116 protein-coding genes are annotated in these 110441 nt (G+C 60.5%); 52 read left to right on the top strand and 64 right to left on the bottom strand.

The genetic code is table 11. From position 1 onward, the window contains the following. Positions 1-102: 102 nt before the first annotated feature. The 7 genes from pta to ACR0KW_RS16760 all read left to right on the top strand — a co-directional run bounded on the left by pta (position 103) and on the right by ACR0KW_RS16760 (position 8156). Entirely contained in the window at positions 103-1125 is a 1023-nt protein-coding gene (gene pta, locus ACR0KW_RS16730) for a phosphate acetyltransferase (protein ID WP_480806023.1), read from the top strand. Positions 1126-1196: 71 nt separating this feature from the next. After that, on the top strand, positions 1197-2228 hold the full coding sequence (locus tag ACR0KW_RS16735; protein ID WP_480806139.1) for a YeiH family protein: 1032 nt from the start codon (positions 1197-1199) through the stop codon (positions 2226-2228). 27 nt (positions 2229-2255) lie between these two features. After that, entirely contained in the window at positions 2256-5075 is a 2820-nt protein-coding gene (locus ACR0KW_RS16740; protein ID WP_480806024.1) for a molybdopterin oxidoreductase family protein, read from the top strand. After that, the gene (locus ACR0KW_RS16745) at positions 5072-5821 is read left to right on the top strand and encodes a 4Fe-4S dicluster domain-containing protein (protein WP_480806025.1); all 750 of its coding nucleotides are present in this window, start codon (positions 5072-5074) and stop codon (positions 5819-5821) included. Before ACR0KW_RS16740 ends, ACR0KW_RS16745 begins: the two co-directional genes overlap by 4 nt. Further along, positions 5821-6708, top strand: coding sequence for a dimethyl sulfoxide reductase anchor subunit family protein (locus ACR0KW_RS16750; protein WP_480806026.1), 888 nt, complete (start codon positions 5821-5823; stop codon positions 6706-6708). The genes ACR0KW_RS16745 and ACR0KW_RS16750 overlap by 1 nt, the downstream gene beginning before the upstream one ends. A 99-nt stretch (positions 6709-6807) precedes the next feature. Continuing rightward, a complete protein-coding gene (locus ACR0KW_RS16755; RefSeq protein WP_480806027.1) occupies positions 6808-7275 on the top strand; it encodes a carboxymuconolactone decarboxylase family protein in 468 nt (155 codons plus the stop codon). Then, on the top strand, positions 7272-8156 hold the full coding sequence (locus ACR0KW_RS16760; protein WP_480806028.1) for a sigma-70 family RNA polymerase sigma factor: 885 nt from the start codon (positions 7272-7274) through the stop codon (positions 8154-8156). Before ACR0KW_RS16755 ends, ACR0KW_RS16760 begins: the two co-directional genes overlap by 4 nt. 36 nt (positions 8157-8192) lie before the next feature. Here ACR0KW_RS16760 and dapA read toward each other — a convergent pair whose 3' ends face one another. Then, positions 8193-9065 carry a 4-hydroxy-tetrahydrodipicolinate synthase gene (gene dapA, locus ACR0KW_RS16765; protein WP_480806029.1) on the bottom strand — a complete coding sequence of 291 codons (873 nt, stop codon included), beginning with the start codon at positions 9063-9065 and terminating at the stop codon, positions 8193-8195. 133 nt (positions 9066-9198) lie between these two features. On the opposite strand from dapA, the gene ACR0KW_RS16770 reads away from it, so the two are divergent. After that, a complete protein-coding gene (locus tag ACR0KW_RS16770; RefSeq protein ID WP_480806030.1) occupies positions 9199-11163 on the top strand; it encodes a lytic transglycosylase domain-containing protein in 1965 nt (654 codons plus the stop codon). Here the strand turns inward: ACR0KW_RS16770 and ACR0KW_RS16775 are convergent. Together ACR0KW_RS16775 and mnmC2 are read right to left on the bottom strand one after the other, a co-directional pair. Beyond that, the gene (locus ACR0KW_RS16775; RefSeq protein ID WP_480806031.1) at positions 11137-12006 is read right to left on the bottom strand and encodes a DMT family transporter; all 870 of its coding nucleotides are present in this window, start codon (positions 12004-12006) and stop codon (positions 11137-11139) included. The genes ACR0KW_RS16770 and ACR0KW_RS16775 overlap by 27 nt on opposite strands. Next, on the bottom strand, positions 12003-12668 hold the full coding sequence (gene mnmC2, locus ACR0KW_RS16780) for a tRNA (5-methylaminomethyl-2-thiouridine)(34)-methyltransferase MnmC2 (protein WP_480806032.1): 666 nt from the start codon (positions 12666-12668) through the stop codon (positions 12003-12005). The genes ACR0KW_RS16775 and mnmC2 overlap by 4 nt, the downstream gene beginning before the upstream one ends. Positions 12669-12717: 49 nt before the next feature. On the opposite strand from mnmC2, the gene ACR0KW_RS16785 reads away from it, so the two are divergent. Together ACR0KW_RS16785 and ACR0KW_RS16790 are read left to right on the top strand one after the other, a co-directional pair. Next, positions 12718-13758 (top strand): NAD(P)/FAD-dependent oxidoreductase, encoded by a 1041-nt coding sequence (locus ACR0KW_RS16785; RefSeq protein ID WP_480806033.1) that lies wholly within the window; start codon positions 12718-12720, stop codon positions 13756-13758. A 26-nt stretch (positions 13759-13784) separates the two neighbouring features. After that, complete coding sequence (locus ACR0KW_RS16790; protein WP_170328157.1) at positions 13785-14231, top strand: GNAT family N-acetyltransferase; 447 nt, start codon at positions 13785-13787, stop codon at positions 14229-14231. Between the two features lie 34 nt (positions 14232-14265). Here ACR0KW_RS16790 and ACR0KW_RS16795 read toward each other — a convergent pair whose 3' ends face one another. From ACR0KW_RS16795 to ACR0KW_RS16805, 3 genes are all read right to left on the bottom strand, one after another. Continuing rightward, complete coding sequence (locus ACR0KW_RS16795) at positions 14266-14808, bottom strand: NADPH-dependent FMN reductase (RefSeq protein ID WP_480806034.1); 543 nt, start codon at positions 14806-14808, stop codon at positions 14266-14268. A gap of 115 nt (positions 14809-14923) precedes the next feature. Next, positions 14924-15595 carry a YiaD family glycine zipper/OmpA-like lipoprotein gene (locus ACR0KW_RS16800; RefSeq protein WP_480806035.1) on the bottom strand — a complete coding sequence of 224 codons (672 nt, stop codon included), beginning with the start codon at positions 15593-15595 and terminating at the stop codon, positions 14924-14926. A 118-nt stretch (positions 15596-15713) separates the two neighbouring features. Continuing rightward, a complete protein-coding gene (locus tag ACR0KW_RS16805) occupies positions 15714-16406 on the bottom strand; it encodes a helix-turn-helix transcriptional regulator (protein WP_480806036.1) in 693 nt (230 codons plus the stop codon). 102 nt (positions 16407-16508) lie between these two features. On the opposite strand from ACR0KW_RS16805, the gene ACR0KW_RS16810 reads away from it, so the two are divergent. Then, positions 16509-16694 (top strand): hypothetical protein, encoded by a 186-nt coding sequence (locus tag ACR0KW_RS16810; RefSeq protein WP_480806037.1) that lies wholly within the window; start codon positions 16509-16511, stop codon positions 16692-16694. A 3-nt stretch (positions 16695-16697) separates the two neighbouring features. Here ACR0KW_RS16810 and ACR0KW_RS16815 read toward each other — a convergent pair whose 3' ends face one another. Then, positions 16698-17345, bottom strand: coding sequence for an RluA family pseudouridine synthase (locus ACR0KW_RS16815; RefSeq protein WP_480806038.1), 648 nt, complete (start codon positions 17343-17345; stop codon positions 16698-16700). Positions 17346-17442: 97 nt separating this feature from the next. Here ACR0KW_RS16815 and ACR0KW_RS16820 point away from each other — a divergent pair, with 97 nt between their 5' ends. Both ACR0KW_RS16820 and ACR0KW_RS16825 read left to right on the top strand, forming a co-directional pair. Further along, positions 17443-17853 (top strand): nuclear transport factor 2 family protein, encoded by a 411-nt coding sequence (locus tag ACR0KW_RS16820; protein ID WP_480806039.1) that lies wholly within the window; start codon positions 17443-17445, stop codon positions 17851-17853. Positions 17854-17855: 2 nt separating this feature from the next. Continuing rightward, positions 17856-18560 (top strand): SGNH/GDSL hydrolase family protein, encoded by a 705-nt coding sequence (locus ACR0KW_RS16825; protein ID WP_480806040.1) that lies wholly within the window; start codon positions 17856-17858, stop codon positions 18558-18560. Here the strand turns inward: ACR0KW_RS16825 and rarD are convergent. The 9 genes from rarD to ACR0KW_RS16870 all read right to left on the bottom strand — a co-directional run bounded on the left by rarD (position 18551) and on the right by ACR0KW_RS16870 (position 29092). Continuing rightward, complete coding sequence (gene rarD, locus ACR0KW_RS16830) at positions 18551-19456, bottom strand: EamA family transporter RarD (RefSeq protein ID WP_480806041.1); 906 nt, start codon at positions 19454-19456, stop codon at positions 18551-18553. The genes ACR0KW_RS16825 and rarD overlap by 10 nt on opposite strands. Positions 19457-19616: 160 nt before the next feature. Next, positions 19617-22070 (bottom strand): GcvT family protein, encoded by a 2454-nt coding sequence (locus ACR0KW_RS16835; RefSeq protein WP_480806042.1) that lies wholly within the window; start codon positions 22068-22070, stop codon positions 19617-19619. Positions 22071-22159: 89 nt separating this feature from the next. Further along, entirely contained in the window at positions 22160-23125 is a 966-nt protein-coding gene (locus tag ACR0KW_RS16840) for a GlxA family transcriptional regulator (RefSeq protein WP_480806043.1), read from the bottom strand. Positions 23126-23135: 10 nt separating this feature from the next. Continuing rightward, positions 23136-24029, bottom strand: a complete 894-nt coding sequence (locus ACR0KW_RS16845; protein WP_480806044.1) for a homocysteine S-methyltransferase family protein — start codon at positions 24027-24029, stop codon at positions 23136-23138. A gap of 13 nt (positions 24030-24042) precedes the next feature. Continuing rightward, on the bottom strand, positions 24043-25095 hold the full coding sequence (locus ACR0KW_RS16850; RefSeq protein ID WP_480806045.1) for an alcohol dehydrogenase family protein: 1053 nt from the start codon (positions 25093-25095) through the stop codon (positions 24043-24045). Between the two features lie 11 nt (positions 25096-25106). Further along, positions 25107-25583: a cupin domain-containing protein gene (locus ACR0KW_RS16855; RefSeq protein WP_480806046.1), complete on the bottom strand. Its 477-nt coding sequence runs from the start codon at positions 25581-25583 to the stop codon at positions 25107-25109. Between the two features lie 17 nt (positions 25584-25600). Then, positions 25601-28048, bottom strand: a complete 2448-nt coding sequence (locus tag ACR0KW_RS16860; protein WP_480806047.1) for a GcvT family protein — start codon at positions 28046-28048, stop codon at positions 25601-25603. A 16-nt stretch (positions 28049-28064) separates the two neighbouring features. Then, positions 28065-28445 (bottom strand): GFA family protein, encoded by a 381-nt coding sequence (locus ACR0KW_RS16865; protein WP_480806048.1) that lies wholly within the window; start codon positions 28443-28445, stop codon positions 28065-28067. 77 nt (positions 28446-28522) lie between these two features. After that, entirely contained in the window at positions 28523-29092 is a 570-nt protein-coding gene (locus ACR0KW_RS16870) for a helix-turn-helix domain-containing protein (protein WP_480806049.1), read from the bottom strand. Between the two features lie 56 nt (positions 29093-29148). Between ACR0KW_RS16870 and ACR0KW_RS16875 the strand changes: the two genes are divergently transcribed. Further along, positions 29149-29490: a DUF1294 domain-containing protein gene (locus tag ACR0KW_RS16875; protein WP_480806050.1), complete on the top strand. Its 342-nt coding sequence runs from the start codon at positions 29149-29151 to the stop codon at positions 29488-29490. A 53-nt stretch (positions 29491-29543) separates the two neighbouring features. Then, on the top strand, positions 29544-29945 hold the full coding sequence (locus tag ACR0KW_RS16880) for a hypothetical protein (RefSeq protein ID WP_480806051.1): 402 nt from the start codon (positions 29544-29546) through the stop codon (positions 29943-29945). Between the two features lie 78 nt (positions 29946-30023). Here the strand turns inward: ACR0KW_RS16880 and ACR0KW_RS16885 are convergent, their stop codons facing one another. Then, positions 30024-30479 (bottom strand): GAF domain-containing protein, encoded by a 456-nt coding sequence (locus ACR0KW_RS16885; RefSeq protein WP_480806052.1) that lies wholly within the window; start codon positions 30477-30479, stop codon positions 30024-30026. 71 nt (positions 30480-30550) lie between these two features. Beyond that, entirely contained in the window at positions 30551-31723 is a 1173-nt protein-coding gene (locus ACR0KW_RS16890; RefSeq protein WP_480806053.1) for a thiolase family protein, read from the bottom strand. Between the two features lie 102 nt (positions 31724-31825). Here ACR0KW_RS16890 and ACR0KW_RS16895 point away from each other — a divergent pair, with 102 nt between their 5' ends. From ACR0KW_RS16895 to ACR0KW_RS16905, 3 genes are all read left to right on the top strand, one after another. Then, on the top strand, positions 31826-32164 hold the full coding sequence (locus tag ACR0KW_RS16895) for an STAS domain-containing protein (RefSeq protein WP_480806054.1): 339 nt from the start codon (positions 31826-31828) through the stop codon (positions 32162-32164). Positions 32165-32196: 32 nt separating this feature from the next. Continuing rightward, positions 32197-32637 carry an ATP-binding protein gene (locus ACR0KW_RS16900; protein ID WP_480806055.1) on the top strand — a complete coding sequence of 147 codons (441 nt, stop codon included), beginning with the start codon at positions 32197-32199 and terminating at the stop codon, positions 32635-32637. A gap of 218 nt (positions 32638-32855) precedes the next feature. Then, on the top strand, positions 32856-34433 hold the full coding sequence (locus ACR0KW_RS16905; RefSeq protein ID WP_480806056.1) for a gamma-glutamyltransferase family protein: 1578 nt from the start codon (positions 32856-32858) through the stop codon (positions 34431-34433). Positions 34434-34458: 25 nt separating this feature from the next. Here the strand turns inward: ACR0KW_RS16905 and hspQ are convergent, their stop codons facing one another. Continuing rightward, the gene (gene hspQ, locus ACR0KW_RS16910) at positions 34459-34785 is read right to left on the bottom strand and encodes a heat shock protein HspQ (RefSeq protein WP_170328114.1); all 327 of its coding nucleotides are present in this window, start codon (positions 34783-34785) and stop codon (positions 34459-34461) included. Positions 34786-34865: 80 nt separating this feature from the next. Between hspQ and ACR0KW_RS16915 the strand changes: the two genes are divergently transcribed. Beyond that, positions 34866-35747: an AEC family transporter gene (locus ACR0KW_RS16915; protein ID WP_480806057.1), complete on the top strand. Its 882-nt coding sequence runs from the start codon at positions 34866-34868 to the stop codon at positions 35745-35747. Positions 35748-35807: 60 nt separating this feature from the next. Next, the gene (locus ACR0KW_RS16920; protein ID WP_480806058.1) at positions 35808-36389 is read left to right on the top strand and encodes a transglycosylase SLT domain-containing protein; all 582 of its coding nucleotides are present in this window, start codon (positions 35808-35810) and stop codon (positions 36387-36389) included. A 12-nt stretch (positions 36390-36401) separates the two neighbouring features. On the opposite strand, the gene ACR0KW_RS16925 is transcribed toward ACR0KW_RS16920, so the two are convergent. From ACR0KW_RS16925 to ACR0KW_RS16940, 4 genes are all read right to left on the bottom strand, one after another. Beyond that, positions 36402-36998, bottom strand: a complete 597-nt coding sequence (locus ACR0KW_RS16925) for a LolA family protein (RefSeq protein WP_480806059.1) — start codon at positions 36996-36998, stop codon at positions 36402-36404. Positions 36999-37037: 39 nt separating this feature from the next. Beyond that, positions 37038-39932, bottom strand: coding sequence for a DNA translocase FtsK 4TM domain-containing protein (locus ACR0KW_RS16930; protein WP_480806060.1), 2895 nt, complete (start codon positions 39930-39932; stop codon positions 37038-37040). A gap of 14 nt (positions 39933-39946) precedes the next feature. After that, entirely contained in the window at positions 39947-41128 is a 1182-nt protein-coding gene (locus tag ACR0KW_RS16935) for an aminotransferase class I/II-fold pyridoxal phosphate-dependent enzyme (RefSeq protein WP_480806140.1), read from the bottom strand. 109 nt (positions 41129-41237) lie between these two features. Further along, positions 41238-42566, bottom strand: a complete 1329-nt coding sequence (locus ACR0KW_RS16940) for an amidase (protein WP_480806061.1) — start codon at positions 42564-42566, stop codon at positions 41238-41240. 52 nt (positions 42567-42618) lie between these two features. Between ACR0KW_RS16940 and ACR0KW_RS16945 the strand changes: the two genes are divergently transcribed. Continuing rightward, the gene (locus ACR0KW_RS16945; RefSeq protein WP_480806062.1) at positions 42619-43881 is read left to right on the top strand and encodes an FAD-dependent monooxygenase; all 1263 of its coding nucleotides are present in this window, start codon (positions 42619-42621) and stop codon (positions 43879-43881) included. Here the strand turns inward: ACR0KW_RS16945 and ACR0KW_RS16950 are convergent. The 5 genes from ACR0KW_RS16950 to ACR0KW_RS16970 form a co-directional block, all read right to left on the bottom strand. Next, entirely contained in the window at positions 43878-44063 is a 186-nt protein-coding gene (locus tag ACR0KW_RS16950) for a Trm112 family protein (protein ID WP_170328107.1), read from the bottom strand. The two genes, ACR0KW_RS16945 and ACR0KW_RS16950, sit on opposite strands and share 4 nt — an antisense overlap. Then, positions 44060-44701 carry an LON peptidase substrate-binding domain-containing protein gene (locus ACR0KW_RS16955; RefSeq protein WP_480806063.1) on the bottom strand — a complete coding sequence of 214 codons (642 nt, stop codon included), beginning with the start codon at positions 44699-44701 and terminating at the stop codon, positions 44060-44062. Before ACR0KW_RS16955 ends, ACR0KW_RS16950 begins: the two co-directional genes overlap by 4 nt. 27 nt (positions 44702-44728) lie before the next feature. Beyond that, positions 44729-45646, bottom strand: a complete 918-nt coding sequence (gene trxA, locus ACR0KW_RS16960) for a thioredoxin (protein ID WP_480806064.1) — start codon at positions 45644-45646, stop codon at positions 44729-44731. A 76-nt stretch (positions 45647-45722) separates the two neighbouring features. Further along, the gene (locus ACR0KW_RS16965; RefSeq protein ID WP_480806065.1) at positions 45723-46511 is read right to left on the bottom strand and encodes an exodeoxyribonuclease III; all 789 of its coding nucleotides are present in this window, start codon (positions 46509-46511) and stop codon (positions 45723-45725) included. Between the two features lie 811 nt (positions 46512-47322). Beyond that, positions 47323-48009, bottom strand: coding sequence for a response regulator transcription factor (locus ACR0KW_RS16970; protein ID WP_170328103.1), 687 nt, complete (start codon positions 48007-48009; stop codon positions 47323-47325). 162 nt (positions 48010-48171) lie between these two features. Here ACR0KW_RS16970 and ribA point away from each other — a divergent pair, with 162 nt between their 5' ends. Then, a complete protein-coding gene (gene ribA, locus ACR0KW_RS16975) occupies positions 48172-49266 on the top strand; it encodes a GTP cyclohydrolase II (RefSeq protein ID WP_480806066.1) in 1095 nt (364 codons plus the stop codon). Then, the gene (locus tag ACR0KW_RS16980) at positions 49263-49763 is read left to right on the top strand and encodes a L,D-transpeptidase family protein (RefSeq protein ID WP_480806067.1); all 501 of its coding nucleotides are present in this window, start codon (positions 49263-49265) and stop codon (positions 49761-49763) included. The genes ribA and ACR0KW_RS16980 overlap by 4 nt, the downstream gene beginning before the upstream one ends. Here ACR0KW_RS16980 and ACR0KW_RS16985 read toward each other — a convergent pair. Continuing rightward, complete coding sequence (locus tag ACR0KW_RS16985; RefSeq protein WP_480806068.1) at positions 49747-50406, bottom strand: YggS family pyridoxal phosphate-dependent enzyme; 660 nt, start codon at positions 50404-50406, stop codon at positions 49747-49749. The two genes, ACR0KW_RS16980 and ACR0KW_RS16985, sit on opposite strands and share 17 nt — an antisense overlap. A gap of 103 nt (positions 50407-50509) precedes the next feature. After that, positions 50510-51598, bottom strand: a complete 1089-nt coding sequence (locus ACR0KW_RS16990; RefSeq protein ID WP_480806069.1) for a porin — start codon at positions 51596-51598, stop codon at positions 50510-50512. Positions 51599-51882: 284 nt separating this feature from the next. On the opposite strand from ACR0KW_RS16990, the gene ACR0KW_RS16995 reads away from it, so the two are divergent. The 4 genes from ACR0KW_RS16995 to holA all read left to right on the top strand — a co-directional run bounded on the left by ACR0KW_RS16995 (position 51883) and on the right by holA (position 56481). Continuing rightward, the gene (locus ACR0KW_RS16995; RefSeq protein ID WP_480806070.1) at positions 51883-52368 is read left to right on the top strand and encodes a DUF3576 domain-containing protein; all 486 of its coding nucleotides are present in this window, start codon (positions 51883-51885) and stop codon (positions 52366-52368) included. A 72-nt stretch (positions 52369-52440) separates the two neighbouring features. Then, on the top strand, positions 52441-54978 hold the full coding sequence (leuS, locus tag ACR0KW_RS17000) for a leucine--tRNA ligase (RefSeq protein WP_480806071.1): 2538 nt from the start codon (positions 52441-52443) through the stop codon (positions 54976-54978). Then, positions 54965-55456, top strand: a complete 492-nt coding sequence (gene lptE, locus ACR0KW_RS17005) for an LPS assembly lipoprotein LptE (protein WP_480806072.1) — start codon at positions 54965-54967, stop codon at positions 55454-55456. The genes leuS and lptE overlap by 14 nt, the downstream gene beginning before the upstream one ends. After that, positions 55453-56481: a DNA polymerase III subunit delta gene (gene holA, locus ACR0KW_RS17010; RefSeq protein WP_480806073.1), complete on the top strand. Its 1029-nt coding sequence runs from the start codon at positions 55453-55455 to the stop codon at positions 56479-56481. Before lptE ends, holA begins: the two co-directional genes overlap by 4 nt. On the opposite strand, the gene ACR0KW_RS17015 is transcribed toward holA, so the two are convergent. Beyond that, complete coding sequence (locus tag ACR0KW_RS17015) at positions 56473-57657, bottom strand: TIGR03862 family flavoprotein (RefSeq protein ID WP_480806074.1); 1185 nt, start codon at positions 57655-57657, stop codon at positions 56473-56475. The genes holA and ACR0KW_RS17015 overlap by 9 nt on opposite strands. 48 nt (positions 57658-57705) lie before the next feature. Here ACR0KW_RS17015 and ACR0KW_RS17020 point away from each other — a divergent pair, with 48 nt between their 5' ends. Further along, entirely contained in the window at positions 57706-58002 is a 297-nt protein-coding gene (locus ACR0KW_RS17020) for an HNH endonuclease (protein WP_170328093.1), read from the top strand. On the opposite strand, the gene ACR0KW_RS17025 is transcribed toward ACR0KW_RS17020, so the two are convergent. Genes ACR0KW_RS17025 through ACR0KW_RS17035 form a run of 3 tightly spaced genes read right to left on the bottom strand, consistent with a single transcriptional unit; the run spans position 58003 to position 60085 of the window. Beyond that, complete coding sequence (locus ACR0KW_RS17025) at positions 58003-58740, bottom strand: VOC family protein (protein ID WP_480806075.1); 738 nt, start codon at positions 58738-58740, stop codon at positions 58003-58005. Beyond that, positions 58737-59345 (bottom strand): enoyl-CoA hydratase/isomerase family protein, encoded by a 609-nt coding sequence (locus tag ACR0KW_RS17030; RefSeq protein ID WP_480806076.1) that lies wholly within the window; start codon positions 59343-59345, stop codon positions 58737-58739. Before ACR0KW_RS17030 ends, ACR0KW_RS17025 begins: the two co-directional genes overlap by 4 nt. Continuing rightward, positions 59342-60085, bottom strand: a complete 744-nt coding sequence (locus tag ACR0KW_RS17035) for an SDR family oxidoreductase (RefSeq protein ID WP_480806141.1) — start codon at positions 60083-60085, stop codon at positions 59342-59344. Before ACR0KW_RS17035 ends, ACR0KW_RS17030 begins: the two co-directional genes overlap by 4 nt. Before the next feature lie 139 nt (positions 60086-60224). Here ACR0KW_RS17035 and ACR0KW_RS17040 point away from each other — a divergent pair, with 139 nt between their 5' ends. The 5 genes from ACR0KW_RS17040 to lpxK all read left to right on the top strand — a co-directional run bounded on the left by ACR0KW_RS17040 (position 60225) and on the right by lpxK (position 66254). Further along, a complete protein-coding gene (locus ACR0KW_RS17040) occupies positions 60225-61748 on the top strand; it encodes a DUF2125 domain-containing protein (RefSeq protein WP_480806077.1) in 1524 nt (507 codons plus the stop codon). A 155-nt stretch (positions 61749-61903) separates the two neighbouring features. Beyond that, positions 61904-63250 carry a TldD/PmbA family protein gene (locus ACR0KW_RS17045; RefSeq protein WP_480806078.1) on the top strand — a complete coding sequence of 449 codons (1347 nt, stop codon included), beginning with the start codon at positions 61904-61906 and terminating at the stop codon, positions 63248-63250. After that, positions 63237-64037, top strand: coding sequence for an inositol monophosphatase family protein (locus tag ACR0KW_RS17050; protein ID WP_480806079.1), 801 nt, complete (start codon positions 63237-63239; stop codon positions 64035-64037). The genes ACR0KW_RS17045 and ACR0KW_RS17050 overlap by 14 nt, the downstream gene beginning before the upstream one ends. Then, positions 64034-65269, top strand: coding sequence for a 3-deoxy-D-manno-octulosonic acid transferase (locus ACR0KW_RS17055; protein WP_480806080.1), 1236 nt, complete (start codon positions 64034-64036; stop codon positions 65267-65269). Before ACR0KW_RS17050 ends, ACR0KW_RS17055 begins: the two co-directional genes overlap by 4 nt. Then, complete coding sequence (lpxK, locus tag ACR0KW_RS17060) at positions 65256-66254, top strand: tetraacyldisaccharide 4'-kinase (protein WP_480806142.1); 999 nt, start codon at positions 65256-65258, stop codon at positions 66252-66254. The genes ACR0KW_RS17055 and lpxK overlap by 14 nt, the downstream gene beginning before the upstream one ends. Positions 66255-66293: 39 nt before the next feature. Here lpxK and ACR0KW_RS17065 read toward each other — a convergent pair whose 3' ends face one another. Then, on the bottom strand, positions 66294-66956 hold the full coding sequence (locus tag ACR0KW_RS17065) for a DsbA family protein (RefSeq protein ID WP_480806081.1): 663 nt from the start codon (positions 66954-66956) through the stop codon (positions 66294-66296). Positions 66957-66970: 14 nt separating this feature from the next. Next, a complete protein-coding gene (locus tag ACR0KW_RS17070) occupies positions 66971-67477 on the bottom strand; it encodes a DUF721 domain-containing protein (protein WP_170401036.1) in 507 nt (168 codons plus the stop codon). Positions 67478-67558: 81 nt separating this feature from the next. Here ACR0KW_RS17070 and mutY point away from each other — a divergent pair, with 81 nt between their 5' ends. Together mutY and ACR0KW_RS17080 are read left to right on the top strand one after the other, a co-directional pair. Next, complete coding sequence (gene mutY / locus ACR0KW_RS17075; protein WP_480806082.1) at positions 67559-68614, top strand: A/G-specific adenine glycosylase; 1056 nt, start codon at positions 67559-67561, stop codon at positions 68612-68614. A gap of 59 nt (positions 68615-68673) precedes the next feature. Continuing rightward, complete coding sequence (locus ACR0KW_RS17080; protein ID WP_480806083.1) at positions 68674-69810, top strand: alkane 1-monooxygenase; 1137 nt, start codon at positions 68674-68676, stop codon at positions 69808-69810. A gap of 78 nt (positions 69811-69888) precedes the next feature. Here ACR0KW_RS17080 and ACR0KW_RS17085 read toward each other — a convergent pair whose 3' ends face one another. The 4 genes from ACR0KW_RS17085 to ACR0KW_RS17100 all read right to left on the bottom strand — a co-directional run bounded on the left by ACR0KW_RS17085 (position 69889) and on the right by ACR0KW_RS17100 (position 73845). Continuing rightward, positions 69889-71277: an adenylate/guanylate cyclase domain-containing protein gene (locus tag ACR0KW_RS17085; protein ID WP_480806084.1), complete on the bottom strand. Its 1389-nt coding sequence runs from the start codon at positions 71275-71277 to the stop codon at positions 69889-69891. A gap of 144 nt (positions 71278-71421) precedes the next feature. Next, positions 71422-72522: a site-specific DNA-methyltransferase gene (locus ACR0KW_RS17090; RefSeq protein ID WP_170401039.1), complete on the bottom strand. Its 1101-nt coding sequence runs from the start codon at positions 72520-72522 to the stop codon at positions 71422-71424. A gap of 107 nt (positions 72523-72629) precedes the next feature. Further along, positions 72630-73247, bottom strand: a complete 618-nt coding sequence (locus ACR0KW_RS17095; protein ID WP_480806085.1) for a ribonuclease HII — start codon at positions 73245-73247, stop codon at positions 72630-72632. Between the two features lie 109 nt (positions 73248-73356). Beyond that, on the bottom strand, positions 73357-73845 hold the full coding sequence (locus tag ACR0KW_RS17100; RefSeq protein ID WP_480806086.1) for a hypothetical protein: 489 nt from the start codon (positions 73843-73845) through the stop codon (positions 73357-73359). Between the two features lie 176 nt (positions 73846-74021). Between ACR0KW_RS17100 and ACR0KW_RS17105 the strand changes: the two genes are divergently transcribed. From ACR0KW_RS17105 to ACR0KW_RS17115, 3 genes are all read left to right on the top strand, one after another. After that, positions 74022-74309: a hypothetical protein gene (locus tag ACR0KW_RS17105; protein WP_170328079.1), complete on the top strand. Its 288-nt coding sequence runs from the start codon at positions 74022-74024 to the stop codon at positions 74307-74309. Next, complete coding sequence (locus ACR0KW_RS17110; RefSeq protein WP_170328078.1) at positions 74281-74982, top strand: winged helix-turn-helix domain-containing protein; 702 nt, start codon at positions 74281-74283, stop codon at positions 74980-74982. Before ACR0KW_RS17105 ends, ACR0KW_RS17110 begins: the two co-directional genes overlap by 29 nt. 106 nt (positions 74983-75088) lie before the next feature. Beyond that, positions 75089-76660 carry a DUF427 domain-containing protein gene (locus ACR0KW_RS17115; protein ID WP_480806087.1) on the top strand — a complete coding sequence of 524 codons (1572 nt, stop codon included), beginning with the start codon at positions 75089-75091 and terminating at the stop codon, positions 76658-76660. A 69-nt stretch (positions 76661-76729) separates the two neighbouring features. On the opposite strand, the gene ACR0KW_RS17120 is transcribed toward ACR0KW_RS17115, so the two are convergent. The 6 genes from ACR0KW_RS17120 to ACR0KW_RS17145 all read right to left on the bottom strand — a co-directional run bounded on the left by ACR0KW_RS17120 (position 76730) and on the right by ACR0KW_RS17145 (position 80416). Further along, the gene (locus ACR0KW_RS17120) at positions 76730-77581 is read right to left on the bottom strand and encodes a DUF1217 domain-containing protein (protein ID WP_480806088.1); all 852 of its coding nucleotides are present in this window, start codon (positions 77579-77581) and stop codon (positions 76730-76732) included. Beyond that, positions 77518-77919 (bottom strand): flagellar biosynthesis repressor FlbT, encoded by a 402-nt coding sequence (gene flbT, locus ACR0KW_RS17125; protein ID WP_170401045.1) that lies wholly within the window; start codon positions 77917-77919, stop codon positions 77518-77520. Before flbT ends, ACR0KW_RS17120 begins: the two co-directional genes overlap by 64 nt. Next, on the bottom strand, positions 77919-78293 hold the full coding sequence (flaF, locus tag ACR0KW_RS17130; RefSeq protein ID WP_480806089.1) for a flagellar biosynthesis regulator FlaF: 375 nt from the start codon (positions 78291-78293) through the stop codon (positions 77919-77921). Before flaF ends, flbT begins: the two co-directional genes overlap by 1 nt. A gap of 77 nt (positions 78294-78370) precedes the next feature. After that, positions 78371-79582 (bottom strand): flagellin N-terminal helical domain-containing protein, encoded by a 1212-nt coding sequence (locus tag ACR0KW_RS17135; RefSeq protein ID WP_480806090.1) that lies wholly within the window; start codon positions 79580-79582, stop codon positions 78371-78373. A gap of 209 nt (positions 79583-79791) precedes the next feature. Then, a complete protein-coding gene (locus tag ACR0KW_RS17140) occupies positions 79792-80151 on the bottom strand; it encodes a flagellar biosynthesis protein FlgN (RefSeq protein ID WP_480806091.1) in 360 nt (119 codons plus the stop codon). Then, positions 80135-80416 carry a rod-binding protein gene (locus tag ACR0KW_RS17145; RefSeq protein ID WP_480806092.1) on the bottom strand — a complete coding sequence of 94 codons (282 nt, stop codon included), beginning with the start codon at positions 80414-80416 and terminating at the stop codon, positions 80135-80137. The genes ACR0KW_RS17140 and ACR0KW_RS17145 overlap by 17 nt, the downstream gene beginning before the upstream one ends. 111 nt (positions 80417-80527) lie before the next feature. Between ACR0KW_RS17145 and ACR0KW_RS17150 the strand changes: the two genes are divergently transcribed. Genes ACR0KW_RS17150 through ACR0KW_RS17160 form a run of 3 tightly spaced genes read left to right on the top strand, consistent with a single transcriptional unit; the run spans position 80528 to position 83347 of the window. Beyond that, on the top strand, positions 80528-81757 hold the full coding sequence (locus tag ACR0KW_RS17150) for a flagellar hook-length control protein FliK (RefSeq protein ID WP_480806093.1): 1230 nt from the start codon (positions 80528-80530) through the stop codon (positions 81755-81757). A gap of 2 nt (positions 81758-81759) precedes the next feature. Next, positions 81760-82425, top strand: coding sequence for a flagellar hook capping FlgD N-terminal domain-containing protein (locus tag ACR0KW_RS17155; protein WP_480806094.1), 666 nt, complete (start codon positions 81760-81762; stop codon positions 82423-82425). A gap of 55 nt (positions 82426-82480) precedes the next feature. After that, the gene (locus ACR0KW_RS17160; RefSeq protein WP_480806095.1) at positions 82481-83347 is read left to right on the top strand and encodes a phosphotransferase; all 867 of its coding nucleotides are present in this window, start codon (positions 82481-82483) and stop codon (positions 83345-83347) included. A 3-nt stretch (positions 83348-83350) separates the two neighbouring features. Here ACR0KW_RS17160 and ACR0KW_RS17165 read toward each other — a convergent pair whose 3' ends face one another. The 5 genes from ACR0KW_RS17165 to ACR0KW_RS17185 form a co-directional block, all read right to left on the bottom strand. Then, positions 83351-84652 (bottom strand): NAD(P)/FAD-dependent oxidoreductase, encoded by a 1302-nt coding sequence (locus ACR0KW_RS17165; protein ID WP_480806096.1) that lies wholly within the window; start codon positions 84650-84652, stop codon positions 83351-83353. Further along, positions 84649-85467 (bottom strand): ABC transporter permease, encoded by an 819-nt coding sequence (locus ACR0KW_RS17170; RefSeq protein ID WP_480806097.1) that lies wholly within the window; start codon positions 85465-85467, stop codon positions 84649-84651. The genes ACR0KW_RS17165 and ACR0KW_RS17170 overlap by 4 nt, the downstream gene beginning before the upstream one ends. Further along, positions 85464-86354, bottom strand: coding sequence for an ABC transporter permease subunit (locus tag ACR0KW_RS17175; protein ID WP_480806098.1), 891 nt, complete (start codon positions 86352-86354; stop codon positions 85464-85466). Before ACR0KW_RS17175 ends, ACR0KW_RS17170 begins: the two co-directional genes overlap by 4 nt. Further along, positions 86354-87481: an ABC transporter ATP-binding protein gene (locus ACR0KW_RS17180; protein ID WP_480806099.1), complete on the bottom strand. Its 1128-nt coding sequence runs from the start codon at positions 87479-87481 to the stop codon at positions 86354-86356. The genes ACR0KW_RS17175 and ACR0KW_RS17180 overlap by 1 nt, the downstream gene beginning before the upstream one ends. A 69-nt stretch (positions 87482-87550) precedes the next feature. After that, positions 87551-88636 carry a polyamine ABC transporter substrate-binding protein gene (locus ACR0KW_RS17185; RefSeq protein ID WP_480806100.1) on the bottom strand — a complete coding sequence of 362 codons (1086 nt, stop codon included), beginning with the start codon at positions 88634-88636 and terminating at the stop codon, positions 87551-87553. A 140-nt stretch (positions 88637-88776) separates the two neighbouring features. Here ACR0KW_RS17185 and ACR0KW_RS17190 point away from each other — a divergent pair, with 140 nt between their 5' ends. From ACR0KW_RS17190 to ACR0KW_RS17200, 3 genes are all read left to right on the top strand, one after another. Then, entirely contained in the window at positions 88777-89460 is a 684-nt protein-coding gene (locus ACR0KW_RS17190; RefSeq protein WP_480806101.1) for a GntR family transcriptional regulator, read from the top strand. Positions 89461-89535: 75 nt separating this feature from the next. Next, the gene (locus ACR0KW_RS17195; RefSeq protein ID WP_170328063.1) at positions 89536-90933 is read left to right on the top strand and encodes an aspartate aminotransferase family protein; all 1398 of its coding nucleotides are present in this window, start codon (positions 89536-89538) and stop codon (positions 90931-90933) included. A gap of 119 nt (positions 90934-91052) precedes the next feature. After that, positions 91053-91499: a DUF1622 domain-containing protein gene (locus ACR0KW_RS17200; RefSeq protein ID WP_480806102.1), complete on the top strand. Its 447-nt coding sequence runs from the start codon at positions 91053-91055 to the stop codon at positions 91497-91499. Between the two features lie 79 nt (positions 91500-91578). Here the strand turns inward: ACR0KW_RS17200 and ACR0KW_RS17205 are convergent, their stop codons facing one another. Next, positions 91579-92877 (bottom strand): lytic murein transglycosylase, encoded by a 1299-nt coding sequence (locus tag ACR0KW_RS17205; RefSeq protein ID WP_480806103.1) that lies wholly within the window; start codon positions 92875-92877, stop codon positions 91579-91581. A 111-nt stretch (positions 92878-92988) separates the two neighbouring features. Here ACR0KW_RS17205 and ACR0KW_RS17210 point away from each other — a divergent pair, with 111 nt between their 5' ends. Next, positions 92989-93375 (top strand): DUF1801 domain-containing protein, encoded by a 387-nt coding sequence (locus ACR0KW_RS17210; RefSeq protein WP_480806104.1) that lies wholly within the window; start codon positions 92989-92991, stop codon positions 93373-93375. Here the strand turns inward: ACR0KW_RS17210 and rnr are convergent. The 3 genes from rnr to dapE are packed head-to-tail and all read right to left on the bottom strand — an operon-like array spanning position 93366 to position 97390. Continuing rightward, positions 93366-95624, bottom strand: coding sequence for a ribonuclease R (rnr, locus tag ACR0KW_RS17215; RefSeq protein WP_480806105.1), 2259 nt, complete (start codon positions 95622-95624; stop codon positions 93366-93368). The genes ACR0KW_RS17210 and rnr overlap by 10 nt on opposite strands. 47 nt (positions 95625-95671) lie before the next feature. Then, entirely contained in the window at positions 95672-96247 is a 576-nt protein-coding gene (locus tag ACR0KW_RS17220; RefSeq protein WP_480806106.1) for a TIGR04282 family arsenosugar biosynthesis glycosyltransferase, read from the bottom strand. Between the two features lie 3 nt (positions 96248-96250). Further along, complete coding sequence (dapE, locus tag ACR0KW_RS17225) at positions 96251-97390, bottom strand: succinyl-diaminopimelate desuccinylase (RefSeq protein WP_480806107.1); 1140 nt, start codon at positions 97388-97390, stop codon at positions 96251-96253. 199 nt (positions 97391-97589) lie between these two features. On the opposite strand from dapE, the gene ACR0KW_RS17230 reads away from it, so the two are divergent. Continuing rightward, positions 97590-98648: a transporter substrate-binding domain-containing protein gene (locus ACR0KW_RS17230; protein WP_480806108.1), complete on the top strand. Its 1059-nt coding sequence runs from the start codon at positions 97590-97592 to the stop codon at positions 98646-98648. On the opposite strand, the gene ACR0KW_RS17235 is transcribed toward ACR0KW_RS17230, so the two are convergent. After that, complete coding sequence (locus tag ACR0KW_RS17235; protein ID WP_170328148.1) at positions 98645-98989, bottom strand: hypothetical protein; 345 nt, start codon at positions 98987-98989, stop codon at positions 98645-98647. The genes ACR0KW_RS17230 and ACR0KW_RS17235 overlap by 4 nt on opposite strands. A 106-nt stretch (positions 98990-99095) precedes the next feature. On the opposite strand from ACR0KW_RS17235, the gene ACR0KW_RS17240 reads away from it, so the two are divergent. Continuing rightward, positions 99096-99431 (top strand): cupin domain-containing protein, encoded by a 336-nt coding sequence (locus ACR0KW_RS17240; protein WP_480806109.1) that lies wholly within the window; start codon positions 99096-99098, stop codon positions 99429-99431. A gap of 54 nt (positions 99432-99485) precedes the next feature. Here ACR0KW_RS17240 and dapD read toward each other — a convergent pair whose 3' ends face one another. Then, entirely contained in the window at positions 99486-100313 is an 828-nt protein-coding gene (gene dapD, locus ACR0KW_RS17245) for a 2,3,4,5-tetrahydropyridine-2,6-dicarboxylate N-succinyltransferase (protein ID WP_480642537.1), read from the bottom strand. 108 nt (positions 100314-100421) lie between these two features. Then, complete coding sequence (locus tag ACR0KW_RS17250) at positions 100422-101339, bottom strand: threonine/serine dehydratase (protein ID WP_480806110.1); 918 nt, start codon at positions 101337-101339, stop codon at positions 100422-100424. Positions 101340-101418: 79 nt separating this feature from the next. Here ACR0KW_RS17250 and ACR0KW_RS17255 point away from each other — a divergent pair, with 79 nt between their 5' ends. Further along, positions 101419-102261, top strand: a complete 843-nt coding sequence (locus ACR0KW_RS17255) for an LOG family protein (RefSeq protein ID WP_480806111.1) — start codon at positions 101419-101421, stop codon at positions 102259-102261. 3 nt (positions 102262-102264) lie between these two features. After that, entirely contained in the window at positions 102265-103362 is a 1098-nt protein-coding gene (locus tag ACR0KW_RS17260; protein WP_480806112.1) for a cystathionine gamma-lyase, read from the top strand. Here the strand turns inward: ACR0KW_RS17260 and ACR0KW_RS17265 are convergent, their stop codons facing one another. Next, complete coding sequence (locus ACR0KW_RS17265; RefSeq protein ID WP_480806113.1) at positions 103363-103746, bottom strand: hypothetical protein; 384 nt, start codon at positions 103744-103746, stop codon at positions 103363-103365. 148 nt (positions 103747-103894) lie between these two features. On the opposite strand from ACR0KW_RS17265, the gene ACR0KW_RS17270 reads away from it, so the two are divergent. From ACR0KW_RS17270 to ACR0KW_RS17280, 3 genes are all read left to right on the top strand, one after another. Beyond that, positions 103895-104812 carry a DnaJ C-terminal domain-containing protein gene (locus tag ACR0KW_RS17270; RefSeq protein ID WP_480806114.1) on the top strand — a complete coding sequence of 306 codons (918 nt, stop codon included), beginning with the start codon at positions 103895-103897 and terminating at the stop codon, positions 104810-104812. Next, a complete protein-coding gene (locus ACR0KW_RS17275; RefSeq protein WP_170328048.1) occupies positions 104809-105147 on the top strand; it encodes a chaperone modulator CbpM in 339 nt (112 codons plus the stop codon). Before ACR0KW_RS17270 ends, ACR0KW_RS17275 begins: the two co-directional genes overlap by 4 nt. 63 nt (positions 105148-105210) lie before the next feature. Beyond that, positions 105211-106869, top strand: coding sequence for a U32 family peptidase (locus ACR0KW_RS17280; RefSeq protein WP_480806115.1), 1659 nt, complete (start codon positions 105211-105213; stop codon positions 106867-106869). Positions 106870-106871: 2 nt separating this feature from the next. On the opposite strand, the gene ACR0KW_RS17285 is transcribed toward ACR0KW_RS17280, so the two are convergent. From ACR0KW_RS17285 to ACR0KW_RS17305, 5 genes are all read right to left on the bottom strand, one after another. Next, complete coding sequence (locus ACR0KW_RS17285; protein WP_480806116.1) at positions 106872-107498, bottom strand: cytochrome P460 family protein; 627 nt, start codon at positions 107496-107498, stop codon at positions 106872-106874. 234 nt (positions 107499-107732) lie between these two features. Continuing rightward, the gene (gene rlmN, locus ACR0KW_RS17290) at positions 107733-108920 is read right to left on the bottom strand and encodes a dual-specificity RNA methyltransferase RlmN (protein ID WP_480806117.1); all 1188 of its coding nucleotides are present in this window, start codon (positions 108918-108920) and stop codon (positions 107733-107735) included. Between the two features lie 79 nt (positions 108921-108999). Next, positions 109000-109377 carry a lysozyme inhibitor LprI family protein gene (locus ACR0KW_RS17295; protein WP_480806118.1) on the bottom strand — a complete coding sequence of 126 codons (378 nt, stop codon included), beginning with the start codon at positions 109375-109377 and terminating at the stop codon, positions 109000-109002. Between the two features lie 131 nt (positions 109378-109508). Beyond that, entirely contained in the window at positions 109509-109676 is a 168-nt protein-coding gene (locus tag ACR0KW_RS17300; protein WP_170447168.1) for a hypothetical protein, read from the bottom strand. A gap of 162 nt (positions 109677-109838) precedes the next feature. After that, on the bottom strand, positions 109839-110372 hold the full coding sequence (locus ACR0KW_RS17305; protein ID WP_170328042.1) for an invasion associated locus B family protein: 534 nt from the start codon (positions 110370-110372) through the stop codon (positions 109839-109841). Positions 110373-110441 lie beyond the last annotated feature (69 nt).

Genomic DNA, 110441 nt, shown 5'->3' on the forward strand with positions numbered 1-110441 from the left:
GGAACTGGGTGAGCCCTTCCGCCGCGACGCGATGAAGAAGCCGGTCGAAGTGGCAGGCATCAGCGCCGACGACATGAACCAACAGGCCGGGGTTTAATCCGCGTGAAGCCTCTGCGCGCCATTCTCGGGACGGCCAGTGCCTCCGACAAAATCATCGCCCTGGCCGAGGGCGATGATCCCCGTGTGGTCGAAGGCGCGGTCATGGCCGTGAAAGAAAACGTCGCGCGGATCATCCTGATTGGCAACAAGGCCGAGGTTTCGGCCTTGTTGCAAACCCATGAGGGCTACGATCCCGAGCGGATCGAAATCCACGATCCTGTTGATTCTGCACTGACACCGGAACTGACGCAGGCGCTGTACGAACGGCGCAAGCACCGGGGAATGACCCTTGATGAGGCGCAGCAGCAGATCAAGGACCGTCTGACCTATGCCGCCTTGCTGGTACAGCAGGGCATCGCAGACGGCACTGTCGGCGGCGCGGTCGAAACCACGTCCGACACCGTGCGCGCCGCGCTGCAGATCATCGGTACGGCCCCGGATGCGGCGATGGTCTCAAGCTTTTTCCTGATGCTGTTCTGCAAGGACCATCACGAGGTCAAAGGCGCACACATCTTTGCCGATTGCGGTCTGGTCGTTGACCCGGACGCACAGGAAATGGCCGAGATCGCCCGCGCCTCGGCCGCGTCCTATGAAACCCTGACTGGCGAAACCGCGCGAGTGGCGATGCTGTCCTTTTCCACATCCGGCAGCGCCGAACATGCCAAAGTTTCCAAGGTCGTCGAGGCCACGCGTATTGCGCGCGAAAAGGACCCAACCTTGCTGATCGACGGAGAGCTGCAGTTCGATGCAGCCTTCGTGCCTGAGGTTGCGGCCAAGAAGGCCACGGACTCGCCGCTGAAGGGTGAGGCGAATGTCTTTGTCTTTCCCAGCCTGAATGCGGGCAATCTGGGCTACAAGATCGCCCAGCGCATCGGCGGGGTCGAGGCGATCGGCCCGGTGCTGCAGGGATTGGCCAAACCGGCCAACGACCTGTCGCGCGGCTGTTCGTCCGAAGACATTCTGCACATGATCGCCGTGACGGCGGTGCAGGCTCAACACATCAAGTCCAAGCCGGGGACGTGTTGACCCCGGCCACCGAAGAACCCTGGCGACAAACCCGCCGGTATCGCAATTTTTCCAGAAGGCATGTCGGGCAGATGCTGGCAAAGACCGAACCTACGTCTCTTTTTGGCGCAAATGCCGCGCACACGATCCGCACTCTGTTTCCCGGCGTGCTGGTCGCGACTACCGTTGCCGTGACTGCAAAGTTCCTGTCCGAGCATTATGCGACACCGGCGATGTTGATGGCGCTGTTGCTGGGCATCGCGCTCAGCTTTTTGGGGGAAGAGGGCAAAACCGTCCCCGGTATCGGCTTTGCCGCGAAATCGCTGCTGCGACTGGGTGTGGCGCTTTTGGGCGTGCGTGTTTCGATGACACTGATGATGGGGTTGGGCTGGGACCTGATCGCGCTGGTTGTTGGCGGCGTGCTGGCCACGATTGCCTTTGGCCTGCTGATCGCGCGTTTCTTCGGCCACAAATGGCGCTTTGCCTTTCTGACCGCTGGCTCGGTCGCGATCTGTGGTGCGTCGGCGGCGATGGCGATCAGCGCCATCCTGCCCAAGGATGATCGATCCGAGGAACGGCTGATCTTTACCGTTCTGGGCGTCACCGTCCTGTCGACCATCGCGATGATTGCCTATCCCATTCTGGTGCGCATGCTGGGCATGAGCGACGTCGCAGGCGGCGTGTTCCTTGGTGGCACGATCCACGACGTGGCGCAGGTGGTGGGTGCTGGATTCTCGATTTCGGAACAGACCGGTGACACCGCGACATTGGTGAAACTGTTCCGCGTTGCGATGCTGGCGCCGGTGGTTCTGGTCGCCTCGCTGATCATCCGTGGCGTCACTGATATGGACGAGGCGGGCAAGCGCCCCCCGATCCTGCCCAGCTTTGTCGTAGGCTTTCTGGTTCTGGCCGCAGCCAGCTCATTCGGCCTGATCCCGCCCTTCATCTCGGACCTGCTCAGCCAGATTTCTCGCTGGTTGCTTCTGATCGCCATCGCAGCAGTCGGCATGAAGACAAATCTGAAACAGATCCTGTCGGTCGGCGGCGCTGCAATCGCCCTGATCGTCGTAGAAACTCTTTTCATTGCAGGAGTTATCCTCGCCGGAATAACATTCCTGACCTGATCCGTCGCCCCGATAGAAGGACGCCAGATGACCATCCAGCAACCGAAGATCGACACCAGCCCTAAAGTCTCGGACGAGGTCCGGCGCACCACCTGCTACATGTGCGCCTGTCGCTGTGGCATCAACGTTCACATGAAGGACGGCAAGGTCGCCTATATCGAAGGCAACCGCGACCACCCGGTGAACAAGGGTGTTCTGTGCGCCAAGGGCAGCGCCGGGATCATGCAAGTCAACGCACCATCCCGCCTGCGCAAACCCCTGCGCCGGGTCGGACCGCGTGGCTCGGGTGAATTCCGCGAGATCGAATGGGACGAGGCGATCAGCACGGCCGTCGGCTGGCTGAACGAACTGCACGAAACCGCGCCGCAGAAACTGGCCTTCTTCACTGGCCGCGATCAAAGCCAGAGTTTCACCTCTTTCTGGGCACAGAATTTCGGCACCCCGAACTACGCGGCCCATGGCGGGTTCTGCTCGGTCAACATGGCGGCGGGCGGCATCTACACGATGGGCGGCGCCTTCTGGGAATTTGGCCAGCCCGATTGGGACCATACCAAGCTGTTCATGCTGTTCGGCGTGGCCGAAGACCATGACAGCAACCCGATCAAGATGGGCATCGGCAAGATCAAGGCGCGCGGCGCACGGGTGATCGGGGTGAACCCGATCCGGTCGGGCTATAACGCCGTGGCTGACGATTGGGTCGGGATCACGCCGGGCACCGACGGTTTGTTCATCCTGTCGCTGATTCATGTACTGATGAAGGCGGGCAAGATCGACCTGGATTACCTCAGCCGCTACACAAATGCCCCAGTTCTGGTAAATGCCGCAGAAGGGCCTGAGAAGGGCCTGTTCCTGCGCGACGCCGACGGCAAGCCGCTGGTGATCGACCGCGCCACGGGCAAGCCCACCGCCTTCGACAAACCCGGCGTCAGACCAGACCTGTCGGCCACTTATGAAAAAGACGGCGTCACGCACCGCCCGGTCTTCCACCTGATGGCCGAGAAGTACCTGTCCGACGACCACGCCCCTGAGGCTGTCGCCGACCGCTGCGGCATCCCCGCCAAACGCATCCGCGCCATCGCCGCCGAGATCGCCCGCGTCGCCTTTGACGAAGCCATCGAGTTGGACCACGAATGGACCGACTTCCGGGGAGAGACGCATTCCAAAATGATCGGTCGCCCGGTCAGCTTCCACGCTATGCGCGGGATTTCGGCCCATGCCAACGGGTTCCAGACCTGCCGAGCCCTGCACGTCCTGCAAATCCTTCTGGGCACGGTCGAGGTCCCCGGTGGTTTCCGCTTCAAACCGCCCTACCCCAAGCCGGTCGAGGCCCATCCCAGCCCTCACGGTGACCGTCGGCCCGGTCGTCCGCTGGAAGGTCCGCACCTGGGATTTGTGCGCGGCCCCGAAGACCTGCTGATCGACGACTGCGGCACGCCGCAGCGCATCGACAAGGCATTCACGTGGGAAAACCCGATGTCGGCCCACGGGCTGATGCATATGGTGATCTCGAATGCTGCTGCGGGCGATCCCTACAAGATCGACACGCTGTTCATGTATATGGCGAACATGTCGTGGAACTCGTCCATGAACACCAAGGGCGTGATGGAGATGCTGACCGCCCGCAACGAGGACGGCAAATACGTCATCCCCAAGATCATCTATTCCGATGCGTATTCCTCGGAAATGGTGGCCTATGCCGACCTGATCCTGCCCGACACCACCTATCTGGAACGGCACGACTGCATCTCTCTGCTGGACCGCCCGATTTGCGAGGCTGACGCGGCCGCAGACGCCATCCGCTGGCCGGTGGTTGAACCTGACCGAGATGTGCGCGGGTTCCAGTCGGTGCTGATCGAACTGGCCAACCGCATGAGCCTTCCGGGCTTCACCAACGAAGACGGAACGCCGAAGTGGAAGGACTACGCTGACTACATCGTCAACCACGAACGCAAACCGGGCATCGGCCCTCTGGCCGGGTTCCGGGGCGAAAATGGCGACAAGGAAGGGAGAGGAGAGGTCAATCCAGACCAGTTGAACCGCTACATCGAAAACGGTGGCTTCTACGTCGCGCATATCCCCGAAGGCGCGGATTACTACAAACCGTGGAACAGGGCCTATCAGGACTGGGCCGTAGGGATGGGGATTTATGACAGCCCGCAACCCTATCTGTTCCAACTTTATTCCGAACCGATGCGCCGATTCCAGCTTGCCGCCGAAGGTCACGGAGATCGCCAGCCGCCCGAACATCTGCGCCAGCGCATCAAGGACACGATGGACCCGCTGCCGATCTGGTACGAAACCGACCAGCAGGGCAACGAAGGATTCACCGTCAACGCCCTGACCCAACGCCCGATGGCGATGTATCATAGCTGGGGCACGCAGAACGCGTGGCTGCGCCAGTTGCACGGGCGCAACTCGCTTTATGTCCCGACCAAACTGATGCGCGAGCACGGTCTACAGGACGGCGATTGGGCCAAAGTCAGCTCTCCGCACGGGGAAATCACCGTGCCGGTGATGGAGATGGCTGCCCTGAACGAAAACACCGTCTGGACTTGGAACGCTATCGGCAAGCGCAAAGGCGCCTGGGCGCTGCAAGAGGACGCGCCAGAGGCGACCAAGGGCTTCCTGCTGAACCACTTGATCCACGAACTGCTGCCGCCAAAAGGGGACGGGCAACGCTGGGCCAATTCGGACCCGATCACCGGGCAGGCCGCATGGTTCGACCTGAAAGTGAAAATCGAGAAGGCTGCAGCCCCAAGTGATGCAGAAAGCCAGCCCGAATTTGACCCGATCAAGTCACCCGTTGGGACCGGCCCGAAAGATCTTGCGTGGAAGGTAGGCAAATGACTCAACTCCCCCTATCCACCGAGCGCAAAATGGGTCTGGTCATCGACCTCGATACCTGTGTCGGCTGCCATGCCTGCGTGATTTCATGCAAAGGCTGGAATACCGAAAACTACGGCGCGCCCCTGTCCGATCAGGACGCCTATGGCGCCAACCCGTCGGGCACTTTCCTGAACCGGGTACACTCCTACGAGGTCACACCGGCCGAAGGTCACGCCCAACTGATCCACTTCCCCAAGTCCTGCCTGCATTGCGAAGACGCCCCCTGCGTCACCGTCTGCCCCACCGGAGCCAGCTACAAGCGGGTCGAGGATGGTATCGTGCTGGTCAATGAAAGCGACTGCATCGGCTGCGGCCTCTGCGCCTGGTCCTGCCCCTATGGCGCGCGGGAACTGGATGTGGCGGAAGGCGTGATGAAGAAATGCACACTCTGCGTTGACCGTATCTATAACGAGAACCTGCCCGAGGTAGACCGCGTGCCCTCCTGCGTGCGCACCTGCCCGGCCGGAGCACGCCATTTTGGTGATCTTGGGGACCCGAACAGCGATGTCAGCAAATTGGTGGCCGAGCGCGAGGGGATGGACCTGATGCCTGAGATGGGCACCAAACCCGTAAATAAATACCTGCCGCCACGACCCAAGGACCAGATCGAGGACCAGATCGACATTCTTGCGCCCCTGCTGGCCCCGGTCGCCGAAGAGCCCAAAGGCTTCCTCGGCTGGCTCGACAAAACTCTGGAGAAGCTCTGATGCACCCAGCCCCTTCTGTCATCATCTTCACCACCTGTTCCGGGCTGGGTTTTGGATTGCTGTTTTTTCTTGGCCTCGGCCAACCCGAGGTGACCGGTTTCGTCGCCTTTGTGTTTTACCTCATCGCCTACGCTCTGGCGGTGGGCGGTCTGCTGGCCTCAACCTTCCACCTGGGGCATCCCGAGCGTGCCTGGAAAGCGTTCAGTCAATGGAGGTCCAGCTGGCTCAGCCGTGAGGGCGTCTGCGCGGTTGCTGCCCTTCTTGTCATGGGGCTTTATGCCCTTGGGGCTGTGTTTGCGGGCAGTCACTGGACGGTCATAGGTTGGATCGGAGCGCTGCTCAGCCTCGCCACCGTGTTTACCACCTCGATGATCTACACGCAGCTCAAGACCGTCCCACGCTGGAACATGAACCTGACACCGGCAATGTTCCTGTCTTTCGGCCTCGCAGGGGGTGCGCTGTTGGCGGGTGCCGAGGCACTGGCTCCATGGCTGCTGGCCATCGCAGGGGCTGTGCAGTTGGCCTATTGGGCCAAGGGCGACGGTGCGTTTGCCCGGTCTGGCACCACACTCGGCACTGCCACAGGGCTGGGAGGCCGTGGTGCCGTCCGCGCCTTTGAGCCTCCACACACGGGTACAAACTATCTGCTGCGTGAGTTCGTCCACGTGGTAGGCCGCAAACATGCGCAGAAACTGCGGGTAATTTCCTTTGGGCTGGCCTTTGTGCTGCCCTTGCTGCTGATCCTGATCCCGGTTTCAGGAGTTGCGATCAAACATATCTTTGCGCTGCTGGCCGTGCTGTCGCATCTGACAGGCGTCGTGGTGTCACGCTGGCTGTTCTTTGCGCAGGCGGAACATGTGGTAGGGCTGTATTACGGCAAACGCTGAACGAAAGAGCCTTGATCCTGAGGCTCTTTTTTTTTGCGGTTCATGTCACAAACCCGGTGGCGCGACCGTCCTGTTCTTGTTCAATACCAAAACAGGAGAATGCGATGTCCCCCCCGGATCAATCATTTTGCCGCCGCCCCCGAGCTATTGCAGCCCATGCTCGACATGGAGGAAAGACTGCATGCGTCGGAACTGGAACACAGCTTGATCGAGCTTGTGAAGCTCAGGGTTTCCCAGATCAATGGCTGCGCATATTGCATCCACATGCACACACAAAACGCGCGCACGAATGGCGAAACCGAGGATCGGCTGCATCTGTTGAACGCCTGGCATGAATCTTCGCTGTATTCAGTACGTGAACGGGCGGCGCTGGCTTGGGCGGAGACCCTGACCCGGATCGAAACCAGCCGTGCGCCAGACAACACCTATGAGGAAATGGCGGCCCAGTTTTCAGAACGGGATCAGGTGGCACTGACCCTTGTGATTACCACGATCAATGCTTGGAACCGATTGGCAGTGGGGTTTGCAATGCCTCACCCAGTTGACAACAAGGCCACAGCCGCATGACCGGGTCAGAGTCCGCCCCCGACGATCGGGCTTTTGTCGATATGCAACCGCGTCTATTCGCGGTTGCCTACCGAATGCTCGGGTCGGTCGGTGATGCCGAAGACATCGTGCAGGACGCCTATCTGCGCTGGCGGCGCGTTGATGTTGAACAGGTCCACGATAAGACAGGCTATCTCATCCGTGTCGTCACAAGGTTGTGCCTCGACCACTTGCGGGCAGCGCGCACTGTGCGTGAGACTTATCCCGGAGAGTGGCTGCCGGAACCACTGGTCACCGATGATGCAACCGAACGACTGGACCGCGATGTCTCGGTGGCTCTGCTGATGGCGCTTGAGAGGTTGTCACCGCTGGAACGCGCCGCCTTCCTGCTTCATGACGTGTTCGAACATTCCTACGACGAGTTATCCGAGACACTGAAGCGTAATCAAAACAGCTGCCGCCAGCTTGTCAGCCGCGCCAGAAAACACGTTGAACAGGTGAGGCTGCGCGCGCCTGTTGCTCGTGAGCAGGGTGAAGAACTGGCCAAGGCGTTTTTTAAGGCTGCCAAAAGCGGCGACACCAAACATCTGACGGATTTGCTTGCGCGGGACGTTCAATTGCACTCGGATGGCGGGGGTAAAATCATCGCGACCCTGAACCCGATTTATGGAAGGGACAAAGTCATTCGGTTTTTTGCAGGGCTGGCGCGGAAACCTTCGGCCCCGCGCGCCTATTCCTGGACATTTTGCTGGCTAAATAGCCAACCGGCAATCCTCAACCGAGAACCCGGCGGATCGCTGCAGGCCACATCTCTCAAAATCGAGAACGGCAGGATTGCGGCCATCTACATGGTGCGTAATCCCGACAAGACCCAGCATCTGGGCGAACTGCTCAGCGAATAGGGCCTGCTTTAGTGGGCAGGCCCATACTCTTTAGGCTCAGATCAGACCAGCATGGGCCATCGCAGCGTCGATGGCGGCCTTGGTGCTGTCGTCCAGCGGTGTCAGCGGCGAGCGTACCTCTTCACTGCACAGGCCCAGCTTACTGAGCGCGTATTTTGCGCCTACCAGACCCGGCTCGATAAAGATCGCTTCGTGCAGAGGCATCAGACGATCCTGATACTCCAGCGCCTTGGCATAATCGCCCGCCAGCGTCGCCTGCTGGAACTCGGCGCACAGTTTCGGTGCCACGTTTGCGGTGACCGAGATACAGCCGACGCCACCATGCGCGTTGAAGCCCAGCGCAGTCGCGTCTTCACCTGACAGCTGGCAGAAGTCAGGCCCGCAGGACGCACGCTGCTGGCTGACGCGGGCCAGATCACCGGTGGCGTCCTTTACGCCAACGATCCGCGGCAGCTCGACCAACTCTCCCATCGTTGCGGGGGTCATGTCGATGACCGACCGGCCGGGGATGTTGTAGATGATGATCGGAATATCGGCGCAGTCATGCAGCGCGCGGAAATGCGCGATCAGGCCCTTTTGCGTGGGCTTGTTGTAATAAGGTGTCACAACCAGCGCCGCATCCGCGCCAATCCGTTCTGCGAATCGCACAAACCGGATCGCTTCGACCGTGTTGTTCGATCCTGCACCCGCGATTACCGGCACGCGACCGGCAGAGGCTTTGACAACCTCTTCCACCACGGTTTCATGCTCTTCATGGCTAAGCGTCGGGCTTTCGCCGGTGGTGCCGACGGGGACCAGCCCGGTCGAGCCTTCCTGAATCTGCCATTCCACCAAGTGTTTGAGTGTCTTCAGGTCCAACTCGCCGTTTGTGAACGGGGTGACGAGGGCTGGCATTGAGCCTTTGAACATGACACGCTCCTTGGTGTGCGGTTAGCAATTTTTGCGCTTGGGGCCATCACAATCGTCGCGATGTGAGTTGATCCCGGCGGCGCAAGGTTTATCCTGAGTGGCTGTATCCTTGGTTGGTTGGGAAATGCAAGGCATGACACGCGTTCTGGCACTATTGATAGCGGTGATTCTGGGGTCAATCGGGCAGGCGCGGGCCGACGCCGTGGGCGATCTGCGCGCCGGGATGTCCGAGATGCACAAGGGCGACTGGAATGAAGCCCTGCGTGTAGCGGGCAACCGAGGGTCGGTGAGCCGCGATATCATCGTCTGGCACTGGTTGCGCCAGGGCTTTGGCAGCTCGGGCGATGTGCTGGTGTTTCTGGACCGTCGGTCCGACTGGCCCGGGCTGGCTTGGTTGCGACGCAAAAGCGAACCCGCCTTCACGGGCGCCGATCCCGACCGGGTGTTGAAATTCTATGCCGGCAACCCGCCGCAAACGGCAGAAGGTGCGCTGAACTATGCCGTCGCGTTGAAGGCAAAGGGACGTCCGGGGGATGCCGAGGCCGATATCGTGGCCGCGTGGCGCACCATGCCGATGGGGTCCGGACTGCAAAAGGACTACCTTGAGAACTTCGGCAAGCTGCTGAAACCCCATCACACCGCCCGGCTGGACCGGATGCTGTGGGATGGGCACCTTGTCAGCGCCGGACAGATGCTGCCCTTGGTCAGCACCGATCAGCGCAAGCTGGCCGAGGCGCGAATTGCCTTGCAAAAGCGCCAACCCGGTGTGGACAACAAAGTTGCTGCGGTTCCGAAGTCGCTGGCCGCATCTCCGGGGCTGGCCTTTGACCGGTTTGTCTGGCGCGACAAGAAAGAACTGGACGACAGCGCGATCGACCTGATGCTGGCGCGCTCGACCGGGCCGGATGCGCTGGGTGAGCCGGACAAGTGGGGCGAAGGTCGCCGCCGTCTGGCGCGGCTTGAAATGCGCAATGGCGATGCCAGCCGTGCCTATCAGATCGCCGCGAACCACCACATGACGCCCGAGATGGGCTATGCCTACGCAGATCTGGAGTGGCTGGCCGGGTTTCTTGCGCTGCGCAAGCTGAACGATCCCGCCACAGCGGTTCGGCATTTCCAGAACTTCTCGGGCGCGGTGGAATCGCCGATCTCGAAAGGGCGTGGCGGCTATTGGCTGGGCCGGGCCTATGCGGCGCAGGGGGATGCCGACAAAGCCTATGACGCCTACGCGATGGGCGCGGACTATCAGACCTCATTCTATGGCCTATTGGCAGCTGAGCGGATCGGAAGGCCCTTCGACAGTGAACTGGCCAACCCGCGCCGGGCGCCTCATTGGAAACAGGCCGAGTTCGCCGATTCCAGCGTTTTGGAGGCCGGGCTGTTGCTGCTGCGCGCCGGGGAAAACAATCTGTCCGAACGTTTCCTGACCCATCTGGTCGAAGAGCTGGACCCGGTGCAGGCAACGCAACTGGGCGATCTGGTGATCGAACTGAAGGAACCGCATCTGGCGGTGATGATTGCCAAACGCGCCGCGAAAACCGGTGTCGTGCTGCCCGCCGCCTATTACCCTGTGCATCCGGTGGCCGATATGGGCCTGCCCATGGCCAAAGAGATGACGTTGGCGATTGCCCGCCGTGAAAGCGAGTTTGACCCGGTCGTAGTCAGCGGTGCAGGTGCACGTGGATTGATGCAGGTGATGCCCGCCACGGCCAAGCTGGTGGCCAAGGAGCTGGGCATCCTCAGTGGCCACAAGACTTTGAAGCTGACCTCGGATTGGCAGTACAACGCTAAGCTGGGGGCAAATTACCTGTCCGGGCTGGCCGCGGATTTCAACGGCAACGTGGTGATGATGGCCGCAGGCTACAACGCCGGGCCGCGGCGTCCGATTTCGTGGATGGAGCGCTATGGCGATCCCCGCGCCGGTGAGATCGACGTGGTCGACTGGATCGAGACGATCCCCTTCAGCGAAACCCGCAACTACGTGATGCGGGTGGCGGAAAGCCTGCCGGTCTATCGTGCCCGCTTGGGTCAGCCCCCGCTGCCGGTTCCGTTCTCGCAGGAGCTGGTCGGCTCAACTCTGGCTTCGTTCGCGCCATAGGGTGAACAGGCCCGCAGCCACAACCAATGCGGCCCCGAGGATAACCGCGGGCCGCAACGCCTCACCAAAGACGGAAATGCCTATGATGGCCGTCCAGACCAGATGGAAATAGGCAAAGGGCTGCACCGCGCTGGCTTCGGCCATTTCATAGCATTTGATCAGCAGCCAGTGTCCCAGAACGCCACTGACGCAAAGCACCGCCATCCACGCCCAATCCGCGCGTGCCATCGGCTCCCAGAACCACATCCCCACTAGCGTCATCGCCACGGCCCCGGCCACACCGGTCCAGAAGAAACTGGTGGCCGCAGTATCCTTGCGTGCGGCATAGCGGGTCAGCAGACCATAGAGCGCGAACAATAACGCCGAAATCAGCGGGATAATGGCCCATGGGTTAAACACACCCGCGCCGGGTTGCAGAATGATCAGAACGCCGATGCAGCCCACGCCAATCGCCACCCAGCGCCGCCAACCGACCTGCTCGCCCAGAACCGGCCCGCTGAGCGCGGCGACCAGCAACGGGTAACAGATGAACACCGCCATGCTGTCGATCAGACCCAACACGGTAAAGGCATAAACGGCGACGCAAATCTCGGCCGCCAGAAGAACTCCTCGGAACACCTGCAAACCCAACTGGCTTGTCTGGGTCGCTGCGCCTAGTCCTCCGGGGGCACGCGCGGCCAGTGCGATGACGAAGGCGGCAAAGAACCAATAGCGGATCATCACGACCATGTAGGTGTTGTAAGTCCCCGCCAGATGACGCGAGATCCCGTCCTGCAGCGCGAACACAACCGTCGCCGCGATCATCAGCGCGATACCCGCGCGGGTGTTGTTCTGCTGCGTCATTCCCGGATTGCCCGGGTCATATGGCGCTTACGACCGTATCCGGGAGTGCGGGTGACGGCGAAGCCTGCTTCCTCCAACCCGCGCCGCACGAAGCCGGCGGCGGTATACGTCGCCGCCGTGCCGCCTTTGGCCGTGTGATCGGCCACCTGCTGCATCAGGTCCGCCCCCCAAAGCTCGGGGTTCTTGGCCGGGGAAAACCCGTCCAGAAACCAGGCATCGGCCTCACCCGCCCATGCGGGCAATGTCTGACGCGCATCGCCCTCGATCACCTCAAGTTGCAGGGTGCCCAGATCGCAAGTGCCACCCTGCCAACGGGCCAGAAAACGGTCGGCCCAAGGCGCAAGTTCCGGGAAGGCCACCAGCGCACGTGCCATATCCTCGGGCACCATCGGAAAGGCTTCGAAACTGGTGAAGGTCAGGGGCGTGGTCTGACCCGCTTTTTCCCACTCGGACCACACGGTCAGCATGTTCAGACCGGTGCCGAACCCCAGCTCGGCAATGCGAAACCCCGGCGCGAACCGTGCAGGCAGGTCGTTGCCCGCCAGAAACACATGCCGCGTCTCTTCCAGCCCGTTTTGCAACGAGAAATACGGATCGTCGAAACGGTCCGAGACCGGAATTTGACCCTCGGTCCATGTCAGTTCAGCGCGCTGGTCTGCCATCGGGGAATCCTGTAGCTAAGCGGCGCGACACTGAACAAGGAAAAGGGGAATGGCAATGGTCGATGTAACGGTGCGCGGTGCGGGCATCTTTGGCCTGTCCATCGCGTGGACCTGCGCCCGGCGCGGCGCCAAGGTACAGGTCGTCGATCCGTTTGGTGCCGGTTCAGGCTCCAGCAGCGGGTTGGTCGGTGCGTTGGCCCCGCATGTGCCCGAGAACTGGAACGCCAAGAAGGCCTTTCAGTTCGACAGCCTGATCATGGCCGAGCCGTTCTGGAAACAGGTCGAGGCGACCGGCGGCGTTTCCCCTGGGTATGCGCGGCTGGGCCGGTTGCAGCCCATTGCTGACACCCGCACGCTGGAGCTTGCTCATGCCCGCGCGATCACCGCTGCCGAGCTTTGGCAGGGCCGCGCCGAATGGCGGGTGGTCGAAGCCGAGACGCTCGGCGCGTGGTGCCCGCCCAGCCCGACCGGTTTCGTGATCCACGACACGCTGAGCGCCCGGATGCACCCCCGGCGCGCCTGTGCCGCGCTGGTTTCGGCACTGGCCGTCATGAGCGTGGATGTGGTGACGGACGCGCCGGACCAAGGTCAGGTCATCCATGCCACCGGTCTGGCTGGGTTGCAGGAGCTGAGCCAAGCCTTCGGCAAAACCGTCGGCAATGGCGTTAAGGGGCAAGCCGCACTGTTGCGCTTTGATGCGGGTGAAGTGCCGCAGCTGTTTGTCGATGCCATCCATATCGTGCCCCATGCAGATGGCACGCTAGCGATCGGCTCGACCTCGGAACGGGACTATGACGACCCATCCAGCACCGATGCCGCGCTGGACGACGTGCTGGACCGCGCCACACGGGCAGTGCCGGTATTGCACGGTGCCGAGGTGATCGAACGGTGGGCCGGGGTCCGTCCCCGCAGCAAAAGCCGCGCTCCGATGCTGGGTGCGCATCCGTTGCATAAGGGTCAGTTCATCGCCAATGGCGGCTTCAAGATCGGCTTCGGCATGGCCCCCAAAGTGGCCGAAGTCATGGCCGATATGATGCTGGACGGGCGCGATACGATACCCGCCGATTTTCGGCCCGAGGCGTCTTTGTGATCGTCGATAAAACACCTACACGCCTGATGTCAGACAGCACACGCCTGACAGAGGTCTTGCATCTGATCCGCGAGACTTTTGCCTATATGGAGGGCCGCATTGACCCGCCCTCTTCAATGCATCGCCTGACCGTGGAAGAGCTTCAACGTCAGGCGCGTGACGGTGAGATTTGGGGGATAGGAGACCGGCCCAATGCAGTCGTCTTTCTGACGCCCAAGCCAGACTGCCTGTATCTGAGCAAACTTGCCGTTGCCCAAAACAAACGCGGTCAGGGTCTGGCCCGACGTCTGGTGGAAGTGGCTGAACACCGGGCCCGGGCCAAAGGGTTTCGGGCGTTGGAATTGCAAACCCGGGTCGAACTTGTCGAAAATCATGCAGCCTTTGCACGCCTGGGATTCGCGATAACCGGCGAGACAACCCACGCCGGTTATGATCGAACAACCTCGCTTACGATGCGAAAGCGACTGGACTGACGCCCCGCCCCAAGGAATCGGTTGCGGGGGTAGGTCAAAATCCCGCTTCGGCCCGCAGTTTCTCCATCAGCATCCGCAAACTGCTTTCATAGCGGTCGCTGGACAGTTTCCCCTGCTCGTCGAACTCGTTCGAGCTGTTGGCCAGATGGATTTCCGGCCCCTGCAGGATGCGTGGTTGGAACGGGACCATATAGCTGCGCAATACCATTTGCGCGCGTTCCCCACCCGCACGCCCGGCGGCGGCCGACATCACTGCGACCGGTTTGTCGGCCCAGGGGCGGCCCTCGGTCCGGCTGACCCAGTCCAGCGCGTTTTTCAGCACGCCTGACGGTCCCTTGTTGTATTCCGGTGTGGAAATGATCACCGCATGGGCCTGCGCGATCTGATCGGCCAGCGCCTGGACCGCCTGCGGAATGCCCTCGCCATCTTCCAGATCACCGTCATAGAGCGGCAGGTTCAGATCGGCCTCGATATGGGTGCCAGGATTGAACAGCCGCGCCGCCTCGCGCAGAAGTTTGCGGTTGGTGGCGTTTTGGCGCAACGAGCCGGAAAGGCTCAGCAGGATCGGTTCGGACATCGGGGAACTCCGTCATGATGTTTCCCCATAGTTAGCCCGAGACCCGCGCCAGCCATAGCCCGGGTGACGCGCAGTCAATGTGCGAAAAAGGGCACCCGCCGGCGCCCCTCTCGTCTTATGTGCGACTGTTGGGGATGATCTCGATATCGACCCGACGGTTAAGAGCCTTGCCCTCGGGCGTCAGGTTCGAGGCGGCGGGACGGTTCTCACCCATACCAATCGTGCTGATCCGGGCACCGCTCACACCATTGGCCTGCAGGATATCGGTTACCGACCGGGCGCGGCGTTCGGACAGGGCTTGGTTATAGGACGCTTCGCCATCACTGTCGGTATGACCGATGACCTGAACGTTCGAGTTGGGGTATCTCGTCAGGTTCTGTCCCACTCTCTCCAGATCAGCCCGCAGCGCCGGACGCACGGTCGCGCTGTCGGTGTCAAAAGAGATATCATTTGGCACGGTGACAATCAGACGGTCGCCGGCATTGGTGACGGTGATACCCTGATTGGCCAGTTGCTGACGCAGCTCGGCAGCCTGACGATCCAGCTGGTTGCCGAATAGACCGCCACCGGCGGCACCCACCGCGGCACCAGCCAATGCGCCAAGACCCGGGTTTGAGTTATTGGCGATCGCGCCAACACCCGCCCCGACCAGTCCACCCAGAAGCGCACCCTGTTTGGCGTTCTGATTGGGATCGCCCGGCAGGTTCAGCGTCGCGGGATCCGTGCAGGCACCCAGAAACAAGGCCGAGCACAGCCCGGCGGACAATGCAAATTTGGAAATCGTCATGATGTCACCTTCTGCTCCGGCGCCCGTTTGCCGGGCGCGTTTTATATGGTGCAGTTTATCACGCTGCCTGCGGGTGTGCTCAAGCAACAATCCAGTGAAATCGGCGAATACCCGCCACTCAGGACGCCCTTGCCGAGGTGTCCCAGCGGTTCTGCTCCTGCCACAGCGCCCGCAGAGGTTCGCCTTGCCCGCAAAAGTGATCCTCGGTCAGTTCACAAGCCCAGATACGATCGGTGCGGAAATGGCGGAACCCGTTGCGCAGCTCGCACCACGCGGCCAGGAGAGTGCATTCGATGTGGTAGATCAGAGCGACGGGCCGGACGATCCGTTCGGTTCGCTCACCTTCGCCGTTCACATAGGTGATACGGATCTTGCGTTCGTCCCGGATTGCCTCGCGGTAGTTCACCACTGGCACACATCCCTTTTCGGGGTCATCCATGGGTGCGCCCCACGGGGCCACCTGCAACCAGTCGGCGGGCGCGCGCAGCGCTTCGATCTTGCAGCACACCCGATCGGCAGCCTGCTGCAACGTGCTGTCGCCGGTGCGCGCCAGCATCGAAAGGCCGACCCACAGCGCCTCGACCTCTTCGGCATCAAAATTCAGCGGCGGCAGGTCATAGCCGCGCCGCATCAGGTATCCGACACCGGCCTCGCCCTCGATTGGGGTGCGTTGCGCCTGCAGGGCCGCAATATCGCGATAGACCGTGCGTTCTGAGACTTCGAGCTTTTCTGCCAGCATTTCAGCCGTCACCGGCGCCTCGGCGGCGCGCAGAATCTGGATGATTTCAAACAGGCGAGTGGAACGGCGCATGGGTTTCTCCGGTTCATCTGCTGACACTCTAGCACACCCCCCTGACAGGGTGGTGTCAGGAGTGATGGGTGAAACTTGGCATCAGATGATAGGAGATCACCGATGCCGTACCACGACAATCACGTGATGATGACCCTGAAACTGGGCACCTGGGCGCAGGATCACACCCTGCGCAGCTTTGAGATCGAACGCGAAATCATGGCCGCCCGCCAACCCTGTGCCCCGCGCAAACGCCGCAGACGGTTTTCGCTGGGCAATCTCAAGATGCTGTGGACCAGTACCGCCTGAAGTTCAGAAATCCGCCTTGGCGCGGAACTTCATGGACACCCCGCCTTCGGGGTTCTTCAGGCGCAATTCCTCGGAATGCAGCATCAGGCGTGGGAAGTCCCGCGCCGCACCTTCGGCGTAAAACGGGTCACCCAATATCGGGTGGCCCAACGCCAGCATATGAACCCGCAACTGATGCGACCGGCCCGTTTTGGGAAACAGGCGAACCCGTGTCGTTTCACCCTCATATTTTATAACACGCCAATCGGTGACAGCAGGCTTGCCGGTCTCACGACACACCATTTGCCGCGGACGATTGGGCCAGTCCACGATCAGCGGCAGGTCCACAGTGCCGGTCTTGTCCGCAACCCACCCCCAGACGCGCGCCACATAGGTCTTGCGGGTCTGACGGTTCTCGAACTGCATACTCAGATGGCGCTGCGCATGAGGGGTCTGGGCAAAGACCATTACGCCCGAGGTATCCCGGTCCAGCCGATGCACCAGCAACGCCTGCGGAAAGGCCGCCTGCACCCGGGTCAGCAGGCAATCGGCCAGATGCTCTCCCCGCCCCGGCACCGACAACAGCCCCGAGGGTTTGTTCACCACAATCAGCTGCGCGTCCTCATACAGAACGTCCAGAGGGGTCTTCGGGGGATCATAGGTCTCGCTCATGCGCGCCTGCCTATCGCAGCGCGCGACCTCCCGCAACGTCGCGCTTGCCTGAACGAAACGGTTCAGCAACTCTGCCCCCAAAGCGGAAGGAGAACCCATGCACCCCACGATCGAACGTATGCAAGAGGTGGTCGCCAAGGGCGATGAGAGCCTGATCCACGAATTGCTGGCTGAGAATGTGCGCTTTTCCCCGCCCACCTACTACAGCACCTGGACCGGACGCGAACCGGTGGCGGCTGTGCTGGGTCATGTGGGGCAAGTGTTTTCGGATTTCCGCTATCGCCGCGTGATGGGTGCGGGCAAGGACTGGGCGCTGGAGTTTCAGTGCAAGGTCGGCGACCTGGACGCTGTGGGTGTCGATCTGATCACACTGAACGATGACGGGCTGATTCAGGAATTCGAGGTCGTCATGCGCCCATACAAAACCATCGGCGCCCTGCGCGAGGCGATGATGACCCGCGTCATGACCGACCCGCGATTCCTTGAATACAAAAACGCGCTCAGCTGACCATGCTTGTCGCTGCCGATCAGCTGTTGCGTGTGCCATTGCTGCCAGTTCTGGCGGCCCAAGGTCTCTCGGTACGCCGCAACGCCCAAATGCTGCCGGAACCCATCGGCCCACGCGAAGGGCGCGTGGGGCGAGGGCCTCGGCGGCGTCTTCTGATTGCTGGCGACAGCTCTGCTGCGGGGGTCGGCGCCGGGACACAGGCGCAAGCGCTGTCTGGTTATCTCGTGGCCCGGTTGGCCAAGCACTATACGGTCGAATGGCGACTTGAGGCTACGACCGGGCACACAACACAAGACACGATTGACCGGCTAAGCGGCCTGAGTGGCCAATTCGATATGGCCGTCACCGCGCTCGGCGTGAATGACGTGACACGCGGCGTGACACGCCAACGGTTCATCGACCGCCAGACCCAATTGCTGGAGCTTTTGACCGGACCTCTGGGTGTGCGGCGACTGGTGGTCACGGCTGTGCCGCAGATGCACCTGTTCCCGGCCCTGCCGCAGCCGCTGGCCTGGGTTCTGGGGAAGCAGGCGGCGCGGCTGGATCGCGGATTGCAGCAAGCTGCGGCCCGCTTTCCACAGACAAAGCATCTTCAATTGGATCTGCCCGAAGACCCGGCCCTGGCTGCGCCGGACGGCTATCATCCCAGCCCGAAAGCCTATGCCATCTGGGCCGAGGAGGCCGCCCGTCTGTTACGTCAGGTCTGAGACCGCATCTGCCGGATCATCGGAATCGAATAGACCACCAGCGCCGTCCAAATCAGCGGAAACGCGATCATGCGGCCTCGGTCGATCTGTTCGCCGAACACGGTGATGGCAGTGATAAAAATCATGGTCGGCGCGATATATTGCAGGATACCCATGGTCGACAGCCGCACCAGTTTCGCCCCATTGGCATAAACCAGCAGCGGCACCGCCGTCACAACACCCGCACAAGCCAACAGCATAGTGTCCGAAGCGCCTACACCGAAATGCCCGGTGCCGTGAACACCCAGCCATGTGACATACATCAGCGCCGGGATCAGTAGGATCAGAACCTCAAGCAAGAACCCCTGATTTGGACCAATCGGCAGCGACCGCTTAAAAAACGCATAGAATCCCCAGCTCACCATAAGACCCAGAGCCGCCCATGGCAGGCTGCCCGCCTCGATCACCAGAACCAGCACGCCCAGCGCGGCGATTGCAACTGCCGCCAGTTGGATTTTCGTCAACGGTTCCCGCAGCAGAACCGCGCCCAGAGCGATACTGAACAGCGGGTTGATATAGTACCCCAGCGCCGCGTCCAACGCCCGGTCATTGGCAATCGCCCAAACATAAATCGCCCAGTTCACCGAAATCAGCGCCGCCGTCAGGCAAGCCATCCCCAGCATCTTCGGGTTCACCAGCGCCGCCTTCAAATCCCGCGTGCGCCCCAAGGCCACCAGCAGCAGGCCCGCGACCGGAACCGACCAGATAACACGATGCGACACGAGTTCGATCGGCCCCACATGAGACATCGCCTTCATATACAGCGGAAGAAAGCCCCACAGAACATAGGCCGTCACGGCCAGTGCCAGCCCTTTGGGTGTATCTTCTCTGTTCGGTGGTACAGGGGTATCTGCCACGACGGGTCTCCGATTGATATCGAGTCTCTCTACGGCAAATCAGACCAAGTTGGGAACTGCGAAAACTGTGAAGCAGGTCATCAGGAATTCTGATACGTCGCGTCCACCACCTGCAGCCCCAATAAAAGAGCCGGGGCGCCGCAGCGCCCCGACAATTTGATTATACTTTGACGCGTTCCGATTTCGGGTCGTACATCGGCTTCTGCGACGCCTCGGCCTTGACCTTCACACCGCAAACGTCGATCTCATAAGTCGAATCCAGCACATCCGCCGCTTTTTCACCTTCACACGGCACGTAACCCAGACCAATGGCAGCGCCCAGCGTGTGGCCATAGTTGCCCGAGCTCAGATAGCCCACATATTCGCCGTCCCGGATGATCGGCTCGTTGTGGAACAGCAGCGGCTCGGCATCGGTCAGTTTGAACTGAACCAGGCGGTTCTTGGGCCCGCTTTCCTTGCGTGCAATCACAGCCTCGCGGCCGATGAAATCGCTGCCCTTATCGACCTTGACGGCAAAGCCAAGCCCGGCATCCACCACATGGTCTTCGCAGGTGATGTCGTGACCAAAGTGGCGGAAGCCCTTCTCGATCCGGCAGCTGTCCATCATGTGCATCCCGCACAGCTTCAGACCCATGTCCTGCCCCGCCTCGTGCAGCGTTTCGAACGCGTGGCCCGCCATATCGGACGAGACATAAATCTCCCATCCAAGCTCACCCACGTAAGTCACGCGGTGAGCACGGGCGAGACCCATGCCAAGCTCGATCTCTTGCGCGGTGCCGAACGGGTTGGCGGCGTTCGAGAAATCGTTTGGCGAAACTTTCTCAAGCAGAGCACGTGCATTCGGGCCCATGACGGCAAGAACCCCTTCACCTGCGGTTACATCAGTGATGACCACGTTGAAGTTGCTCGCGTGGCGCATCATCCATGTCTGGTCAGCCAGACGGGTCGCCGCCGGTGTGACCACCAGATAGGCGGTCTCGGTCAGGCGGGTGACGGTCACGTCCGCCTCGATCCCCCCAGTGCGGTTCAGGAACTGGGTGTAGACGATCTTGCCATTGGGCACCGAATAGTCGCCACCGCCAATATAGTTCATGAATTTCTCGGCGTCGGGCCCTTCAACGCGAATTTTGCCGAAGGACGACATATCATACATGCCGACGTTTTCGCGGACCGCACGGTGTTCAGCCGCCGAGTTCTCAAACCAGTTCTGCCGCTTCCAGCTGTACTGGTATTCGCGCTCCTGCCCTTCATTGGCAAACCAGTTCGCGCGTTCCCACCCTGCCAGTTCGCCAAAGACCGCACCTTGTTCCTTGAGATGGTGATGGAATGGGGTCCGGCGTACGCCGCGGGCGGTCGCCTTCTGGCGGTAAGGATAGTGGTCGGCGTAGAGCAGACCCAGCGTTTCCTTGGACCGTTCGAACAGGTAGGTCTTGTTGCCCTGAAACGGCTGCATCCGGCCGATATCCACGTCACCCAGATCAAACGGCTTTTCGCCGCTGTCCATCCACTCTGCCAGCGCCATGCCTGCGCCGCCCGCGGATTGGATACCGATCGAGTTGAAGCCGGCGGCGACCCAGACATTGTCCATCTCGGGCGCCAAACCCAGGTGATAGGCGTCATCGGGGGTAAAAGATTCAGGGCCGTTGAAGAAGGTGTGAATCCCGGCCTCGGCCAGCATCGGCATCCGGTTACAGGCCGCTTCGAGGATCGGCTCGAAGTGATCGAAATCCTCGGGCAACTGATCGAACTCAAAGCTGTCCGAAATTCCGTCCATGCCCCACGGCTTCGCATTGGGCTCAAACGCACCCAACAGGATTTTACCCGCGTCTTCCTTGTAATAGGCGCATTCATCCGGAACGCGCAGCACTGGCAGTTGCGTCAGGCCGTCGATACCTTCGGTCACAATGTAGAAGTGTTCACACGCGTGCAGCGGTACATTCACGCCTGCCATGCGGCCGACCTCATGCCCCCACATTCCGGCGCAGTTCACCACCATGTCACATTCGATGTGACCAGAAGCGCTGCCATCGTCCGCAACCCAGTCCACACCGGTAACCTTGCGTCCTTGCTTGACGATATCGGTGACCTTCACACGTTCTTTGACGATACCGCCACGCTGGCGCGCACCCTTGGCCAACGCCAGAGCGATGTTTGCCGGATCGCCCTGCCCGTCCAGCGGCAGGTATACGGCACCTTTGACGTCTTCGATGTTCAGATGCGGATACAGTTCGGCCACGCGGTCGTTCGAGATTTCTTCGACCTCAACCCCAAAGGCACGGGCCATCGCAGCCTGACGATAGATCTCTTCCCTGCGCTCTTCGGTCAGGGCAACGGTGATCGAACCGCAGCGCTTGAAGCCGGTGGCAACGCCAGTTTCCTCTTCCAGCGAGCCATAAAGTTCCTGGCTGTATTTCGCCAGCTTGGTCATGTTCGCCGTTGCGCGCAGCTGTGCAATCAGACCCGCCGCGTGCCATGTGGTGCCGCTGGTCAGCTGCTTGCGCTCAAGCAGGACAACATCGTTCCAGCCCTTTTTGGTCAGATGATACGCAACCGAGCATCCGATAACGCCGCCGCCGATGATGACCACTCGGGCCTTGCTGGGAAGATCAACCATCCTGAAATCTCCGCTGTGTCAGGTTTTGGGCAAAATGACACGGAAGACCGACAATAAAGGCACCAAAAGCGTCACAAGATCGGTGATTTTCACCGATGTGTCGCGGCACGCTTTTCCCGGCGGACAACAAAGGGGGTGACGCCGAAAAAGCTCTTGTAAACAGAGGAAAAACCGTTCGGAAACCCGCAGGCCAGACCGATTTCGCGTACGCTCATGGTTGTGTTGAGCAGCAGGTTATTGGCCTTGGCCAACCGCATTTCGCGGTAGAATCCGTTCGGCGTGGTGCCGAAATAGTTTTTGAATTTCCGCTCAAGCGACCGGTTCGACAGGTGCAGCGATTCGACGATCTGGTTGATCGGCAGCGGGTCCTCGATATTGGCCTGCATCAGCTTGATGCACTGGTCCAGCTTGGCATCGCCGGTTGCGGTCTGCTTGGCCCCGGAAAACGGCTGCATCGAGGCAAAGTCGCGGATGTTTTCATGCAGCATGATGTCGGCCACCGTCATCTTGGCCGGTCCCGAGATATGCCGCCCGATCACCGCCAAGGCTACATCCGTGGTCGCCTCCATCCCTGCACAAGTCACAACCGCGCCCTGTTCAGTTGCGATCGACAGCTTGGCTTCGAACCGGGCTCCGCGTTCACGCAGGAACGAGGCGTTTTCCCAGTGCGTTGCCATATCATCGGTGCCCTGTTCGTCGATATAGCGACTGGCGGCTTCGGCCAGCAGAAACACCTTGGCCCCGCGGAACGTGTAGTCCGACACCACCCGCCCCAAAGACAGGTCCGGATGATCGGGGTCGGAATTGCCGATCACGAACAGGTAGTCCGCCTTGGGCTGGGCCGGGGCAGGTTCGGTTTGAACCACCGCATCGCTGCTGCTGGCAATCGGGCCGCCTTTCAGCGATCGATAGGCATAGGTGAACGGAGGGCTCGGGCAGACACGATTGGCCAGCCGCAGCACCTCGACCAACGAGGCAAGTTCCAGCAGCACGTATCCGGGCGCGACCAGAATATCAAAATGCAGCTGGGCTGAGTTATCCGCAGAGTTCCGCATCGTCTTCACCTCAGACGATTTGATGACCGGCAGCGCGCAACCGGTTGGCCAGGGTTTCGATGTGATCCGGGCCAACCTCGCAGCAGCCACCGACAATGGTTGCACCCTGCACCACCCATGCCATCGCGTGATCGGCATAGGCGTCGGGGCCCAGGTCCTGACGCTGTTCCAACGCATCGACCGTGGGCGCGTCTTCCAGAAACTGCTGAGTGATGCCAGTGAAGCCGTTGGCGTAGGCTCCATATGGGCGATCAAAGTCAGCAATGACATCCAGCGCGGCAGGAATAGCCTCGGGGCGCGAGCAGTTGATCAGCACGGCCTCGGGCGCGAAACGCTCAACCACCGGCGCGATTTCGGACAGTGGCTCGCCCGAGCGCAGGCGCGTGCCATCGTCATCCATCACCGTCAGCGCCAACCAGACGGGCTTGCCGCCTTCCGCCGCGCCGCGCAGCGCACCTTCGGCTTCCTGAACCGAGGACACGGTTTCGATCAGGAAGAAATCCACACGATCCGCCATCATCTTTGCCAATTCAGAAAACTTTTCTGCCGCCTCGTCCACATCGGGTTTCAGGTCAGGCCGGTACGAGGCCAACAGCGGCCCCAACGCCCCGGCAATACGCCCTCCGTTTGAGCCACGCGCTTGCTCGGCTTGCGTGACCGCCGCGTTGATTAGATCGGCAAGCTGCGCCTCCATCCCTTCCCGCACCAGCCGGGACCGATGCACGGCATAGGTATTGGTGGTGGCAACCGTCGCGCCGCGACGGAAATACTCGGCATGGACCTCGCCGACCAGCTCAGGCTGATCGATCATCACCCGGGTCGACCACAAGGGCGTTGGCCGGTCACCGCTGCGCTTGACCAGTTCCTGCCCGATTGAGCCATCCAGAAGAGTGATTTTTGCCATTTTCCCAACCCTTTCACGGAATAAGAACAAGTTTGCCCGGGAATGCTTTGGATTGAAAATCCGCCTGCGCTGCCGCGATGTCCTTTAGCGGATAAGTCTTTGAGATCAAGGGCCTGATCCGACCGGCATTGATCATCTCGACCAACCTCCCGAACACGTCAAAGGCCTGATGGGTGCAGCCGTGGATGGTGATGTCGCGCAGATAGATGTCACGTAGGTCGGCCTGAACGATCGGTCCTGCGATCGCGCCCGACACGGCATAGTGGCCACCCGGCTTCAAGGCCAGGATCAGGCCGGGCCATGCCGGGCCGCCCACAACGTCGATCACCACATCAAACATATCCGCTGGCAGCGTGGCATCACGTGCAAAGGTCTCGATCGCGCCATGCCCTTTGACGACCTCAGCTTTGGCCGGACTGGTCACGCCCCAGACAGTTGCGCCCCGCAGCGCCGCCAGCTGCACGGCGGCCAGACCGACACCGCCGGACGCCCCGGTGATCAGCACCGTTTGCCCCGAGGTTACTCCTGCACGGGTCAGAAGGTTCTCGGCTGTGCCAAAGGCACAGGGGATGGCGGCGATTTCAACATCCGATAGGGGCGAGGCGGTAACGTCATACAGATCATCCGCCTCGACCAGACAATATTGCGCAAAGGCGCCGTCCATTTCGGACCCCAACGCAATGAACCCGGTCGGATGACCCGGACGTGGACGCGGCAGGTTAATCGGGCAAGTTACGCGCTGACCGGGTTGGAAACCCGTCTCAGGCCCGGCCAGTTCAACGACGCCGCATAGATCACCGCCCTGAATGCGCGGGAAGCGCAGTGCACCGCCCCAGCCTCCGGCCTCGATATCCTGATCGACGGCATCGGTCGCGCCCGTCACGTCAGAGGAATACCAGCCAACGCGCGTATTGATATCGGTGTTGTTCACCCCCGCGGCCAGAACCCGAACCAGCACCTGCCCCGGCCCGGGCTGGGGAACAGGTATATCGTCCCGCCATTCCAGCGCCTCTGGCCCACCGTGTTGGGTCAGGTAAACGCCGGACATTGTTTGGGGGAGTTTCATCTGGTCGGCTTTCAGGTCTGATCGTCCGGATGCGCCGGAACCGGACCCATCGGGATGATGTCATAACGGGCGTTCAGGTCGGCCATCTTTGCCTCATCCGCAAAGTCGGCCTCGCTCATTGTCGCAAGCTCGGCCAGAAAACCGTCAAACCCCGAGGGCTGAAAGATCATCAGCATCCGCGCCGGTTCACCCCCGGCCACGCGGCACGCATGTGGCACGCCCGCAGGGACATGCATCGTTGTACCCGCCGTGCACCGGTGCCAGTCGCCATCGACGAAGAAGTCCACCTCACCGTCCAGAAAGTAGAATGTCTCGGCATGATTGTCATGGCGATGAAGGCCAAGCGCGAAGCTGGCCTTCAAGTTGTCTTCCATGAGCGTATAGGCACCACCTGAGTCCTGACCGGACACCTTGACGAAGGTATGGTCGTTTTCCCAGTCATAGTTGGGGCCCTCACCGGGCCCCAGTTTGGAGTATCGCTTGCTCATGGCACCTCCGTCCGGGGTTACGCGCGCAGCCGCTCGTTTGCCGGATCCCAGAGCGGTTGGTCCTCTTGTACCACAGCGCGGTATTTCTGACCGTAGATTTCCACCTCAAGCTCAGTGCCCGGGTTGGCGGCTTCGGTCTTCACCATGCCCAGCGCGATGGATTTGCCAACGCGATAGCCCCAGGCGCCCGAAGTGGTCTCACCCACGATCTCACCGTTCTGCGAGATGCAGGACATGTAGGGCGCATCGCAATCACCGGCCTCGACGGTCAGCGTGACAAAGGATTTCTTCACCCCTTGCTGCTTTTCGTTCTGGATCGCGGCCTTGCCGGGGAAGTCCTGCGGTTTGTCCAGCTTGACGAACCGCTCCAGACCACCTTCCAGCAGTGAGTAGTCGCTGGACAGATCGCCCTTCCAGGTGCGGTAGCCCTTCTCGATCCGCAGCGCGTTCAACGCATACATGCCGAAAGGCGTTGCACCGGCATCGAGGATCGCGTCGTAGATCGCTGGCATGTCCTCGTTCAGGGCGTGCACCTCCCAACCCAGCTCACCGGCGAAGGAAACGCGGATCAGGAAGGCCGATTTACCGGCGACAGTTGCCGCCTGATGGGTCAGCCAGCCGGTGGACAGGTCCGCATCGCTCAGACCCGACAGGATCTCACGCGATTTCGGGCCGGTCACGATCAGCGTGTCACGGGTGGTGGTGACATCTTCGACCGAAACACCGGCAGGCATCGCCTTCGTCAGGATGTCACGGTCATGCCACTGAGCAGTCGCTGCGGTGATCATCATGAACTCATCCTCGCCCAGACGGACACAGGACATTTCTGTCAGGATGCGGCCCCGGTCGTCCGAGACATAAACCAGGTTGATGCGGCCAACCTTGGGCAGGCCACCGGTGATCAGGCCGCGCAGAGCTTCAGCTGCTCCTTCACCTTTGACCATGAAACGCGAGAAGCCCGGCAGGTCGAGCACGCCGCAATTGTCGCGAACGGCTTCACACTCTTCCTTGATGCGTTGTTCCCACGGGCCGGACCGACCCCATGTGTGCGTGGCGTCCTCAGAGGTGTCGTCGCCCGGCTTGGCAAACCAGTTGGCACGCTCCCAGCCGTTATAAGCCCCCATAACGCCGCCCAGTTCCTTGACCTTGGCATGGACCGGAGACAGCTTCTTGTCGCGCGCTGCTGGCCATTCGTGGTGCGGAAAGTGCATGGCGTATTCGTTGCCGTAAACTTCCACACCTTTCTGGTTGCAGTAATCCTGATCGGTATAATCGGTGTAGCGGCGCGGATCGACCGCCCACATATCCCATTCGGTGTGGCCATCAACGATCCATTCGGCCAGCACCTTGCCTGCGCCACCGCCCTGCGCGATGCCGAAGGTAAAGCTGTGGGCCTCGAACGCATTTGTCACGCCCGGCATCGGGCCGATCAGCGGCAGACCGTCGGGCGCATAGGGGATCGGGCCGTTGATCACACGGCCAACACCCGAGGTCGCCATCAGCGGCACCCGCTCCATCGCGTCGGTGACGATGTCTTCGATACGGTCCAGATCGTCATTCCACAGCTGGAAGGAGAAATCCTCGGGCATCGGATCATCTTCGGTCATCCAGTGGCCCTTGCAGTTGGGCTCGTAGGGACCAAGGTTGAAGCCGTTCTTTTCCTGACGCAGGTAGTACGAGATATCCACGTCCCGCAGCAGCGGCAGCTTGCCACCGTTCTCTTTCGACCATGCCTCGATCTCGGGCACTTCGTCGGTCAGCAGGTACTGGTGGCTCATGACCATCGCAGGCACGGTACGGCCGCCATAGGGCTTGAACATCTCACCCACGCGCTGCGCATAGTAACCGGCGGCGTTCACCACATAGTCACAGGCGATGTCGCCCTGATCGGTGTGCACGGTCCAGGTGCCGTCTTCGTGCTGGGTCACATTGGTCGCCGGGCAGAAACGGATGATCTTCTGGCCCAGATCGCGCGCGCCCTTAGCAAAGGCCTGAGTCAGCTGCGCCGGGTCGATGTCACCATCGGTCGGGTCGTACAGCACGCCTTCCAGATCATGGGTTTCGAGGAACGGGTAACGCTCTTTCGCCTGTTCCGGAGTCCACATCTCCATCGGGATGCCCTGATACAGGCCCATCGACATGGCGCGTTCGAATTCCTGCATGCGCTCTTTGCTGTGCGCCAAACGGATCGAACCCGACACGTGGTAATTCATCGGGTAATCAACTTCTTCGGCCAGACGCGAATACAGCTCGGTCGAATAGCGCTGCATGTTCATGATCGCCCACGAGGTCGAGAAGGTCGGCACGTTACCCGCCGCGTGCCATGTCGAACCGGCAGTCAGTTCGTTCTTTTCCAGCAGAACGCAGTCGGTCCAGCCCTTCTTGGCCAGATGATACAGGGACGAACAGCCAACGACGCCGCCGCCGATGATGACCACACGGGCCTTGGTTGGAAAATCACTCATGAGCTTGGATCCTCTTTTACTGTGCCTCTTGGGGCAGATCGTCTGTGATGTCGTAGTAGTCGCCCTTGTCGGCCACAAAGATGTGCCGGGCGAGGTGCAGTCCGGTGGGTTCGCTCAGGGCGCCCATGGAAATCGAAATCGTATCCTCGTCATTGTGCTGCCAGAACAGGAACGAACCGCAGGCACTGCAAAAGCCACGCCGGGCAATGTCGGAGGCGCGGAACCAGCGCAGCGTGTCACTGGCGGTAAAGCTGAGATTGTCCTGATGGGTCGAAGTCGAAGCCCAGACATGGCCCGATTGCTTGCGGCACTGGCCGCAATGGCAGGCCGAAGGCGGCGACAGATCGCCGTCAATGGCAAACGAAACAGCACCACAAAGACAGGAACCGGTGTGCATGTGATTACCTCCTAGCTGCCGGCGAATGGACAGGCATCGGCCCCACGCCACAAACGATGAATGCAGGACCCGACATGTCAGTACACCGGCGGTGCGATGACCCAGATGGCCACTGCGGGCTCATCATAGGGGTTGGCCCATTGATAGGGTTCGTTCTTGATCCGGAAACTGTCCCCCGGACCGACCGAAAACGCGCGCCCCCCGATCACCAGATCCAAACGACCCGACACCATATAGCCGACCTCCTGCGTGGGGCGGTTCGCGGGCGTCTGCATCTTTGAATGCGGCTTGAACGTGGAATGCACCATCTCGAAGTCATCAGTCAGATCGGGTGACAACAGTTCTTCGATCAGCCCTTCCTCGCCCGACCCCATCGGGCGGCGCGATCCGGCGCGCACGACATACCCCTGCTCGTCCGCTGGTGCTGAGGAATGCGCGAACAGCATCGACATCGGCACACCCAGACATTCCGAAATCTGGCGCAGGTCCGAGATCGAGGGATCCGACATGTCCCGCTCGACCTGACTGAGCCACCCGACCGAGCGTTTCAGACGTTCGGCTATTTCGGTCAGCGTCAGCCCGCGCGCCTTGCGCAGAGCGCGGATATCCGCACCAAGCGTCGCGCTGTGGGGGGCCTGAGTGTTCACGTGCCGCTCCGATTCTTGTGAAATTTTCCTCTTCTTTTTCACGATGACCCAGATTCGTGAAATTTCCAAGAGTTTTTTCATTTGCACGTGAAACCGTGCCTGTTTATGCCAAGGCCATGTGGATTGCAGTGATCTATCTTTGGGCGATCAACGCCCTGACGCTATTGGCATTTGCGTGGGACAAGGCCCGCGCCCGGCGGCGCAAAGGCAGGGTTCCGGAGCGTCGATTGTTATGGCTGGCCGCACTGGGCGGCAGTCCGGGCGCAGTGGTCGGTCGGTGGATTTTCAACCACAAAACCCGCAAGCGCGGCTTTTCGATGCGGCTGTTCGGGATCTTCGGATTTCAAGGCGCCGTCTGTTACCTTGTTCTGTCAGACAGGCTGCAGAATTGGTTGTGAACCTAGAGTGACTTTCGACTTTGCTTGAGAAAAGCAGGATTTATAGTTGGATTATGATCGAACCACCCGAGCGACATCACACAGCCGCAGCAATTGATTTTATATCAAAGCGACTTGGTTTGAGAAATGACCCGGGCATGCAAGATTGGGAATTCGAAGTCGCCGAAGCTTCTGATCTGCACAGATATCTGAGCTTATACGACGAGGCGGCTGATAAAGAAGACGTGCGCTTCACATTGGCCGACATGATCATTCAGGCGTTTGAAGAATCAGGCGACAACTTGTCCGTAAACCCAAAATGGGAGACGTTTCTTGAGACCTTGGTCAGAGGTATTGATATCCACGGCTGCCAGATCTGGTACTGGGCGTGCTGGGATTATCAGCTTGACGAAGCTTGGAACGTAACGCCGTTCATGCGGTCCCTCTGCGAAACGCACTTCGCCGCAGAAAAGTAGCCGCCAAAGCGGCGAAATCAGGCCAACAATCGCCTCGCCTGTACAAGAGGTTTTCTTCGGCAACACTTACCATCTGAATCAAACGCTGGAGAATACTCTATCCAATATGGAACTCAGCCGTGCCGCATCTTCGTCGTCAAACGCATCCGGCTGATCACTGTCGATATCAAACACTGCGATCACGCCACCCGATGCATCCCGCACCGGCAGCACCAGTTCCGACCGGGTGGATGAGGCGCAGGCGATGTGGCCCGGAAACGCGTCTACATCCGGCACCAGCTGCACCTCGCCGGTGCGCGCCGCCGCGCCACAGACGCCGCGTTCGAATGGGATAACCAGACAGCCGTGACCGCCCTGATAGGGGCCGATCTTTAGCACGCCCGGTTCGGTCACCCGGTAAAACCCGGTCCAGTCAAAACGGTCGTCGGCGTGGTGCACCTCGCTGGCAATCGTTGCCATCAGGGCGACCTGATCTGTTTCGCCTTCGGTAAGGGCGGAAATGGTCTTGGCAAGCGTGTCGTAATCAACGGTCATGTTCAGTCTTTTCCGGGCTGGGCGGGGGCGCTGCCCCCGGACCCCCGGAGTATTTGGAAAACGATGAGGCGTCAAACCCGTTCGATAGCGATGGCCGTGCCTTCACCACCGCCGATGCAGATGGCCGCAACGCCGCGTTTGAGATTTCGCTTTTCCAACGCGTTCAGCAGCGTCACCATGATGCGCGCGCCCGACGCGCCGATCGGGTGGCCCAAGGCGCAGGCACCGCCGTTCACGTTCACCTTGTCGCGCGGCAGGCCCATTTCGTGCATGAAGGCCATGGGGACAACGGCAAAGGCCTCGTTCACTTCCCACAGGTCCACATCGTCTTTAGACCAGCCAATGGCCGCAAGCAGCTTTTGCGCCGCCGGAACCGGAGCGGTCGTGAACAGGCCCGGAGCCTGCGCGTGGCTGGCGTGACCTACGATGCGGGCGCGCACGGTCAGGCCCTGCGCTTCTGCAGCATCGGCCGAGGCCAGCACCAATGCCGCGGCACCGTCAGAAATTGATGAGGAATTGGCCGCCGTCACCGTACCGTCCTTGCGGAAGGCGGGTTTCAGTGTTGGGATTTTGTCGGGTCGCGCGGACTGCGGTTGCTCGTCTGCGCCAAAAGTAACCTCACCCTTGCGGGTCCGGGTGGTCACAGGTGCAATCTCGCCTTCGAACGCACCGCTTTCCTGCGCGGACAGAGCGTTGGACAGCGATTGAAGCGCATATTCGTCCTGTGCCTCACGGGTGAATTGGAAAGATTCGGCGCAGTCCTCGGCGAAGGTGCCCATCAGGCGGCCCTTGTCATAGGCGTCCTCAAGCCCGTCCAGAAACATGTGATCGACCACCTGACCATGCCCGATCCGCGCACCACCACGCATCTTGGGCAACAGGTAGGGGGCGTTGGTCATGCTTTCCATCCCGCCGGCAATCATCGTATTCGCGTGACCCAGAGCGATCTGGTCAAAGGCCATCATCGCCGCCTTCATCCCCGATCCGCACATCTTGTTCAGGGTTGTTGCGGGCACCTCTTCACCCAGACCCGCAGCGAATCCGGCCTGGCGCGCTGGCGCCTGACCCTGACCGGCGGGCAGAACGCAGCCCATCAGCACCTCATCCACTGTGTCAGCACCCGCGCCCTGCAGCGCGGCACGGATGGCGGTTCCGCCCAGCTCGGCGGCAGCCACACCGTCGAACATTCCCTGAAACCCTCCCATGGGTGTGCGCGCGGCCCCGGCGATAACAACCTGTTTCATCGGCGTGTTCCTCCTCTTTTTCCATCCGATGGATACCGAATGGTAAGATTTGCCGTCTAGCGTATTTCTACCAGTGATTTTCAGATTAAAGGACCGTCGCGCATGGCCCTGACCAGCACAACGACCGACGCAACCCAGATTATCAAAGTACATTCAGACCGGATCGATGCGGCCATGGCTATCCAGTTCAAGGAAGACATGCGCAACGAGGCCGAAGGCGGCGCCATACGGGTGGTGCTGGACCTGAGCAGCGTGGAGTTCATCGACTCGAGCGGTCTGGGCGCCATCGTCGCCTCGATGAAGCAACTCGGCAACGACCGCAGACTGGATCTGGCCGGGTTGCATCCCTTCGTCGAAAAGGTGTTTCGGCTGACCCGCATGGACACGGTGTTCAAACTGTACCCGACGCTGGATGATGCCTTGTCGGCCGCCGCCGGCTGACCTTCCTGACCATCTGAATAGGCCCAATGCCCATGTGTGACGGCAAATGTTTGGATCTGAGCTTTGCAGCGACCGAATCTGAGGCCAGCGCCGGAATTGCGCAGCTCAGCAGATGCCTGGCGACACAGGGGCTGCCGCAGCACAAGGCGGGGGACGTGAAGATTGCTTTGGCCGAAGCGATCAACAATGTAGTCGAACACGCCTATGCCGACGTGACGCCCGCCAAGGTCAAGGTGCGGTGCCGCCTGCACCGGAACTGGCTGGATATTCTGATTTCGGACACCGGCAACCCCCTACCCGGATTTCGGGTGCCGGACGGCGTACCAGCACCGTTGGGATCAACCATCGACGAGTTGCCCGAGGGTGGATTCGGCTGGTTCCTGATCCATGAATTGACCAGCGATATCCGGTATGAACGCTCTGACGGCTGCAATCGATTGTCGCTGCGGTTCGACTTTCCCGATCCAGCCTGACGGCAAGAAAACGCCACAATAAGGCCCAGATCGAACCATTGTAGCGCCGCAAACAACGGACAAAGATATACCTGTAGCTCAGATAGCTTCCCTCGGCGCCAAGTGTCACAGCCCCCACCCAGTGAACGGCGCCGAGGACCTTCTCCTTCATGTTCATGTGACTGGACAACTTCTGACCGCGCGATACCTTCGGCGCGTTCAAATCGGGGAAAAGCATCATGCGGGATTTTCACACTCCGGGCCGGTCCGAAGTTCTGGCGACCGAAGGGATGTGCGCCACGTCGCACCCTCTGGCGGCGAAAGTGGCCGTGGATATTCTTGCACGGGGCGGCAACGCGATGGATGCGGCCATTGCCGGAGCGGTCCTGCTGGGCATTTGCGAGCCTCAGATGACCGGATTGGGCGGCGATTGCTTTGTCCTCTACAACCGGGCCGGAGAGGATGAGATCCGCGCCCTGAATGGCTCGGGTCGTGCACCTGCCGCGGCCGATGCGGAAACACTAAGGGCGCAAGGGCTGACTGCGGTGCCCCTGAACACCGCGGACGCCGTGACCATCCCCGGCGCGGTTGATGCGTTCTGTCATCTGGCAGAGACCGAGGGCAAACTGGGCCTGGACGCCATCCTGCAACCCTCCATTCACTATGCCGAGGCCGGAGTGCCAGTTGCGCCAAGGGTCACTTTGGACTGGGCGACCGGGGCGGCCACACTGCAAGGGGCGGCGCGGGGGCACTATCTGATCAACGACAAAGCGCCCGAGGTCGGGCAGATTTTCCGTTCCCCCGGCCAGGCCGAAGTTCTGCGTCGGATTGCCCGAAACGGGCGGGACGCGTTTTACTCCGACGAAATTGCCGGCGACATGATCGCGGCGCTGACCGAACGAGGCGGCACCCACACGGTCGAGGATTTTCAGGCCACGGCCTGCACCAAAACCCTACCCGTCAGCGGAACGTATAGCGGGCTGGAATTAGTCGAGCATCCGCCCAACGGTCAGGGTGCGACCGCGATTTTGCTGCTGAACATCCTCAAGAATTTCGACCTTGCCAGCATGGATCCGTTCGGGACCGAGCGTCTGCATATCGAGGCCGAGGCCTCAAAGCTGGCCTATGACGCGCGCAACCGGTTCATTGCTGATCCCGATAACACGACCCATGCGGCCCGGTTCCTGGATCAGGACGTTGCAGACAAGCTGGCAGCCCTGGTCGACCCAAAGCGCGCAATGCCTGCTGCGGCCCCGCTGACCGAGTCCATTCACAAGGACACCGTCTATATCACCGTGGTGGACCGGGACAGGATGGCGGTGTCGCTGATCTATTCGATCTTCCACAGCTTCGGCTCGGGGATCGCGTCCGAGAAATATGGCATTCTACTGCAGAACCGCGGGGCGGGCTTTACCCTTCAGGCGGGTCATCCCAATGAGTTCGGTGGCGGCAAACGCCCCATGCACACGATCATCCCCGGGCTCTTGAAACAGAATGGCCGGGTCCTGATGCCGTTCGGAGTGATGGGCGGCGCCTATCAGCCCACCGGTCATGCCCGGTTCGTGTCAAACCTGACCGACCACGGGTTGGGCATGCAGGCCAGCATTGATGCACCGCGTGCTTTTGCGGACAATGGTGTTTTGAAGCTGGAACGCGGTATTTCGCCCAAGGTAGCTCAACAATTGTGTGAAATTGGCCACACTGTTGAGCTGCCGGAAACGCCACTGGGCGGAGCACAGGGCATTCGAATCTGTGAAAACGGCGTTCTGAAGGGCGCAAGTGACCCGCGAAAAGACGGCTGCGCGCTGGGATATTGACCGACAAACGCGCGGTCAGAGGACCTCAATTCAGATGGAAGTGCAGCGGGTAGGACCCGTTTTCAAACGGACCGAACATATCGGGGATATCCGGGTGCTCAACCGGTTCTCCAGACTGATCCGCAACTAGATTTTGTTCTGAAACATAAGCAACATAGAAGGACTGATCGTTTTCCGCCAACAGGTGGTAAAACGGCTGATCCTTGATCGGGCGGCTGTCTTCGGGGATGGCCTGATACCACTCTTCGGTATTCGAAAACTCTGCATCCACGTCAAAAATCACCCCCCGGAAGGGATGTTTCTTATGACGGACCACCTGACCCAGGCGGTACTTGGCATGTGTCTTCAGCATTGTTTCTGCCCCCAATAGTCTTACTACCTGTTTCCGGGTCGAAATGCCAATAATTGATCCGAATTTAAGGGAAACAGTCTGTGAACCTCCTGCTGACAGTGTTCGAAATCGTGGCCCCGGTCTTTCTTTTGGCCGGTATTGGATTCGCCTGGGTGAAGCTGGGATTCGAGTACCGGTTGGAGTTTGTGACCCGCCTTGGCGTCACGCTTGCGGTGCCCAGTCTGATCTTTGTGGCCCTGATGCAAACCGAAATCCCGGGCGGAGATCTGACCCGCTTTACACTGGCCGCCATTGCCGGACATGTGGGGCTGGCAATCGTTTTCGAGGTGTTCGTACATCTGCGTGGATTGGACCGCAGAACCTACCTGTCTCCGCTGATTTTCGGGAACACTGGCAACTTGGGCCTGCCGCTGTGCATCTTTGCCTTTGGGCAGGCCGGGCTGGGCTATGCGGTCATTTTTCTGGCTGTCACTGCCCTGCTGTCTTTCACATACGGCATCTATCTGGTGGCCGGGAAAGGAGGCTTCGGCAAAGCGGCACGGGAACCGATGGTCTGGGCGACTCTGTTGGGGGCCCTGTTCCTTTGGCGCGGTTGGCAAACCCCAGTCTTTTTGACCAACACGCTGGAACTGTTGGGGCAGATGGCCATTCCGATGATGCTGATCACAGTCGGGGTAGCAATCGCCCGCCTGACAACACAGAAAATAGGGCAGGCTGTCTGGCTATCCCTGATCAAGCTCGTCGTGTGCTTTGCTTTGGGATGGGCTTTGGCCGTCTTGTTCGCCCTCGATTCCATAGCGTTTGGAGTGATGGTCCTGCAAATGTGCACACCAGTTGCGGTGACGTCTTATCTTTTGGCGGAACGGTTTGAGGCGGATGCAGACGCAGTGGCAGGGATGGTCATGATCTCGACAGTCCTGTCTGTCGCCGCGTTACCTCTCATTCTAGCTATTGTTCTGTAACGATTGTGATTTCCTAAAAGCTCAATCTGCGCTAGAATAAAAGAAAAAGGCACGAGGCACATGAGCAGATTTTTTATCGTACTCTTCGGGGTGCTGCTTTTGGCATCCTGTGGGGGTGGCTCCAAGCAGCCGCCCAGCAAGCTGAATGACGCGTGCAGCATTGCGCGGGAACGGCCCGAATACATGAAGGCCTTTAAAAACACCGAGCGAAAATGGGGCGTTCCGGTCCACGTGCAGATGGCGACGATCTATCAGGAAAGCCGCTATAAGCACGATGCCCGCACGCCGCATCAGTATGTTCTGGGCGTGATCCCGATGGGCCGCCAAAGCAGCGCCTATGGCTTCAGCCAGGCACTGGACGGCACATGGGAGCAATACCAGAAAGAAACCGGCAAACGCCGCGCCAAGCGGGATCGTATTCGCGATGCGTCGGATTTCATCGGCTGGTATATGAACAAAAGCTACCAGCGGAATGGCATCCACCCCAGCGACACGCGCAACCAGTACCTCGCCTATCACGAGGGGCACACCGGTTACGCCCGCGGCAGCCACTATGGCAAGACGTGGCTGCTGAACGTAGCCAACGACGTGGACGCGCGCGCCAAGCTGTATCAGGCGCAACTGTCCGGATGCCGCTACTGACAGGTTAGCGGGTCAGCGGTTGCCTGACCCGCTTCTGTTCGATTTTGTAAACAAGTCCCGGCTCAGGTTCTTGCCTGTGTCCAACTGCCCCAGCAGCACGGTAGTCTGGGTGCCCGCATTGTCGTGGATGACCCATTTGCGCAACTCGATCGGGTTGTCAGTGAACATCAGCTCAATCCGACCCGATTCAGGATTCTTGGGGTCCTGAGCGGTGACTACCGTCGCGGTGCCGTCGAAATCGTGACCAACGACCATATTCGCCTGCCCAAGATTCACATTGCGCGCCAGCACCAGCGACAGGGGCGTCCGGTTCAGCGGGTATTGCTCGGGTGGCTGGTTCGACTTGGGGTCAAAAATCTGCACGGTGCCCGTGTTGGCCAGAACAACGGCGCTGCTGGGCGGATCATACTCGAACCGCATCTTGCCCGGCCGCTGCAACCACAGCTTGCCGGTGCTCAGCGAACCGTCATCATTGACCTGAGTGAATGTCGTCTGAACGGTTTTCAGACCGTTCAGATAGTTGGAGATCTGCGACAGCGGCAGTTTTTCGGCCGCCCAGGCCGCCGGGGCGGCCAGGGTCAGGGCAAGGGCAAAAGCAATCTGTTTCATGCGTCACAGATAGGCGCTCTGCCCTTGTTATTAAATATCCTACTGTTCGGGGACGAGGATTTCCCGCTTACCGACGTGATTTGCCGCTGATACAACGCCTTCGTCCTCCATCTGCTCAACCAGGCGCGCCGCCTTGTTGTAGCCGATGGCGAGTTTCCGCTGGATATACGAGGTCGAGCATTTGCGATCCTTGATCACAATCGCCACCGCCTGATCGTAGAGGGCATCTTCTCCGTTCGTGTTGCCACCGGTGTTCAGGCCCAGAACGGCATCGATATTTTCAGCCTTTTCCTCAGCCGGGCCATCGACCACGCCGCTCATGTAATCAGGCGGGCCGAACTGTTTCAGATGGTTGACGATTTCCTCAACCTCTTCGTCCGAGACAAAGGGCCCGTGGCAACGGGTGATCTTGGCGCCACCCGCCATATACAGCATATCGCCCTGCCCCAGCAGTTGCTCGGCGCCCATCTCACCCAGAATGGTGCGGCTGTCGACTTTCGACGTCACCTGGAACGAAATCCGTGTCGGGAAGTTCGCTTTGATCGTGCCAGTGATGACGTCAACCGACGGGCGCTGCGTGGCCATGATCAGGTGAATGCCCGAGGCCCGCGCCATCTGCGCCAGACGCTGAATGCAGGCTTCGATCTCTTTGCCTGCGACCATCATCAGGTCGGCCATCTCGTCGACGATGACAACGATATAGGGCATCGCTTCGGGTGCGAATTCCTCGGTCTCGAACACGGGCTCGCCGGTTTCGTCGTCGAACCCGGTCTGCACCGTACGGCTGAACAGCTCGCCCTTGTCCAGCGCGTCCTTAACGCGGCCGTTGTAGCCCGCAATGTTGCGGACGCCCATCTTGGACATCTTGCGATAGCGATCCTCCATCTCACCCACGACCCATTTCAAGGCCACAACTGCCTTTTTCGGATCGGTCACGACGGGCGAGAGCAGATGCGGGATGCCGTCATAGACCGACAATTCTAACATCTTGGGGTCGATCATGATCAGGCGGCATTCATCCGGCGTCAGCTTGTACAGCAGCGACAGGATCATCGTGTTGATCGCCACCGACTTACCGGACCCGGTGGTTCCCGCGATCAGCAGGTGAGGCATTTTTGCAAGGTTCGCCACAACGGACTCACCACCGATATCCTTGCCCAGCGCCAGCGGCAGTGCGTGGTTGCCATCGCCAAAATCGCGGCTGGCGAGGATCTCGCGCAGCACCACCATCTCACGGTTTTCATTCGGCAGTTCGATCCCGATAACCGAGCGGCCCGGCAGGGTCGAAACCCGCGCCGACAGGGCCGACATCGAGCGCGCGATATCATCCGCCAGACCGATCACGCGGCTGGCTTTCAGGCCCGGAGCGGGCTCCAGTTCGTACATGGTGACAACGGGGCCGGGACGAACGCTAACGATCTCACCCTTCACTCCATAGTCATCCAGCACGTTTTCGAGCATCCGCGCGTTTTCCTCCAGCGCCTCATCGCTGAGGTGATGGCGCTGAATGCTGGCCGGGTTGGAAAGCAGGCCCAGCGGCGGCAGTTCGAAATCGGAATGCCGTTCCTCAAAGGACAACGCTGGCTGCGCTTCGGCCTGGGCCCGGCGCGAGGGCGGCGGGGCTCGACGCACGGGTTGGGCCACCACCGGCTTGCGCGGCTCGGCCACCGGGATTTTCATCGCCGGGCGCGGCTGCGGTTCGGGTTCGGGCATCGGAGTATCCTCGAACACCGCTTCGTCTTCGAAATCCGGCTCGGGCGCGAAATCCTCATGCAGCGGCTCCTGCTGCCATTCCGGTGCGGGCTCTGCAGTCAAGATCGGTTCCGGCGGCAGACCGGTCGAGGTCATCGGCGGTTCGGGCGGCAATTCTTCCCCACCTCTGGGGTTCAGGATCAGCGGGTCCGGCCCACGGCCCCGCCCCTTGGTCAGCGGCAGGTTCGGGTCATGCTCGGGCGCCATCTCGCCCGCGGCGACCTTGCGGTTGCGCACGGCGGCGGAAATCTTGGACCGGATGCGGTCCTCGCCCGGCATCTCGTCAAAGCCCGCTATGGGTTCGGGATCGACCAGTTCGGGTTCGGGCATCGGCTCGGGGCGGCGGATCAGGCTGGGCATCCGTGCCAGCAAACCGGTTTTTGCAGGCTCAGGTTCGTCGAATTCCGGCTCTTCAAAGATCGGGTCTTCAAAGGCGATTTCATCGTCGAAAACGGCATCGGCGCGGGCGGTCTTGCGTTCCTCCCACTGCGCGCGACGATCGCGCGCGGCCTGCGCGGTGGCGGCAGCACCACGGCCCAGCAGGTTCATCAGCATGTCGTAGGACATCACCAGACCCAGCAGGAAGGCGCGGAATCCTTTGCGCACATCGGCCTTGGTAAAGCCCAGAACAAAAACTCCCAGCACCAGCATTCCGGCGGCCATCGCCAGCGACATCAGCTTGACCATGAAATGCGAGGAGATTGGCAACAGCGTCAGAAGCGCGCCCATAACGGTATCACCGAACAGACCACCCAGACCAAAGCTGTGGGTCGTGCGCCATGCCTCACCCGGCACCAGCGTTGCGGCATAGACCGAGACAACGGCAATCCAGATCGGGGCAAAGATCAGGCGGGCGACCGCGCGTTCTGCGCCGAAATGCCCAGCAAAACGCACACCCCAGCCGATCAGCACCAGCGCAATACTCCAGCTGCCCCAGCCCACGATCATAAACAAGGGTGCCGCAATCGAGGCACCAATCCGTCCCATCCAGTTCTGCACCGGCGCGTCCGTCGAGACCATCCAGTTCGGATCATCCGGCGTATAGGACCAAATCATTGCGGCAGCGGCCAGCCCCAGCAGGATCAGGGCGATCCCGATCAGTTCCTTGCTGCGCCGCTCAATCGCGGCCTGAGTCGTGCTGTCCAACAATGGATCGCGGTTGCGCGCGTTCAATGATGCCATTTTGCCCTCGTACCTCACGAATAGATGCAGTCGCGGAGCTTGATCAGCCCTTGCTGCAACTCTGTTTTTGGGGCCACCAAAGCGACCCGGATAAATTGCTCGCCCGGGTTTTGCCCCGGATCACCTTGAGAAAGATATGCGCCCGGCAGCACCCGAACACCGGTTTGCTTCCAGACCTTCAATGCAGTTTCTTCACCGTTCTCGACCGGCAGCCACAGGAAAAACCCTGCCTCGGGCGGCATATAGCCCTGAATGCCTGCGAAAATTTCGTCGGCAATCGTGTATTTTTCCTGATAGAGCGCGCGGTTTTCGGCAACGTGTTCTTCATCCGCCCAAACCCGGGCAGCAGCGGCCTGCAACGGCAGCGGCAGCGGCGCGCCTGCATAGCTGCGCAACTGTTTGACCCGTTTTATCGTCTCGGGGCCACCGGCAATCAGGCCCGACCGCAGGCCAGCCAGATTGGACCGTTTCGACAGCGAGTTGAACAGAGTGACCCGCTCGGGGTCAGCGCCCAGTTCCTGCGCCACGGTCAGCGCCCCCGTGGGGGCCTCATCGCGGTAGATCTCGGAATAACATTCGTCGGCGAAGATGCGGAAATCGTATTTCTCGGCCAGTTGGATCAGCTCGACCCAATAGTCGTGCGAGGCCACCGCCCCCTGCGGGTTGGCAGGCGAACAGATATAGGCCGCGACGGTGCGGTTCAGGACATCCTCGGGCAGGCCTGCATAGTCCGGCAGATGGCCGGTGGTGGCCGTGGCGGGCACGAAAACCGGCTCAGCCCGGACCGAGATCGAAGCGACCATATAGACCTGATAGAACGGGTTCGGGCACAGGATGACTGGTTTCTGGCCGTGTTTTTCCTCGGGGCACAGCGCCATGGCGGCGTTGTACAACCCTTCGCGCGTGCCGTTCAGGGCCATCACGTTGGTTTCAGGGTCCATCGTGACGCCATAGCGGCGGCTGATCCAGTCGGTGATCGAACCACGCAGCTCGGGCGAGCCTTCATTCGGCGGATAGCCCTGAAACCCGGCGGCGTTTTCGGTGATCACATCTGTCACCCACGCCGGAAAATCGTGCATCGGCGCGCCGATGGTCATGTGAATCACGTCGCCGCCCGGCTGGTGGTGGTCCAACAGGGTGCGCAGACGCGGGAATGCGTATTCCGGTAGGTTCGAAAACCGCTCGGGGAAGTTCATAACTGCTGCCTCAATATCGGGATCGTTTTCGCCCCGTTTTTTTGGCAGGTTACAGATCACACCCCGTTTCGTCCAGACAAAGAGGTGCCGAATCAGGGGATTGTGACATTCAGGCCAAAGCAGCTTCGGCCGCTGATCCCAGCCTTAACAGAGCCTCTTCCGACCCCGGATAACCCATCATCATCAGCCCGCAGCCGGGTGTTCCGGTGGGCAATGTCAGCGCCGCCAACCCCATCAGGTTGCCAATCCGCGTGTTACGCAGGGCCAGCAGGTTTTCAGTAACGTAGTAATCATGGTCAGCCATCAGCCGGTCCAGATTCGGCGGCAAGATAGGGGATGTGGGGGCCAGAACCGCGTCAAACCCGGCGGTGGCTGCGTCCCACGCGGCACGGATGGCCTTCAGCTTGGACCAGGCGGCGATGTAGTCGGGGCCCGAGGCGTTCTTGCCCCCGCGGAACCGCTCCAGAATTTCCGGATACATCGCGTCCGGGTTCGCCTCGATCACGTCGCGCCACAACCCGTAGGCTTCGGTTGTGTAGAGGATACCGGACAGGCCCATCGCCTCGTTCAGTTCTGGCACAGCAAGGGGCACGATCTCGGCCCCGGCATCCCGCAGCCGTTCCAGCGCGTCGTCGAAAGCCATGCCCGGGGCGTCCCGCAGATCATCTCTGGCGACGTTCTGAAGATCGGCAAAGCGGCGACCTTTCAGACTGGCCCCGCGCAGATCGGCCGGTGAGTTCCCTTCCATCATCGCCAACAGATGGGCTGCATCCTCAACCGACCGGGCCAGAGGACCGGCGGTATCGAAGCGCAAACACAAGGGCACCACCCCTTCCAAACTGACGCGCCCGGCGGTGGTTTTCAGCCCGACCAAATTGTTCCAGGCCGCCGGGATGCGCACCGATCCACCCGTGTCCGAGCCGATCCCACCTGCCGCCAACCCCCAGGCCACCGATGCACCGGCCCCCGAGGAAGACCCGCCCGGCACCGCCTCTTCATCGTTGATACAGGGCGGCGTTCCGTTGATGGGGTTCAGGCCAAGCCCGGAAAAGGCCAGCTCGCTCATGTTAGTTTTACCCAGACAGACGGCTCCCAATGCAGTGGCGTTGCGTAGAACAACCGCGTCCGCCTCGGGCACGCGGCCTTTCAACAGGGCCGACCCGGCCTCGGTCGCGGTTCCGGCGGTGTCGAACAGGTCTTTCCAGCTGATCGGCACGCCATCCAGCAACGACAGGCGCAGGCCCAGCTTGGCGCGTTCTTGCGCCGCCCTTGCTTCGGCGCGGGCACGGTCGTGGGTTACGCGGGCATAGATCCGATCGCTATGGGGGTGGGCGTCGATGGCCGAGAGGTAGGTCTCGGTCAGTTCCACCGGATCAATCCGGCCCATGCCGATACCCCTGCCCAGATCACACGCCGTCATGGTCAGCCAATCCTGCATCCCTGCCCCCCAAAAAATTCTGCTGCATCGGACGGTAGCGACAGGACCGCACATGGACAATCCCGAAAGGCCGCGCATATTGCGGGTCATGGAACAGAAGACCGATATCCTGATCGTTGGCGGCGGGCTGAATGGCCCGGCCCTGGCCCTGGCTTTGGCGCAGACGGGGCATTCCGTCACTGTGATCGACGCCTTGGCCGAGACAGTACGCAAGAACGCGGCCTTTGACGGGCGCGCCTATGCGCTGGCGCTGGCATCGCAACGCCTGCTGGACGCAATCGGGGTATGGGAGCGGGTCGCCGAACACGCCCAGCCGATGTTGGAGATCAAAGTCACCGACGGGCATGCAGGCGCAGGACCCTCTCCCTTCTTCATGCATTTCGACCACGCCGAGATCGAAGAAGGCCCGATGGGCTATATGGTCGAGGACCGCCACCTGCGTCGCGCCTTTCTGGATGCGATGGCCGAGGAAGAGGGCATCACCCAGATCAGCGGTCGAACGGTCATCGCGCAAGAGGCTGACGCAACCGGTGTGACCCTGACGCTGGACGATAACAGCACCGTCACCGGTGGCCTGTTGGTGGGCTGCGACGGCCGCCGTAGCGGCACCGCTCTGCGCGCTGGTATCAAGCGCACCGGCTGGGACTACGGCCAAACCGCGCTGGTTTGCGCCATCGAACACGACCTGCCCCATCAAGGCATCGCGCATCAGTTTTTCATGCCCCCCGGCCCGCTGGCAATTCTGCCGCTGACTGGCAACCGCAGTTCGATTGTCTGGAGCGAACAGGCCGAGGCAGCACAACGCATCAATGCGCTGACCGAAGACGAGTATTTGCAGGTTCTGCGCCCCCGATTCGGGGATTTTCTGGGCGACATCCGCCTGCAGGGAGACCGATTCACGTATCCGCTGAACCTGACCATCGCCAATTCCTTTATCGGAGACCGCATGGCTCTGGTCGGAGACGCCGCCCACGGCATGCACCCGATTGCCGGGCAAGGTCTGAATGCGGGCCTGCGCGACGTGGGCGCGCTGGCCGAGGTGCTGACGCTGGCCGGACGACGGGGCGAGGATATTGGCTCGGTTCTGGTGCTTGAGCGCTATCAGGAATGGCGTCGCTTTGACACCGCCTCGCTTGCATTGGCGACGGATGTATTCAACAGGTTGTTTTCCAACGACAATTCGCTGCTGCGCATGGGTCGCGATATTGGAATGGGGATTGTCGGCTCTCTGCCCGGACTACGCCGGGGCTTTGTGCGCGAGGCCGCCGGGTTGACCGGAGACCTGCCGAAACTGCTGCAAGGCCGCCCGATTTAATCGAGCACGCGCGCCTCATCGACCAGCATCACCGGGATACCATTGCGGATCGGAAAGGCCAAACCGGCCGCCTTGGACACCAGTTCCTGCTTTTCGGCGTCATAGTGCAGCGTGGTGTGCGTCTGCGGGCAGATCAGCGCCTCAAGCATGTGACGGTCAAAGGGGTGTTCGGGGTCGGTCATTGCAGTTTTTCCTCGTTCGTTCCGCCGCGCATGGCGAATTCTATCAATGTCACCAAAGTCTCGCGTCGGGTGCGCAGGCATGGGGCTTCAAGCAACGCCTGTTTTTCTTCGGGGTCGAAGTCCAGCAACATCGACAGTGAGTTGACCAGCAGCTCATCATCGGCGTCTTTCAACGTGTCCCAATCCGTCGACAGCTGGCGCGAGGCGAAGAAGCGTTCCAGCAAATACAAAAACTGCGAACGGTCAAAGCCTTCATCCAGTTCGGTTTTGCCCAGATCGCGGTCAAACCCGCCCCAGGACACGGCGCAGCGTCGGTATGGCGTGAAGGCATCAAGCTCGGACGTGATGCGGAACCGCGAAATACCGGTCAGCGTGATCAGATAGCGGCCATCTTCGGTTTCGGAAAACTGCGTCACCCGCCCGGCACAGCCGATCTGGTGCAAGTTGTCCTCATCGCTCTGGCAGGGGTTCGGCTGCACCATTCCGATCAGCCGTTCCGGCGTTTTCAGGGCATCATCCAACATCTGCAGGTAACGCGGCTCGAAAATATGCAGCGGCAAGCGGGAACGGGGCAGCAGCAGCGCCCCGGGCAAAGGAAAAACGGATACCGTTTCCGGCAGATCAGCGGGATGCATCATGTACCCGAGTGTAGCTCTGATCCCAAATTAGGCAAATATCATCGAGCTGAGCTTGCGCCGCCCGTTCAGAACAATCGGATCGTTGGGCTTGAGCGCATCGAAGATGGTGAACAGCTGCGTCTTGGCGGCGCCGTCATTCCAATCACGATCGCGACGGAACAGTTCCAATAGCTGTGCCACGGCCTCTTCCACATCCCCATTGGCGTGCAGAGCCTGCGCCAGATCGAACCGGGCCTGATGGTTGTCGGGCTCGGCCTCAACCGCTGCGGTCAGTTCGGCCACCGGACCCGCATCTGCGGCCTGTTTCGCCAGTTCCAGTTGCGCATTGGCGGCTTCCAACTCGGGCGAAGAGGAAATCTCGGCCGGAGCACCATTCAGAATCGCCTCGGCCTGCTCCAGATCGCCTGCCGCGATATGAGCGCGGACCAAACCGCCATAAGCACCGGCATGGTTGGGGTCTTCACCCAGAATGGCGGCGAAAGTTTGGGCCGCGTCACTGGCGGCGCCCTCAGACAGCATCTCTTCAGCCGCAGCAACGGCGTCGTCCAGTTGCCCACCAGGGCTTTCGCCACCCGCGGCTTCGATCACGCGGTCGACAAATGCCTTGATCTCGGATCCCGGCAACGCGCCCTGAAACCCGTCCACGGGCTGCCCCTTGAAAAACGCGTACACGGTCGGGATCGACTGGACGCGCAGTTGCGCGGCGATCATCTGCGCCTCGTCCACGTTGATCTTGACCATCTTCACCGCGCCCTTGGCGGCGGTCACGGCCTCTTCCAGCAGCGGGCCCAGCGTTTTGCACGGGCCACACCATGGCGCCCAGAAATCCACGATGACAGGGATCTCCTGCGAGGTTTCGACAACGTCGGCCATGAACGTGGCCTCGGTTCCATCCTTGATCAGATCGGTGGCCTCGGGGGCACCTGCGGCGTTCAGAAGGTCCATGGCATTCACTCTTTCGTTCGAACTCGCGCCCTATATGCAACCGCTGGCTGCGGAAACCAAGGGCCGAGTTGCGGGGTCACAGGTCGAAACTGGCAAAAACGGGGGCGTGGTCGCTGGGCTTCTCCCACCCACGCGCGTCGCGCAGGATACGACTGGAATGGCCCGCGTTGGAAATGTCCGGCGTGGCCCAGACGTGATCCAGCCGCCGCCCCTTGTCTGCCGCGTCCCAATCGCGCGCCCGGTAGGACCACCAGCTATAGAGCTGCCCTTCGGGAATGTCCTGCCGCGTGATATCGACCCAACCGCCAGCATCTTGCGTCTCGGCCAAGTGTTCAACCTCGATCGGCGTGTGCGAGACGACCTTGAGCAGTTGTTTATGAGACCACACGTCATCCTCACGCGGGGCGATGTTCAGATCGCCGACCAGAATGGATTTCTCGGGCTTTTCCGCGTGGAACCAGTCGCGCATATCGGTGAGGTAATCGAGCTTTTGCCCGAACTTCTCGTTCTTTTCCCGATCCGGGATGTCACCGCCCGCAGGGACATAGAAATTGTGAATGGTGACGCCATTCTCCAGCCGTCCCGCAATGTGGCGGGCATGGCCGAGGCCGGCGAAATCCTTGTCGCCCACCTCCTCCATCGGCAGACGAGACAGGATGGCGACGCCGTTATAGCCCTTTTGCCCCCGCGCGACCATGTGGGTGTAACCCAGTTCAGCAAACCCTTCGGTCGGGATTTTTTCGACCGGAGACTTGCACTCCTGCAAACACAGAACATCCGGCGCTTCTTCCTGCAGCAGTTTCAGCACGATGGGCTCGCGCAGGCGGACCGAGTTGATGTTCCAGGTGGCAAGGGTAAAGGGCATAAGGGATTCCTCTGTCGCGGGTTGGACGGAGGTTAGCGTGATGCACATTTGTGAACCATGGGAAAAGGGCACACAAACATCCAAAAAAATGGTAGCAATGCGAGCAAACGAACTTTGCGTGATAAAGAACTAAAAAATTGCAACTCCAAAGTTGCATTGTGCCTGTCCTTGAAGATCAACCACCTCCGACACAAGAACAGCTGCTGAGTGCTGTCACAGCACCAAATTCTTCAATCGGCAGCAATACGCAGTTTGCGAGCGCCAATCGCAATCAGCAAGCCACTCGCACCATCTAAAAAACACCAACAATTCCAGCGGATCCAGGATCACTGTCCCCTCGCGCTCCACAAAAGACCAATAATTACTGCGGATTTCCCCTCGTTAACATCCGGTTAATCTGAGGATTTATAAAAAAATCATGTAGTTCTTAACGAGTTGAATATGGGTAAGCAAATTAAACGGGAGCTGTTCCCACCATTAGATAGTAATGAGCCCAACTTTCAGGGTTCGAGCGGGAACAGCTCCCTAAAATCTTTGTTTCAAATCTTTAAATCGGCGAGCCCAATTGCTTTATGTTTTTTCCTTTTGGCCATTTGCCTTCTTGAAGCTTCCGTTGAAAAATTTGTGTCGCTCTTGATGTGAAATACGATCAGCCTAGCGTGTATCTGAGCGACCCCTCACAAAAAAAGCCGGGCCAAAGGCCCGGCAGTCCAACAGGGAGGTACATGTCATGACCCGGACATGCACGGGTTGGGAGAACTCTAATTACACATCCAGAGTATCACTTTGATCCACGTCAATCCACAACGAGTTAAGAGACCAATCGATATCCGCCCGATTCTGTGACCAAAAGGCGTGCATTGGACGGATCAGGCTCGATCTTCTGGCGCAGACGATAGATGTGGGTTTCCAGTGTGTGAGTGGTGACCCCGGCGTTATAGCCCCAGACCTCGTGCAGCAGCACGTCGCGGGCGACCACGCCATCGGTCGAGCGGTACAGGAACTTGAGAATATTGGTTTCTTTCTCAGTCAGGCGGATTTTGCGATCATCTTCGGTGATCAGCATCTTCATCGCAGGCTTGAAGGTATACGGCCCCAGAACGAACACCGCGTCCTCGGACTGTTCGTGCTGGCGTAGCTGGGCACGGATACGGGCCAGCAGGACCGGAAATTTGAACGGCTTTGAGACGTAATCGTTGGCACCCGCGTCCAGACCCAGAATGGTATCGGCGTCGCTGTCATGGCCGGTCAGCATCAGAATCGGGCTTTTGACACCCTGCTTGCGCATCAGACGGCAAAGCTCGCGCCCGTCAGTATCCGGCAGGCCGACGTCCAGAATGACCAGATCGTAAATCGCTTCACGCGCGCGCTCCATCGCGGATGCCCCGTCATGGGCTTCGAACACGTCGAAATCCTCGGTCATCACAAGTTGCTCACTGAGCGCCTCGCGCAGGTCTTCGTCGTCATCCACCAGCAGGATTTTCTTGAGCTGAGCCATGTGCGGTCCTCCTAAGCCTTTTCCACCACTTGCGCGCGGAAGATGCAATCAACAAGGTTTGCTGCAATCGTCTCACGCCCTCGTGTCTGACGCGGAGGAAATGTTTCACATTTCCATCGTATCAGGCTAGGAGGAAGGTCGGAACGTTACAGGGTAACATAGATGAGTCTGATCCCGGATATTTCAGAATTGCTGGCGCGAGCCCGCGCAGACCTGCGTATGGGGGTCCCGGTTGCCCTGACCGATGACAGCGGTTTCAGCGTGCTGGCCGTTGCCACCGAGACGCTGAGCGCCCAGCGGCTTGCGGATTTGCGCGGCCTTGGGGGCGAGCCGGTCGTCGCCGTCACCGTGCGCCGGGCCGAAACGCTGAAGGCGCGGGCCTATGATGGTGATCTGGCGCGGGTAATCATTCCGGCCGACGCGGATATTGCCTGGGTTCAGGCCGTCGCCGACCCTTCGGACGATCTGAACGCACCGATGAAAGGCCCGCTGATGACCGAGCGTCAGGGCCACGCCAATCTGCACCGTATCGCGATTGCCCTGACCAAATCCGCGCGCCTGCTGCCTGCGGCGGTTGTTCTTCCCATTGAGGATGGGCGCAGCTTTGCCGCGGCGCATGGTCTGACCTGTATCGACCACAGCCGCGCCGCGCCGCATCTGGCGGATCGCAGCGAACTGCACGCGGTGGTCGCCGCCCGCCTGCCGATGGAAGTGTCCGAGGCCGGACGGCTGCACGTATTCCGCCCCGAAGATGGCGGCGAAGAGCACTACGCCGTCGAAATCGGCCGCCCGGATCGTGACAAACCGGTTCTGGCGCGGCTGCATTCGGCCTGTTTCACCGGCGACCTGATGGGTAGCCTGAAATGCGATTGCGGTCCTCAGTTGCGGGGTGCGCTGGCGCAGATGGGATCGGAAGGGGCCGGGGTTCTGCTGTACCTTAACCAAGAGGGGCGCGGGATCGGTCTGGCCAACAAGATGCGCGCCTATTTCCTGCAGGACCAGGGATTCGACACGGTCGAGGCCAATCACCGGCTGGGGTTCGAAGATGATGAGCGGGACTTCCGGCTGGGCTCGGACATTCTGAAATCGCTGGGTTTCAGCTCGGTTCGGCTGCTGACCAATAACCCCGCAAAAATCGCGATGATGGAGAATACAGGCATCGCCGTGACCGAGCGTGTTCCGCTGAAAGTCGGCGAAACGGACCATAACCGCGGATATCTGGCGACCAAGGCGGCCAAGTCGGGGCACCTGCTGTGACGCCTTCTGATCTGGTGCTGACCCCGCGTGGCGTTCGGTTTTCCGGTCGGCTCTTTCCTTGCTCCATCGGCAAAGGCGGGCTGAGCAATACCAAGCGCGAAGGCGACGGCGCCACCCCCACCGGCGTGCATCATATCGCTGGCATGTTTTATCGGCCGGACCGGATAGCGAAACCGGCCGAATGGGCGATTCCCATTGGGCCACGCGATCTGTGGTCAGATGACGTGCAAGACGAAGGCTATAACCATCTTGTCACTGCGCCTTATGACTTCAGCCATGAAAAGCTGCGCCGCGCCGATCCCCTGTATGATCTGGTGTTGATCACCGACTGGAACTGGCCCAATGCCGTGCCCGGCCATGGATCGGCAATCTTTATCCACCAATGGCGACGCCCCGGCTATCCGACCGAAGGTTGCGTCGCCTTCCGCCGCGACCACCTGCACTGGATCGCTGGCAGGGTGTCCCTGGGCGCGCGGCTGATTATTCCTGAGGCTTGACCCGCTCGCCGAAAATGGCGGACCCGACGCGCACATGGGTTGCCCCAAGCGCGATCGCCTGTTCAAAGTCACCGCTCATGCCCATTGATAGGCCCCGAAGACCGTTGCGCGCGGCGATCTTGGCCAACAGGGCAAAGTGCAGCGCGGGTTCTTCTTCGATTGGTGGGATGCACATCAGCCCCTGAACCGGCAGGTCCAGCCCCCGGCATTCTTTAATGAAGGCATCAGCATCGGCGGGCAGGATACCGGCCTTTTGCTCCTCTTCCCCTGTGTTGACCTGAACGAACAGGTCCGGGCAGGTGCCGACCTCTTGGGCTAATCGGGCCAGTGTCTTGGCCAGCTTGGGCCGGTCGACCGAGTGGATGGTGCTGAACAACTCCATCGCCTGCCGGGCCTTGTTGGTTTGCAGGGGGCCAATCAGATGCAGATCGACGTCCGGGAATTGCGCCGTAAACCCCGGCCATTTGCCGGCGGCCTCTTGCACCCGATTCTCGCCGAAACACCGATGCCCCTGCTCCAGAACGGCTTGTACACGCGCGTCCGGCTGCACTTTGGACACCGCGATCAGTTTGACGGACCCTGCGGCCCGTCCTGCGGCGGTTTCGGCTTTGGCGATACGGGCATTGATACCTTGCAGCGACATTGGGTTCCTCAATCTGCTTTGAGCGCAGGAAAACACCATGTCGGCGCAAAAGAAAAGGGCAGGTCCGAAGACCTGCCCTAAAACCTTGCGGTTTCAGATCAACTTAGAAGTTGAACTGCGCACCGAAGTCAGCAACGGTCTGCGAGTCGCAAACGTCACAGTCGTTGACACCGATACCACCGCGCAGCGATGCACCGCCGCCCAGGTCGTAGATGGCACCGATTGCGACCTGCTGCAGGTCTTCATCAGCGTTACCGTCACCGTAGGTGAACAGCAGGGTGGTTGCTGCGCCCAGGTTATAGGAAGCCGACAGACCCCATGCGGTGCCGTCAGTTTCGTCAACTTCGGTCGCATCGTCTGCAACAAACAGAGTACCACCGAAGTCGCCCCATTCGCCGCCCAGGGTCAGAACGGTCAGGCTCGGGTCGCTACCCAGATCACCAGCGTCGGTTTGACCATAGGCCACAGCTGCGGTGATGTTGTTGAAGGTGTAGGTCGCGCTGATGTCCCAGCGGTCCGCGTCAACACGGGTGGTCGTGCCAGCAGCAACATCGGTAACAGCGACGTCAGCTTGGTCGTACGATGCGCCAAAGGCGAAGTCGCCAACTGCGTACTGGAAGAACACAGCGTTCGAACCTGCGCTGCTGCCCGACTGGTAGCTCAGGAAGCTGTAGTCAACGCCCGAGTACTGACCTGCGAACAGTTCCAGACCAACTTCGTTACCGTAGTAGTTTGCCAGGTTGTCGAACGAACCTGCTACGTTGCCGGCGTCAACACGCAGACCACCGTAGATAACCGAGAAGCGTGCGCCGTTCAGTTTGGCGTTGTTTGCTTCACCGTTGCCGGAGTTTTCGTCAGCCTGCAGACGAACACGGCCTTCAAAGCGAACGCCGCCGTCGGTTTCGGTGAAACCGTCGATGTTCAGGCGGAAGCGCGAAACCAGGATGGCGTCGTCGGTCGAACCAGCTGTGATGCTGCCGGTGGTCGTGGTGGTCTGGCCGGTGTTCACAGCGCCGTCAACGGTGGTGGTGGTTACACCGGTGCTAACGATGAAGTTGTCGATGCTACCGGAACGATCTTCCTGATAGCCAATACCAAAACGGCCGTAACCGCTGAAGTTAACGCCGGACTCGGCCGCTGCAACACCTGCGGTTGCGATCAGAGCGGTCGTTGCGAAGAGAACTTTTTTCATCTTGTTTCCCTCGGTTTCAAAAAGTTTATCTACTCGACATATGCCTCAGCACATGTCTCAGCACGGGAACCGTTTCGCTCTTTTTGCCCCTGACGCGCAAGCTCGGCATAAATGAATACACTGCATTGGCAAAAAATTGGTGCAAGGATGCCACAGTCCGTTTTGAGGGCCGGATCAACCCTGACCCCACGCGTATGCGACAATAATAGGGTTGTTGCTGAACGGGTCCTTGTCTAGGAGTAGCATCAGACAAAGTAGACCAAAGTGAACAGGACCAGTCGACAATGCGCCTGCAGACGATTTTCGGTTTGATCATAGTGACTGCTGCCGTGTCGGCTTGCGGAGAGAATCGGGGGGCGACACCCAATCCGAATGTTGTTGCGACGGGCGGCAATTCTGATGAGCAAGAGTTCAACGATCCGGAACGCTCGACCATCTGGGATGTGTTCAACACTGGCGATGCCGAGCAGATCACTAATGTGAACCGGTACCTGTGGGCTGCGTCGCTGGACGTGTTGAATTTCCTGCCCGTGCAGGAGGTCGACCCGTTTACCGGTGTGATCGTAACGGGTTATGGCACCCCTCCAGGTGGCGGGCGCCAATACCGTGCGACTGTACATATCAGCGACCCGGCGCTCGCGGCGCGTTCTTTGTCGGTCTCGCTGCAGACCAGCGGCGGCGCTCCGGTCAGTGCGGCGACGGCGCGCGCGGTCGAGGATGCAATCCTGTCCCGCGCACGGCAGCTGCGTATTGCAGACAACAAGCTCTAGCCACCCGCAGAAAATCACAATATTACCACGCCGGGTTCACGCCCGGCGTTTTCATTCACGAAGGACCGCACGATGTCTCGCTATTCGGCCAACGAAATCGAAGCAAAATGGCAAGAGGCCTGGGACAAGGCCGGAATTTTCACCGCCGACCGCACGGCGGATAAGCCGAAATATTATGTGCTTGAGATGTTCCCCTACCCCTCGGGCCGAATCCATATGGGGCATGTGCGCAACTATACGATGGGCGACGTAATCGCGCGGCACAAGCTGGCGACCGGCCACAACGTGCTGCACCCGATGGGCTGGGACGCCTTCGGGATGCCAGCGGAAAACGCTGCGATGGCCATTGGCGGCCACCCCAAAGACTGGACCTATGGCAACATCGCCGACATGCGTGGGCAGATGAAACCGCTGGGCCTGTCGATCGACTGGTCGCGCGAATTCGCTACCTGTGACCCGGAATATTATGGCCAGCAGCAGGCATTGTTCCTGGATATGCTCGAAGCCGGGCTGGTTTACCGCAAGAACGCCGTTGTGAACTGGGATCCGGTCGACATGACCGTTCTGGCCAATGAACAGGTGGAAAACGGCCGCGGCTGGCGCTCGGGTGCGCTGGTGGAACGGCGCGAGCTGACGCAGTGGTTCTTCAAGATTTCCGACTATTCCGAAGAACTGCTCGATGCGTTGGATACGTTGGACAACTGGCCTGCCAAAGTCCGACTGATGCAGGAAAACTGGATCGGCAAGTCGCGCGGCCTGCAATTCGGCTTTGAACGCACCGATGGCGGAGAGCCCATCACCGTCTATACAACTCGCCCCGATACGCTGCTGGGCGCGTCCTTCATTGGCATCTCGCCGGATCACCCGATTGCCAAGGCTTTAGAGGCCGAAAACCCCGAGGTTGCTGCGTTTGTTGCCGAATGCCGCAAGGGCGGCACCACCGAAGAGGCGATCGAAACCGCCGAGAAGCTGGGCTATGACACTGGTATCAAGGTCAAACACCCGCTGGACCCGAGCTGGGAGCTGCCGGTCTGGATCGCGAACTTCATCCTGATGGATTACGGCACCGGCGCGATCTTTGCCTGCCCGGCACATGACCAGCGCGATTTGGATTTCTGCCGCAAATACGGGTTGCCCGTAGTTGACACCTTCTTTGCGCTGGACGATGACACGCCGGTCGACAAGATCGCGTTCGTTCCGCCGAAAACCGAAAAAGTCCGCTGGGTGAATCATTTCGCGGGCCTGACCGAGGCGACAGGCGACGAGGCAATTAACGCCACCGTCGATTTCGCCGAAAAGGCAGGTTGGGGCGAAGGGGTCACCAAATACCGTCTGCGTGACTGGGGCCTTTCCCGCCAGCGGTACTGGGGTTGCCCGATTCCCGTTGTCCATTGCGACAGCTGCGGCGTGGTGCCCGAGAAGAAAGAGAATCTGCCGGTTCGCCTGCCCGATGATGTTACCTTTGACAAACCGGGCAACCCGCTGGACCGCCACCCGACCTGGCGCGACTGTGCCTGCCCGAACTGCGGCGCCCCGGCCAAGCGCGAAACCGACACGATGGACACGTTTGTCGATTCGTCCTGGTATTTCGCCCGTTTCACCGCGCCGCGCGCCGAAACACCGACCGATCTGGCCGAGGCCGAATACTGGATGAATGTCGACCAGTATATCGGTGGGATCGAACACGCGATTCTGCACCTGCTCTATTCCCGCTTCTTTGCGCGGGCGATGCAGATCACCGGCCACCTGCCGAAAAAAGCCATCGAGCCGTTCGATGCGCTGTTCACCCAAGGCATGGTAACCCATGAGATTTACCAGACGCGCGACGAAAACGGCCGCCCGGTCTATCACCTGCCGGAGGATGTGACCGACGGCAAACTGGCCGACGGCACCGAGGTTGAGATCATCCCGTCGGCCAAGATGTCGAAATCCAAGAAAAACGTAGTCGACCCGGTCAGCATCATCTCGGCCTTTGGTGCCGACACCGCACGCTGGTTCGTGCTGTCCGATTCGCCGCCCGAGCGCGACGTGGAATGGACCGCATCCGGGGCCGAGGCCGCCTATAAGCACCTCAACCGGGTGTGGAACCTCTGCGACAAGATCGGGGCCATGGACCCCGATGCGAAAGGCGAAGGGGATGAGGACCTGCTGCGCGAGATGCACAAGACCATCCGCGACGTGACACTCGGCGTTGAGAGCTTTGGTTTCAATGCAGCGATTGCAAAACTCTATGCCTTCACGAACACACTGGCAAAATCCAAGGCCGGTGCAGCCGCTCAAAAGCAGGCGATCAAAACACTGGCACAGCTGATGTCACCCATGACCCCGCACCTGGCCGAGGATATCTGGGCCCATCAGGGCGGCGAAGGTCTGGTGGCTGTCGCCCCATGGCCGGTCGCTGATGAAGCCATGCTGGTCGATGACACCGTAACCCTGCCGATCCAGATCAACGGTAAGCGCCGTGCGGAAATCAGCGTGGCCAAGGATCTGGCCAAGGACGAGGTTGAAAAAATCGCGCTCAGCACCGAAGCTGTGCAAAAGGCGCTGGACGGTAATGCGCCGAAGAAGGTGATTGTTGTCCCGGGCCGGATCGTGAATGTCGTTGTTTGATCGCAGAACCCTGTTGTTGATGCCGCTGGCGCTGGCCGCCTGCGGCTTTGAACCGGTCTACGCACCCGGCGGTTCGGGTGCAGCCCTGAATGGTCAGGTCGCCGTGTCGGCCCCCAATTCGGTCGACAGCTATATGCTGGTCCAGAATCTGGAACAGCGGCTGGGGCGCAGCGCAACTTCGGGCGACGCGTACAATCTGGATGTGAACGTATCTACCGCGTTCCGCTCGGCGGCGATCACCACAACGAACGAGACCAATCGCTATACCATCGAAGGCAGTGCGAAATACGCACTCAGATCGAATGCGACGGGTCAGATCGTTGCCTCTGGCACAGTCAACAATTTCGTCGGCTATTCGGCCGCCGGATCGACCGTGTCCACGCTGGCGGATGAACGCGACGCCAGAGAACGGTTGATGGTGATTCTGTCGGATCAGATCATAGCCGAGCTTTACGCCGCACCGGGTCTTGGCACATGAAGCTCAGCCCGCGCGAGGCTGAGGGGTATTTCGCCCGACCAAACGCCGACAAGGCCGGGCTGCTGATCTATGGCGCGGATGCGATGCGCGTGGCGCTGAAGCGGCAGCAGGTTCTGGCTGCCCTGCTTGGCCCCAATGCCGAAGAGGAAATGCGCCTGGCCCGGATGCCGGGCTCGGATCTGCGCAGCGACCCGGCCTTGCTTTTGGACGCGGTCAAGGCAGTTGGGTTCTTTCCCGGACCGCGCGCTGTATTCGTCGAAGACACCACCGATGTGGCCGCCCCCGCGATCCTCGCTGCATTCGAAGACTGGGCCCCGGGCGATGCCCAGATCATCGTCACGGCCGGGCAGCTGAAAGCCAGTTCGAAAATCCGCAAGGCGTTCGAGGCGCATCCGGCGGCCTATGCGGTCGGAATTTACGACGATCCCCCCTCGCGCGGTGAGGTCGAGCGGATTCTGACCGAGGCCGGGGTGCAGAACATTCCCCGCGACTCCATGTCGGCAATCTCCGAGCTGGCCACCGGGATCAGCCCCGGGGATTTTATGCAGACTATTGAAAAGCTGTCTCTCTACAAACGCGGTGACAGCTCGGAGCTGACCATTGAGGATATCGAAGCCTGCGCGCCTCGTTCGACCGAGGCGGCGCTGGACGATGTTCTGAACGTAGTCGCCGAAGGTCGCGCGGGTGAGATCGGCCCGCTGATCCGGCGCCTGCAATCGCAGGGCACTAATGCGGTCACTCTCTGCATCGGTGCGACCCGACATTTCCGGACTTTGTACGCCTGCGCGTCCGACCCGGGCGGAGCGGCGCAGGGCATCGGCAAGCTGCGGCCACCGGTTTACGGCAAACGCCGCGACCGGATCTTGCGGCAAGCGCAGGGATGGGGTGCGCAAAAACTGCAAACCGCCCTGACCGTCCTTACCGATACCGACCTGTCGCTGCGGTCAGCGGGTCAGACCGCCCCCGCTATGGCGCTGGTTGAACGGGCCATGATCCGTTTGGCGATGCTGGCACGGTCACGCTGAACGGCTCACCCATTCTGCCGCAGATCGCCCGGCCCATTTCCCCGTCGCCATGCAGGCGGTCAACAAATAGCCCCCGGTCGGGGCTTCCCAGTCCAGCATCTCTCCGGCACAGAACACACCCGGCAGCGCAGTCAGCATCAGCCCGTCATCCACTGCGGATTGTCTGACACCGCCAGCTGTTGAAATCGCTTCGTCCATCGGGCGAAGCTCTACACCAACGATAGGGAGTCGTTTGATTTCTGTTGCCTCGTGCGGCTTCGAAAGCGCACAACGCTTTACCATCTCGTGAAACAGCGCGATCTTTTGCGGCGACAGTTTCAATGACTTTTTCATCCATTGCGACAGCGTGGTCTTTGAACTCTTTGCCGCCAACCGCTCCTGCAGAGAAGCAGTGTCCAGATCAGGCACCAGATCAACAAAGAAATCGGCTCCATCGCGCAGGGCCGGGGTCAGAGAATACAGCCCGCCACCTTCAAGCCCGGTCGCCGATATCGTGGCCTCGCCGCGACTGTCCAGTTCTCCGGCCATCCAGCGCACCGATTTCAACGCCGCGCCGAAATGCGGATGCATGTGAGGGCTCCAATCGACGGACAGGGCCGAGTTCGCAGGGGCGAATGGTGCAAGCTCCACACCTTTTTCCTGCAAGATTTGCGCCCAATGGCCGTCTGACCCCAGACGCGCCCAGCTGGCCCCGCCCAGTGCAAGCACAGTGACATCCGGCGTGATACTTTGCTGGCCGTCCACAGTTTCGAACAACAACGCATTGCCATCCCAACCCTGCCAACACCATCGGGTGTTGATCCGAGCACCTGCGCTTTCCAGCCGCCTCAGCCAGGCGCGCAACAATGGCGAGGCTTTCATTACCGTGGGAAACACCCGCCCGGTCGAGCCGGTGAACAACTCTTGCCCCAGTTCGCGCGCCCAGCCCTGCACCGCGGTGGCGTCAAACGCAACAATCATCGGGCGCAACCAACCTGACGCGTCACCATAGGCCTGCAGCAAGGTGTCGAACGGCTCGGCCTTCGTCAGGTTCAGACCCGATTTCCCGGCCATCAGAAACTTGCGCGCGACCGAGGGCTTGGCCTCGGCCACCAGCACATCATGGCCCGCAGCGGCAAGCTCCTCTGCCGCCATCAGTCCTGCGGGTCCGGCCCCGATTACCACTGCCTGCGCCATTGCCGTCCCCTTGCTTTCCCCGCCATCCGGCGCAAATTAGTAGCCGCCATGCCAACCAGCGACCCGATCTGCCCGCTTTGTGACCGCCCCATACCGGATGGGGACGGCAGCCTGCATCATCTGATCCCAAAACTCAAAGGGGGCAAGGGCGGACCTACAGTTTTACTGCACGTTATTTGCCACAAAGAGGTTCATGCCACCCTGTCCGAGGCCGACCTGGCGCGCACATTCAACACGGTCGAGGCCCTGCGCACCCACCCGCGGTTGGAGAAATTCCTGAGCTGGGTTCGCAAACGCCCGCCCGGGTTTCGGTCGAAAGTGCCGGGCAAGCGGCGCGGGCGGTGATCAGCCGGGCCGCACCGGATCGCCGAAAGCATCACGGAGGGACGTTGTCAGTCCCTGAACCTCCAACCCGCGATAATCTGGCGCCGGTGCGAATTGCGCCCCGGCAAGATGTTGAAACTCCAGCGTGGTATAGGGACGTTTCCACAACCATTCCCGGTTTTCGACCGCCCATAGGTCCGCATTCGGCGGTTCCTCATCGGTGAAGGCATAGAAATGCAGGTCGAACCCGTATTGGGCCACATCCTGCACCGACAAAAGGCGCATTCCCTGCCCACGGCAGAACGCATCCTCGGCGGCGATATCGCCGGTGCGCAAGGTGATCTGACCGATACAGGCTTTGGCGAACGGGTTGTCCGGATCGGCCGCATTATCAGGGCGGTGGCCCTTGAAATCATGTTGCAACAGCTCGATAACAAAACCTTCGGGGTCTTTCAGATGGCACATATAGCCGATGTCGAGGAACTGTTTCGGGTCCGAGACCTCAACCCCTTTCTGGCGCAGATACGCGGCGGCCAGATCGACATCCGGCACGGTGATTCCGATTTTCCAATACCTCTGCCCGCCGTCATGAGTGTAACCGCCGCCGCCCGGCATCAGCAGCAGGTCGGAGTCCTGCCCGCCATAACCAACGCGGTGGTTCGGCCCCTGCGCGAGGCCGGTCATACCCAGAACATCCGCGTAAAACGCGGTCAGCCGGTCCGGGTCGGCAACACGTAGCAGCACAGCAGACAATCTCATCGGCACATCCCTGCAATACCGGCGGAAATGCGAGGGTCGGCGGCCAGACTGTCCGCCACCAGTTCGTGCGCCGTTGGCATCAGCCTGTCGGGCTCAACCACGCGATCGACCAGCCCGAATGTATAGGCCTCATCCGCAGTGATCTTCTGCCCTGCCATCAAAATCATCTTGGTACGAGACGGGCCGATCAACGCGGCCATGCGCACCGGGTCCGACGGTTGCGGCAGAAAACCCAGCTTCATGACCGGATAGAAGAACTTGGCCTGCGGCACCGCGATACGAATGTCACAGGCCAGCACCATACCGTTGGCCCCGCCCGCAAGCGTTCCGTTCAGAGCGGCAACCGTCAGGCACGGCAGGGCGGCGATGGCGCCCGAAAGCCTCTCCCACACATCCGAGGTCGCCAGCCCGGCGCGCGCTTCGTCCAGATCGGCCCCGGCGCTGAACACCTTGCCCGCACCTGTCAGGATCAAGGCGCGGGCCTTGGTCGCGGCCTCGGCAATCTCGGCCAGCTCGGTCAGCATCGCCCCGGTCAATGCGTTGGCCTTTTGCGGGTTGTTCAGCGTGACGGTCCACAACCCGTCGTCTTTGGTCAGTTCGATCACGTCAGCCCTACCCTTTTCCGGATATCCTCTCGCCGCAGCGAGATTTCGGTGCCCAGAAACTCATCCGCGTCCGGGCTGCACATCCACAGCAGCGCCCGTGCGGGCCAGTCAGCGGGGATGTGATCGCTCCAATCCAGCTGGCTGACCGCGTTGATGCCGCTGGCCTTGATGACTCGCTGCATGTCGGTGGCGACAGTGCCGGGCGACAGACCCATGGCGCGGATGCCGTGGATCGCCTCTTCAAGATGCAGGCATTCGGTCAGCATCTTGGCCCCGGCTTTTGAGGCGCAATAATGGCTCCAGGCCTCAATCGGGTTGGACGCCGCCCCCGAGGACACCGTGATCACCGTGCCCCCGCCGGCAGCGCGCATGACGGGCAGGGCCGCCCGCATCCCGTAGAAAACGCCTTTGAGGTTGATGTCGATGGCCGCGCTCCACGCCGCGACATCGGCATTGGACAGATGGAAGATCGGATCAATGACACCTGCATTTCCGATCAGAACATCCAGTCCGCCAAACCGGTCGACACAATCGGCAACCGCCTGTTCGACCTGTGCGAAATCGCTGACATCGCATTGCAGCGCGATGGCATTTTCGCCCAGCGCGTCGGCCAGCGCCCCGATCTGATCACGATTGCGTGCGACCAAAGCAACATTCGCACCGGCTGCGGCAAATACGCGCCCCGCCTCGGCCCCGATACCGCGGCTGGCCCCTGTTATCAGTACGGTTTTACCCTGCATAAGACCCCTGTAGCTCCGTTGTTTTGAGATTGTGTGAATCTCTACCGCGCCAACGGGGAACGGGTCCAGCCCTTGCCCCTTGACGCCCGGCGCCGCAGACACGACGATGCCCGCAAAATTGATCAAGAAGGGTTCTCAAATGTCCGTTTTCGTTCGCCGCAGCTGCGGCGCAGTCTTGGCTTATGCCGTCATCACCCAGGGTGCACTTGCCGATGTCACCACGCAGCAGGTCTGGAATGACTGGCAGGCCTACCTGACCCAGTTGGGGTACGCGGTTTCGGCCGAACAATCCGTATCGGGCAACGTGACCACTATCTCGGATATGAACGTGGCCATGACGGTGCCGGACAACGACGGTGCATTCAAAGTCACCGTGCCGCAAATGACCCTGACCGAAAACGGCGACGGCACCGTCAGCATCGGCCTGCCGGAAAGCTTCCCCATGACCGTGACGGGCGAGGAAGAAGGCGAGGCGTTTTCCGTCGACATCGAGTATTATCACACCGGGCTGGAAATGCTTGTTTCGGGCGATCCGGACGACATGACCTATGACTATTCCGCACCTTCTTTGGGCGTGAAGCTGGGCGGCCTGTCAGTTGACGGGGAATCCGCGCCCGAAGACCTTCTGGATATGGATTTCGTACTGAGCAACCTTGCAGGCAGCTCGCAGATGAAAATCGGCGAAAACCGCAAGGTCGATCAGAAATTCACGGCTGATGGTCTGACCTATGACCTCAAGTTCAACGATCCGGAAGGGTCGGATGACGGCAAGATCGTCGGATCGATGGACAAACTGGCCTTTGAAGGCCTCAGTGTGATCCCGTCGGATTTCGATGGCTCGGACCCCGCAAGCTTTTTCCAGGGCGACACCTCGTTCTCGGGCCTGTTCACCTATGGCTCGGGGAACACTGCCATTGACGGGACCAGCGAAGGTCAGGCGTTCTCGATGGGCAGCGAATCCCAGGGCGGTCGGTTCGGGGCCAGCCTGGACGAACAGCGCCTCGCCTATGACATCGAGCAGAACAACGCGAAACTGGCGGTCACCACCGCTGACCTGCCGTTCCCGATTGAAATCGCGATGGCCAAGACCGGTGTGAGCTTTGAGTTCCCGCTGAAGCAATCCGAGGAAGAGCAGCCCTTTGGTTTCGCCATAAACCTGACGGATTTCACCATGTCGGACGTGTTGTGGAGCATTTTCGATCCAGCCGGAGCGCTGCCGCGTGACCCCGCGACCATCGCGCTGGACACCACCGGCACCGCCAAGATTCTGACCAATTTCTTCGATCCGGCTTCGATCGAAGAGCTGGAGGAATCCGGTGACGCGCCGGGTGAACTGAACTCGCTGAAAATCAACGAATTGCTGGTTTCTCTGGTCGGTGCGAAGCTGACGGGTGACGCGGACTTTACCTTCGACAATTCGAACACCGAAGAGTTCGACGGAATGCCCGCACCGGCGGGCGTGGCGAACCTGCAGCTGGTGGGGGCCAATGCGCTGATCGACAAGCTGATCGGCATGGGCCTACTTCAGGAAAGCGACGCGATGGGTGCCCGGATGATGATGGGCCTGATGGCGGTGCCGGGGGATGAGCCCGACACGCTGAACTCGAAAATCGAATTCACCGAAGACGGCCAGATTCTGGCCAATGGTCAACGCATCAAGTGATGATCACGCGGCGGGGCGGATATTCTGCCCTGCCTGCCCCCCCTGTGTCCCGGCCTGAGCGCCACTTACCCTAAATTGCGTCCTCCAATACAACCGCAGGTCTTGCGGGTCGCGCGGTCCAAGGCTAGGTCCAATGGGTAAAGACCGGAGGCCGCATGACCCGTACACCCGAAGAGATCAGCCAAGCCCTGTTGGACGCAGCCCGCACAGCCGGGGCGGATGCGGCAGATGCCATCGTGATCGACGGCTCTTCGGTCTCGGTCGAGGTGCGGGGCGGCGCGCTGGAACATGCCGAACGCTCGGAAGGCACCGATCTTGGGCTGCGGGTGTTTCTGGGGCAGCGGCAGGCCATCGTATCCAGCTCGGACAGTCGACCTGAAACCCTGACCACAATGGCCGAACGCGCCGTGGCGATGGCGCGTGAAGCGCCCGAGGACCCGTTCACCGGTCTGGCTGATGCGGAACAGTTGGCAAGCGGTTGGGACTTGCCAGCGCTGGAACTGTTCGACCCAACCCCGGAACCGGCGGCCGAGGACTTGAAGCGCGACGCGCTGGAAGCCGAGGCTGCGGCGCTGGCGGTTCAGGGGGTTTCGCAAGTTTCCGACGCGGCGGCGGGGTATGGCACCCATCGCGTGCACCTGGCGGCGACCAACGGCTTTTCCGGCGGTTATGCCCGCAGCAGCCGCTCGACCTCTTGCGTGGCGATCTCGGGCGAAGGCACCGGGATGGAGCGCGATTATGACGGTGACAGCCGTACCTTCCAAAGCGACCTGCGCAACCCCGAAGAGATTGGCCGCACCGCAGGCGAACGTGCCGTGTCACTGGTTTGCGCGCAAAAGCCTGCGACCGGCACCTTCCCGGTGCTGTTTGACGAACGCATTTCATCCTCGCTGATCGGTCACCTGCTGGCGGCCAGCAACGGGGCCGCCATTGCGCGGGGTGCCTCGTGGCTGAAGGATTCTCTGGGCGAACAGGTGCTGCCAGAGCATCTGTCGCTGATCGAAGACCCGCACCGCCCGCGCATCGCAGGCTCGCGCCCCTTCGATGCCGAGGGTCTGGCGACCCGGCGTCGTGCGATTGTTGAAAACGGCATTCTGACCGGCTGGACTTTGGACCTGTCCAGCGCGCGCAAGCTGGACATGACATCAACCGGCAACGCGGCGCGCGGCGTGTCCGGGCCGCCCTCGCCCAGCAACTGGAACCTGGGCCTGACGCAAGGCACCCAAAGCCGCGAGGACCTGTTGCGCGACATGGGCACCGGCCTGCTGGTGACTTCGATGATCGGCTCGACCATCAACCCGAACACCGGCGACTATTCGCGCGGCGCCTCGGGGTTCTGGGTGGAAAACGGAGAGATCACCCATCCGGTCAATGAATGCACCATCGCGGGCAATCTGCGCGACATGCTGAAGCGGATCATCCCGGCAAACGATGCGCGGTCCTATCTGTCGCGGGTGGTGCCCTCGGTGCTGATCGAAGGAATGACGCTTGCCGGCAACTGACCTGCCCCTTTTGATCGACGCCGCGTTAGAGGCCGGAAAGATCGCCACCCGATACTCGGGCACCACGGCGCAGCGCTGGGACAAGCCCGACGGCGCGGGCCCGGTGACCGAGGCCGATCTGGCGGTCAATGCCATGCTGGAACAGCGCCTGCCCTCGGCCCGGCCCGGCTATGGCTGGCTGAGCGAAGAGACCGAGGATTCCACCGCCCGGCGGACCCGCGACCGCGTGTTCATCATCGACCCGATCGACGGCACCCGCAGCTTTGCCGAAGGGTCCCGCACCTGGGCGCATTCCCTTGCCGTCGCCGAAGGGGGCGAAGTCACTGCTGCGGTAATTTACCTGCCGCAGCGCGACCTGCTTTATGCCGCGGCCAAAGGCGAAGGCGCGACCCTGAACGGTTCGGCAATCCGGGTGTCCGGCGTCTCGGATATCAAAGCGGCCGAGATTCTGGCGGCCAAGCCCAATCTGGATCCGCGCCATTGGTTGCAAGGTCAAGTGCCCGAGTTCAAACGGGTCTACCGCCCCTCGCTGGCCTATCGCATGGCCACTGTCGGCCAGGGGCGGTTTGACGGGATGCTGACGCTGCGACCCAGCTGGGAATGGGATATCGCCGCCGGAGACCTGATCATCCGCGAGGCGGGCGGCACCTGTTCGGACCGGCTGGGTCAGCCCTTGCGGTTCAACAACGCCCATCCACGCCTGAACGGCGTGATCGCGGCGGGCCCGGCACTGCACGAGGCCTTGCGCGCACGGCTTGACCCGAACAGCACCGGTATTCGCCCATGAGCAAGCCGCGCTCTCTCAGCCTGGCCGCCTATCGGGTTCTTTCCTGGGGCGTGCCCAACACGGCAAACCGGTCCGACCTGCCCCGCCCCGAAGGCGAGCTGATCTGGGTTCATATCAGCGTCCAGCACCGCCAGCGCGCGGTGACCGATTTCTGCCGCAGACTGCAACAGGCCCGCCCCTCCCTGAACGTGTTGCTGACGGCCCCGCCCGAGGCCGATCTGCGGCGCTGGGATCAGGGGGACTATCCGCTGGTGAACCTGCCACTGGAACAGACCGGTGCCGCGCGCGCGTTTCTGGATCATTGGAAACCCGATATCGGCCTCTGGGTTGGGGGCGGGCTGATGCCTAACGTGATCACCCGTGCCGAGGAACGCGGCATTCCCCTGATCCTGATCGAGGCGCAGATCGACATCAAGATCGCGCGCGGTGCTCGCTGGTTGCCGGATATCACCCGCTATACGCTGGACTGCTTCCAATCGATCCTGACCAAGACATCTGAGACAGCCCGCACGATCCGCCGGCTTGGCGTCGCCTCGGACAAGGTCCGTGAATCTGCGCCCCTGCATGTCAGCCCGAATCCGAGGCCCTGGCCCGAAGACGAGTTGATCGAAACGAACCATGCCTTGGCGGGACGGTTGGTCTGGCTGGCCGCCTGCGTTTTGGACAAAGAGTTCATCTCGGTTCTCAGCGCCCATCGTCAGGCGATGCGGATGCTGCCCCGTCTGACCTTGGTTCTGCATGTGGCGGACATGGCCGAAGCCGGGCCATTGCACCGGCGTCTGGAAGCCATGGACCTGCGCTGTGCCAACTGGGATGCCGACGGGCAGATCGAAGACACCACGCAGGTCATCCTGTCGGCGGAACACGAAGACCTGGGCCTGTGGCACCGAATTTCGCCCGTCACCTTCATGGGCAGTTCCCTGGAACGCGGTGCAGGCGGTTACGATCCGCTTGTTGCTGCGGCCCTCGGCTCGTCCATCATCCACGGGCCGTTTGTGCATCGTCATCAGCAGATGTACGATCAGTTGGATCGCGCCGGTGCCGCACGCATGGTCAAAACCGCAACCGAACTGGGCGACGTCGTGGTCGAGATGCTGTCGCCGGACCGCGCCGCGGACATGGCACTGGCGGGGTGGCAGATCGTATCCGAGGGCGCGCCACAAACGGATCGGCTGATCGACATGGTGCAGGACTGCCTGGACCAGCGGGGGACAGATGATGCGCGCACCTGATTTTTGGAACACCGCCCCGGATCGGCTGGACTTGCGCGCCAGATTGCTGGCGCCGCTGGGGCGTATCTATGCGGCCGCAACCGCGCGCCGGGTAGCCTCGGGCCCCGGTATCAAACCCGGCGTGCCGGTGATCTGCATCGGCAATCTGAACGCGGGTGGAACCGGCAAGACCCCGACCGTGATCTGGATGATCGAACAGCTGCGCGACGCCTGGCACACAACCCATGTGGTGACGCGCGGCCATGGCGGTTCACTGGAAGGCCCGGTGCGCGTTGATCCTGCCAAACACAGCGCCGCGCAGGTCGGGGACGAGCCGCTGCTGCTGGCCGCCTTTGCCGAGGTCTGGGTCGCCAAGGACCGCGCCGCCGGAGCCCGTGCCGCCGCCGAGGCCGGGGCTACGGTGATCGTTTTGGATGACGGGTTTCAGAACCCCTCGGTCGCCAAGGATTTTTCGGTCATCGTGGTGGATGCGGCACGCGGATTTGGAAATGGCCTGTGCCTGCCCGCCGGCCCCTTGCGTGAACCCGTTGATGTCGGATTGCAACGTGCCGATTTGGTGCTGTCACTGGGGGATGCGGCGTCTCAGGCGCAATTCGCAGATCGTTGGAGCGCGGCCCTGACGGTGCCCCATGTCACCGGTGAGGTCGCACCGTTGCAGACCGGCATGGATTGGGCCGACACGCCCGTTCTGGCCTTTGCAGGCATCGGGTACCCTGAAAAATTCTTCCGCACGCTGCGCCAGCAAGGCGCAAAACTGCTGCGGGCCGAGGCACTGGATGATCACCAGCCGCTGACCCCGGCCCTCATGACACGTTTGGAAAACGAAGCCCGTCTTTTGGGTGCGCAGATGGTGACAACGGAAAAAGATGCCGTGCGCCTGCCTGCCGCATTCCGCAGCAAAGTCCTGACACTGCCTGTTCGTCTGAAAGTGGATGAGGCCGACAAGGTCCGGCAGATGCTGCTGCAGATCGCCCCGTCGCCGTGATTGGCGACCGGCCCGGATTGAGCCGGTCGCACAAGGCAGTTAGCTGCCCAGTTCTTCTTCGATCAGCTTCTTGAAATCGGCATAGGACATGTTGTCGACTTTCTTGCCGTTCACGATGAACGAAGGCGTTGCCTGAATGCCGTCACGCTCGGCGTTTTCCTGATACCAGGCCACCAGAGTCTGTGCGCGGGTGCCGTCCTGCAGACAGGCCTCTAGCTGGTCATTGTCGATACCGGCCAGACGGCCGATCTTGCGCAGCTCGTCCACGATCTCAGCCGGGCCACCGGCTTTGACCCATTCGGACTGGCCTTCAAAGATCAGATCGGAAATGCCAAAGAACTTTTCGGGGCCGCCACAGCGCGCCACCATCGAGGCCCACAGGCCGTAGCGGTCGAAATACACCTCACGGTAAATGAACTTGACCTTGCCGGTGTCGATGAAGTCCTTCTTCATCTGCTTGTACGCGCCCTGATGGAAGGTGGCGCAGTGCGGGCAGGTGTAGGATGCATACTCGATGATCTCGACCGGCGCGTCCTCGGCCCCCTGCACCATCTCGACAATGGTCGAGGTGTCCAGATCGGCTTCTTGCGCCTCGGCACTGCCGACCAGCGGGTAAGACGGAGAGGAATTTGACAGCGACAGCCAATAGCCGCCCGCGGCGATGGCGACGGCCGCGCAGATTCCGGTTGCGATACGGCTCATTTCTCAGCCCTTTCTCAGCGTTTTTGTTTGGATAAAACGTTACGGCCCAGACGTTCAAGGGCCGCGCGCAAATCACCATCGTGAACGTCGCGTGCGGTCCGGCCAGCCTCGGCCTCGATCTCTGGGTCAATTTTGGGTTTCGCCGGTTTCGGTTTGTGATCGAAACTGGCTTGCCCCTCGGCAAATCCGGTCGGAGCGGTCTGGGTGATACGCACCCGGCTGATGGCGTTATAGCCATAAACCGCGTTCACCTTGCCGCGCAGCTGTTCCTTCTGCATCTCAAGCATCGGGGCCTGCGGTCCTGTGGTCAGAACGGTCAGCGTCGCACCCATGCCTTCCCTGCCATAGCCCACCTTTACCGGGCGCGCGATTGAGGCCAGATCCTGGCCCACAATCTCGGCCCAGTGGGTCAGCAGGCGCGATACGGCGAAACCCCGGCTTTCCCCGGCGCGCCGAATCTGCCCGTTCAGCAATGTCGCGGTGCGTTTGAACCCGCGGGTCGAAGAACGTCTGCGCTGCATCTGGTTTCCAACTCCTGCGCCGCTATTGTAAAGGGCGTGACACCGGGCGCCAGCGAAACCCGACAGGGAGATAGATAAAACTTGCGTGACTCTATTCAACAAGGCCTGAGCAGTGCTCTGCTGGACTGGTACGACCGCCACGCCCGTGAAATGCCCTGGCGTGTCGGGCCTGCGGATCGGACCGCGGGGGTGATGCCCGATCCCTATCGCGTCTGGCTGTCCGAGGTGATGCTGCAGCAGACCACTGTGGCTGCGGTGCGCGACTATTTCACCCGATTCACCGCGCGCTGGCCCACGGTACAGGCTCTGGCCGCCGCCCCGGATGATCAGGTCATGGGCGAATGGGCCGGGCTGGGCTATTACGCCCGCGCCCGCAACCTTCTGAAATGCGCGCGGGCGGTGACTGATGAGCATGGCGGCACTTTCCCTAATACCTACGACGCCCTACTGAAACTGCCTGGCATCGGCCCTTATACAGCCGCCGCCATTTTGGCGATCGCCTTCGACCGCCCCGAGACGGTGCTGGACGGCAATGTCGAACGGGTCATGGCCCGCCTTTATGACATTCACGATCCGCTGCCCGGTTCAAAACCTCTGCTCAAGGACAAGGCCGCCGCGCTGACGCCCGACACGCGGCCCGGAGATTATGCGCAGGCGGTGATGGATCTGGGCGCCACGATCTGCACGCCGAAATCGCCGACCTGCGGTATCTGCCCCCTGCGCGATCCCTGTCAGGCCCGCGCGGCCGGAACGCAGCCCGATCTGCCGCGCAAGACACCAAAAAAGCCCAAACCCACGCGATACGGCCACGTCTATATCGCCCAAAGTGACACCGGCGCTCTGCTGCTGGAACGCCGTCCTGACAAGGGGTTGCTGGGCGGGATGCTGGGCTGGCCGGGCTCGGATTGGTCCGATGCGCCAGATGCCTCGCCCCCGTTCGAGGCGGATTGGCAAATGCTGGCCGGAGAGGTGCGACACACGTTCACACATTTCCACCTGATCCTGCGCATCTGGACCGCCTCGCTGCCTGCCGAAAGCGTGCCCGAAGGCCTGATTGCACTGGAAAAACATGCCTTTCGGCCCGGCGACCTGCCCACGGTGATGCGCAAGGCGCACGACCTCTGGCGCGACCGATAGTCCGTTGTGCACGCCAATGGACTGTGACTAGTCTATGCGCAATCGTTCGGAGCCCTCCCATGACCGCACCCCAGTCCCTGTACCGCTGGCAATCGGCACTGCCCTTCTGGATCTCATTCCTGCTGATCCCGATAATCTGGACGACGGCAATGGCGGGCAGCTGGTGGGTGCTGCTTGTCCCGATGTCGACATGGTGGGCCTTTGCCGTGCTGGACCGGTTCGCCGGGCTGGAGCTGAACAACGCCGACCCAAACACGCCAGACACCATGCTACGCTGGTACATCCTGCTGACCAAAGCCTGGGTGCCGGTGCAGTTCCTCACCCTCTACGGGCTGATCTGGTACGCCACCCATACCAACCACCTATCGACAGCGGCCACGATCGGATTGTTCTTCGGAATGGGCACCATTTCGGGCACTATCGGCATCAACTACAGCCACGAACTGATGCACCAGAAAGGCCGGTTCGAGCGTTGGCTGGGCGATATCCTTCTCGCGATGGTGCTGTATTCGCATTTCCGCTCGGAACACCTGCTGGTGCATCACCGCTATGTCGGCACCCCGCGCGATCCGGTCACGGCGCGCTATAACGAAGGCTTCCACCGCTTCTACCCGCGCGTCCTTCGACAATGTCTTGTCTCCGCCTTCCGGGCCGAGCGTGAAAAGCTGGCCCGCAAAGGCCGCCCCTGGACCGACCCATCCAACCCGTTCTGGCGCTATTGGGCCCTGCAAGGCGTGATGCTGGCCCTTGCCTTTGCCATCGGAGGGCTGCCCGGCCTCGCCCTATTCCTGATCCAGGCGAGCACTGCCATCTGGCAGCTGGAACTGGTCAACTACGTCGAACATTACGGCCTAACCCGAAAACACCTGGGCGAGGGGAAATACGAACACGTCCTGCCACGCCATTCGTGGAACGCCTCGCAGAAGGCATCGAACTGGCTGTTGATCAACCTGCAGCGCCATTCGGACCACCACTACAAACCCAACCGTCGCTTCCCACTGCTGCAAAACCATTCCGAAGACACCGCCCCGCAACTTCCCTATGGCTATCCGGTGATGACCATCGCTGCCATGATCCCGCCCCTCTGGCGTCGGGTCATGAACCCCCGCGTCCGCGCCTGGCGCCGCCAGTACTATCCCGAAGTCACGGACTGGGCACCCTACAACAAATCGCAGAATCCTTTGCCACGCACCTGACCGCAGCGCGCGCCAGCGCGCTGCCCGGCCCAACGATCTGCATTGCATCTCTGATGCAGGGCAGATCGGCGGGAGCGCCTACCCCGTCATTACCCACACATCCATCGGGGCCTCCACCCCCCGGACCGCGTGGTTTTCGTGTTTCTCAAACCCTGCCATCAGCTCAGATGCGCTGTGCCCCTCGTCCTGCAATTGGCCCCGCACCGCGTCGCTGATGATCACCGTAGCCTGAAATTCGCGGGTCAGCGCCTCCAGCTTGGCGGCCACGTTAACCGCATCTCCGATCACTGCAAATTCCAACCGGTTGGCGCCAATATCGCCCAGAACCACTTCGCCATAGTGAACCCCTATTCCAACACGAATCTCGGGCTCGCCCGCCCGGCGGCGCTCTACGTTCCAGCGGTCGATCACGGCGATCATTGCCCGGGCACAGGCCACCGCATTGCTGGCATCCAGAAGCGTTGGTACTGGAGTCCCGAATGTCGCCATCAACCCGTCACCCAAGTATTTGTCCAGCGTGCCGCGATGCCGGAATACCTCGGCCTCCATCCGGGCGTGGAAGCCGCGCAGAACCTCGATCACCTCATAAGGGTCACGCCCGGCGGTATATTTGGTGAACCCCACGATATCGATGAACAGAACCGCGATGTTCTCCTTGCGCACCTGTTTGAGCGGCTCGTCGTTCTGGCTCAGTTCGTCCACCACGTTGGGTGAAAAATACCGCGACAGGTTCGCTCGCTCCCTCTCCAACCCAGCATTGGTCATCAACAATTGGTTGAGCCGGCGCAATGAAATGCCAAGCGTCACGGCAACCATCATGAAAACAATGACCTGCTGAATGCGCAGCTCAGGCATAAAGCTGTTTGGGTTCAGCCATTCAGCGACATCCGGATAGCCTACCAAAGCCTCTGCTACCCTTTCGCTGATACCGGGGATCGGCGTTGCTACCCACCAGGCGATCACCCAGCCCGCGGTCCACATCATCACGGTCCAAGATCCGATCGCAATAACCGTCCGCCAGGAATAGGCCAGCGTGCCTGCTGCCAGAATGATGAAAAAATACTGGAAGTTGTCGAATCTGTACTGCATGGCCAGCGGCCGCACATCATCGCTGAACGGGTTGGGCGTGATCATCCCCAATGTCATGATCAGCAAATCCACAAATATCAGCAGAAGCTCGGTCCGCGATTGCCCCACTCGGCCCGCTCGCCGGATCAGCCAGCCATTTGCGCAGATCAGCAACAGGATGAAGTGATACCACATCACCTCCCATTGCGGGTTGAGGAAAACCAGCAGAACCGCCGTCAGGCCCATCGCGATCCACCGGGCGCGGACGGCAAGCTCCAGCCCTTCGCGCTTGTGCCGTTCCAGCGCGGCCTCGGTGTATTTGTTGTCCAGATCGAAATTGTCCGGGCGCGTCACCGAAAACCGGTCAAGGCGGGATAGGCTGGCTGTGGTATCCGACATCGCAAAGGCTCCTTCACTGCGCCGCAGGATACAGGAGGCGCGGTTTGAGACCAGACATTCGGAAAACAAAAGACCCCGCCGAAATCGGCGGGGCAAGGCTTAGTGCCTTGTGTCAGGCCACAGGCACCGGCGGTATTGGTGAAATCAGTTCATCTCGGCCCGGATCTGCTGGCGCAGAACATCGATCGGCACCGTCTTGCCGTCGCGCTTGAAGCACCAGTAGGTCCAGCCGTTACACGATGGCGCATTTTCCAGATGCGCACCCACCTGATGGATCGAGCCCTTGACGTTCTGCCCAACCAGCGTGCCGTCGGCGCGGACCTTGGCCTTGTGGCGCTGGTTCATGGAATAGAGTTCCTCACCCGGGCGCAGCATCCCGCGTTCGACCAACTGGCCGAAGGGAACACGCGGTTCAGCGCGTTTGCTGGCGCTGACCTCCAGCGCCTCGCGGTCGAATTTGCGCACCTTCGAGATGCGCTTTTCGGCCACCTTGCGATAGCTTTCCTCGCGTTCGATGCCGATGAATTCGCGCCCCAGCATCTTGGCGACGGCACCTGTGGTCCCGGTGCCAAAGAACGGGTCCAAAATCACATCGCCCGGATTGGTCGAGCCAATCAGGACACGGTGCAACAGCGATTCCGGCTTCTGCGTCGGATGGGCCTTGTCGCCGTTTTCATCCTTCAGACGCTCATGTCCGGTGCAGATCGGCAGCACCCAGTCGCTGCGCATCTGCACGCCTTCGTTCAGAGCCTTCAGCGCTTCGTAGTTGAACGTGTACTTTGCGCCTTCGCGTTTCGACGCCCAGATCATCGTTTCATGCGCGTTGGTGAACCGCTTGCCACGGAAATTCGGCATCGGGTTCGATTTGCGCCATACGACGTCGTTCAGAATCCAATATCCCGCGTCCTGCAGGGCCGAGCCCACACGGAAGATGTTGTGGTACGAGCCAATCACCCAAATCGCGCCATTGGGCTTGAGCAGACGATGCGCCGCCTTAAGCCAGTCGCGGGTGAACTGGTCATAAGCACCAAAGCTGGAAAACTGATCCCAGTGATCGTCGACCGCATCTACCTGGCTGTTATCAGGGCGGTGCAACTGGCCTTTCAGCTGCAGATTATAGGGCGGGTCTGCGAAGATCAGGTCCACCGACGCCTCGGGCAGACTGTTCATCACTTCGATGCAGTCCCCGGATAGAATCGTGTTTAAAGGGAGCGCTTTTGCGCCCTTTTTGGTGGTTGTTGTCATTTTACTGCCTCAAGTATCCACGGCGCTTTTGCGCTCATTTGGTTGAGACAAGGATGAGTCAAAGACGATTCGCCGTCAATTTCTTTTTTGAATCAGCAACTTACGATTTACTCTTGATACAAGATATTGTGTACCGGCTTGAACGAACGTCTATGGTGTGGGGTCACACCAAGATTTTGCAGCGCTTCACGGTGTTGTTTCGACGGATAACCCGCGTTTGTCTCCCAACCATAGCCGGGATGCTGTTGCGCCAAATCCACCATCAGTTGATCGCGCCAGTTTTTGGCGATGATCGAAGCCGCTGCAATCGACACCGAATGAGCGTCACCTTTCACCATCGCCTGCGACGGGATCGTCAGGCCGCGCGGAATCATGTTGCCGTCGATCAGCAGGTAATCTGGCGGCGGGTCCAGCGCCGCCACCGCGCGTTCCATCGCCAGATGCGAAGCACGCAAGATGTTGTGTTCGTCGATCTCGGCCACTGTCGCTTCGGCCAGTGCGACCTCGGCCCGGTCACGTATGGCGACCTCAAGCCCGGCGCGGCGTTTGGCGGTCAGCTTCTTGGAATCATTCAACCCCTCGGGAATGTCCTCGGGGTTCAGGATCACGGCCGCAGCCACAACCGGCCCGGCCAGCGGCCCGCGCCCAACCTCATCCACGCCCGCGATCCGCAGATAGCCTTGCACCGCGGCAGCATTCTCAAATTCATAATCCGGTGTCGTCATACCCCCGGAAAACCGCGTTTCACCACCCACCGCAAGAAAAAAGAGAGGGCAGCTTGCGCCACCCTCTCCCGCACGGCACTTCTGTGGCGCCGCTCCTGCTCGAAAACTGTTACTTGTAACTCACCCGGTATCCGTTCTGGCGCAAACAGCCAGGGTGGTATGCCCGCTTGACCTTTTTGCCATTCCAGAACCTGACCTTGCACTGGTCCGGCAGGCTATTGCTGTATTTGTAATGCTTGCTCAGGCAGTTCTTGCCCAACAACCGTTGGCTGGGCGAGTACCCTTTGAACGTGCGCAAGCATCGTTGCGGCAGGTTATAGCGTGCAACACGTTTCGGCAGCGGGCGTACGTCATGCGGCCTGCGCTTTGGCTTTGTGTACACGTGGTCCTGGGGCGCCTTATAAACATGATTGTAGTTATTCGTAACGGTATTCTTCTTGTTTTCATCGTTGAGATGCTTCACCGCAACGCCAAGCAGCGCGATGGCCGCCAACCCACCAAGGATATCTTCGACATCGGCCGCCCGCGCCTGCGACGCCGAAATTCCGGTGATGGCGACTGCCGAAGCCACAATCAGGGCGATGAATTTCTTATGCATGGTGCTTGTCCTTCAGAAGTCTCAGGTGGCCCGTTTGCGGGCCGTGTGCTCGATGCCCTGACACTGAGTGTTCCCTACCCAGACAAGCAATAACGCCCCCGTGTTATCCGATATCAGCCCCGCCAAACCCCTTGGGTTATTGAATATCGCGCCAACCCGTGCGCAGGATGCGGCCTATGAAACAGATCCTCTCTTCTCTGGCCCTGCTGGCCCTGATATCGCTTGGCTCTGCCGCTGCGGCGGCCGATTGCTATGCGGATTACAAGGCCAAACAGGACAATCCACTACGCCTGCACTATGGCGTGATGCAGGTATCGGCCTGCGACAAGGGGCAGGCAAAACGTGAAGTCGCCCAGCGCCTCAAGGGCGCGGGCTGGACCCTGCTGAACGTCATGTCCGTGTTCGGACCGGAAGGGTTGGAGAAAAGGAAGGCCAATGCCGGACAATTCTATCTCCGTTACTGAGGCCCGCCGATCCGGTGTCAGACTGGTCGGCGCGGGCATCGCGGCGATCGTGTTGATTCTGGTGACGGCGGCGATCTTCCTGTTCTGGACCCTGCCCGACGCAAACGCTTTTAACGCGCGGGTCGAGCGGCTGTTCATCGAAAGCGACCTGACCTCCCAGACCGAAATCCGGTTGCTCGAGATTCTGGCGCAATCCGGCACGGCCTTTGCCGACACGCTGTCCAGCTATCGCATGGTGATCTTCGTGCTGCTGGTCTTTGCCAGCGCGATGCTGGTGACCGCGCTGGTGTTTCTGGTGATGCTGGTCTTGTTGAACCGCCGGATGGCCCAGATCGAACGCACCGGGATTCAGGTGACCTCTCTGCTGATCAGCCGCGAGGAAAACACCGTCTATCTGAACAACATGGATTTCAAACTAACCCCGGCGGCGATGGAAACCCTGTCGGTACTGGCCGAATCCCGTTTGGATGACGAGGTCCTGTCGGGCGTGCAGATCGAGGCGATGATATCCGGCAAAGACGCCGCCGATTGTGATGAGGCCGCGGGCGCCACCCGGATCAAACGGCTGCGCGATGCCCTTGGCAATCAGATGGTCAGCGAGCTGTTGGTCAAGAACATCGCCAAAAAGGGCTATATGCTGTCGATCGAAAAAGACGTGATCCAGATGGTCTGATCCGGCCGCACCGCACAGGACACGTGCGATAAAATGCCGGTGACACCCCTTGGAATGCGCACGTGAAAGGCCCATCCTATAAAGACTCGCGTCAGGGAGTCTGATGATGAATGTGCACACCACCCCAAAGACCAAAGGTTACGGCATCTCGGTCGAACAGCTAACCGGGCGGGTCGCGATCTACCGCGACGACATCCTTCTGGCCGAAAGCAGCAACGCCAAGGTCATGTATGAAACGCGGCTGCCGGCCACGGTCTACATCCCGCGGGATGACGTCTGCGTCGATCTTGGCGACGAAACCGAGTTGCAGACCTTTTGCCCTTTCAAAGGGACCGCGACCTATCACGATGTCATTCTGGACGGTCAGCAACTGGCCAACTCCGTCTGGGCCTATGAGGACGCCCTGCCCGAAAGCGCTGCCATTCAGGGCCATATCGGCTTCATGCCCGCAGCCTATACGCGCATCGATCTGGGCGAGAACAATCTGCGCGATCCCGAAGATGGCAATATCAGCGGCCCCCTGATCGACTGGCTGATGCGCGGCGCGTCCGAGAACCAGACCCCCGAAGCCTTCACCAAAGCCTTGGCCGAGAAGATGCTGGAACATGGCATCGCCATCCAGCGACTCAGCATTCTGGCCTGGTCTCTACATCCGCTGATCGCGGGCAAACACTATATCTGGGAAAAGGGCACGGCCGAGATCTCGACCAATGTGCCCACCTACGAAATCCACGACCACCCGGCCTATATCAACAGCCCCCTGCGCCACGTGTCGAACGGTCTGGGCGGGGTGCGTCAGCGGCTGAACGACGAAAACCCGCAAAACAGCTTTCCAATCATGGAAGATTTGCGCGCCAAAGGCGCAACCGACTATGTCGCCATGCCGCTGCCGTTTTCAGACGGGCGGACCAACGTTCTGACGCTGACCTGTGACCACCCGGATGGGTTCACTACCGAAAATCTGGGGCTGGTGTTCGAATGCTCCTCGGTCATCGCCCGGTTTTACGAGGTCTTCATGCAGCGCGAAAATGCTCAGGTTCTGCTGGAGACTTACGTGGGCAAACGCTCCGGCGCGCGCGTTCTGGGGGGTGAAATCCGGCGCGGGGACGGGGATGAGATCGACGCCGCGATCATGTTCTGCGACCTGCGCAATTCCACCAGTCTGGAAGAACAGCTCGGCCGCACCGCCTATATCAACCTGTTGAATGAGTTCTTTGAGACCGTGTCTGGCATCGTGCATGAGAATGGCGGTGAAGTCCTCAAATTCATCGGCGACGCTGTGCTGGCGGTGTTCCCGGCCGGAGACAACTCGGAGTCGGCGCGCTGGAATGCCCAGCGCTCAGCCATCGAAATTGTTGAAAAACTGGGCGAGCTGCGCCTATCCGGCTCTGACACTCATTGCGATTGCTCGATCGGTGTCGCCTATGGGCGTGTCACCTATGGCAATGTCGGATCGCGCGAACGGCTGGATTTCACCGTCATCGGACAGGCCGCAAACGTGGCGGCCCGATTGGGGGAATATGGCAAAAAGGTCGGCCACCGTATTGTCGTCTCCGCCGATATTCAGCCGGCCTGCAACAATGCGGTGCCGTTGGGGGATGTCAAACTACACAACGTATCGCAGCCGGTCACATCCTTTGCCCTGAGGACCTCAGCAGATGCGGTTTTGAGCAGCTAGCATATTTTTGGGCGGGCATTGCGATCGGACGAGAACCGGTCGGGTTAGGTGCCGGACCCGTTTTTGCCGTCACGCCCCCAGCAGGATCAACGCGGTTTGAGCGGGTGAAATCGTGCTCTGCAACTGAGCAATCTGGCTGCGGGCAAGGTACCGGTCGGTCAGCTGAGCCACGGCTGCCTCATCGGCAAACTGCGACAGATCATCCGACCCGGTCACACCCGATAGCCTGTCTTTGAACACCTCAAGCTGCCGGTCGATATCCAATTGGGCAAAACTGGACGGCAACCCAAGCGCTGTCTCCATCATGCTGCGCAGCGGTGGCAAGCTCATCAGATCGAACCACTTGGTGTCCGCACTTCCGCTTTTCCCGGCCAGATCGACCAGAGCGTGCTGCGCATACAGCGCAATCCGCATGGTTTCGTCGGACTCACCCACCTCGATCTCAAACCGGGACACGTCGTTGTCGCGTGCAATATCTTCCATGAAGCTCGCCAGCCCGGTTCTGCGTATTTCCCCCGGCCCCAGACCGAATGCTTCTGAAAACTCCCGATACCTGCCGTCCGACAGCCGGTTTGACAGCGCATCATCGGCACTGGTGCCATCGGAGAGCACCTTCTGGATGAAGTAGCGATTATTGATATCGTCCTCCAAATCGAAAGCGCCCAGAGCGACCTGCAACAAGCGGCGGTCCGACACCAAATCCTCGGCCGTTTCCACCTTGCCGATGTTCTCTAGAAAATACTGCCGCTCCCTCTCATTGACGGATGAGGACGAAAAGCTGTCGAGCTGCGCGTCATAGGTGCGCTGCAGAAACCGCCAGCCCACCAGACCGCCCGTAGGGATGACAGGCTGGAACGTCATTGCTGATACGCCATCAACCGTTCTTCGCGCGGCAGCAACGCGCGCAGAGATTTCAGACATTTGTAATACTGCTCGGCCAACAGGGCCTCAGTCGCCTCGGACAGAACGCGACGGCTGTCCGCGTCGGTGAAGACCTGGCTCAGCTCTTCGACCCGGCGCAGCAGCTGCTGACGGGCGCGATCAGGCTCCGTATCGCCGGACAACACAAGCTGCGCGGCATAGCAGACCCGTCGTACCGGGGTGTTCACCTCATCCGGGTGGATTGCGTCCCGCAACCGCAGGACGTTGGCATCAGGTGTCATGATCGAGAACCGGCTGCGTCGATCCCCGTTTTCAACAACCACGCCGTTGATCAGCACCCTCTCTTTCGGTGCCAGCTTCAGAACCAGCCCGCCCATCAGGTGGCCCCCATTTGTCGCAGGCCGCGCAGTACGGCCATGTTGATCTCAAGCAAAGGTTCCACAGTCGCCTTGTTGCCAAGAATCTGGCTACTGTGCTGTTCGGTGAACTCGGCCAGATAGAATATCCGTGCCCGCAACTCGTTGGGCAAGGCGTTGTCCGAATCCGTGACACCGCTCGCCAAAACGGTCCAAAGACGGCGATTTTCGTGCAGCGCCTGAACGAACCCGCCAAAATCCGATTTTTGCCGGGCAGCGGCAGCCTTGAGTCGATGTGTGATCTTTGAAATCGCCTCGTACTCGGTGTCGCGCGGTGTACGCGTGGGGGCGGCGGTCTGCGCATAGGCTCGCTGTGCAAGAGTGTGCGGTGTCACTTGAAATCCTTCCAATAATCCGTCTTTTGACGATCAGGGCCGGGGCGCGTTTCCACGCCCCGGTCAGGTTCCGAAATTTAGCGGAACAGAGACAGGATAGACTGCGGTGCCTGGTTGGCGATCGACAGCGACTGGGTGGCCAGCTGCTGCTGAACCTGCAGGGCCTGCAGACGGGCCGAGGTCTCTTCCATGTCGGCGTCAACCAGCGAACCGATGCCGGATTTGAACGAGTCAGCCAGGTTCGAGATGAACTCCTGCTGGGTTTCGATCCGGCCTTGGGCCGAGCCGAACGCGGCCGAGGCGTCGATGGCAGTATCGATCAGCGTTTCAACAGTTGCCAACGCGGCGTTTGCACCAGCGCCAGTGGAAACGTCAATCGAAGACAATGCACCCAGACCACCCGAGCCGGCATTGGCGAACTGACCGCTTACCGTCAGGTCGTTGGCACCGCCATTGGTGAAGTTAAGCGTACCGGGCGTGCCGCTGTCGTAGTCGACGGTCAGACCTGCGACACCCAGTTCATCAACCTTGGCCTTGAGCGCAACCGCAACGATATCAGCCGTAGTTGTTGCCGCTGCATCGTCTGCCGTCACCGTATACGATACGGTTTCGTCACCAACGGTCAGGCTGACGCTATCACCGGCAGCAAACGCTGCACCGTTCTCTGCGATCTCGATCTGTTCGTTGCCGCCACCATTATCCAGCGCGATTGCAACGGTATCGCCGTTCGCCGATGCACCCGCCGAACTGCCCGAGAAAATGTCATTGGCGGTATAGCCACCAACCGACAAGTCCTGACCGGCAACAGCGATGGACGACGCCGTGACATTGCCGGTGTTGTCGCGGTCGAGCGAGGACAGGATCGAGGCGGACCCGGTCGAACCATTAACCAGATTGAGGCCGTTGAACTGAGCTGCGCCCACAACCGCGGCGATCTGATCACGCAGAGCGGTCACGTCGTCGTTGATCTTGCCACGATCCACGTTGTCTTCCTGCGCGGCGACGATCTTGCCCTTCATCTGGGTCAGAAGGTCGGTCACGGTCTCAGAGGCGTTCCGGGCCACAGCAACGGTCGATTCACCCAGCGCCAGGCTGTCCTTGATCGCGTTGAAGCCCTTTACGTCGGATTCCATGACTTTGGAGATCGCCCAGACGGCCGAGTTGTCCTTGGCGGTTGCAACGTCCTTACCGGTCGAGATCGCGTTCTGGGTCTGTGCCAGGTTCTTGTTGACCGATTTCAGAGTTTGCAGCGCAACCATTGCGCCGTTGTTGGTCAGAATGCTGGACATAGCTTTCTTCCTTTTCCGTTCGGGCCCTTTACGCCCATGCTTGCCCCGCACCACATGCGGGCTTTGACGTCTTTCTGATCACTGCGATCCGCCGTCGGGCTGTTCGCGCCACCTGCTGTTTCAGGTGCCCGACCACCTTTGCCCCTGATCCCCTAACGGAGTGCTAAAGCGCCCAAACCAGAAAATTCGGATTTGAATCAAACCCGTCGCTAAGCCCGTTTTTCCAGTTTTGCATGGTGGCGCACGGTGTATCCGTTGCGCTGACCGTCGGCGCCATAGGTGCTGAACTCCTGACGCACGCGGCGCAGCTCGGCCATACGGCTGGCCACGGCGCGAACCCCCTCGGCCGCGCTGTTCAGCAGGGCCTGATTGCGCTCGACCTTTTGCTGCACGCGAATCAGCTCGGCACTGTCAAAGACCTGAAGCTCGTTGATCGCACCGATCAGCTTCTCCTTTTCCGGCGCCATGTGATTCAGCCGGTCCAGATCACCGTCGACAAGCGCGGTACGCTCGAGGTCCAGCACTTCTTCCAGGGACTTGATCAGATCGGTGTCAGCTTTGGTCTGCATTGGTTTTCTCCATCATGGACTGGAACAGAATTTCGGACAGGCCGACGCCACCGGATTCGGCCAGCGCGCGCGCCTGATGCTGCACAAGGAAAGAGGAAAACTGATCTTCCCCCGCTCCGCCGCCAAAGGAATGGCGCGCCTCACCCAATCCGGACGCCTTGAGCATTTCAGCCAGAAACGCCGCCTCCAACTCGACGGCAGCGGCCTGTAGTTTCTGAGTTGCCGTTGGTGGTTGCGGGACGGGCGGGGTCGCAGAAACCTTCATTGCTTTCTCCGAAATTTGCATCGAACTTTCTCGATCAAAGGCGAAAGCGGTTAAAATAAACGTAACTTCATGCGGGCAGATTTCCGGGTACACAAAAGGAGCCGGAGCAAAATGCCCAACCCTCTTTCAGCGGTGATATCCTCACCTACCGCCGCCGCGAAATCCGATGCGACCCCGCGTGAGGCACGCGAATCCAAGGGCGGTATGTCCTTTGAGACGGTCATGGATCAGGACGCCAGCTCGCAATCCGGTGATGCTGAGACGGCTGATCTTCTGGTTCAGGACCCGGATGCGGCGTCAGAGCTGGAAGCCATCGCGAATGAGGTTGAGCCGGTAGACATTTCCGTTGCACCGAGTGACCAGCCGCCTGTCGAAATCCGCCCTGTTGCCGCCGAAGCGATTCCAAGCCCGGCTTTGGAATCACCACCAAAAGAGCAGTCTGTAACGCCTCCGGTCGCCCAGGCTGACGCTGGATCGACCGGCGACGAGCAACAAAATCTTCCAAAGCCTGAACTCCTGCGAACCGCCGAAAGCACAGCACAGCGTTTGGTTCCTCCGGTCTTTCAGGCATTGGTTTCCGGAGGTGACCAACCGACGCGACCGACTGAAAACGTCCTAAAGCCACAGAACCTGCCGATGGGCCCGTTCGTTGCGGATTCGCGCCCGAAAGAGATACCGGTTCTGTCGGCCTTTACCGAACCGGACCGGGGCATGGCGCAAGCTGCGCCAGTGGCTGAACCGAGGCCGAACCATCCCGCAACACTTGATCGCGCGCCGACTCTTGTGCAGATGCAGCTTCTGGCGACTGAGAAAGCCAGCCTACAGGCTGAAACACAGCCGGTTCTCGAAATCGAGGACATACAGGCCGCCAGAGAGGCTCCGACTCTGTCAGCCGCGCGCGACTCGGGACCCGCGATTCAGGCAATGACAGCCTCCGCCCGCGCAGAAACAGCCAGAGCCATCGCGTCTCAGATGGCAACAGCCATCAATGTGCGGCCGCATTCCGGCGCCATCGAGGTTGCGCTGAATCCCGAAGAACTGGGGCGCGTTTCGATCGTCCTGAATGGCCGCGACGATGGCTTGCATCTGACGATCAGCGCAGAACGCCCCGAAACACTGGACATGATGCGGCGTCACCTCTCGGTTCTTGAGGCCGAGTTCCAGAATTTCGGTCTGGGTGATCTATCCTTTGATCTGGGCACATCCGCCGATGCGCAGCACGACGAATCTGAGGGTGCTGAGAGCAACGAATTCCTAACCCCTCAACCCGAGCCCGTCGCCGAGGCTAGCCCGGCACGCCCAAACATCGCCCCTGACGGGCGAATCGATATAAGGCTTTGACCATGATCACCCCAACACAATCGACAACTCAGGCAAGCACGTCCGCACAGGCGGCATCCAGTTCTCAAGCCGCGTCTGTGGCATCCGATTTCGACACGTTCCTGTTGCTGATGACCACGCAGGCGCAGAATCAGGACCCGCTAGAGCCGATGGATTCCAGTGAATACGCCTCACAACTGGCGCAATTTTCGATGGTCGAACAGCAGGTGCAGACCAACGAGGCACTGTCCGGGCTGGTGCTGTCGCTGGGCGGCGTCAAGCTGGAGGAGTTGGCCAATTGGATCGGCATGGACGTTAAGACCACGGCAGCGTTTCACTTTGACGGTGAACCTGTGACCCTGTCCGCGCAGGCCGCAGCGGCGGCCGACGGTGCGGTCATGGTCATCCGTGACAGCAACGGCACCGAAGTCGAGCGGATTTCAGTCCCGGTAACGCAGACCGACTTTGTCTGGGCCGGAACAGCACGTGACGGCAGCCCGTTGCCAGCGGGCAGCTATACGGCAACCCTGGAAAGCTATGAAGGGGATGAAATACTCTCGGCCCAACCCGTCGCGGCCTACAATCAGGTGGTTGAGGCGCAGGTCGGAGAGGACTCGGTCTTGCTGACGCTGGAAAGCGGTCAGGTTGTGCCGGTGGGAATGGTCACAGCCGTTCGCGCCGGAGCTTGATCTGCAGGGCGCGACAGGCCAAACCTGTGCAACCTGCGACTCGCTTATTGTACCGGTGACCCCTCTGTCTGACCCGAATACCCCTCCGTTGGATCTTGTTGATGACCTGTACGATCAGGGTTTGATTGCGGGTGACGCACAATTTCAGACCTTGTATGGCGGGCGCACCAATCAGGTCTGGAAGGTGCTGGAAGAAAACGGCGGCAAGGTGCTGAAACTGTACCGTGCGGGGCAGCGTAATCCGCTGTTCCGCAACGATGCCGAGTTGGAGGCCCAGTGCCTGACCGCCTTGGAGCCCACCGGTTTTGCCCCCCGCCTGCGCGCAGCCGGTGAGCATGAACATGGCCGATGGGTGTTCTACGACCACGCGCCGGGCTCTCCCTGGCGCGAGGGGGCGGCTAAAGTAGGGGCGCTGCTGCGCAAGCTGCATACACTCAACCTGCCCGTACAAGCGCCCAAAGGGTGCAATGGCAGCGCGGATTTGGCCCGACACGGGCAGAGTATTCTTGATGGATGCATTTCCAGCGCGCGGCTTAGGCTGGAGCAATTGAAGCCAGACGAACAAGTGCCGCCGACCGCCAACACCTGTCTGATCCACGGTGACCCGGTGGCCGGGAACATTCTGGCTGCGCCGTCCGGCCTGACTCTCATTGACTGGCAATGCCCGGCGCAGGGTGACCCGTGTGAGGACCTGGCCTTGTTCCTGTCCCCCGCGATGCAACATCTTTACCGGGGCGCGGCTCTGACGCAGGAAGAAGAGCGTGAGTTCCTGTCCGCCTATGGTCACACAGATACGCTGGAACGGTATCAGGTACTACGCCGCTGGTACGTGTGGCGCATGGCGGCCTATTGCCTGTGGCGCGCCGAAAACGGCGCGGGCGATTACGCTGAAGGATTGGAGCTGGAGTTGGCGATGCTCTGACCGTCACCAATCCGCAAGCGCCATCACCGCGTAGGCTGGTGGCATCAGCACACGGCGCCAGCGCCCGAGCGGAAACCGCCGCGGCGCACGTGCAATTGGGTCGGGAACTTTGGGGTCCTGTCCCAGAACCATCCGGGCCAGCGCGCGCCCGCAATAGGTGCCCATTGCCACGCCGTTTCCGTGATAAGCAAACCCGGCGAACATCCCCGGCTGGTCCGCCACAGGCCCGGCAAATGGCGTAAGGCCCCGCGAGAGGCAAACCATGCCTGACCACATATGGGTCACGTCAACACCTGCCCAGCCCGGGAACATCTGCCTGAAATCCTTGACGACCTTGCGTCGTATGGCGGCCTCGGCCCGTGGCGAAGACAACAACCCTCCGCGCATTCCGAACAGAAACCGCCGGTCTGGCATCAGGCGGAAGTAATGCAGCAGGTTGCGGGTGTCATAGGCCATCTGATCCGTGGTCCAGCCTTGCGCCTGCAGTTCAACCTCAGACAAAGGACGGGTGACCAGAACCGTGGACTGGGCAGGCATATAGCGATCAGCCATCCAAGGCGGGATATCCTCGCTGGAATACCCGTTGGTGCAGATCAGTACGTTTTGCGCCCTGATCCGGCCTGAGCCGGTTTGAACTTCGAAACCGGATTGCGTTTTTCGGATGGATTGCGCGGCGCTTTGCTGGAACAGATCCGAGCCGTGGGACCGGGCCGCCTGCGCCAGTCCGAACAGGTATTTTCTGGGATTCAGGGCAAATCCGATCGGATTTGTATAGCCGCCGTAAAACCCGTCGCCAAAGCCAAGCCCCGGCAGATCACCGGGTTCATGAATCGTGCCCAAGGTCTCGGCCTGCCGCCGCAACTTCTCCATAGCGCGCGCAGTGTGGGCCAACTGGGTCTCACCCTGCGAATGAACGTCGGCATCGATACGTTGGGTCTCAAGCAGATCAGCGACAAGATGAACCGCATCTTCTTCGGCTTGGGCATAGCTGTTTGCGGCGGCTTCTCCGAACTGCCGAGCCATCGCGTCATGGCTCAGCTTTGCCCCCCCCAAACAACAGAAGCCACCATTGCGCCCGGATGCGCCCCAACCCGGGGTTTCAGCCTCGAGCACGGCGACCGACACTCCGGCCTCAGCCAGATGCAGCGCCGCCGAGAGGCCCGTGAAGCCGCCCCCGATGATGGCCACATCGGTGTTCAGGCTGCCCTGCAGCACAGGCCAGTCCGGGCTGGCAATCGTTTCATCCCACCAGCAGTTGGTCCGGGGGCCCGGACCAAAGGTATAGTCAGGAAACAACCGTTTCATTCGGTGCGCGCAGCGGCCATTTCATCTTGTTTTTGCCGCACCATCGCGCGTTTTGTCACCAGAGACGCCGTGATGACGCCCACAGTTACAACCGCAATCATTATCGTCGACAGGGCGTTGATTTCGGGACTGACGCCCAGACGCACGGCAGAGAATATCCTCATCGGCAAAGTCGTTGCCGACGGTCCCGAGGTAAAGGATGCGATCACCAGATCGTCCAGCGACAGGGTAAAGGCCAGCAACCAGCCCGAAATCACCGCAGGCGCAATGATCGGCAGGGTCACCAGCCGGAACGCCTGCGCCGGAGAACAGCCAAGGTCCAGCGCGGCCTCTTCCAGCGACTGATCAAAAGTCACTAGCCGCGACGAGACGACGACTGAAACGAAACACATCGAAAAGGTCGTGTGAGCCAGAACGATGGTCAGGATGCCCCGATCCAGCCCGATGCCGATGAATAACAGCAGCAGAGAAAGGCCGGTGATCACCTCGGGCATCACCAGCGGCGCGTAAATCATGCCCGAAAACAGGGTGCGGCCAAAGAAACGGCCCCCGCGCACCAACACATAAGCGGCGGCGGTGCCCAGAATTGTTGCGATTGTCGACGAGAATACTGCAACGCGCAATGTCACCCATGCTGCGTTCAGCATCTGCTCGTTCTTGACCAGTTCGCCATACCATTTGGTCGAGAACCCGGCCCAGACAGTCACCAACTTGCTTTCGTTGAAGCTGAAGATGATCAGGATGATCATCGGGATATAGAGAAACGCAAACCCGAATGTCAGCGACACCGCGTTGAACCAACTCATCCTGTTCATTGTTCAGCCTCCGCCTGTTTCTGCTGGTTGCGCTGGAACAGCACGATCGGGATCACGAGAATCAGCAACAGCACCACGGCCACGGCGCTGGCCACCGGCCAGTCGCGGTTCGAGAAGAACTCCTCCCACAGCACCTTACCGATCATCAGGGTGCCCGAGCCGCCCAGAAGTGACGGGATCACAAACTCACCAATCACGGGGATCATGACAAGGAAGCAACCCGCGATGATACCGGGGCGCGACAACGGGATCGTCACCAGCCAGAAGGCTTGCAGGCGCGAACAGCCCAGATCCTCTGCCGCTTCGATCAGGGACCCGTCCATTCGCTCCAGCGAGGAGTAGATCGGCAGGATCATGAACGGCAGATAGGTGTAGACGATGCCGATATAGACCGCCGTGTTGGTGTTCAGAATGGTCAGCGGGGTCGAGATGATGCCCGTCCACAGCAGCAGCTGGTTCAGATAGCCCTCGTTCGACAGAATACCCATCCACGCATAAACCCGGATCAGGAACGAGGTCCAGAACGGCAGGATCACCAGCATCATCAGCGTCGGCCGCCATTCGGCAGGCGCGCGGGCCATGCCATAGGCGATCGGATAGCCCACCAGCAGCGTCAAAAAGGTCGAGATCACCGCGATCTTGACGCTGGAGAGATAGGCTTTCCAATACAGGTCATCCTCGGTCAGCCAGACGAAGTTCTCGAAATCCAGCTGACTGAAGAAATCCTTGATCCCGGCCCAGCCCTGCGACAGGTCCAGCGTCGGCGTATAAGGCGGGATGGCCAGTTCGGTGTCTGACAGAGAGATTTTCAGGACAATGAAGAACGGCACCAGAAACAGCGCCAGAAGCCAGACATAGGGAACGGCGATCAGAAACGCGCGGCGCATCAGTTCGCCAGCAGAACCGCAGCCGTTGCTGTCCAGGACAGCCAGACCGGGTCTTCCCATGTGAAGGATCGGCGCGAGATACGGCGGGTATTGGCCGTCTGCGCCTTGATGATCGTGCCGTTCGGCAATTCGACATGATAGGTGGAGAGATTGCCCAGATAGGCGATGTCATGCACCTTGCCCTGCACCGCGTTGATCGCATCTGCCGGGCGGTCGGCCGAGATCGTCACCTTCTCGGGCCGTATCGCAATGTGGCAGGCCTGCCCCTGTGAAAACCCGTTGGTTGAGGTCGCGGTCAGCGGCGCCTGCCCCTCGGACCAATCGACCTGATAGGTATCCTCGCCATTGGCCGAGGCCCGGCCTTCGATGATGTTCACATCGCCGATGAAGTCCGCGACATAGACCGAATTCGGATTTTCATAGATCCGGTCCGGCGTTGCCACCTGCATCAGCTTGCCCTGATCCATCACGGCCACGCGGCTGGCCACCGTCATCGCCTCTTCCTGATCGTGGGTCACGATGACAAAGGTGGTGCCGGTCTTTTCCTGAATGTCCATCAATTCGAACTGCGTATCCTGCCGCAGTTTCTTGTCCAGCGCACCCAGAGGTTCGTCCAGCAGCAGCAGTTTCGGCGCTTTCGCCAATGATCGCGCCAGGGCCACCCGCTGCCGCTGTCCGCCCGAGATCTGGTGCGGCTTGCGGCGGGCGAATTGCTCCAACCGGGTCAGGCGCAGCATTTCCTCGACGCGGTCCTGAAGATCATGCTTGGGCATGTTGTCCCGGCGCAGACCGAAGGCGATGTTGTCCCAAATGCTGAGATGCGGAAACAGCGCGTAGGATTGGAACATCATGTTCACCGCCCGCTTGTTCGGCGGGATCGGGTCAATGTCCTGACCGCCAAGCATGATATGCCCTTCGGTCGGTTTTTCGAACCCCGCTAGCATTCGCATCATGGTGGTCTTGCCACAGCCGGAAGGACCCAACAGAGCAAAGAACTCCTTTTCGAAGATATCCAAAGACAGATTGTCGATGGCCGTGAACCCGCCAAAACGTTTGGTCACATTCTGGAATTGGATCAATGGTTTCGCCTGTGGATCTTTCCACGGCGCAAAGACGGTAGTGTTCAAAACGGCCCCCGTTAGACAGTCTGATTGGAACAGCAAGGCGGTCAGGCCGCCTTGCTCAGATACTTCGGATCAGGTGCCCGATTTGATCTTGGTCCACATACGCGTCACGACGCGCTGTGTTTTCGACGGGTAGGGCGTCGTGATGTAGAGATTTTGCATTGTGGCATCATCCGGATAGATCGCAGGATCACCGATCACGTCTTCCTCAAGGAACTCTTGCGAGGCCTTGTTACCGTTGGCGTAGTACACATAGTTCGAGGCTGCCGCCATGTTGTTGGCGTCCAGAATAAAGTTCAGAAACTGGTGCGCGCCTTCCGGGTTCGGAGCATCTGCCGGGATGGCCATCTGGTCGAACCACATCAGCGAACCTTCGGCGAAGGGATGGTATTCGATGTTCACACCGTTGTCCGCCTCGGCTGCGCGGTCCCGAGCTTGCAGAACGTCACCCGACCAGCCAACAGCCACACAGATATCACCGTTTGCCAGCGCATTGATGTATTCCGAACTGTGGAACTTCTGAACATGCGGACGGACACCAGCGAGGATTTCTTCGGCCTTACCAATCACGTCGGCGTCGTGGCTGTCCGGGTCTTCGCCGATGTATTGTAGAACCATCGGAATGATCTCGGCCGGCGCGTCAAGGAAATGCACCCCGCACGAGGCGAGCTTTTCCATGTTCTCCGGTTTCAGAACAAGGTCCATGCTGTTCAGGGCAACGTCTTCACCCAGCGCTTCCTTGACCTTGTCGACATTGAGGCCAAGACCTGTGGTTCCCCACATGTAGTTGATCGAATAGGCGTTGTTCGGGTCATACCCGGAAGTGCGTTCCTGAATGACGTCCCACAAATTGCCAGCGTTAGACAGTTTGGCTGAGTCTAACTCCTGAAACGCGCCAGCCTGTATCTGACGCTGAAGGAAAGTGCCCGATGGCACCACCACGTCATAGCCCGATCCCCCGGCCAGCATCTTGGTTTCCAGAACCTCGTTGCTGTCGAACACGTCGTAGATCAGCGTCAGGCCGGTCTCTTCCTCGAACTTCTTCAGAAGGTCTTCATCGATATAGTCGGACCAGTTGTAGACACGTACCTCTTCGGCGAAGGCCGCCGAAGTCCCCAAAGCGATGACTGCGGTCATCGTCAGCGTTTTGATTGACATTTTTTTCTCCCTGCAAGTGTACGGGTATTTTCCCGTTTTTTTGGATTTGATCAAGTTTTGCGTTTTCCCTCGATCCAGCGTATGGTTTCACGAGGTCAGAAACCTGACAAGTTAACATCAGTGGAATCAGGGCAAACCAATTGGATTTGATCAAAAATAAGGCAACGGGAACGAAGGCTGAGGGTGAAAAACGACCTGCGCATGAGCAGGTGTACCAGACCCTGAAAGCACAGATCATGTTCGGCGAATTGGTACCGGGGCAACCTGTCACGATACAGGGTCTGACCGAATCTCTGGGGGTCGGAATGACCCCGGTGCGCGAAGCGATCCGACGCCTGATCTCGGATGGTGCGCTGGTATTTCAGGGCAACCGCAGGGTCAGCGTCCCTCTGTTGTCAGCCGGTGATGTCGAGCAGATGATATTTGCAAGATTATCAATGGAAACAGAGCTTTCCAGACGCGCAACCGCGAATATGAGCAGCGCGGATATCGACCGCCTTGAACGCCTCGACCAACAGCTGGACCGCACCATCGCCGATGGAGATGTCAGCGGCTATCTGCGCCTGAACCACAGCTTCCACGAATCACTCTATTCCCACGCGAATGCACCGATTCTCAGCGATCTGACCGAGCGGCTTTGGCTCAGATTCGGGCCATCGCTGCGGGTGGTTTGCGGCCGATTCGGCACGCAGAGCCTGCCGGATTGGCACAAGGATATACTTGTCGCTTTGCGCGCCAAAGACGCGGACGAGGTCGCAAAAGCCACTGCAAAGGACATCAAACAGGGGATGGAACTGATGGCCGACGCCCTAAGGCACGACTAGTTTCATGCGATTCGATTGACAGAAAAAAATTTGATCATATTGTGAACGCCAACTGCTCTTTCAGGAGATTTCCGGATGTCCACCATCACCAATCACATGCCCACCGCTGAATTGCAGGCACTGGATGCCGCCCACCACATGCACCCGTTTTCGGCCAACGGTTCGCTTGGCAAGGAGGGCGCGCGCGTCATTACCCGTGCCAAAGGCGTCTACCTGACCGACAGCGAGGGCGAAGAGATTCTGGACGCCATGGCCGGTCTGTGGTGCGTCAATATCGGCTATGGTCGCGATGAGCTGGCCGAGGTCGCTGCCCGCCAGATGCGCGAGCTGCCCTACTACAACACCTTCTTCAAGACGACCCACGTGCCCGCCATTGCGCTGGCCAAGAAATTGGCCGAACTGGCACCGGGCGATCTGAACCATGTCTTCTTCGCCGCAGGCGGGTCCGAAGCGAACGACACCAACATCCGTCTGGTGCGCACCTATTGGGCCGAAAAAGGCCAGCCCGACAAGAACATCATCATCAGCCGCCATAACGCCTATCACGGGTCCTCCGTGGGCTCGGCCTCGCTGGGCGGCATGGCGGGGATGCACGCGCAGGGCGGCATTCCGATCCCGAACATTCACCACATCAACCAACCGAACTGGTGGGCCGAAGGCGGCGACATGACGCCCGAGGATTTCGGCCTGGCCCGCGCGCGTGAGCTGGAAGAGGCCATTCTGGAACTGGGCGAAGACCGCGTCGCGGCCTTCATCGCCGAACCTGTGCAGGGCGCGGGCGGTGTGATCGTGGCCCCCGATACTTACTGGCCTGAAATCCAGCGTATCTGCGACAAGTACGATATCCTGCTGATCGCGGATGAGGTGATCTGCGGTTTTGGCCGCACCGGCAACTGGTTCGGATCTGAAACCGTTGGGATCAAGCCGCATATCATGACAATCGCCAAGGGCCTCAGCTCGGGCTATGCGCCGATCGGTGGGTCCATCGTCAATGATGAGATCGCCGAGGTTATCGGCGGTACCGAATTTAACCACGGCTACACCTATTCCGGCCACCCGGTCGCCGCTGCCGTAGCGCTGGAAAACCTGCGCATCCTCGAAGAGGAAAAGATCGTCGAGCACGTCCGCGACGTGGCCGCGCCTTATCTGAAACAGAAATGGGAGGCGCTGGCCGATCACCCATTGGTGGGTGAGGCCAAGATCGTCGGCATGATGGCTTCGATCGCGCTGACCCCGGACAAGGCCAGCCGCGCCAAGTTCGCCTCCGAGCCCGGCACGGTCGGCTATATCTGCCGCGACCGCTGCTTTGCCAACAACCTGATCATGCGCCATGTAGGCGACCGGATGATCATCTCTCCGCCGCTGGTCCTGACCCCTGCGGATATCGACGAGATGTTCGTGCGCATCCACAAGTCTCTGGACGAAGCACAAGCCGAAATCATCGCGCAGGGGCTGATGAAGGCCGCGTCCTAAGCGCGATCATCAAACTCAGGGGCGGCGACCTAACGCCGCCCTTCGTGTCTTTGGCAATTGACCGGCAGGCCCCGCCTGCGCCAGTATGCGCGCAAAACGAACTTCACTGTTAGAACCACATGTTAAGCCTGTTCGAACCCGACGACGGATCGGTACACGCCATCGCCCCCGGCCTTGACGCAATCCTCAAATGGATCGCCATTTCCATCGAGTTGATGGCAATCTTCATTCTGGTCATCGGGACAATGCGGTTCGTCTGGGGATTTGTGCGCGCCGAACTGAATGGTCAGCTTGACGTCCGAGGGGCGCATCTGGACATAAGGCGGGTCGAGTATGGCCGCTACATTCTGTCGGGACTTGAGGTTTTCATCGTTGCCGACATCATCCATTCGGCTCTGAGCCTTGCGCTCAACGATCTGTTCTTTCTTGCCGTTCTTGTCGCCATCCGCATCGCCGTCAGCTATTTCACCCGGATCGAGGTATGGCACGTCCAACAAACCAAAGACGATCTTGAGGCGGATGGCAAAACCGTCAAACGAGCGAACAAGAACACGTCCGTTCCCTGACGACCCGGTGACCTTGGGCACTATGCGCACACCGTTTCGGGCCGTGTTCCCAGACGTTTCCAACGCGCGCGTCAGGCACTCACCGCAGCCGCTGCAACAGCTTCAAACTGGCATAACCGTCCGGCAGTATGCCCTGCGCCAATTGGTACGCCCGCACGGCTTCGGTCGTGTTTGGCCCGGTGCGTCCGTCGATGCCTTGGGTGTCAAACCCGGCCTCGGTCAGGCGTGTTTGCAGCTCCTTTTTCTCGGTGAAACTCAGCACCCGGTCGCTGCGGGGCCAGTCGGCCTGAAACGGCGCGCGCCCGGCCAGACGGTCGGACAGGTGGCCGATACCGATGACATAGGCGTCGGCGCCGTTATATGTCTCGATCACGCGGAAATTGTCGAAAATCATCAGCGCCACGCCCTGCCCTCCGGCGGGCAAAAGGATGGCGGCTTGCCCATGATCCGGGACCGGGTTGCCGTCACGCCCGACCACACCGCGCGCGGCCCAGTCAGATGGCAACAGCGTGTAATCCCGCTTGGCGGTGGCATAGTCGAACCCCTCGGGCAGGCGTACCTCGACCCCCCAAGGTTGCCCCTTGATCCAGCCGTGCCGCGCCAGATAGGCGGCGGCCGAGGCCAGTGCATCGGTCGGATCATCCGACCAGATATCCCGCCGTCCGTCACCGTCGAAATCCACCGCGTGATCCAGATACGAGGTCGGCATGAACTGCGTATGCCCCATCGCGCCCGCCCAGCTGCCAACCATGTGGCCGGGGCTGACATCTCCGGCCTGAACGATCTGCAATGCGGCGATCAGCTGGGTTTCAAAGAACTGCGCCCGCCGCGCATCAAAGGCCAGAGTGGCCAGCGAACGGATTGTATGATCGCTGCCCCGAAACGTACCGAACGCAGTCTCAAGGCCCCAGATCGCGGTGATAACCTCCTTCTCGACGCCATATTGCGCTTCGATCCGGGCCAGGGTCGCGTGGTGACGGTCCAAACCCGCGCGGCCGTTCGAAATCCGTGTGTCCGAGACGGCGGAATCCAGATACTCCCAGATCGGTTTTGAGAATTCGGCCTGATTGCGGTCGCGTTCGATGATCTTCTTGTCATAGGTCAGACCGGCCAGCGCCTGATCCAGCGTGGCGGCGGAAAGGCCCTGTTCACGCGCCCGGTCCCGAAACGCCCCCAGCCACGCCTGAAACCGCGCGTTTCCTTCGGTCGACACCCGATACTCCATCGCTGAAGGCCGCAGGACCGGTCGCAAAGACACGGTCAAATCGGCCGAGGCCAGCTGAAAGGTCTGAGACCCATCCGCCGTGTTAAGGGATTCCGCCTGCACAATGGATGCCCATAATGCAGCGGCAATAACGCCACTTGTGCATTTACGCATTCCGAAATTCCTGATTACTGCTCGGGTTCAGAATAGCGCAAAATGCGAAATTCACAAAGTGCTCAAACTGAAACTTCTGACGTGCTTGGCGAAACCGGATAAGCTGCTGAGATGACACCGTTTGACGATCCCAAAGTGGCCGCTGCCTATGATGCCTTGCCCAAGGACGCCCGTGACGGCGCGCTGATCCTGCGCGAGCTGATCTTTGACACCGCCGCTTCGTTACCCCATGCGCAACCTCTGCAAGAGGCCCTGCGTTGGGGGCAGCCCGCCTATCTGACGCCGAAGGGTTCTACGATCCGGATCGGCTCGCATAAATCGGCGAGTTTTGCGATATTCGTGCATTGCCAAAGCCGGCTGATGGGCGATTTCACCTCGGCCTTTCCGGGTGAGGATCGACTGGACGGCAACAGGGCCGTCCTGTTCGACGATCCTGCGCAGATCGATCCCACGCGCCACGGGTGGCTGATAGCGCGGGCGCTGACCTATCACCTCTGACGGCGTTTGCGTTCGACCTTGCGTTTGATCTTGTCCTTCTTGCGCTTGGTGCTGACCGCCTTGCGTCGCGTCGACCGCCCTTTCGGGCCACGGCCGCGCGGCAGAGCCTGATCATCGATGGACAGCAATTCCAGTTCCAGCCCGCCGGTGACGGGTGTGGCCTCGGTCAGGCGCACGGTGACGCGCTGGCCGATGGCAATGATTAGCCCGGTGTCCGAACCCATCAACGTTCCCGCCTCACGATCGAAGTGGAAGAACTCGCGCCCCAACGAACGCACGGGCACCAGTCCATCCGCGCCGGTTTCGTCCATCTTCACGAAGGCGCCGAACCGGGCGATGCCGCTGATGCGGCCCGAGAACTCATTGCCCACACGTTCGCTGAGATAGGCAGCTAGGTAGCGGTCTGTCGTGTCCCGTTCCGCCATCATCGACCGGCGCTCGGTGTCCGAAATATGGGTGGCGGTTTCGTCCAGGCGCATAATTTCATCCTCGGTCAACCCGTCCTTGCCCCAGCCATGGGCTGAGATCAGCGCCCTGTGCACGATCAGGTCGGCATAGCGGCGGATGGGTGAGGTGAAATGCGCATAGTTCTGCAGCGCCAGCCCGAAATGGCCGAAGTTTTCAGGATTGTAATAGGCCTGCGCCATCGACCGCAGGGTGGTCAGGTTGATCAGCTCCGCATCCTCGGTTCCCGCAGCCGCATTCAGCAGCGCGTTCAGATGACGGGTTTGCAGCACCTGCCCCTTGGCGAGGTTTAGCCCTGCCGCCTGCGCCGTTTCCCGTAGGCTTTCCAGCTTCTCCGGCGCGGGTTCTTCGTGCACGCGGAACAACAGTGGGCGGCGTTTGGCGATCAGTGTCTCGGCCGCGGCCACGTTGGCGAGGATCATGAATTCCTCGATCAGCTTGTGGGCGTCCAGACGTTCGCGGAAAGCCACGCTCTCGACCTCGCCCTTTTCGCTGAGGACAATCTTGCGCTCCGGCAGGTCCAGTTCCAGCGGCTGCCGCACGGCGCGCGCCTTTTTCAGCGCGGCGTAAGCGGCGTAGAGCGGTTTCAGAACCGGTTCCAACAACGGCCCGGTGCGATCGTTCGGGTTGCTATCGATGGCCTCCTGAACCTCGGCGTAATGCAGCGAGGCGGCAGAGCGCATCAGGCCGCGCACAAATCGGTGGCCGACCTTGTTGCCGTCCGCGTCGATCTGCATCCGCACGGCAATACAGGCCCGCGGGACGCCTTCGTGCAGCGAGCACAGGTCACCCGACAGACGATCCGGCAGCATCGGCACCACGCGATCCGGGAAATAGCTGGAATTGCCGCGCTTGCGCGCCTCGCGATCCAGCGCGGTTCCGGGCTGCACGTATGCGGCCACATCAGCGATGGCGACCCAGATCACATGGCCGCCGGGGTTCTTGGGGTCGTCATCCGCGTGCGCGTAACAGGCATCGTCATGATCCCGCGCATCCGAGGGGTCGATGGTCAGCAGCGGCATGTCGCGCAGATCTTCGCGCCCCTTCAAACCAACGGGTTTAGCTTTGTCAGCCTCGGCAATTACCTTGTCTGGGAAATCGTCAGGTATACCGTGTTGGTGAATGGCGATCAGGGACACGGCCTTCGGCGCCGATGGGTCGCCCAACCGTTCCACGATGCGGGCACGGGGCAGGCCCATGCGGTTTTTTGGCCCGGCCTGTTCGGCTTCGACCAACTCACCGTCTTTGGCACCCAGAACCGCGCCGTCATGGACCAGCCATTCGGTCTGGCCGGTCTTGTCGATGGGTACGATCCGCCCGCCCTCGGCCCCTTTGCGGAAGATACCGACGATCTTGCGCGGGTTGGTCCCGATGCGGCGGATCAGGCGGGCCTCGTAGTTGTGGTCTTCCTCATGCACCACTGTCAGGCGAGCGAGAATACGGTCGCCCTCGCCCAGCGCCGGATCACTGGCACGAGTGATGATTAGGACAATAGGTTCGACCCCTTCGCCGTGCCACTCCAGCGGGCGGGCAAACAGATCGCCATCGGCGTTCGGAGCCTTCACCTGCAACACGCTGACCGGCGGCAGGCGATCCGGGTCGCGATAGCTGCGCTTGCGCTTTTCCAGATGGCCTTCGGCCTCAAGTTCCTTGAGGATACGCTTCAGATCAATCCGGTCAGCGCCCTTGATGCCAAAGGCCTTGGCGATATCGCGTTTCGAGGTCAGGGTGGGGTTCGCCGAGATCCAGTCGAGGACCTCTTGCTTGGTGGGGATGCGAGTCATAATTCCGGCCTAGCACGGGGATGCGACCGCGTCATGACTAAAAAGGATCAGGGTTTCAGATCCGCCAGCGTGTCGACATCGCGCAACTGATCCAGCAAGGTCACGCGCGTGCCGGGGACAGAGGCCAGGGTGTCCGCCAGAGCGTGTTCGGTTGACCAACGGACATCGCGAAACAGGCTCAGCGGAAGTGTACTGTATCGTTGCGCCCCGACCAGCCAATACCCACCGTCCGGTGCAGGGCCGAAGACCATCTGGTCTTGCCCAAGCGCCTTGAAGGCCCTTGCGATGTGCCCGCGCGTGATGCCGGGAATATCCGCGCCGATCAGGCAAACGGGTCCTTTTGGCATGCCGCGCAGCATGCGAGCCATCCGGTGACCCAGATCCCCCCGCCCCTGTGCCGCGCGCGGCAGGTCGGCGGGCCAGATGCGACTGGTCAGCCCCTCTCGATCAGGCGAAACCGCCAGCACGATCTGCCAGCGCGGATCGCGCAATCGCCGGATCAGAGACCGGGTCTGCTGCCGGAACCACCACGCCGCGCCGACCATGCCGATATCGCGGCCCAGCCGGGTTTTCACCCGCCCCGGGCGTGGTTCTTTCACCATGATGACCAGAGTGCGCTGCATCACTCAGGCGAAGTAGTCCCGCAAGATGCGCGTGTAAATCGCCTTGAGCTGTTCGATATGCGCAACCTCGACGCATTCATCCACCTGATGCATCGTGCGGCCTACCAAGCCGAACTCGACCACCGGGCAGTGATCTTTCACAAACCGCGCGTCCGAAGTGCCGCCCGTGGTGGACATCTCGGGCCGGATACCGGTTTCCGCCTCAACGGCCTGCGCCACCAGATCGGACAGCGGGCCGGGCGGGGTCAGGAAGCTTTCACCCGAGATCTTGATGCGCACGCCCACCTCTACCTCATAGGTTTCGGCCACGTTTTGCGCCTCGGCCCGCAGCCATTCGCTGAGGCTTGCGCCCGAGTGCAGATCGTTGAAGCGGATATTCACCGCCCCGTTGCATTGCGCCGGAATCACGTTGGTCGCTTCGTTGCCCGTGTCGATATTCACGACCGCCAGCGTCGAGGCGTCGAAATGGTCCGTACCGTGATCCAGCTCGTGACTGGCCAGTCGGTCCATCAGCCGCGCCATCGCGGGCAGAGGGTTTTTCGCCCGATGCGGATAGGCGGAATGCCCCTGCACGCCGGTCACGGTGAACCATGCGGTCATTGAGCCGCGGCGGCCGATCTTCATCATTTCACCCATCGTATTCGGGCAGGTCGGTTCGCCTACCAGACAGACCGACATCTTCTCATTGGCCTCGGCCATGTAATCCAGCAGCGCCGTGGTGCCGTCCAGCGCGTCGGCCTCTTCATCGCCGGTGATGGTCAGGATCACGGCGCCGTCGGGCGGCGTGTCGCGCACGAAATCCACCGCCGCAGCCGCAAAGGCCGCCACGCCGGATTTCATGTCCGTGGTGCCGCGCCCGTACATCACGCCATCGCGGATTTCGGCGCCAAAGGGCGGCATGGTCCAGGCGGCCTCGTCGCCTACCGGTACGACATCAGTGTGGCCATTGAAGCCAAAGCTGCGCGCGTGGCCCTTTTCGCCCCAGCGTGCAAACAGGTTGCTGATGCCGCCGCGGTCCACACGGGTACAGTCGAACCCCGCATCGGACAGCAATTGTTCTAAAAGAACCAGCGCTCCGCCTTCCTCGGGTGTGACCGATGGGCAACGGGTTAGGGCCGCTGTCAACTCTACCGGATCTGTCATGGCTGCGCCCCTTTGGTTCGTTTGCGTGCACAGATTCAACGAATTGGACCGATTGCCAACCCCCGCCCGCCCAAATCTGAGGGCTTTTTTCCACGTGTTTCGCTTTGTCACCCCAACAAAACACAGGTCTTTACCCCGCGATCACCTTGCCGCAGCGTTCAAATCTGCGTTAGAGCCCCGCCAAACAGGTGATTTGACAATGATACGCGCGCTTTTCGCATTGGTCTGCCTGACCTTTGCCGCTCTTGCACAACAAAGCCAGGCACAGACGCTGAATGTCACCACGGTGACCCGCCCTCCGTTTTCCTATGTCGAAGACGGGGCACAGACCGGGTTTTCCATGGACCTGCTCGAGGCGCTGGCCGAGTCACTGAACTGGGAGTATTCGGTCGATCGGGTCGGGACCTTCAACGACATGCTGGGCGCGGTGCAGGATGGGTCCGCCGATCTGGCCATCGCCAACATCTCGATCACCGCCGCGCGTGAAACGCAGATGGACTTCAGCCAGCCGATTTTCGAGGCCGGGTTGCAGATCATGGTCCCGTCCGAGGCCGCGCGCCAGCCTTCCCTGCTGCATGCGCTGCTGTCGCGTGAATTGTTCATCGCCATCGGTCTGGCCTTTGCGCTTTTGCTGGGCGGCGGGATGTTGATGTGGACGTTTGAGCGCCGCTCGCAGCCCTATTTTGACCGTAAGCTGAAAGAGGCCTGGTTCCCGTCCTTCTGGTGGGCACTGAACCTGGTGGTGAATGGCGGGTTCGAAGAACGGATGCCGCGCACCCCCTTCGGCCGCCTGTTGGGTGTGGTTCTGGTGGTCTCGTCCCTGTTCATCGTGTCGGTATTCACGGCGCGCATCACCTCGGTCATGACGGTGGATGCGATCAGCGGCAGCGTCAATTCGGTCAACGATCTGTATGGCAAGCAGGTGGGTACGATCACGGATTCCACCGCCGCCAGTTTCCTGAACCGGCGCGAGATTGAATTCACCGGGTATTCCGGCCTTGATGAGATGCTGGCCGCTTTCAAGGAAAAGGATCTGGATGCCGTGGTTTTCGACGCCCCGATCCTGTCCTATTACGCCGCCCACGAAGGTCGCCGGATCGCTGCGATGACCGGCGGCATCTTCCTGCGCGAAAGCTACGGGATCGCCTTCCCGACCGGCTCACCTCTGGTCGAGGACGTCAATCAAGCACTACTAAAACTGCGCGAAGACGGCACCTATGACGAGATTTACCGCAAGTGGTTCGGCGTGCGGAACTAAGCCTGTTCCTCATCGCCGAAAAACGGCGTCATCTGCGCAACGATCACTGCGTTTTCATCCAGCGCCCGTTGCATCAGCGCCCGCTCGTCCGGGTCAATGTCATGGCCCTGCGCCTCGCGCTCGGCGAGGGTGCCATAGCCGGTGACATCCAGCGGCGCCGTATCGGCCTGCTTCAGAATAGCTACGGTTTCGCGCACGGCCTCGGCCTCGTCCACGCCGCTGGCAAAACACATCAGCGCCGCCCCGGTCGCGCCTTCGGGCAGGCCGTCGCCGTCTTTGCGGCCGATCTGCACAAGCAGGGTATAAACCTGCTGACGAGAGGGTTTCTTTTGCTTTTCCATGTTGGGGGCCATAGCCGCACGTTCGCGCCCGGTCAAGCGGTCGGGAATTGCAGGTCCGAAGCTTCACCTTCATAGTGCCGTGACCCAGACCGCAAAGGACCTTTCCATGACGTACCCAGATTTCATCACCGACTTCCCCAGCCTCGACGTGCCCTTCCCCGAGGACGTGGTGCAATCAGCGGTGATCCGGTCGGATGCGGGGCTGGTGGCCTTCTTCACCTTCCTCAAGGATTTCGAACTGCCCGCGCATTCGCACAAGGCGCAATGGGGCACGGTGATTGAGGGCGAGGTGGAACTGACCATCGGGGATGAGACCAAAACCTATCGCCCCGGCGACAGCTATTCGATCCCCTCCGGCGTCGAACATGGCGGCAAGATCAAGGCCGGAACACGAGTGATCGACGTGTTCGAGGAACCCGACCGCTATCCGGTCAAAGGGTAACAAAAAAGGCCGCAGCATTGCGCCGCGGCCTGTTTTATTTGATCTGCGGCCCAATCAGTCGCGCAGCAGCTCGTTGATCCCTGTTTTCGAGCGGGTCTTCTCGTCCACCCGCTTCACGATCACGGCGCAATACAGGCTGACATTGTTCTTGGACGGCATCGAACCGGCAACAACCACCGAGTAGGGCGGCACTTCGCCATACATGACTTCGCCGGTTTCGCGGTCGACGATCTTGGTCGACTTGCCGATGAAAACACCCATGCCCAGAACCGAGCCTTCGCGGACGATGCAGCCCTCAACCACTTCGGAGCGGGCCCCGATAAAGCAGTTGTCTTCGATGATGGTCGGGCCTGCCTGCATCGGCTCCAGCACACCGCCGATACCGACGCCGCCCGACAGGTGGACGTTCTTACCGATCTGCGCACAGGACCCCACGGTGGCCCATGTATCAACCATGGTGCCTTCGTCGACATAGGCGCCCAGGTTTACAAAAGACGGCATCAGCACCACGCCCGGCGCGATATAGGCCGACTTGCGCACCACACAGTTGGGAACCGCGCGGAAGCCAGCGGCTTGCCACTGGTTCTCACCCCAACCGGCAAACTTGCTGTCCACCTTATCCCACCAGCCGCCAGCCTGCGGGCCGCCGTTCTGGATTTCCATATCCTTGATGCGGAAGCCCAGCAGAACCGCTTTCTTGGCCCACTGATTCACGTGCCAATCACCGCTCTCCAGCTTTTCGGCAACCCGCAGCGAGCCGCTGTCCAGCGCGTTCAGCGTATCTTCGATCGCTTCACGGGTCTCGCCGGTGGTGGCGGGGGTGATGGTGTCGCGCGCCTCCCAGGCGGCTTCGATGGCGGCTTCCAGTTGCGCGTTGGACATGTGAGGGCTCCCTGCAGAATCTGTTCACGTTGGTGTTGCCTATACGCAAGCGAAGGACTGGCCGCAATGCGACGCTGAACGCGCGCTTTGCGGCTGTTTGCTGCGGTTTTATGCGCCCAGAGGGTCCGGAGAGATATTGCCGCCGCAGATCAGCACCGCCACGCGCTCACCCGGTTCCGGCTGGTAAGCCCCGGAAAGCAGAGCTGCGAGGGCCGTCGCGCCAGCCGGTTCCACAAGGATTCGATGCGCTTGCCATAGCCGCTGCTGCGCCTCGGCAATGGCCTCATCCCTCACCAGAACCGAAGACATCCCCTGCGCCAGACCGAAACAGATCGAGCCAATCCGCCGCGCGCCCAGCGCGTTGGCAGCAATGCCCGAGACGGTCACATCCACCGGCTCACCCGCCTGCAAGGCCGCGTTCAGCGCGCAGGAGGTTTCGGGTTCGACGGCTACAACCTTACGCGCGCCCTGAAACCAGCCCAGCGCCCCGGCGATCAACCCGCCGCCGCCAACCGCGATCAGAACCGTATCGGCCTGCAGGCCCTGCTCCTCCCACTCGGCAAAGCAGGTGCCCTGCCCGGCCACGGTGGCGGGCGCGTCATAGGCGTGGATCTGCATCGCGCCCGTCGACTCTTCGTGCTGCTGCGCGCTGGTCAGCGCATTGGCATATTCGCCGGGCACCACGCTCAGATTGGCACCGGTCTGTTCGATCAGGGCGATTTTGGACGGCCCCGCAATTTCCGGCACGAAGATTTTCGCCGGATAACCCAAGGACCGCGCCGCAAAGGCCGCCGCCGCACCATGATTACCCCCGGAAGCTGCCACGACACCCGCTTCGGGCACATCCATGCTGAGCAACGTGTTGAACGCCCCGCGCGCCTTGAAACTGCCGGTATGCTGCAAGTGCTCTAGCTTCATTTCGACCGGGTAATCCAGCCCCAAGGCCGTGCTCTCCATTACCGGTGTCACCTGCGCATAACCGGTGATCCGGTCGGCGGCTGCTGAAATTTCGCTCTTCCAATTCATTGTTGTTCTTCCGTGACTGGCGCTCTGGCCGCGAACCCTATAGCTGTTTTAGGAACACGCAAGCAGGGAACCATCACCCATGAGAGAAGACCGCCTCAGCCCCTTCCGCGACGCACAGACCGACCGCTCGACCGCAAGCGAGGTGCCGGACACGCCGCAGACACGCTCACCCGCGTATCGCCTTGCCTTTGCCGATGACGATTTCCTGTGCCGGGATGAGTTGCGTCCGGTGCGCCTGCAACTGGAATTGCTGAAGCCCGAGATGATCATGACTGAGCGTGAGATCACCTCGACCATCGTCATGTTCGGCGGCGCGCGTATTCCGGAACCGTCGCAGAAACACACGGCGCGGACGGACACGCTGGCAGGACTGTCAAAATACTATGACGAGGCGCGGGAATTCGCCCGGCTGATGACCGAGAAATCCAATGAAACCGGCTGCCGCGAGAATGTCATCGTCACCGGCGGTGGCCCCGGCGTGATGGAGGCCGGGAACCGCGGCGCGCAGGATGCGGGCGGCTGTTCGATCGGCCTGAACATCGTGTTGCCGCATGAACAGGCACCGAACGAATTTGTGACCCCGGAGCTCAGCTTCAACTTCCACTATTTTGCCATTCGCAAGATGCACTTCCTGATGCGCGCCCGCGCCATCACCATCTTTCCCGGCGGGTTTGGCACGATGGATGAGCTGTTCGAATCCCTCACACTGATCCAGACCGGCCGGATGGAACGCGTACCCTTCCTGCTGTTCGGGCGCGCGTTTTGGGAAAAGGTCATCAACTGGGAAGCTCTGGCCGACGCAGGCACGATCTCGGACGAAGACCTTGACCTGTTCCGCTTTGTCGACACCGCACAAGAGGCGGTCGATATCATCGAGAACTGGGAACCCGCCCCGCCCCGCGACGAAATTCCGGGGCGCTGAAGGATGGCACCAAAGACCGGAGAGATGCTGCATCTGCGCGGCAATGCGTTGAACGCGGGAGACCCCGTGGCGCTGCCGCTGACCCAAAGCAGCATGTTCCACCTGCCCGGTGCGCCGGATGGCCTGCCCACCTATGGCCGGGTCGACAACCCCACGTGGCAGCATCTGGAACACGTTCTGGCCCATCTGGAGGACGCGCCTTGCCTGACCTTCCCGTCGGGCATGGGGGCAATTTCGGCGGCTTTATTTGCGGCCTTGAAATCCGGATCGCGCCTTCTGATCCCGTCGGATGGGTATTACGTCACGCGGGTATTGGCCGACCGGTTTCTGTCCGGGCTGGGTGTTTCGGTCACCGAACGCCCGACAACCACGTTTACTGAAGGCGGGTTTGACGGCTTCGATGTGGTTTTTGTCGAAAGCCCCTCGAACCCCGGGCTGGACATGTTGGACCTGCCGGCCATCGCCTCGGCTGTACGCGCCGCCGGGGGCATCACGATTGCCGACAACACGACCCTAACGCCGCTGGGCCAGCGTCCGCTGGATCTGGGTATCGACGTGGTGGTGGCCTCCGATACCAAAGCCATGGGTGGGCATTCCGACTTGCTGATGGGCCATGTGGCCAGCCGTAACCCACAGATCATGGAACGGGTTGAGGAATGGCGGAGGGTTTCCGGCGCGATCCCCGGCCCGCATGAGGCCTGGTTGCTGCATCGCGGGTTGGAAACGCTGGACGTGCGCTTTGACCGGATGTGTTGCTCGGCGCAGGTGCTGGCCGGACGACTGACGCAGCACCCGGCTGTGAAACACATCCGTTATCCCGGCCTGCCCGGCGACCCCTCGCATACGCTGGCCAAGGCGCAGACTTCACGGTTCGGCTTCCTGCTGTCGATCACGCTGGAATCGGAAGACAAGGCTGAAACCTTCATCAATGCCTGTCCGATGCTGCGCCCCGCCACCTCCTTTGGCGGCGTCCACAGTTCCGCCGAGCGTCGAGCGCGGTGGGGTGACGATGTCGACCCCGCATTCATCCGTCTGTCGGTCGGGTGCGAGCCGGTGGAAGAGCTGTGGCACGCGATAGAGGCCAGCCTGAACGCGCTGTGATCACTTCTTGGGCGCACGCAGTTCCTTGAAAACGTAGATCGGCAGCACCACGCTGGCGATCAGCGCCCCCAGCCAAACCAGCAGCGTTGCGGCCAGCAGGTTGGAAATCCCGCCAATCGTCAGCCCGTTGGTCACCAGATCGGTGACCAGCAAACCCACGAACGTCACGATCAGCGCGATACCGCCCTTGATCGAGGGCGCTCTTTTCTCACCCAGCTTCAGGATCAAAGGTTCGGCAATCCACTGCACCAGCGTGAAGACAATCACCACCACGATGAATGAGATTGGCCGGATCGCAAATTCCGGCAACAATAGTGCCGCCAACAACAATCCGATAGCATTCCCGGCGAGCAGGGCCAGAATGGACTTCAATCTGCGTGTCATTGGGGTCTCCGTCAGCGATCACTTGAAAACATGCATATGTTAACAGGCCCGCAGGAATTTGCGAGCGGTTTCAAAAGCCTCTTCCTTTTGGCCCCTTGAAAACGCATGATAAAACCCATCCTGTTCAGCCCGACCTGCGAGAGGTGAGATGAGCGACGATCCCTATTCCGCCCTTGGCGTCACCAAAGACGCCAGCGATGCCGAGATCAAAAAGGCCTATCGGCGCATCGCCAAGGAATGCCACCCCGACCTGAAACCCGGCGACGCCGAGGCCGAAGCCAAGTTCAAGGCCGCAGCCGCCGCCTATGACCTGCTGAAAGACCCGGAAAAGCGGGGGCAATATGACCGGGGCGAGATCGACGCCTCGGGTCAGGAGCGCCCCCAGAAGCAATATTACCGCGACTATGCCGAAGCCGCAGGGAACCCCTATCGCGGGCGTCAGGCAGACCCGGACGACATGTCCGACATTTTCGCCGAGTTCATGCGTGGTCGAGGTGGCTATGGCCAACGCACACAGGAATTTCACGCGCCGGGGCACAATCGCGCCTACAGTCTGCAGATCAGCTTCTTGGATGCGGTGTTCGGCGCCAGCCAGAAACTGACTCTGCCCGATGGAGACCGGATCGAGGTGAAAATCCCCGCCGGTATCACTGACGGCCAGACCATCCGCCTGCGCGGCAAGGGCGATCCGGGCTTTGGTGAAGGCCCGCCGGGCGACGCGCTGGTCACGGTCTCGGTCGCGAAACACCCGGTCTTTGATCGTCAGGGCGATGACATCCACATCACCCTGCCGATCACGATTGATGAGGCCATTCTGGGCGGCAAAGTGCCCGCGCCAACTATCGACGGCGACGTCAATGTCAGCGTTCCGGCCGGCACCAGCAGCGGCAAGACCCTGCGCCTGCGGGGCAAGGGGGTTAAGAAACGGGGCTCAACCGAACGCGGCGATCAGCTGATCGAACTGACCATCACGATGCCCGACCAGATCGACGACGAGTTGAAGCAGTTTATGGAAACATGGCGCGAAGACCACAGCTATGATCCGCGCAAAGGAATGCCGTCATGAGCCTGACCGAAGAGCAACTGATCGCAACCGTCACCCGCCTGACTTCGGCCCGGCTGACCGAATATCTGGCCGCCGAGATCGTGATCCCCGAACAAACCGATGAGGGTCTGGTCTATCACAGCCTCGATGTCGCCCGCCTGGAACTGGCCTGCGAGCTGCATGACCAGTACGAGATGGAACCGGATGCGCTGTCTATGATGATCTCTCTGATCGACCAGATGCACGGGTTGCGCGCCGAACTGCGCGAGGTCCTGAACGCGGTCGAGGCGCAGCCCGACCCCGTTCGCAAGCAACTAATCGAGGTCATAGGCACAGCGCGGTTCCGTCGCAGATAACGGGCTTTTGGACTCGGGGTCTTTGCCGTAAAAGGCCGCCTTGATCCAAAACCCGGTATGACCATGACCCAGTCCAGATCCGAACTGCTGATGCCTGCGGGCAATCTGCGCAAACTGAAACTCGCCATCCTCTACGGGGCGGATGCGGTGTATCTGGGTACGCCGGACATGTCGCTGCGCACGAAATCCGAGTTTTCGCTGGACGAGGTGATCGAAGGGGTCGAATTCTGTCACCAGCACGGGCGGCGCGCCTATCTGACGCTGAACCTGTTTTCGCACAACAAGGACATCCCGAAGCTGGACGAATATATCGACACGGTCCGCAAGGTGAAGCCCGACGGGCTGATCATCGCCGACCCCGGCGTATTCCAATATGTGCGCGAACGGGCACCCGAACTGCCGCTGCACATCTCGACCCAGGCCAATATCTGTTCTTGGCTGTCGGTGAAGTTCTGGCAGGACCAAGGGGCCGAACTGGTGGTTCTGGCGCGCGAGGTCTCCTACCCCGAACTGGTCGAGATCCGCGAGAAATGCCCCGACATCAAGCTTGAGGCCTTTGTTCACGGCGCCATGTGCATGACCTATTCGGGCCGCTGCCTGCTGTCGAACTTCATGGCTGAGCGTGGCGCCAATCAGGGCAACTGCGCCAATTCCTGCCGCTGGAACTATGGCCTGAAGCTGCGCCTCAAGGACGGAACCCATCAGGAGCTGCGCATCACCGAAGAAAATGCCGACCTGTTCGAATTTCTGTTGGAGGAAGGCTGCCGCCCCGGTGACCTGATGCCGATCGAAGAGGATGATCGGGGATCATACATCCTGAACTCGCGCGACCTGTGCATCATGCCCAAGCTGGATGAGTACCTGAAGATCGGTGTCGACAGCCTCAAGGTCGAAGGGCGCGGCAAGTCCGAATATTACGCCGCCATTGTCGCCCGCGCCTATCGCATGGCCATTGATGACTATCACGCCGACCCCGAGAGCTGGGACCCCAAGCCTTACATGCGCGAACTCGAAACCGTCGGGAACCGCGGCTATACGCTGGCCTTCCACGAAGGGCGGCTGACCAACTATTCCCACGACTACGAGCACACGGCATCCATCGCCCAATGGGAATATGCCGGGATCGTCACCGAGGTCACCGAAGATGCGTTTCTGGTCGAGGTGAAGAACAAGCTGGAACCGGGTGACGTGCTGGATTTCGTCTCACCCATCTCACGCGACACGGTTCTGCTGCGGGTCTATGATTTCGAACGCGCCCATGACGGCGCGCGGCTGGACGTGGTGCATGGCAGCACGAAGACCGTCATCCGCCTGCCCTTCACCCTGTTCGATCACGAAGACATCGACGACCTGCGTGCCCGTTTCCCGGTCTATTCCGTCCTGCGCAAGGAACGCGCCCTGACCGACGAACACTGGAGCCGCATCCGGTTCGACAAGCTGGTACAGGGGCTTGAGACCTCGGGCCGTGACAATCCAAAGGCCTATGAACGCCGCCGCGACGAGCTGGTGGAAAAGATCGGCGAGGACGGCAACGAACGCCGCTTCAAGACCAACCGCATCGGCACCGAGGGCTGTTGTGGCAAAGGCTGCAATGGCTGTCTGATCTTCTGGCAAGACGAGAAATACGCGCTGGCCCGCGAGGTGCTGTCGAAACGCAAACAGGGCGAGCAACTCAGCCGCCGTGAAGCCACGGCGCTGAAACTGCCTGATGAGGCCGTCTGACGTTAGTTCCCGGCGATGTAGTCTTCGGGAACAAAGAACGTGTAATCACGGTCGGCGACTGCCTCGTGACACTCATGGCAATAACCGACCGCTGAGGCGCGGAACCCCATCGTATCACCGAACAAAGACCCGTCCGGTAGCACCATGATATAGCGCCAATCGGCCGTGTCGGGGCTGGCGCCTTCGGCCAGCTTCTCCATCACGAACAGGGCGCCGGGATGAACGTTGCCCTGATCCGTGACAGTCACGCTGTCCTTGGCCAGGACTGAGCCTTTGGGCAGCTTTTCGCCCTCTTGCAAGGTGCCGTAGTTATGCGCCATGCGATTAGCATAGCTGTTAACGTAACGCTGGCCATGGGTGGCAGATATATAGGGTGCATCATTGAACAGCGGCCAGCTTTGGTAATTCAACAACTCATCCAATTGCGCAGCACCATACCCGCGCGCCATACGCCGTTGCAGCGACTTGTAAATCTGCAACGCCTCGTCCTTCGACAAATCTGCCGGATTTTCAATGGCGATATGCGCGTCCTCGCCGGTGGATTGCGCAGCCGTTTGAGGGGCGGAAATGCCCGAAAACACCAACGCTGCAAGGAAAATCGAAAACAGTCTCAATAATCGTAACAACATAGAGATGGCCTACCTGGTTTATAAGGTTCGCCTGAACGCTGCCGGTCATGCCTAAAATAAGATAGCGGCCCTGAACAAACGCGCCACGACCGGAGAGCGGCTTTCACCGCTTTGTGCGCAAGAGTGAAATGCGCCCATCCCGCCTTGACGGTCGAAATATATCAAATTTTGCATTCAAAAAACAGCGGGCCAAACATTAATTTATTGTCGCCCACTGCGATACAATCGAACGGATCAGCTTTGCAGCCCGGCTTCGGCCTCGATCTGTTTGCGCGATTTACGGGCGCGTTCGGTGGCCGATTTCAACTGACCACAGGCCGCCATGATATCCTCGCCGCGGGTTTTGCGGATGGGTGAGGCATAGCCCGCCTGATAGATAATGTTCGCAAATGCCCGGATACGGTTGTTCGAGCTGCGCTTATAGGGCGCGCCCGGCCATTCGTTGAAGGGAATCAGGTTGATCTTGGCCGGAATGTTGTGACGCTTGATGTGGTCGATCAGGCGATGCGCGTCCTCGTCACTGTCGTTCACGCCATCCAGCATCACGTATTCAAAGGTGATCCGCTCGGAATTCGAGGCTTTGGGATAGCTGGCCAGCGCCTGCAGCAGTTCCTCGATGTTCCAGCGCTTGTTGATCGGCACCAGCACGTCACGGGTTTCATCCGTGGTGGCATGGAAGGAGATCGCCAACAGACAACCGATTTCTTCTGCCGTGCGCGCAATTTCAGGCACCACGCCCGAGGTCGACAGCGTGATCCGACGGCGCGACAGGGAAATCCCCTCGGGGTCCATGGCGATTTTCATCGCGTCGCGGACGTTTTCGAAATTGTAAAGCGGCTCGCCCATGCCCATCAGAACGATATTCGACAGCAGCCGGGTTTCGTCCTTGGGCGCCCCGGGCGTGGGCCATTCGTCAAGATCGTCGCGGGCCATCATCACCTGCCCGACAATCTCGGCCGCCGTCAGGTTGCGCACCAGTTTCTGCGTGCCCGTATGGCAGAAGGAACAGGTCAGCGTGCAGCCGACCTGAGACGAGATGCACAGCGTGCCGCGATCCTCTTCGGGGATATAGACCACCTCGACCTCGTGCCCGCCGGCGATACGGCACAGGTATTTGCGGGTGCCGTCTTCCGAGACCTGACGGGTCACCACTTCGGGGATTTCGATCACGAAATTCTCGGCCAGTTGCGCGCGATAGGCTTTGGCCAGATTGGTCATCTCGGCAAAGTCACGCACGCCCCATTGATAGATCCACTGCCAGATCTGGCCTGTGCGCATCTTGGCCTGCTTTTCCGGCGTGCCGTGTTGGATCAGGACCTCGCGCAGTTGGTCGCGGGTCAGGCCGACAAGGTTAATCTTCCCCTCGGGCAATTTGCGGGGGATGGTCATGACGTCTTGAGTGATCGGCGCTTTGGGCGACATGGGGCTATCTCAACGGATTCTGGCTTGGGATGCGCCTCTATATAGGAACATCCGCAAAGATCAAAAGGAATCGTACCGATCAATCGGCAAAGCGCAGCAATTCATCCACACGCGCACGACCCAGATCGACCCTGCACGACGTGATCGCGATACCGGTTCCCGACCCTCCGCCGTATGAGGCGCCGATGGCCTCGCATTGCGCATCCCTGTAGCTTTCCCAAGCCGATTGCGCGGCCTCCAATGCGGGCTGCGCAACGATGCGCCCCGTGACATCATCCAATTCTTTGGCGGCCTGCATGGCAAAGCCGTAACTTTCTTCCAGCGCCTGAGCGACCCGGTTCTCCATTGCGCCAACGCAAGACCCGATTTCGACCTGCGATCCTGCGTCTGAGCACTCTAACGTCGGGTCCGCCAAAGCCGCGGATGACAACAACAGTAAAAGCAAGACGTGGCGCATAGTTCATTCCCGGCTGAGGTTTTGTGCGAGGCCACGATACCACGTCATCGGCGAAGCCCCCAAATACAGATCGGCTGCACCGACCAAGCCGGTGCGGCCAAATTCAGATTTTCCGGATTAGACGAAACCCCTCAGATGCCCGCAGGCAGGATATCGCAATCCGCAGCATCCAGCGTTTTCACCGGATCTTCCGGGCCGCACTGCTCACCCGAGACCGGGTAGGTGTCGGCATCTTTTTCACAGGCGCTCAGGAACATGGCGGCGGTCATCATGAAGGCGACAATGGTTTTGTTCAGCATGGGCAAGCTCCTTCCTTGTCTCTGAACTGATTAGTTCAGAAAGGTCGGTCGCTCACTTTGATACGGATCAATTTTTCAGGCAGACGTGGCGTCAAGCGAACGTGTTTTGCACAAAAGAAAACCCCGCCGGATGACGGAGTTTCGCGTGTCTGCGGAAAAAGATCAGTTCGTGCAGCGTTTTTGGGCGTCTTCCAGCGCTGCGGTGAATCCCAGCAACGAGAACGTGTCCTTGGTCTGCGTGCCGCGTTCGGACCGGGCCGTCACCACCGCCTCGGTGCCCTTTTTCATGGCCTCGATCACTTTGGGTTCCTGACCTTGGGTCGCGGGCCAGGCCCATTCGCCGTCAGTGATGAACTCAAACTCCTGATCTTCGATCCGGACATTGACCGAAGACCCGGCTGCAAACGGGTAACCGCCGGTAAACGACACCTGACCGGCGACGTTTTCGCTGGGCCGGAAAACCACAAACAGCAGAATGTCACTGCGTCGCACCGATACCACGCGTCCACCGCGCGTGTTGACGGTTTCGTCGGGGGTCGCCACGCTCCAGCATTCGGTGGGATCTTCTTCGACGAACACGCTCCAATCCGTCTTGGCAGCCACACGATTGGTGCTGGACGCCTGTTGAGCGGTTGCAGTTGTGGCCATCCCTGCCACGCACAGGCCCGCGATCACACGGACGAGTTTCGATCCCATCTGTCCAGCCTCCTAGCTCGACCTAAACCTCATACCCATCGGAAATGCCTGCGCACCTTGCCGGTTCGT

The sequence above is a fragment of the Ruegeria sp. CG11 genome, assembly GCF_056537245.1.

Excerpts from the sequence above, each read along its gene's own strand:
- ACR0KW_RS16735 (WP_480806139.1), top strand. The coding sequence starts at position 1,197 with ATGCTGGCAAAGACCGAACCTACGTCTCTTTTTGGCGCAAATGCCGCG.
- ACR0KW_RS16740 (WP_480806024.1), top strand. The coding sequence starts at position 2,256 with ATGACCATCCAGCAACCGAAGATCGACACCAGCCCTAAAGTCTCGGAC.
- ACR0KW_RS16745 (WP_480806025.1), top strand. The coding sequence starts at position 5,072 with ATGACTCAACTCCCCCTATCCACCGAGCGCAAAATGGGTCTGGTCATC.
- ACR0KW_RS16750 (WP_480806026.1), top strand. The coding sequence starts at position 5,821 with ATGCACCCAGCCCCTTCTGTCATCATCTTCACCACCTGTTCCGGGCTG.
- ACR0KW_RS16755 (WP_480806027.1), top strand. The coding sequence starts at position 6,808 with ATGCGATGTCCCCCCCGGATCAATCATTTTGCCGCCGCCCCCGAGCTA.
- ACR0KW_RS16760 (WP_480806028.1), top strand. The coding sequence starts at position 7,272 with ATGACCGGGTCAGAGTCCGCCCCCGACGATCGGGCTTTTGTCGATATG.
- dapA (WP_480806029.1), bottom strand. The coding sequence starts at position 9,065 with ATGTTCAAAGGCTCAATGCCAGCCCTCGTCACCCCGTTCACAAACGGC.
- ACR0KW_RS16770 (WP_480806030.1), top strand. The coding sequence starts at position 9,199 with ATGACACGCGTTCTGGCACTATTGATAGCGGTGATTCTGGGGTCAATC.
- ACR0KW_RS16775 (WP_480806031.1), bottom strand. The coding sequence starts at position 12,006 with ATGACGCAGCAGAACAACACCCGCGCGGGTATCGCGCTGATGATCGCG.
- mnmC2 (WP_480806032.1), bottom strand. The coding sequence starts at position 12,668 with ATGGCAGACCAGCGCGCTGAACTGACATGGACCGAGGGTCAAATTCCG.
- ACR0KW_RS16785 (WP_480806033.1), top strand. The coding sequence starts at position 12,718 with ATGGCAATGGTCGATGTAACGGTGCGCGGTGCGGGCATCTTTGGCCTG.
- ACR0KW_RS16790 (WP_170328157.1), top strand. The coding sequence starts at position 13,785 with ATGTCAGACAGCACACGCCTGACAGAGGTCTTGCATCTGATCCGCGAG.
- ACR0KW_RS16795 (WP_480806034.1), bottom strand. The coding sequence starts at position 14,808 with ATGTCCGAACCGATCCTGCTGAGCCTTTCCGGCTCGTTGCGCCAAAAC.
- ACR0KW_RS16800 (WP_480806035.1), bottom strand. The coding sequence starts at position 15,595 with ATGACGATTTCCAAATTTGCATTGTCCGCCGGGCTGTGCTCGGCCTTG.
- ACR0KW_RS16805 (WP_480806036.1), bottom strand. The coding sequence starts at position 16,406 with ATGCGCCGTTCCACTCGCCTGTTTGAAATCATCCAGATTCTGCGCGCC.
- ACR0KW_RS16810 (WP_480806037.1), top strand. The coding sequence starts at position 16,509 with ATGCCGTACCACGACAATCACGTGATGATGACCCTGAAACTGGGCACC.
- ACR0KW_RS16815 (WP_480806038.1), bottom strand. The coding sequence starts at position 17,345 with ATGAGCGAGACCTATGATCCCCCGAAGACCCCTCTGGACGTTCTGTAT.
- ACR0KW_RS16820 (WP_480806039.1), top strand. The coding sequence starts at position 17,443 with ATGCACCCCACGATCGAACGTATGCAAGAGGTGGTCGCCAAGGGCGAT.
- ACR0KW_RS16825 (WP_480806040.1), top strand. The coding sequence starts at position 17,856 with ATGCTTGTCGCTGCCGATCAGCTGTTGCGTGTGCCATTGCTGCCAGTT.
- ACR0KW_RS16835 (WP_480806042.1), bottom strand. The coding sequence starts at position 22,070 with ATGGTTGATCTTCCCAGCAAGGCCCGAGTGGTCATCATCGGCGGCGGC.
- ACR0KW_RS16840 (WP_480806043.1), bottom strand. The coding sequence starts at position 23,125 with ATGCGGAACTCTGCGGATAACTCAGCCCAGCTGCATTTTGATATTCTG.
- ACR0KW_RS16845 (WP_480806044.1), bottom strand. The coding sequence starts at position 24,029 with ATGGCAAAAATCACTCTTCTGGATGGCTCAATCGGGCAGGAACTGGTC.
- ACR0KW_RS16850 (WP_480806045.1), bottom strand. The coding sequence starts at position 25,095 with ATGAAACTCCCCCAAACAATGTCCGGCGTTTACCTGACCCAACACGGT.
- ACR0KW_RS16855 (WP_480806046.1), bottom strand. The coding sequence starts at position 25,583 with ATGAGCAAGCGATACTCCAAACTGGGGCCCGGTGAGGGCCCCAACTAT.
- ACR0KW_RS16860 (WP_480806047.1), bottom strand. The coding sequence starts at position 28,048 with ATGAGTGATTTTCCAACCAAGGCCCGTGTGGTCATCATCGGCGGCGGC.
- ACR0KW_RS16865 (WP_480806048.1), bottom strand. The coding sequence starts at position 28,445 with ATGCACACCGGTTCCTGTCTTTGTGGTGCTGTTTCGTTTGCCATTGAC.
- ACR0KW_RS16880 (WP_480806051.1), top strand. The coding sequence starts at position 29,544 with ATGATCGAACCACCCGAGCGACATCACACAGCCGCAGCAATTGATTTT.
- ACR0KW_RS16885 (WP_480806052.1), bottom strand. The coding sequence starts at position 30,479 with ATGACCGTTGATTACGACACGCTTGCCAAGACCATTTCCGCCCTTACC.
- ACR0KW_RS16890 (WP_480806053.1), bottom strand. The coding sequence starts at position 31,723 with ATGAAACAGGTTGTTATCGCCGGGGCCGCGCGCACACCCATGGGAGGG.
- ACR0KW_RS16895 (WP_480806054.1), top strand. The coding sequence starts at position 31,826 with ATGGCCCTGACCAGCACAACGACCGACGCAACCCAGATTATCAAAGTA.
- ACR0KW_RS16900 (WP_480806055.1), top strand. The coding sequence starts at position 32,197 with ATGTGTGACGGCAAATGTTTGGATCTGAGCTTTGCAGCGACCGAATCT.
- ACR0KW_RS16905 (WP_480806056.1), top strand. The coding sequence starts at position 32,856 with ATGCGGGATTTTCACACTCCGGGCCGGTCCGAAGTTCTGGCGACCGAA.
- hspQ (WP_170328114.1), bottom strand. The coding sequence starts at position 34,785 with ATGCTGAAGACACATGCCAAGTACCGCCTGGGTCAGGTGGTCCGTCAT.
- ACR0KW_RS16920 (WP_480806058.1), top strand. The coding sequence starts at position 35,808 with ATGAGCAGATTTTTTATCGTACTCTTCGGGGTGCTGCTTTTGGCATCC.
- ACR0KW_RS16925 (WP_480806059.1), bottom strand. The coding sequence starts at position 36,998 with ATGAAACAGATTGCTTTTGCCCTTGCCCTGACCCTGGCCGCCCCGGCG.
- ACR0KW_RS16930 (WP_480806060.1), bottom strand. The coding sequence starts at position 39,932 with ATGGCATCATTGAACGCGCGCAACCGCGATCCATTGTTGGACAGCACG.
- ACR0KW_RS16935 (WP_480806140.1), bottom strand. The coding sequence starts at position 41,128 with ATGAACTTCCCCGAGCGGTTTTCGAACCTACCGGAATACGCATTCCCG.
- ACR0KW_RS16940 (WP_480806061.1), bottom strand. The coding sequence starts at position 42,566 with ATGCAGGATTGGCTGACCATGACGGCGTGTGATCTGGGCAGGGGTATC.
- ACR0KW_RS16945 (WP_480806062.1), top strand. The coding sequence starts at position 42,619 with ATGGACAATCCCGAAAGGCCGCGCATATTGCGGGTCATGGAACAGAAG.
- ACR0KW_RS16950 (WP_170328107.1), bottom strand. The coding sequence starts at position 44,063 with ATGACCGACCCCGAACACCCCTTTGACCGTCACATGCTTGAGGCGCTG.
- ACR0KW_RS16955 (WP_480806063.1), bottom strand. The coding sequence starts at position 44,701 with ATGATGCATCCCGCTGATCTGCCGGAAACGGTATCCGTTTTTCCTTTG.
- trxA (WP_480806064.1), bottom strand. The coding sequence starts at position 45,646 with ATGGACCTTCTGAACGCCGCAGGTGCCCCCGAGGCCACCGATCTGATC.
- ACR0KW_RS16965 (WP_480806065.1), bottom strand. The coding sequence starts at position 46,511 with ATGCCCTTTACCCTTGCCACCTGGAACATCAACTCGGTCCGCCTGCGC.
- ACR0KW_RS16970 (WP_170328103.1), bottom strand. The coding sequence starts at position 48,009 with ATGGCTCAGCTCAAGAAAATCCTGCTGGTGGATGACGACGAAGACCTG.
- ribA (WP_480806066.1), top strand. The coding sequence starts at position 48,172 with ATGAGTCTGATCCCGGATATTTCAGAATTGCTGGCGCGAGCCCGCGCA.
- ACR0KW_RS16985 (WP_480806068.1), bottom strand. The coding sequence starts at position 50,406 with ATGTCGCTGCAAGGTATCAATGCCCGTATCGCCAAAGCCGAAACCGCC.
- ACR0KW_RS16990 (WP_480806069.1), bottom strand. The coding sequence starts at position 51,598 with ATGAAAAAAGTTCTCTTCGCAACGACCGCTCTGATCGCAACCGCAGGT.
- ACR0KW_RS16995 (WP_480806070.1), top strand. The coding sequence starts at position 51,883 with ATGCGCCTGCAGACGATTTTCGGTTTGATCATAGTGACTGCTGCCGTG.
- leuS (WP_480806071.1), top strand. The coding sequence starts at position 52,441 with ATGTCTCGCTATTCGGCCAACGAAATCGAAGCAAAATGGCAAGAGGCC.
- lptE (WP_480806072.1), top strand. The coding sequence starts at position 54,965 with ATGTCGTTGTTTGATCGCAGAACCCTGTTGTTGATGCCGCTGGCGCTG.
- holA (WP_480806073.1), top strand. The coding sequence starts at position 55,453 with ATGAAGCTCAGCCCGCGCGAGGCTGAGGGGTATTTCGCCCGACCAAAC.
- ACR0KW_RS17015 (WP_480806074.1), bottom strand. The coding sequence starts at position 57,657 with ATGGCGCAGGCAGTGGTAATCGGGGCCGGACCCGCAGGACTGATGGCG.
- ACR0KW_RS17020 (WP_170328093.1), top strand. The coding sequence starts at position 57,706 with ATGCCAACCAGCGACCCGATCTGCCCGCTTTGTGACCGCCCCATACCG.
- ACR0KW_RS17025 (WP_480806075.1), bottom strand. The coding sequence starts at position 58,740 with ATGAGATTGTCTGCTGTGCTGCTACGTGTTGCCGACCCGGACCGGCTG.
- ACR0KW_RS17035 (WP_480806141.1), bottom strand. The coding sequence starts at position 60,085 with ATGCAGGGTAAAACCGTACTGATAACAGGGGCCAGCCGCGGTATCGGG.
- ACR0KW_RS17040 (WP_480806077.1), top strand. The coding sequence starts at position 60,225 with ATGTCCGTTTTCGTTCGCCGCAGCTGCGGCGCAGTCTTGGCTTATGCC.
- ACR0KW_RS17045 (WP_480806078.1), top strand. The coding sequence starts at position 61,904 with ATGACCCGTACACCCGAAGAGATCAGCCAAGCCCTGTTGGACGCAGCC.
- ACR0KW_RS17055 (WP_480806080.1), top strand. The coding sequence starts at position 64,034 with ATGAGCAAGCCGCGCTCTCTCAGCCTGGCCGCCTATCGGGTTCTTTCC.
- lpxK (WP_480806142.1), top strand. The coding sequence starts at position 65,256 with ATGCGCGCACCTGATTTTTGGAACACCGCCCCGGATCGGCTGGACTTG.
- ACR0KW_RS17065 (WP_480806081.1), bottom strand. The coding sequence starts at position 66,956 with ATGAGCCGTATCGCAACCGGAATCTGCGCGGCCGTCGCCATCGCCGCG.
- ACR0KW_RS17070 (WP_170401036.1), bottom strand. The coding sequence starts at position 67,477 with ATGCAGCGCAGACGTTCTTCGACCCGCGGGTTCAAACGCACCGCGACA.
- ACR0KW_RS17080 (WP_480806083.1), top strand. The coding sequence starts at position 68,674 with ATGACCGCACCCCAGTCCCTGTACCGCTGGCAATCGGCACTGCCCTTC.
- ACR0KW_RS17085 (WP_480806084.1), bottom strand. The coding sequence starts at position 71,277 with ATGTCGGATACCACAGCCAGCCTATCCCGCCTTGACCGGTTTTCGGTG.
- ACR0KW_RS17090 (WP_170401039.1), bottom strand. The coding sequence starts at position 72,522 with ATGACAACAACCACCAAAAAGGGCGCAAAAGCGCTCCCTTTAAACACG.
- ACR0KW_RS17095 (WP_480806085.1), bottom strand. The coding sequence starts at position 73,247 with ATGACGACACCGGATTATGAATTTGAGAATGCTGCCGCGGTGCAAGGC.
- ACR0KW_RS17100 (WP_480806086.1), bottom strand. The coding sequence starts at position 73,845 with ATGCATAAGAAATTCATCGCCCTGATTGTGGCTTCGGCAGTCGCCATC.
- ACR0KW_RS17105 (WP_170328079.1), top strand. The coding sequence starts at position 74,022 with ATGAAACAGATCCTCTCTTCTCTGGCCCTGCTGGCCCTGATATCGCTT.
- ACR0KW_RS17110 (WP_170328078.1), top strand. The coding sequence starts at position 74,281 with ATGCCGGACAATTCTATCTCCGTTACTGAGGCCCGCCGATCCGGTGTC.
- ACR0KW_RS17115 (WP_480806087.1), top strand. The coding sequence starts at position 75,089 with ATGAATGTGCACACCACCCCAAAGACCAAAGGTTACGGCATCTCGGTC.
- ACR0KW_RS17120 (WP_480806088.1), bottom strand. The coding sequence starts at position 77,581 with ATGTCTGAAATCTCTGCGCGCGTTGCTGCCGCGCGAAGAACGGTTGAT.
- flbT (WP_170401045.1), bottom strand. The coding sequence starts at position 77,919 with ATGGGCGGGCTGGTTCTGAAGCTGGCACCGAAAGAGAGGGTGCTGATC.
- ACR0KW_RS17135 (WP_480806090.1), bottom strand. The coding sequence starts at position 79,582 with ATGTCCAGCATTCTGACCAACAACGGCGCAATGGTTGCGCTGCAAACT.
- ACR0KW_RS17140 (WP_480806091.1), bottom strand. The coding sequence starts at position 80,151 with ATGCAGACCAAAGCTGACACCGATCTGATCAAGTCCCTGGAAGAAGTG.
- ACR0KW_RS17145 (WP_480806092.1), bottom strand. The coding sequence starts at position 80,416 with ATGAAGGTTTCTGCGACCCCGCCCGTCCCGCAACCACCAACGGCAACT.
- ACR0KW_RS17150 (WP_480806093.1), top strand. The coding sequence starts at position 80,528 with ATGCCCAACCCTCTTTCAGCGGTGATATCCTCACCTACCGCCGCCGCG.
- ACR0KW_RS17155 (WP_480806094.1), top strand. The coding sequence starts at position 81,760 with ATGATCACCCCAACACAATCGACAACTCAGGCAAGCACGTCCGCACAG.
- ACR0KW_RS17165 (WP_480806096.1), bottom strand. The coding sequence starts at position 84,652 with ATGAAACGGTTGTTTCCTGACTATACCTTTGGTCCGGGCCCCCGGACC.
- ACR0KW_RS17170 (WP_480806097.1), bottom strand. The coding sequence starts at position 85,467 with ATGAACAGGATGAGTTGGTTCAACGCGGTGTCGCTGACATTCGGGTTT.
- ACR0KW_RS17175 (WP_480806098.1), bottom strand. The coding sequence starts at position 86,354 with ATGCGCCGCGCGTTTCTGATCGCCGTTCCCTATGTCTGGCTTCTGGCG.
- ACR0KW_RS17185 (WP_480806100.1), bottom strand. The coding sequence starts at position 88,636 with ATGTCAATCAAAACGCTGACGATGACCGCAGTCATCGCTTTGGGGACT.
- ACR0KW_RS17195 (WP_170328063.1), top strand. The coding sequence starts at position 89,536 with ATGTCCACCATCACCAATCACATGCCCACCGCTGAATTGCAGGCACTG.
- ACR0KW_RS17200 (WP_480806102.1), top strand. The coding sequence starts at position 91,053 with ATGTTAAGCCTGTTCGAACCCGACGACGGATCGGTACACGCCATCGCC.
- ACR0KW_RS17205 (WP_480806103.1), bottom strand. The coding sequence starts at position 92,877 with ATGCGTAAATGCACAAGTGGCGTTATTGCCGCTGCATTATGGGCATCC.
- ACR0KW_RS17210 (WP_480806104.1), top strand. The coding sequence starts at position 92,989 with ATGACACCGTTTGACGATCCCAAAGTGGCCGCTGCCTATGATGCCTTG.
- rnr (WP_480806105.1), bottom strand. The coding sequence starts at position 95,624 with ATGACTCGCATCCCCACCAAGCAAGAGGTCCTCGACTGGATCTCGGCG.
- ACR0KW_RS17220 (WP_480806106.1), bottom strand. The coding sequence starts at position 96,247 with ATGCAGCGCACTCTGGTCATCATGGTGAAAGAACCACGCCCGGGGCGG.
- dapE (WP_480806107.1), bottom strand. The coding sequence starts at position 97,390 with ATGACAGATCCGGTAGAGTTGACAGCGGCCCTAACCCGTTGCCCATCG.
- ACR0KW_RS17230 (WP_480806108.1), top strand. The coding sequence starts at position 97,590 with ATGATACGCGCGCTTTTCGCATTGGTCTGCCTGACCTTTGCCGCTCTT.
- ACR0KW_RS17235 (WP_170328148.1), bottom strand. The coding sequence starts at position 98,989 with ATGGAAAAGCAAAAGAAACCCTCTCGTCAGCAGGTTTATACCCTGCTT.
- ACR0KW_RS17240 (WP_480806109.1), top strand. The coding sequence starts at position 99,096 with ATGACGTACCCAGATTTCATCACCGACTTCCCCAGCCTCGACGTGCCC.
- dapD (WP_480642537.1), bottom strand. The coding sequence starts at position 100,313 with ATGTCCAACGCGCAACTGGAAGCCGCCATCGAAGCCGCCTGGGAGGCG.
- ACR0KW_RS17250 (WP_480806110.1), bottom strand. The coding sequence starts at position 101,339 with ATGAATTGGAAGAGCGAAATTTCAGCAGCCGCCGACCGGATCACCGGT.
- ACR0KW_RS17255 (WP_480806111.1), top strand. The coding sequence starts at position 101,419 with ATGAGAGAAGACCGCCTCAGCCCCTTCCGCGACGCACAGACCGACCGC.
- ACR0KW_RS17260 (WP_480806112.1), top strand. The coding sequence starts at position 102,265 with ATGGCACCAAAGACCGGAGAGATGCTGCATCTGCGCGGCAATGCGTTG.
- ACR0KW_RS17265 (WP_480806113.1), bottom strand. The coding sequence starts at position 103,746 with ATGACACGCAGATTGAAGTCCATTCTGGCCCTGCTCGCCGGGAATGCT.
- ACR0KW_RS17270 (WP_480806114.1), top strand. The coding sequence starts at position 103,895 with ATGAGCGACGATCCCTATTCCGCCCTTGGCGTCACCAAAGACGCCAGC.
- ACR0KW_RS17275 (WP_170328048.1), top strand. The coding sequence starts at position 104,809 with ATGAGCCTGACCGAAGAGCAACTGATCGCAACCGTCACCCGCCTGACT.
- ACR0KW_RS17280 (WP_480806115.1), top strand. The coding sequence starts at position 105,211 with ATGACCCAGTCCAGATCCGAACTGCTGATGCCTGCGGGCAATCTGCGC.
- ACR0KW_RS17285 (WP_480806116.1), bottom strand. The coding sequence starts at position 107,498 with ATGTTGTTACGATTATTGAGACTGTTTTCGATTTTCCTTGCAGCGTTG.
- rlmN (WP_480806117.1), bottom strand. The coding sequence starts at position 108,920 with ATGTCGCCCAAAGCGCCGATCACTCAAGACGTCATGACCATCCCCCGC.
- ACR0KW_RS17295 (WP_480806118.1), bottom strand. The coding sequence starts at position 109,377 with ATGCGCCACGTCTTGCTTTTACTGTTGTTGTCATCCGCGGCTTTGGCG.
- ACR0KW_RS17300 (WP_170447168.1), bottom strand. The coding sequence starts at position 109,676 with ATGCTGAACAAAACCATTGTCGCCTTCATGATGACCGCCGCCATGTTC.
- ACR0KW_RS17305 (WP_170328042.1), bottom strand. The coding sequence starts at position 110,372 with ATGGGATCGAAACTCGTCCGTGTGATCGCGGGCCTGTGCGTGGCAGGG.